Origin of the sequence: Mesorhizobium sp. M8A.F.Ca.ET.218.01.1.1, assembly GCF_004791165.1 — a bacterium.
GTDB lineage: Bacteria > Pseudomonadota > Alphaproteobacteria > Rhizobiales > Rhizobiaceae > Mesorhizobium.
In genome coordinates this window covers 1-113,076 of record NZ_SRUZ01000012.1, presented here as the reverse complement: position 1 = coordinate 113,076, position 113,076 = coordinate 1, and the positions used below count along the sequence as shown (strand labels likewise).

110 protein-coding genes, 1 tRNA gene and 1 riboswitch (1 of these 112 only partly in view) are annotated in these 113,076 nt (G+C 63.8%); of the genes, 57 read left to right on the top strand and 54 right to left on the bottom strand.

Annotated elements, in window-relative coordinates; genetic code table 11:
• The 5 genes from cobS to EN861_RS32030 form a co-directional block, all read left to right on the top strand.
• Positions 1-799: the 3' portion of a cobaltochelatase subunit CobS gene (gene cobS / locus EN861_RS32050; protein WP_127276014.1), read on the top strand. 188 nt of this gene lie to the left of the window's left edge; only the last 799 of its 987 coding nucleotides appear in the window; its start codon lies off the left edge, out of view; its stop codon occupies positions 797-799.
• Between the two features lie 11 nt (positions 800-810).
• Positions 811-2,709, top strand: a complete 1,899-nt coding sequence (cobT, locus tag EN861_RS32045) for a cobaltochelatase subunit CobT (protein WP_127872205.1) — start codon at positions 811-813, stop codon at positions 2,707-2,709.
• On the top strand, positions 2,706-3,734 hold the full coding sequence (locus tag EN861_RS32040; protein ID WP_127872206.1) for an esterase-like activity of phytase family protein: 1,029 nt from the start codon (positions 2,706-2,708) through the stop codon (positions 3,732-3,734). Before cobT ends, EN861_RS32040 begins: the two co-directional genes overlap by 4 nt.
• Before the next feature lie 113 nt (positions 3,735-3,847).
• Complete coding sequence (locus EN861_RS32035) at positions 3,848-4,231, top strand: metalloregulator ArsR/SmtB family transcription factor (RefSeq protein ID WP_127872354.1); 384 nt, start codon at positions 3,848-3,850, stop codon at positions 4,229-4,231.
• Complete coding sequence (locus EN861_RS32030) at positions 4,228-4,713, top strand: SRPBCC family protein (protein WP_127872207.1); 486 nt, start codon at positions 4,228-4,230, stop codon at positions 4,711-4,713. Before EN861_RS32035 ends, EN861_RS32030 begins: the two co-directional genes overlap by 4 nt.
• Positions 4,714-4,738: 25 nt before the next feature.
• Here EN861_RS32030 and EN861_RS32025 read toward each other — a convergent pair whose 3' ends face one another.
• The 3 genes from EN861_RS32025 to rpmB all read right to left on the bottom strand — a co-directional run bounded on the left by EN861_RS32025 (position 4,739) and on the right by rpmB (position 6,583).
• Positions 4,739-5,419, bottom strand: a complete 681-nt coding sequence (locus EN861_RS32025) for a hypothetical protein (RefSeq protein ID WP_135867564.1) — start codon at positions 5,417-5,419, stop codon at positions 4,739-4,741.
• A 3-nt stretch (positions 5,420-5,422) separates the two neighbouring features.
• Positions 5,423-6,106, bottom strand: coding sequence for a queuosine precursor transporter (locus EN861_RS32020; RefSeq protein ID WP_127872209.1), 684 nt, complete (start codon positions 6,104-6,106; stop codon positions 5,423-5,425).
• A 180-nt stretch (positions 6,107-6,286) separates the two neighbouring features.
• Positions 6,287-6,583: a 50S ribosomal protein L28 gene (rpmB, locus tag EN861_RS32015; protein WP_010911765.1), complete on the bottom strand. Its 297-nt coding sequence runs from the start codon at positions 6,581-6,583 to the stop codon at positions 6,287-6,289.
• A gap of 259 nt (positions 6,584-6,842) precedes the next feature.
• On the opposite strand from rpmB, the gene EN861_RS32010 reads away from it, so the two are divergent.
• The 3 genes from EN861_RS32010 to EN861_RS32000 are packed head-to-tail and all read left to right on the top strand — an operon-like array spanning position 6,843 to position 9,303.
• On the top strand, positions 6,843-7,631 hold the full coding sequence (locus EN861_RS32010) for a DUF3108 domain-containing protein (protein WP_127276009.1): 789 nt from the start codon (positions 6,843-6,845) through the stop codon (positions 7,629-7,631).
• A gap of 44 nt (positions 7,632-7,675) precedes the next feature.
• Entirely contained in the window at positions 7,676-8,632 is a 957-nt protein-coding gene (locus EN861_RS32005) for an EamA family transporter (protein WP_127872210.1), read from the top strand.
• Positions 8,629-9,303 carry a lysoplasmalogenase gene (locus tag EN861_RS32000; protein WP_127872211.1) on the top strand — a complete coding sequence of 225 codons (675 nt, stop codon included), beginning with the start codon at positions 8,629-8,631 and terminating at the stop codon, positions 9,301-9,303. Before EN861_RS32005 ends, EN861_RS32000 begins: the two co-directional genes overlap by 4 nt.
• Here EN861_RS32000 and EN861_RS31995 read toward each other — a convergent pair.
• Together EN861_RS31995 and gloB are read right to left on the bottom strand one after the other, a co-directional pair.
• On the bottom strand, positions 9,300-9,719 hold the full coding sequence (locus EN861_RS31995; RefSeq protein WP_127872212.1) for a cupin domain-containing protein: 420 nt from the start codon (positions 9,717-9,719) through the stop codon (positions 9,300-9,302). The two genes, EN861_RS32000 and EN861_RS31995, sit on opposite strands and share 4 nt — an antisense overlap.
• Positions 9,720-9,741: 22 nt before the next feature.
• Positions 9,742-10,509: a hydroxyacylglutathione hydrolase gene (gene gloB / locus EN861_RS31990; RefSeq protein WP_127872213.1), complete on the bottom strand. Its 768-nt coding sequence runs from the start codon at positions 10,507-10,509 to the stop codon at positions 9,742-9,744.
• Between the two features lie 262 nt (positions 10,510-10,771).
• On the opposite strand from gloB, the gene EN861_RS31985 reads away from it, so the two are divergent.
• The 3 genes from EN861_RS31985 to EN861_RS31975 all read left to right on the top strand — a co-directional run bounded on the left by EN861_RS31985 (position 10,772) and on the right by EN861_RS31975 (position 14,417).
• On the top strand, positions 10,772-11,560 hold the full coding sequence (locus EN861_RS31985) for a methyltransferase domain-containing protein (protein WP_127280784.1): 789 nt from the start codon (positions 10,772-10,774) through the stop codon (positions 11,558-11,560).
• A gap of 136 nt (positions 11,561-11,696) precedes the next feature.
• A complete protein-coding gene (locus EN861_RS31980; RefSeq protein ID WP_135867563.1) occupies positions 11,697-13,514 on the top strand; it encodes an ABC transporter ATP-binding protein/permease in 1,818 nt (605 codons plus the stop codon).
• A gap of 99 nt (positions 13,515-13,613) precedes the next feature.
• Positions 13,614-14,417 carry a DUF1194 domain-containing protein gene (locus EN861_RS31975; protein WP_127278629.1) on the top strand — a complete coding sequence of 268 codons (804 nt, stop codon included), beginning with the start codon at positions 13,614-13,616 and terminating at the stop codon, positions 14,415-14,417.
• 64 nt (positions 14,418-14,481) lie between these two features.
• Here EN861_RS31975 and EN861_RS31970 read toward each other — a convergent pair whose 3' ends face one another.
• From EN861_RS31970 to EN861_RS31960, 3 genes are all read right to left on the bottom strand, one after another.
• On the bottom strand, positions 14,482-15,405 hold the full coding sequence (locus tag EN861_RS31970) for a glycosyltransferase family A protein (protein WP_135867562.1): 924 nt from the start codon (positions 15,403-15,405) through the stop codon (positions 14,482-14,484).
• 318 nt (positions 15,406-15,723) lie between these two features.
• On the bottom strand, positions 15,724-16,338 hold the full coding sequence (metW, locus tag EN861_RS31965) for a methionine biosynthesis protein MetW (RefSeq protein WP_027143503.1): 615 nt from the start codon (positions 16,336-16,338) through the stop codon (positions 15,724-15,726).
• A 121-nt stretch (positions 16,339-16,459) separates the two neighbouring features.
• Positions 16,460-17,629, bottom strand: a complete 1,170-nt coding sequence (locus EN861_RS31960; protein WP_127872217.1) for a homoserine O-acetyltransferase — start codon at positions 17,627-17,629, stop codon at positions 16,460-16,462.
• A 121-nt stretch (positions 17,630-17,750) separates the two neighbouring features.
• Positions 17,751-17,828: riboswitch (SAM riboswitch) on the bottom strand.
• 137 nt (positions 17,829-17,965) lie between these two features.
• On the opposite strand from EN861_RS31960, the gene hisC reads away from it, so the two are divergent.
• Positions 17,966-19,075, top strand: coding sequence for a histidinol-phosphate transaminase (gene hisC / locus EN861_RS31955; protein ID WP_127278632.1), 1,110 nt, complete (start codon positions 17,966-17,968; stop codon positions 19,073-19,075).
• A 22-nt stretch (positions 19,076-19,097) separates the two neighbouring features.
• Positions 19,098-20,033 (top strand): prephenate/arogenate dehydrogenase family protein, encoded by a 936-nt coding sequence (locus tag EN861_RS31950; protein WP_189343785.1) that lies wholly within the window; start codon positions 19,098-19,100, stop codon positions 20,031-20,033.
• Here EN861_RS31950 and EN861_RS31945 read toward each other — a convergent pair.
• Both EN861_RS31945 and EN861_RS31940 read right to left on the bottom strand, forming a co-directional pair.
• Positions 20,030-20,959 (bottom strand): sugar kinase, encoded by a 930-nt coding sequence (locus EN861_RS31945; RefSeq protein ID WP_135867561.1) that lies wholly within the window; start codon positions 20,957-20,959, stop codon positions 20,030-20,032. The two genes, EN861_RS31950 and EN861_RS31945, sit on opposite strands and share 4 nt — an antisense overlap.
• Before the next feature lie 5 nt (positions 20,960-20,964).
• Positions 20,965-21,963: a DUF2125 domain-containing protein gene (locus EN861_RS31940; RefSeq protein ID WP_127278635.1), complete on the bottom strand. Its 999-nt coding sequence runs from the start codon at positions 21,961-21,963 to the stop codon at positions 20,965-20,967.
• A 151-nt stretch (positions 21,964-22,114) separates the two neighbouring features.
• On the opposite strand from EN861_RS31940, the gene EN861_RS31935 reads away from it, so the two are divergent.
• The 3 genes from EN861_RS31935 (at position 22,115) to EN861_RS31925 (ending at position 24,426) form a co-directional block, all read left to right on the top strand.
• Positions 22,115-22,636, top strand: coding sequence for a gamma-glutamylcyclotransferase (locus EN861_RS31935; protein WP_127278636.1), 522 nt, complete (start codon positions 22,115-22,117; stop codon positions 22,634-22,636).
• A gap of 123 nt (positions 22,637-22,759) precedes the next feature.
• Complete coding sequence (locus EN861_RS31930) at positions 22,760-23,707, top strand: aldo/keto reductase (protein ID WP_127872218.1); 948 nt, start codon at positions 22,760-22,762, stop codon at positions 23,705-23,707.
• 92 nt (positions 23,708-23,799) lie between these two features.
• Positions 23,800-24,426 (top strand): LysE family translocator, encoded by a 627-nt coding sequence (locus tag EN861_RS31925; protein ID WP_127280818.1) that lies wholly within the window; start codon positions 23,800-23,802, stop codon positions 24,424-24,426.
• Positions 24,427-24,429: 3 nt separating this feature from the next.
• Here the strand turns inward: EN861_RS31925 and EN861_RS31920 are convergent, their stop codons facing one another.
• Complete coding sequence (locus EN861_RS31920) at positions 24,430-25,233, bottom strand: 1-acyl-sn-glycerol-3-phosphate acyltransferase (RefSeq protein ID WP_127280817.1); 804 nt, start codon at positions 25,231-25,233, stop codon at positions 24,430-24,432.
• Positions 25,234-25,310: 77 nt separating this feature from the next.
• A complete protein-coding gene (locus EN861_RS31915) occupies positions 25,311-26,216 on the bottom strand; it encodes a LysR family transcriptional regulator (RefSeq protein ID WP_127872219.1) in 906 nt (301 codons plus the stop codon).
• A gap of 101 nt (positions 26,217-26,317) precedes the next feature.
• Here EN861_RS31915 and EN861_RS31910 point away from each other — a divergent pair, with 101 nt between their 5' ends.
• The 3 genes from EN861_RS31910 to EN861_RS31900 are packed head-to-tail and all read left to right on the top strand — an operon-like array spanning position 26,318 to position 28,052.
• Positions 26,318-26,869: a peroxidase-related enzyme gene (locus EN861_RS31910; RefSeq protein WP_127279428.1), complete on the top strand. Its 552-nt coding sequence runs from the start codon at positions 26,318-26,320 to the stop codon at positions 26,867-26,869.
• A gap of 59 nt (positions 26,870-26,928) precedes the next feature.
• Complete coding sequence (locus tag EN861_RS31905; RefSeq protein WP_127279429.1) at positions 26,929-27,399, top strand: DUF1348 family protein; 471 nt, start codon at positions 26,929-26,931, stop codon at positions 27,397-27,399.
• Positions 27,400-27,419: 20 nt separating this feature from the next.
• The gene (locus tag EN861_RS31900) at positions 27,420-28,052 is read left to right on the top strand and encodes a pyridoxamine 5'-phosphate oxidase family protein (protein WP_127279430.1); all 633 of its coding nucleotides are present in this window, start codon (positions 27,420-27,422) and stop codon (positions 28,050-28,052) included.
• A gap of 7 nt (positions 28,053-28,059) precedes the next feature.
• Here EN861_RS31900 and EN861_RS31895 read toward each other — a convergent pair whose 3' ends face one another.
• The 3 genes from EN861_RS31895 to ftsE form a co-directional block, all read right to left on the bottom strand.
• Positions 28,060-28,785 carry a YdcF family protein gene (locus EN861_RS31895; RefSeq protein ID WP_127872222.1) on the bottom strand — a complete coding sequence of 242 codons (726 nt, stop codon included), beginning with the start codon at positions 28,783-28,785 and terminating at the stop codon, positions 28,060-28,062.
• A gap of 109 nt (positions 28,786-28,894) precedes the next feature.
• A complete protein-coding gene (locus tag EN861_RS31890) occupies positions 28,895-29,881 on the bottom strand; it encodes an ABC transporter permease (RefSeq protein WP_135867560.1) in 987 nt (328 codons plus the stop codon).
• Positions 29,874-30,533, bottom strand: a complete 660-nt coding sequence (ftsE, locus tag EN861_RS31885) for a cell division ATP-binding protein FtsE (RefSeq protein WP_010911739.1) — start codon at positions 30,531-30,533, stop codon at positions 29,874-29,876. Before ftsE ends, EN861_RS31890 begins: the two co-directional genes overlap by 8 nt.
• Positions 30,534-30,723: 190 nt before the next feature.
• On the opposite strand from ftsE, the gene EN861_RS31880 reads away from it, so the two are divergent.
• From EN861_RS31880 to EN861_RS31870, 3 genes are all read left to right on the top strand, one after another.
• On the top strand, positions 30,724-31,368 hold the full coding sequence (locus EN861_RS31880) for a hypothetical protein (protein ID WP_135867559.1): 645 nt from the start codon (positions 30,724-30,726) through the stop codon (positions 31,366-31,368).
• 22 nt (positions 31,369-31,390) lie between these two features.
• Complete coding sequence (gene hpt, locus EN861_RS31875) at positions 31,391-31,933, top strand: hypoxanthine phosphoribosyltransferase (RefSeq protein ID WP_127279434.1); 543 nt, start codon at positions 31,391-31,393, stop codon at positions 31,931-31,933.
• 76 nt (positions 31,934-32,009) lie between these two features.
• Positions 32,010-32,381: a response regulator gene (locus EN861_RS31870; protein ID WP_167531492.1), complete on the top strand. Its 372-nt coding sequence runs from the start codon at positions 32,010-32,012 to the stop codon at positions 32,379-32,381.
• Here EN861_RS31870 and EN861_RS31865 read toward each other — a convergent pair whose 3' ends face one another.
• Positions 32,382-33,329 carry a DMT family transporter gene (locus EN861_RS31865; RefSeq protein WP_135867558.1) on the bottom strand — a complete coding sequence of 316 codons (948 nt, stop codon included), beginning with the start codon at positions 33,327-33,329 and terminating at the stop codon, positions 32,382-32,384.
• A gap of 222 nt (positions 33,330-33,551) precedes the next feature.
• Between EN861_RS31865 and EN861_RS31860 the strand changes: the two genes are divergently transcribed.
• The gene (locus EN861_RS31860; RefSeq protein WP_127280878.1) at positions 33,552-34,427 is read left to right on the top strand and encodes a LysR substrate-binding domain-containing protein; all 876 of its coding nucleotides are present in this window, start codon (positions 33,552-33,554) and stop codon (positions 34,425-34,427) included.
• Positions 34,428-34,452: 25 nt separating this feature from the next.
• On the opposite strand, the gene EN861_RS31855 is transcribed toward EN861_RS31860, so the two are convergent.
• Positions 34,453-37,047: a TIGR02302 family protein gene (locus EN861_RS31855; protein ID WP_135867557.1), complete on the bottom strand. Its 2,595-nt coding sequence runs from the start codon at positions 37,045-37,047 to the stop codon at positions 34,453-34,455.
• 212 nt (positions 37,048-37,259) lie between these two features.
• Positions 37,260-38,201 (bottom strand): threonine/serine dehydratase, encoded by a 942-nt coding sequence (locus EN861_RS31850; RefSeq protein WP_127279852.1) that lies wholly within the window; start codon positions 38,199-38,201, stop codon positions 37,260-37,262.
• A gap of 50 nt (positions 38,202-38,251) precedes the next feature.
• Between EN861_RS31850 and EN861_RS31845 the strand changes: the two genes are divergently transcribed.
• The gene (locus tag EN861_RS31845; RefSeq protein ID WP_127279851.1) at positions 38,252-38,554 is read left to right on the top strand and encodes a metalloregulator ArsR/SmtB family transcription factor; all 303 of its coding nucleotides are present in this window, start codon (positions 38,252-38,254) and stop codon (positions 38,552-38,554) included.
• A gap of 20 nt (positions 38,555-38,574) precedes the next feature.
• Here the strand turns inward: EN861_RS31845 and lysA are convergent, their stop codons facing one another.
• The 3 genes from lysA to argH all read right to left on the bottom strand — a co-directional run bounded on the left by lysA (position 38,575) and on the right by argH (position 41,617).
• The gene (lysA, locus tag EN861_RS31840) at positions 38,575-39,843 is read right to left on the bottom strand and encodes a diaminopimelate decarboxylase (RefSeq protein WP_135867556.1); all 1,269 of its coding nucleotides are present in this window, start codon (positions 39,841-39,843) and stop codon (positions 38,575-38,577) included.
• A 27-nt stretch (positions 39,844-39,870) separates the two neighbouring features.
• Positions 39,871-40,077, bottom strand: a complete 207-nt coding sequence (locus EN861_RS31835) for a lipoprotein (protein ID WP_015315543.1) — start codon at positions 40,075-40,077, stop codon at positions 39,871-39,873.
• 139 nt (positions 40,078-40,216) lie between these two features.
• Positions 40,217-41,617 carry an argininosuccinate lyase gene (gene argH / locus EN861_RS31830; protein ID WP_135867555.1) on the bottom strand — a complete coding sequence of 467 codons (1,401 nt, stop codon included), beginning with the start codon at positions 41,615-41,617 and terminating at the stop codon, positions 40,217-40,219.
• A gap of 37 nt (positions 41,618-41,654) precedes the next feature.
• Here argH and EN861_RS31825 point away from each other — a divergent pair, with 37 nt between their 5' ends.
• Positions 41,655-42,335 carry a TlpA disulfide reductase family protein gene (locus EN861_RS31825; RefSeq protein WP_135867554.1) on the top strand — a complete coding sequence of 227 codons (681 nt, stop codon included), beginning with the start codon at positions 41,655-41,657 and terminating at the stop codon, positions 42,333-42,335.
• An 18-nt stretch (positions 42,336-42,353) separates the two neighbouring features.
• Here EN861_RS31825 and EN861_RS31820 read toward each other — a convergent pair whose 3' ends face one another.
• Together EN861_RS31820 and EN861_RS31815 are read right to left on the bottom strand one after the other, a co-directional pair.
• Entirely contained in the window at positions 42,354-44,804 is a 2,451-nt protein-coding gene (locus tag EN861_RS31820; RefSeq protein ID WP_135867553.1) for an EAL domain-containing protein, read from the bottom strand.
• Between the two features lie 164 nt (positions 44,805-44,968).
• Positions 44,969-45,139: a hypothetical protein gene (locus EN861_RS31815; protein ID WP_245511774.1), complete on the bottom strand. Its 171-nt coding sequence runs from the start codon at positions 45,137-45,139 to the stop codon at positions 44,969-44,971.
• Between the two features lie 313 nt (positions 45,140-45,452).
• On the opposite strand from EN861_RS31815, the gene EN861_RS31810 reads away from it, so the two are divergent.
• The 5 genes from EN861_RS31810 to EN861_RS31790 all read left to right on the top strand — a co-directional run bounded on the left by EN861_RS31810 (position 45,453) and on the right by EN861_RS31790 (position 50,724).
• On the top strand, positions 45,453-46,805 hold the full coding sequence (locus EN861_RS31810) for an extracellular solute-binding protein (RefSeq protein WP_127279191.1): 1,353 nt from the start codon (positions 45,453-45,455) through the stop codon (positions 46,803-46,805).
• Between the two features lie 157 nt (positions 46,806-46,962).
• Positions 46,963-47,847: a sugar ABC transporter permease gene (locus EN861_RS31805; RefSeq protein WP_135867552.1), complete on the top strand. Its 885-nt coding sequence runs from the start codon at positions 46,963-46,965 to the stop codon at positions 47,845-47,847.
• A gap of 7 nt (positions 47,848-47,854) precedes the next feature.
• Positions 47,855-48,769 (top strand): ABC transporter permease subunit, encoded by a 915-nt coding sequence (locus EN861_RS31800; RefSeq protein ID WP_135867551.1) that lies wholly within the window; start codon positions 47,855-47,857, stop codon positions 48,767-48,769.
• A gap of 15 nt (positions 48,770-48,784) precedes the next feature.
• Positions 48,785-49,885 carry a sn-glycerol-3-phosphate import ATP-binding protein UgpC gene (locus EN861_RS31795; RefSeq protein ID WP_135867550.1) on the top strand — a complete coding sequence of 367 codons (1,101 nt, stop codon included), beginning with the start codon at positions 48,785-48,787 and terminating at the stop codon, positions 49,883-49,885.
• 29 nt (positions 49,886-49,914) lie between these two features.
• On the top strand, positions 49,915-50,724 hold the full coding sequence (locus tag EN861_RS31790) for a phosphodiesterase (protein WP_135867549.1): 810 nt from the start codon (positions 49,915-49,917) through the stop codon (positions 50,722-50,724).
• A gap of 42 nt (positions 50,725-50,766) precedes the next feature.
• On the opposite strand, the gene EN861_RS31785 is transcribed toward EN861_RS31790, so the two are convergent.
• From EN861_RS31785 to EN861_RS31765, 5 genes are all read right to left on the bottom strand, one after another.
• The gene (locus EN861_RS31785) at positions 50,767-51,849 is read right to left on the bottom strand and encodes an ABC transporter ATP-binding protein (RefSeq protein ID WP_135867548.1); all 1,083 of its coding nucleotides are present in this window, start codon (positions 51,847-51,849) and stop codon (positions 50,767-50,769) included.
• Positions 51,846-53,426, bottom strand: a complete 1,581-nt coding sequence (locus EN861_RS31780; RefSeq protein ID WP_189343784.1) for an iron ABC transporter permease — start codon at positions 53,424-53,426, stop codon at positions 51,846-51,848. Before EN861_RS31780 ends, EN861_RS31785 begins: the two co-directional genes overlap by 4 nt.
• A 172-nt stretch (positions 53,427-53,598) precedes the next feature.
• On the bottom strand, positions 53,599-54,606 hold the full coding sequence (locus EN861_RS31775; protein ID WP_135867546.1) for an iron ABC transporter substrate-binding protein: 1,008 nt from the start codon (positions 54,604-54,606) through the stop codon (positions 53,599-53,601).
• A 120-nt stretch (positions 54,607-54,726) separates the two neighbouring features.
• Positions 54,727-56,079, bottom strand: a complete 1,353-nt coding sequence (locus EN861_RS31770) for a hypothetical protein (RefSeq protein WP_135867545.1) — start codon at positions 56,077-56,079, stop codon at positions 54,727-54,729.
• A 9-nt stretch (positions 56,080-56,088) separates the two neighbouring features.
• Complete coding sequence (locus EN861_RS31765) at positions 56,089-57,138, bottom strand: hypothetical protein (protein ID WP_135867544.1); 1,050 nt, start codon at positions 57,136-57,138, stop codon at positions 56,089-56,091.
• Positions 57,139-57,580: 442 nt separating this feature from the next.
• On the opposite strand from EN861_RS31765, the gene EN861_RS31760 reads away from it, so the two are divergent.
• From EN861_RS31760 to EN861_RS31750, 3 genes are all read left to right on the top strand, one after another.
• Positions 57,581-58,132: a sigma-70 family RNA polymerase sigma factor gene (locus EN861_RS31760; RefSeq protein ID WP_135867543.1), complete on the top strand. Its 552-nt coding sequence runs from the start codon at positions 57,581-57,583 to the stop codon at positions 58,130-58,132.
• Between the two features lies 1 nt (position 58,133).
• Positions 58,134-58,772, top strand: coding sequence for an NrsF family protein (locus EN861_RS31755; RefSeq protein ID WP_135867542.1), 639 nt, complete (start codon positions 58,134-58,136; stop codon positions 58,770-58,772).
• Positions 58,773-58,936: 164 nt separating this feature from the next.
• Positions 58,937-60,916 carry a PAS domain S-box protein gene (locus EN861_RS31750; RefSeq protein ID WP_135867541.1) on the top strand — a complete coding sequence of 660 codons (1,980 nt, stop codon included), beginning with the start codon at positions 58,937-58,939 and terminating at the stop codon, positions 60,914-60,916.
• A gap of 9 nt (positions 60,917-60,925) precedes the next feature.
• On the opposite strand, the gene EN861_RS31745 is transcribed toward EN861_RS31750, so the two are convergent.
• From EN861_RS31745 to EN861_RS31715, 7 genes are all read right to left on the bottom strand, one after another.
• Entirely contained in the window at positions 60,926-61,804 is an 879-nt protein-coding gene (locus EN861_RS31745; RefSeq protein WP_013892834.1) for a 3-hydroxybutyryl-CoA dehydrogenase, read from the bottom strand.
• A 209-nt stretch (positions 61,805-62,013) separates the two neighbouring features.
• Complete coding sequence (locus EN861_RS31740) at positions 62,014-62,943, bottom strand: electron transfer flavoprotein subunit alpha/FixB family protein (RefSeq protein WP_135867540.1); 930 nt, start codon at positions 62,941-62,943, stop codon at positions 62,014-62,016.
• Between the two features lie 24 nt (positions 62,944-62,967).
• Positions 62,968-63,717: an electron transfer flavoprotein subunit beta/FixA family protein gene (locus EN861_RS31735; RefSeq protein WP_135867539.1), complete on the bottom strand. Its 750-nt coding sequence runs from the start codon at positions 63,715-63,717 to the stop codon at positions 62,968-62,970.
• A gap of 213 nt (positions 63,718-63,930) precedes the next feature.
• Entirely contained in the window at positions 63,931-64,731 is an 801-nt protein-coding gene (locus tag EN861_RS31730; RefSeq protein WP_127872239.1) for a rhomboid family intramembrane serine protease, read from the bottom strand.
• Between the two features lie 33 nt (positions 64,732-64,764).
• Positions 64,765-65,346 carry a cob(I)yrinic acid a,c-diamide adenosyltransferase gene (locus EN861_RS31725; protein WP_127277871.1) on the bottom strand — a complete coding sequence of 194 codons (582 nt, stop codon included), beginning with the start codon at positions 65,344-65,346 and terminating at the stop codon, positions 64,765-64,767.
• Positions 65,347-65,364: 18 nt separating this feature from the next.
• Positions 65,365-65,556: a twin transmembrane helix small protein gene (locus tag EN861_RS31720; RefSeq protein ID WP_135867538.1), complete on the bottom strand. Its 192-nt coding sequence runs from the start codon at positions 65,554-65,556 to the stop codon at positions 65,365-65,367.
• A gap of 27 nt (positions 65,557-65,583) precedes the next feature.
• On the bottom strand, positions 65,584-66,450 hold the full coding sequence (locus EN861_RS31715) for an SDR family oxidoreductase (protein WP_127872240.1): 867 nt from the start codon (positions 66,448-66,450) through the stop codon (positions 65,584-65,586).
• Positions 66,451-66,508: 58 nt separating this feature from the next.
• Here EN861_RS31715 and EN861_RS31710 point away from each other — a divergent pair, with 58 nt between their 5' ends.
• Entirely contained in the window at positions 66,509-67,360 is an 852-nt protein-coding gene (locus EN861_RS31710) for a YihY/virulence factor BrkB family protein (protein ID WP_127277868.1), read from the top strand.
• 123 nt (positions 67,361-67,483) lie between these two features.
• Here EN861_RS31710 and EN861_RS31705 read toward each other — a convergent pair whose 3' ends face one another.
• Together EN861_RS31705 and gluQRS are read right to left on the bottom strand one after the other, a co-directional pair.
• Positions 67,484-68,380, bottom strand: coding sequence for a DMT family transporter (locus EN861_RS31705; RefSeq protein ID WP_135867537.1), 897 nt, complete (start codon positions 68,378-68,380; stop codon positions 67,484-67,486).
• Positions 68,381-68,530: 150 nt separating this feature from the next.
• Positions 68,531-69,406: a tRNA glutamyl-Q(34) synthetase GluQRS gene (gene gluQRS / locus EN861_RS31700; RefSeq protein WP_135867536.1), complete on the bottom strand. Its 876-nt coding sequence runs from the start codon at positions 69,404-69,406 to the stop codon at positions 68,531-68,533.
• A gap of 75 nt (positions 69,407-69,481) precedes the next feature.
• Here gluQRS and EN861_RS31695 point away from each other — a divergent pair, with 75 nt between their 5' ends.
• Positions 69,482-70,123, top strand: coding sequence for a DNA-3-methyladenine glycosylase (locus EN861_RS31695; RefSeq protein WP_135867535.1), 642 nt, complete (start codon positions 69,482-69,484; stop codon positions 70,121-70,123).
• Between the two features lie 188 nt (positions 70,124-70,311).
• Positions 70,312-70,869, top strand: a complete 558-nt coding sequence (locus tag EN861_RS31690) for an HNH endonuclease (RefSeq protein WP_027031236.1) — start codon at positions 70,312-70,314, stop codon at positions 70,867-70,869.
• 167 nt (positions 70,870-71,036) lie between these two features.
• Here EN861_RS31690 and EN861_RS31685 read toward each other — a convergent pair whose 3' ends face one another.
• Together EN861_RS31685 and EN861_RS31680 are read right to left on the bottom strand one after the other, a co-directional pair.
• Positions 71,037-71,555, bottom strand: a complete 519-nt coding sequence (locus EN861_RS31685; RefSeq protein WP_135867534.1) for a disulfide bond formation protein B — start codon at positions 71,553-71,555, stop codon at positions 71,037-71,039.
• An 82-nt stretch (positions 71,556-71,637) separates the two neighbouring features.
• Positions 71,638-72,231, bottom strand: a complete 594-nt coding sequence (locus EN861_RS31680; protein WP_135867533.1) for a YqaA family protein — start codon at positions 72,229-72,231, stop codon at positions 71,638-71,640.
• A gap of 269 nt (positions 72,232-72,500) precedes the next feature.
• Here EN861_RS31680 and EN861_RS31675 point away from each other — a divergent pair.
• Positions 72,501-72,585: transfer RNA gene (locus EN861_RS31675), tRNA-Leu, on the top strand.
• A gap of 232 nt (positions 72,586-72,817) precedes the next feature.
• On the opposite strand, the gene EN861_RS31670 is transcribed toward EN861_RS31675, so the two are convergent.
• The 7 genes from EN861_RS31670 to secA form a co-directional block, all read right to left on the bottom strand.
• The gene (locus EN861_RS31670; protein ID WP_135867532.1) at positions 72,818-73,183 is read right to left on the bottom strand and encodes a GtrA family protein; all 366 of its coding nucleotides are present in this window, start codon (positions 73,181-73,183) and stop codon (positions 72,818-72,820) included.
• Between the two features lie 4 nt (positions 73,184-73,187).
• On the bottom strand, positions 73,188-74,138 hold the full coding sequence (locus EN861_RS31665; protein WP_127872274.1) for a WxcM-like domain-containing protein: 951 nt from the start codon (positions 74,136-74,138) through the stop codon (positions 73,188-73,190).
• Positions 74,135-75,073 (bottom strand): glycosyltransferase family 2 protein, encoded by a 939-nt coding sequence (locus EN861_RS31660; RefSeq protein ID WP_210235203.1) that lies wholly within the window; start codon positions 75,071-75,073, stop codon positions 74,135-74,137. The genes EN861_RS31665 and EN861_RS31660 overlap by 4 nt, the downstream gene beginning before the upstream one ends.
• Positions 75,070-76,176 carry a DegT/DnrJ/EryC1/StrS family aminotransferase gene (locus EN861_RS31655; protein ID WP_189343783.1) on the bottom strand — a complete coding sequence of 369 codons (1,107 nt, stop codon included), beginning with the start codon at positions 76,174-76,176 and terminating at the stop codon, positions 75,070-75,072. Before EN861_RS31655 ends, EN861_RS31660 begins: the two co-directional genes overlap by 4 nt.
• Positions 76,177-76,372: 196 nt before the next feature.
• The gene (locus tag EN861_RS31650) at positions 76,373-77,653 is read right to left on the bottom strand and encodes a GNAT family N-acetyltransferase (RefSeq protein ID WP_135867530.1); all 1,281 of its coding nucleotides are present in this window, start codon (positions 77,651-77,653) and stop codon (positions 76,373-76,375) included.
• Positions 77,653-79,053, bottom strand: coding sequence for a lipopolysaccharide biosynthesis protein (locus EN861_RS31645; protein ID WP_135867529.1), 1,401 nt, complete (start codon positions 79,051-79,053; stop codon positions 77,653-77,655). The genes EN861_RS31650 and EN861_RS31645 overlap by 1 nt, the downstream gene beginning before the upstream one ends.
• A gap of 318 nt (positions 79,054-79,371) precedes the next feature.
• Positions 79,372-82,104, bottom strand: a complete 2,733-nt coding sequence (secA, locus tag EN861_RS31640) for a preprotein translocase subunit SecA (protein WP_127279459.1) — start codon at positions 82,102-82,104, stop codon at positions 79,372-79,374.
• A gap of 261 nt (positions 82,105-82,365) precedes the next feature.
• On the opposite strand from secA, the gene EN861_RS31635 reads away from it, so the two are divergent.
• Positions 82,366-83,292, top strand: a complete 927-nt coding sequence (locus EN861_RS31635) for a peptidylprolyl isomerase (protein WP_127279460.1) — start codon at positions 82,366-82,368, stop codon at positions 83,290-83,292.
• 75 nt (positions 83,293-83,367) lie between these two features.
• On the opposite strand, the gene EN861_RS31630 is transcribed toward EN861_RS31635, so the two are convergent.
• Both EN861_RS31630 and EN861_RS31625 read right to left on the bottom strand, forming a co-directional pair.
• Entirely contained in the window at positions 83,368-83,967 is a 600-nt protein-coding gene (locus EN861_RS31630) for a TetR/AcrR family transcriptional regulator (protein ID WP_135867528.1), read from the bottom strand.
• A gap of 103 nt (positions 83,968-84,070) precedes the next feature.
• Positions 84,071-85,351 (bottom strand): caspase domain-containing protein, encoded by a 1,281-nt coding sequence (locus EN861_RS31625; RefSeq protein WP_245512156.1) that lies wholly within the window; start codon positions 85,349-85,351, stop codon positions 84,071-84,073.
• A 113-nt stretch (positions 85,352-85,464) separates the two neighbouring features.
• Between EN861_RS31625 and argJ the strand changes: the two genes are divergently transcribed.
• The 5 genes from argJ to EN861_RS31600 all read left to right on the top strand — a co-directional run bounded on the left by argJ (position 85,465) and on the right by EN861_RS31600 (position 88,632).
• The gene (gene argJ / locus EN861_RS31620; protein ID WP_135867527.1) at positions 85,465-86,706 is read left to right on the top strand and encodes a bifunctional glutamate N-acetyltransferase/amino-acid acetyltransferase ArgJ; all 1,242 of its coding nucleotides are present in this window, start codon (positions 85,465-85,467) and stop codon (positions 86,704-86,706) included.
• Between the two features lie 29 nt (positions 86,707-86,735).
• Positions 86,736-87,488, top strand: a complete 753-nt coding sequence (locus EN861_RS31615; protein ID WP_135867586.1) for a GNAT family N-acetyltransferase — start codon at positions 86,736-86,738, stop codon at positions 87,486-87,488.
• Positions 87,481-87,903, top strand: a complete 423-nt coding sequence (locus EN861_RS31610; RefSeq protein ID WP_135867526.1) for a (deoxy)nucleoside triphosphate pyrophosphohydrolase — start codon at positions 87,481-87,483, stop codon at positions 87,901-87,903. The genes EN861_RS31615 and EN861_RS31610 overlap by 8 nt, the downstream gene beginning before the upstream one ends.
• 124 nt (positions 87,904-88,027) lie before the next feature.
• Entirely contained in the window at positions 88,028-88,342 is a 315-nt protein-coding gene (locus EN861_RS31605; protein WP_135867585.1) for a hypothetical protein, read from the top strand.
• Positions 88,343-88,452: 110 nt separating this feature from the next.
• Positions 88,453-88,632, top strand: coding sequence for a Flp family type IVb pilin (locus EN861_RS31600; protein ID WP_127280913.1), 180 nt, complete (start codon positions 88,453-88,455; stop codon positions 88,630-88,632).
• Between the two features lie 14 nt (positions 88,633-88,646).
• Here the strand turns inward: EN861_RS31600 and EN861_RS31595 are convergent, their stop codons facing one another.
• Positions 88,647-89,519, bottom strand: coding sequence for a methyltransferase domain-containing protein (locus EN861_RS31595; protein ID WP_127280363.1), 873 nt, complete (start codon positions 89,517-89,519; stop codon positions 88,647-88,649).
• A 65-nt stretch (positions 89,520-89,584) separates the two neighbouring features.
• Between EN861_RS31595 and EN861_RS31590 the strand changes: the two genes are divergently transcribed.
• Genes EN861_RS31590 through EN861_RS31575 form a run of 4 tightly spaced genes read left to right on the top strand, consistent with a single transcriptional unit; the run spans position 89,585 to position 91,990 of the window.
• Positions 89,585-90,397, top strand: coding sequence for a ComF family protein (locus tag EN861_RS31590; protein ID WP_135867525.1), 813 nt, complete (start codon positions 89,585-89,587; stop codon positions 90,395-90,397).
• A 25-nt stretch (positions 90,398-90,422) separates the two neighbouring features.
• Positions 90,423-90,692 carry a glutaredoxin 3 gene (grxC, locus tag EN861_RS31585; RefSeq protein ID WP_127280365.1) on the top strand — a complete coding sequence of 90 codons (270 nt, stop codon included), beginning with the start codon at positions 90,423-90,425 and terminating at the stop codon, positions 90,690-90,692.
• A 9-nt stretch (positions 90,693-90,701) separates the two neighbouring features.
• Complete coding sequence (locus EN861_RS31580) at positions 90,702-91,568, top strand: carbon-nitrogen hydrolase family protein (protein WP_135867524.1); 867 nt, start codon at positions 90,702-90,704, stop codon at positions 91,566-91,568.
• Positions 91,565-91,990 carry a DUF1178 family protein gene (locus tag EN861_RS31575; RefSeq protein WP_135867523.1) on the top strand — a complete coding sequence of 142 codons (426 nt, stop codon included), beginning with the start codon at positions 91,565-91,567 and terminating at the stop codon, positions 91,988-91,990. The genes EN861_RS31580 and EN861_RS31575 overlap by 4 nt, the downstream gene beginning before the upstream one ends.
• Before the next feature lie 4 nt (positions 91,991-91,994).
• Here the strand turns inward: EN861_RS31575 and EN861_RS31570 are convergent, their stop codons facing one another.
• Positions 91,995-92,480 (bottom strand): MarR family transcriptional regulator, encoded by a 486-nt coding sequence (locus tag EN861_RS31570; RefSeq protein ID WP_135867522.1) that lies wholly within the window; start codon positions 92,478-92,480, stop codon positions 91,995-91,997.
• A gap of 96 nt (positions 92,481-92,576) precedes the next feature.
• Here EN861_RS31570 and EN861_RS31565 point away from each other — a divergent pair, with 96 nt between their 5' ends.
• The gene (locus tag EN861_RS31565; protein ID WP_135867521.1) at positions 92,577-93,491 is read left to right on the top strand and encodes a DMT family transporter; all 915 of its coding nucleotides are present in this window, start codon (positions 92,577-92,579) and stop codon (positions 93,489-93,491) included.
• Between the two features lie 69 nt (positions 93,492-93,560).
• On the opposite strand, the gene ubiG is transcribed toward EN861_RS31565, so the two are convergent.
• Positions 93,561-94,310, bottom strand: coding sequence for a bifunctional 2-polyprenyl-6-hydroxyphenol methylase/3-demethylubiquinol 3-O-methyltransferase UbiG (ubiG, locus tag EN861_RS31560; RefSeq protein ID WP_135867520.1), 750 nt, complete (start codon positions 94,308-94,310; stop codon positions 93,561-93,563).
• A 101-nt stretch (positions 94,311-94,411) separates the two neighbouring features.
• Positions 94,412-96,250, bottom strand: coding sequence for a CHASE3 domain-containing protein (locus EN861_RS31555; RefSeq protein WP_135867519.1), 1,839 nt, complete (start codon positions 96,248-96,250; stop codon positions 94,412-94,414).
• Positions 96,251-96,483: 233 nt separating this feature from the next.
• On the opposite strand from EN861_RS31555, the gene EN861_RS31550 reads away from it, so the two are divergent.
• The 8 genes from EN861_RS31550 (at position 96,484) to EN861_RS31515 (ending at position 108,270) form a co-directional block, all read left to right on the top strand.
• Complete coding sequence (locus EN861_RS31550; protein ID WP_127278445.1) at positions 96,484-97,737, top strand: aspartate kinase; 1,254 nt, start codon at positions 96,484-96,486, stop codon at positions 97,735-97,737.
• 81 nt (positions 97,738-97,818) lie between these two features.
• Positions 97,819-100,089: a phosphoenolpyruvate--protein phosphotransferase gene (ptsP, locus tag EN861_RS31545; RefSeq protein ID WP_127278444.1), complete on the top strand. Its 2,271-nt coding sequence runs from the start codon at positions 97,819-97,821 to the stop codon at positions 100,087-100,089.
• Positions 100,090-100,099: 10 nt separating this feature from the next.
• Positions 100,100-101,179 (top strand): peptide chain release factor 1, encoded by a 1,080-nt coding sequence (gene prfA, locus EN861_RS31540; RefSeq protein ID WP_135867518.1) that lies wholly within the window; start codon positions 100,100-100,102, stop codon positions 101,177-101,179.
• On the top strand, positions 101,172-102,050 hold the full coding sequence (gene prmC, locus EN861_RS31535; RefSeq protein ID WP_135867517.1) for a peptide chain release factor N(5)-glutamine methyltransferase: 879 nt from the start codon (positions 101,172-101,174) through the stop codon (positions 102,048-102,050). Before prfA ends, prmC begins: the two co-directional genes overlap by 8 nt.
• Positions 102,051-102,352: 302 nt before the next feature.
• A complete protein-coding gene (locus EN861_RS31530) occupies positions 102,353-103,348 on the top strand; it encodes a DUF4167 domain-containing protein (protein ID WP_135867516.1) in 996 nt (331 codons plus the stop codon).
• 220 nt (positions 103,349-103,568) lie between these two features.
• A complete protein-coding gene (gene clpB / locus EN861_RS31525) occupies positions 103,569-106,175 on the top strand; it encodes an ATP-dependent chaperone ClpB (protein WP_135867515.1) in 2,607 nt (868 codons plus the stop codon).
• 58 nt (positions 106,176-106,233) lie between these two features.
• The gene (locus EN861_RS31520) at positions 106,234-106,599 is read left to right on the top strand and encodes an MmcQ/YjbR family DNA-binding protein (protein WP_135867514.1); all 366 of its coding nucleotides are present in this window, start codon (positions 106,234-106,236) and stop codon (positions 106,597-106,599) included.
• Positions 106,600-106,749: 150 nt separating this feature from the next.
• Entirely contained in the window at positions 106,750-108,270 is a 1,521-nt protein-coding gene (locus EN861_RS31515; protein ID WP_135867513.1) for a L,D-transpeptidase family protein, read from the top strand.
• Here EN861_RS31515 and EN861_RS31510 read toward each other — a convergent pair.
• Positions 108,244-108,876, bottom strand: a complete 633-nt coding sequence (locus EN861_RS31510) for a TMEM175 family protein (RefSeq protein WP_135867512.1) — start codon at positions 108,874-108,876, stop codon at positions 108,244-108,246. The genes EN861_RS31515 and EN861_RS31510 overlap by 27 nt on opposite strands.
• A gap of 152 nt (positions 108,877-109,028) precedes the next feature.
• On the opposite strand from EN861_RS31510, the gene EN861_RS31505 reads away from it, so the two are divergent.
• On the top strand, positions 109,029-110,594 hold the full coding sequence (locus EN861_RS31505) for an MFS transporter (protein ID WP_135867511.1): 1,566 nt from the start codon (positions 109,029-109,031) through the stop codon (positions 110,592-110,594).
• A 3-nt stretch (positions 110,595-110,597) separates the two neighbouring features.
• Here the strand turns inward: EN861_RS31505 and EN861_RS31500 are convergent, their stop codons facing one another.
• Positions 110,598-112,574 (bottom strand): M23 family metallopeptidase, encoded by a 1,977-nt coding sequence (locus tag EN861_RS31500; protein ID WP_167531484.1) that lies wholly within the window; start codon positions 112,572-112,574, stop codon positions 110,598-110,600.
• Between the last annotated feature and the right edge of the window lie 502 nt (positions 112,575-113,076).

Genomic DNA, 113,076 nt, shown 5'->3' with positions numbered 1-113,076 from the left:
CAACCGCCGCGTCATGGTGTCGGGCTATCACGGCACCGGCAAGTCGACCCATATCGAACAGGTTGCCGCCCGCCTCAACTGGCCTTGCGTGCGCGTCAACCTCGACAGCCATGTCAGCCGTATCGACCTCGTCGGCAAGGACGCGATCGTGGTCAAGGACGGCTTGCAGATCACCGAATTCCGCGACGGCATCCTGCCCTGGGCCTATCAGCACAATGTCGCGCTATGCTTCGACGAATACGATGCCGGCCGTCCCGACGTGATGTTCGTCATCCAGCGCGTGCTGGAATCGTCCGGCCGCCTGACGCTGCTCGACCAGAGCCGGGTCATCCGCCCGCATCCCGCGTTCCGGCTGTTCTCGACCGCTAACACCGTCGGTCTGGGCGACACCACCGGCCTCTATCACGGCACCCAGCAGATCAACCAGGCGCAGATGGACCGCTGGTCGATCGTCACCACGCTGAACTATCTGCCGCACGACAATGAAGTGAACATCGTGCTGGCCAAGGCCAAGCACTATCGCGACACCAAGGGCAAGGACATCGTCAACAAGATGGTGCGCGTCGCCGATATGACGCGCTCGGCCTTTATCAATGGCGACCTGTCGACGGTGATGAGCCCGCGTACCGTCATCACCTGGGCCGAGAATGCCGAGATCTTCGGCGATGTCGGCATGGCGTTCCGGCTGACCTTCCTCAACAAGTGCGACGAGCTGGAACGCTCGGTGGTTGCCGAGTTCTACCAGCGCGCCTTCGGCCAGGATCTGCCCGAGAGCGCGGCCAACGTGGTGCTGGGCTAAGCAGAGCGTCGATGGCGGGTCCGGGCGACAATACGCGCAACAAGTCGAAGACGGGGTCTGAAGCCGATAGCTTCAAGCGCGCCGTCACCGTCTGCATGCGCGCCATCGCCGGCGATAAGGAGATGGAAGTCGGCTTCGCCAAGGACAGGCCGGCGCTGGCCGGTAGCCGCGCGCGGCTGCCTGAACTGCCCAAGAAGGCATCGAAGACCGACATCGCGATCACCCGCGGGCTCGGCGATTCCATGGCGCTGAAGCGCGCCTGCCACGACGTGCGCATCCACAGCAAGCTGGCGCCCGAAGGCAAGGCAGCCCGCGCCATCTACGACGCGGTCGAACAGGCCCGCGTCGAGGCGATCGGCAGCCGCGCCATGCAAGGCGTCGCCGACAATATCGGCTCGATGCTGGAGGACAAGTACGCCAAGGCCAACCTCGTCGACGTCAAGGACAAGGCCGACGCGCCCATCGAGGAGGCGCTGGCGCTGATGGTGCGCGAAAAGCTGACCGGCCGGCCGGTGCCGAAGAGCGGCGAGCGGCTGGTCGAACTCTGGCGCCCGTGGGTCGAGGAGAAGGCAAAGGCGGACCTCGACGGCCTGTCGGAGAAACTCGAGGACCAGCAGGCCTTCGCCCGCGTCGTGCGCGAGATGCTCGCCTCCATGGAAATGGCCGAGGAACTCGGCGACGACCAGGAGACCGAAGACTCCGAGGACAATGACGACAACCAGCCGCAAGGCGAGGAACAGAGCGAGGAGGGCGGCGAAGACGATTCCGGCTCCGAGCAGTCGCAATCCGAGGACGCCGAGGCATCGGCGGACGACGAGCAGTCGGCCGAGACCGAAGCCTCCGACGCGACGGCCGACGATCTGTCGGATGACGACGATGCCGACGCCGAAACCCCCGGCGAGGCGCGCCGCAACGACAATCCCTTCACCAATCTGCCGAAGGAAATCGACTACAAGGTCTACACGTCAGCATTCGACGAGACGGTCGGCGCCGAGGAGCTCTGCGAAGAGGAAGAGCTCGACCGGCTGCGCGCCTTCCTCGACAAGCAGCTCGCCAACCTGTCGGGCGTCGTCGGACGGCTCGCCAACCGGCTGCAGCGCCGCCTGATGGCGCAGCAGAACCGGTCCTGGGATTTCGACCTGGAAGAGGGCTATCTCGATCCGGCGCGGCTGGTGCGCGTGGTTATCGATCCGATGCAGCCGCTGTCGTTCAAGCAGGAACGCGATACCAAATTCCGTGACACGGTGGTGACGCTGGTGCTCGACAATTCCGGTTCGATGCGCGGCCGGCCGATCACGGTCGCCGCCACCTGCGCCGACATTCTGGCGCGCACGCTGGAGCGCTGCGGCGTGTCGGTCGAGATCCTCGGCTTCACCACGCGGGCCTGGAAGGGTGGGCAGGCGCGCGAGAAATGGCTGAAGGACGGCAAGCCGCCGAACCCCGGTCGGCTCAACGACCTGCGCCATATCATCTACAAGTCGGCCGACCACCCGTGGCGGCGGGCGCGGCGCAATCTCGGCCTGATGATGCGCGAAGGCCTGCTCAAGGAAAACATCGACGGCGAGGCGCTCTTGTGGGCGCACAACCGGCTGATTGCCCGGCCCGAACAGCGCAAGATCCTGATGATGATCTCGGACGGCGCGCCCGTCGACGATTCGACGCTGTCGGTCAATCCCGGCAATTATCTCGAACGCCATCTGCGCGCCGTCATCGAACTGATCGAGACGCGTTCGCCGGTGGAGTTGCTGGCCATCGGCATCGGCCATGACGTCACGCGCTATTACCGGCGCGCCGTCACCATCGTCGATGCCGAGGAACTGGCCGGCGCCATGACCGAGCAACTGGCTTCGCTGTTTGCCGAGGAAAGCGCGAAGGATACGCGTCGCGGCGGCATGCGGCGCGCCGGATGATCTTTTTCCGAGGCGGGTTTCGGCACACGCTTTTCGCCGCCTTCGCCTTGCTTGCCGGCATGGCTTCGGCGCCAGCCGGTTCGGCCGACCCGGCTCCGGTTGAGCCTGTCGCGGTCTCGGCCCGCCCGATCACCGAATTCCATATTGGCCGTACCGACAAGCAGTTTGGCCAGCTCGAATTCGTCGGCGGGCTGGAAACGACCTCGCCATCACGTGATTTCGGGGCGCTGTCGGCCTTCCGGTTTCTGAAAGCCGGCAGTGATTTCATCGGCGTGGCCGACACCGGTTACTGGTTCTTCGGCTCGGTGGCCCGCGACGCTGACAGGCGGCCCGTTGGCATCCAGAATTTTCGCATGCAGCAGATGGTCGACCAGAACGGCCAGCCGATCGACGAAAAATGGGAAGTCGACGCCGAGGGCCTTGCGGTCAAGGACGGCATCGCCACCGTTGGTTTCGAGCGCAACCATCGCGTCGCCCAGTTCAAGATTGACCAAGACAATATGAAGGGGTCGTTCCGGCAGTTGGATTTCCTGGTGCCGGCGCGGGAGCTGCGGCAGAATCGCGGCTTCGAGACCGTCACCCATGCCAATGCCAACGGCCAGCATCAGGGCGGCCTGGTCGTGGTCTCGGAGAAGAGCCTCGACAAGGCCGGCAATATCTACGCCGCCATCATCGAAGGCCCGCACAAGGGCGTCTTCACCGTCAAGCGCAACGACGATTTCGACATCACCGATGGCGCCTTCCTGCCGGATGGCGATCTTTTGCTGCTGGAGCGCAGTTTCACCATGGCGGGCGGCCTCAAGATGCGGCTGCGGCGCATTTATGGAGAGAGCGTCGAGAAGGGCGCCGTCGCCGATGGGCCGGTGCTGCTGCAGGCCGACATGGGCTACCAGATCGACAATATGGAAGGTCTTGACGTCTGGACCCGCGATGACGGCGCGCTGATGGTGTCGCTGATCTCCGACGATAACCACTCGATCCTGCAGCGCAATCTCTACCTGGAATTCATCCTGCACCAGGATTGACTGGCACTCTGCCTGCTTGAAGTAGGGTCGACTGTCCGTCACTCGATCTACGCTGATCAAAACACTTTAGCACAGACTTGACTATTCGTGCGATCGGCGCAATACTCAAGTCCATGCTTAACCATTCCGAGATCGACAGCATCCTTCGCGCTCTCGTCGAACCCACCCGCCGGCAGATCCTGGAACGGTTGAGCAGCGGACCGGCCACCGTCAGCCAGCTGGCGGAGCCGTTCGGCATGACCTTCGCCGCCGTGCTGCAGCATCTCCAGGCGCTGGAGGCCTGCGGGCTGATCCGCAGTGAAAAGATTGGGCGGGTGCGCACCTGCCGGATCGAACCGGGCGGGCTCGCCCCGCTCGCCGACTGGATTGCCGAACGCCGCATACCGGCGGAACGCCATCTCGACCGTCTTGGCCAGATTCTGGCCGAGCCAGAGCCATCCCCAAAAGGCCAATCCTCCGAGAAAAGTCAGGATCAGGAAAAGGACAAACAGCAATGAACCAGATAGCCCCCGTCAAGGACGAGCATTCCGTCATCCATTCCACCTTCACCATCGAGCGCACCTATCCGCAATCGCCGTCGCGGGTCTTCCATGCCTTCGCCGACAAGGCGACGGTGCGGCGCTGGCGCATCGAAGGCGATGGTTTTGCCGTTGCCGAGTTCAGCTTCGACTTTCGTGTCGGCGGCGGCGAGGTGTCGAGGTTCAGCTATGGCGGCGGTCCGGAGGTCAGGCTCGACGCGCAATTCCAGGACATCGTCGCCGACCAGCGCATCGTGTTTTCCTACAGAATGGCGGTCGGATCGCAGCCCATGTCGGCATCCCTCACCACCGTGGGGCTGACGCCGTTGAGCGACGGCACAAGGCTGACCTATACCGAGCAGGGCGTCTTTTTTGATGGTGTCGATTCCGCCCAGGGGCGGGAAGAGGGGACCCGTGGCCTGCTGGAGGCCCTTGGCGCGGAACTTCAGAAGTCAAAGTAAGCGCGGACGCCGCTGGCGGCCTCGGTCAGGACCGTGAGCCGTTGGTGGCGATCCAGATGACATGGCGCGCGCCGCGCTTGCCGTTGGCGCGCGTGTTGACCTCCTCAAAGGCGAAGCCGGCCTGTTTCAGCCGCCGCGTGAAGCCGGCATCCGGGCCTTGCGACCACACCGCCAGCACGCCGCCCGGCTTGAGGGCGCTACGCGCGTCGCCGAGCCCTGCCAGGCTGTAGAGAGCGTCATTGCCCTTGTGGACGATGCCTTCGGGGCCATTGTCGACGTCGAGCAGGATTGCGTCCCAGGCTGCGGGCTCGGACCGTATCAACTTGCCGACATCGGCCTCGCGGATGGTGACGCGGGAATCGCCGAGCGAGCCGGCGAAAATCTCGGCCATCGGGCCGCGCGCCCAGGCGACGACGGCCGGCACCAGTTCCGCGACAACGATTTCGGCATTTCTGCCCAGTTCGGCGAGAGCAGCGCGCAGCGTAAAACCCATGCCAAGTCCGCCGATCAGCACCCTCGGCTGCCGATGGCCCGCGATCCTCTGGCAGGATAGTTTCGCCAGCGCCTCCTCGGATCCGCTGAGGCGGCTGTTCATCAACTCGTTGGTGCCGAGCATGATCGAGAATTCGGAACCGCGCCGTTTCAGCCGCAGTTCCTGTTGGCCATCAGGCGTTTTCGCGGAGTCCAGCTGGATCCAGGGAATCACGGCTTAGGCCGCGGCAACGGCCGGCTGGCTCCAGCGGGCGGCGAGCAGCCGGTAAGGGATCAGTGCCACGACAGCGATGATCAGTTTCACGCTGAGGTCGCCGAGCGCCCAGGACACCCAACGTATGGCCTCGACATGAAACACGCCCATCAACGGGGCGCTCTCCAGCGCGAAGCTGTCGCTTGGGCCGGCGAAGGCAAAGGCGGCCGAAAAGGCCACGCCGAAGAACACGACGGTGTCGAACACCGATCCGACCAGCGTGCCGACGATCGGCGCCCGCCACCAGCTCTGCCGGCGCAGCCGGTTGAACACGGAGACGTCGAGCAATTGCGCGGTCAGGAAGGCAGCGCCCGAAGCGGCCGCGATACGCACCAGCCGGTCGGCCGACGTCTCGAATTCGATGAAGCCGTGGCGAAACAGGAAGGGTGGGATCAGGATCGAGCACACTACCGCCGTCATGAAGCCGACAAAGACGATGCGGCGCGCCACGGCAGGTCCGTAGCGCCGGTTGGCAAGGTCGGTGACCAGGAAGGAGAAGGGGTAGGTGAACGCGCCCCAGGTCAAAACGTCGGCGAGCGACAGGCCGCCAATCTGGCCCTGCATGGGAAACTGCACGAGGATGTTCGATGCCACGACGACAAGCGCCATGGCGGCCACGAAAGGCAGGTATCGCGAAAAAGAAGACATTTTTTTATCCTGGGTAATGGAACCAGCGGAGCATCATGCCGATCGGGCGGTGCCCGCTTCGCAGTTGGGCATCGGATTGTCGAGCCTTGCGGATCTATCCGATGCTCAGTGGCCAACAAAAGATTGGCCAGAGGCCAACAAGAGGTTGGCCGGGGCGGTCGTCCCCCGCCTTATCTGATGTTACGCAGCGACCTGCTCGGCGAGCTTCTTGGCGATCTGCTTCTTCAGCAGGCGCGCGCGCTGCGACAGTTCCTTGACGTCGGCCTTGGCCAGGAAAGCGTCGAGACCGCCACGATGTTCGACCGAACGCAGCGCGTTGGCTGAGATGCGCAGGCGCACGTTCTGGTTCAGCGCTTCCGAAATCAGCGTCACATTGACGAGGTTCGGCAGGAAGCGACGCTTGGTCTTGTTGTTGGCGTGGCTCACATTGTTGCCGGTCTGGACTGCTTTGGCAGTGAGTTCGCAGGTGCGGGACATGGGTTCTAACCTTCAGTTCTTTCGTGACCTGCCAAACCTTTGTGCCCACGCCGGGTGGCGCGCGGTTCTGGTCAGGCGGCCTTATGGAAAAAGTTGGCGTTCCATAGTTGCATTTCACCGGGGCGTCAAGCTCCGGCTTCGCCACGGAACCGCCCGGCATTTCATATTAAGGCCGGATTTCCCCCTATAAGCGGTCTCATAGGGACATGCCAGACCGGAGTCGCCCGCCTCCGGCCCAAAATCAAGGATCCGATCCGCCATGCCTCGTTTGTCTCACGCGCTCGTCACCGCGCTTGCCATCGCCTTGCCGTCCGCCGCGTCGGCTGCGTCCCCGCAATCCTTCAAGGGCGAATACACGGTGTCGTTCCTGGGGCTCTCGATCGCGAGATCGACTTTCTCCAGCAGCTATCAGAGTGGCGTTTATGCGATCAATGGCACCGTCTCCGCAGCGGGTCTGGCCAAGCTGTTCGACGACACGCGTGGCACAATCTCGTCCAAGGGTACGATCTCCGGGCAGAAAATGGTGCCGCAGGCATTCCGTGCCGATTACACTTCCGGCAAGAAGGCATCCTCGATCGACATTCGCTTTGCCAATGGCAACGTGGCGTCGACGCAGGTCATCCCCGCGCCGGGCAAGCGCGACCCCAAGGCCTGGGTACCGCTCGGTGCCGGCGATCTGGCATCGGTACTCGATCCGATGGCCGCCACCGTCATCCATGCCGACAGCCCCGACCAGGTCTGCGGCCGCAAGGTCAAGTTCTATGATGGTGAGATGCGCGCCGACCTGACGCTGACCTACGCCTCGAAAGGAACGATCTCGGTGCCGGGCTACAAGGGCGACACAGTCACCTGCCAGATGGGTTTCGAGCCGGTGGCAGGCTACCGCAAGGGCCGCAAGGCGCTCAATTATCTCAAGAGCAAGAGCCGCATGATGGTGACGTTTGCACCGCTTGGCCAAACCGGCGTATATGCGCCGATCCACGCTACGGTCGGAACGCAGATCGGCACCTTGACCATCAGCGCCGGACGTTTCGAAGCGGTACAATAAGGCAGGCCACCGGGGACAGAATGGGGCGCGCCACTGGAGACAAAATGGGGCGCGCAACACTGATCGGCTTTTCGGCGGTCGCCATGTGGGCGTTGCTGGCGTTGCTGACGGACGCATCCGGCAAGGTGCCGCCATTCCTGTTGTCGGCGATCACCTTCTCGATCGGCACCGGTGTCGGGCTAGTCGCACGGCTGTTCATGCCGGCTGCCGACAGGGGCCAGAAAATCCCACCCCAGGTGTGGGTGATCGGCATTGCCGGCCTGTTCGGCTACCACTTCTTCTACTTCACCGCGCTGCGCAACGCGCCGGCGGTGGAGGCGAGCCTGATTGCTTATCTCTGGCCACTGCTGATCGTGCTCGGCTCGGCGCTGATGCCGGGCGAAAAACTGGCGTGGCACCATGTCGTCGGCGCGCTGCTCGGCCTTGCCGGCACCGTGCTGATCGTCACCAAGGGTGGCGGCCTGGCCTTCGATGCTCGCTATACCTTCGGCTATGCCATGGCCGCCGTCTGCGCCTTGCTATGGTCGTCCTATTCACTGCTGTCGCGACGTTTCCCGTCGGTGCCGACCAGCATCGTCACCTGGTTCTGCGCGGCAACCGCCGTGCTGTCGCTCGCCTGCCACCTGGCGCTCGAGGAAACAGTGCTGCCGGTCGGCGCCGGCCAGTGGCTGGCCGTGCTCGGCCTTGGCCTGATGCCGGTGGGCGCGGCCTTCTATGCCTGGGACATCGGCGTCAAGCGCGGCAACATCCAGGTGTTGGGTGCGGTAAGCTACGCGGCGCCGCTTTTGTCGACGCTGGTGCTGATCGCGGCTGGCGTCGCCGAGCCTTCGTTGCGCATTCTGGCCGCCTGCGTGCTCATCACCGGCGGCGCGGCGCTGGCGGCAAAGTCGCTGTTTCTGCGCATGTCCATTGCTATCGAGAGCGGAGCCGGGGCATCCGAAGACGGAGCCAGGGTATCCGAAGGTGGAGCCCGGGCATCCGAAGACGGAGCCAGGGCGTGACGATGCCGTTTGCCGGCGGCATCGACGCCAACGCCAATGCAACGCTGATCTTTTCGATGGTGGCGGCGGTGATCTATGCCTTCACATCAGGCATGCCGCCGACGCTGGCCCGCTCGGCGGGAAAGACGCTCTCTGTGGCCATGCTCGCCGCACTCGCCGCAATGCAGGGCGGCCCGCTGCTGCTGGTTGCCGCCCTTGCGCTGAGCGCGATCGGCGACGCCTTCCTGTCGCGCGACGGGGAAAGGGCATTTCTCGGCGGGCTGGCGAGCTTTCTCGTCGCCCACATCGTCTATGTCGCGCTGTTCCTGCGTAGCGGTGGCGGATTGGAGCTGCTTTCCGCCGAATCCTGGCGAGGCGCGATTGCACTGGCCATGGCGGTGTTCGCGATCGTGATGCTGGCAGCGCTCTGGCGCCGTGTCGGCCCCGGCCTGCGTATCCCGATCGCCGTCTATGTCCTTGCGATCCTGGCGATGGGCATGTCGGCGCTGACGACAAACAGTATCTGGGTGATCGGCGGCGCCGTGCTGTTCATGGCATCGGACGGGCTGCTTGCCACGGAGAAATTCCTGGTACCCGCCATCTCGCCGCATCGCGCCTGGATGCGCCTCGCCGTCTGGGTGCTGTACTACGCCGCCCAGCTCGCCATTACCCTGGGTTTCCTGCTGGGTTAGGGCTGCCAGCCCGGCTCGGCCAGTTCGAAGGCGGCGAAATCGAAACCCGGCGCGACGGTACAGCCGACCAGCGTCCACTCGCCCAGGCTGCGCGCCGATTGCCACCAGCCTGCCGGCACGACGATTTGCGGCCGTTCGCCCGCCGCGAGGTCGATGCCGAGAACCTGCTCGATAACGGCGCCGCCTTCTTCCCACATCGACAATGCCAACGGGGCGCCGGCATGGAAATGCCAGACCTCTGCGGCATCCTTGACCCGATGCCAGGCTGAAAGCTGGTGCCGTTCCAGCAGGAAATAGATTGCGGTCGAATGGCCGCGCGCACCGCCGGCTTCGTCGCGAAAGGTTTCCGCATACCAGCCGCCTTCCGGATGCGGCTTCAGTGCGAGCGTTGCTATGATTTGCGCGGAACTGGTCATTGGCAGGAAGCTCGCATGGCGCTCAGAAATTGTCCTTGCGCTTGCGGATCTCGGCGAAGACCTCGGCATCCCCGGCCCTTTCCATGCCCAGATGCTTGCGGATTGCCGGATCGTGCCAGCGCAGGAAGGGATTGGTCGACAGTTCCTCGCCGATCGTCGTCGGCAGTGTCGGCTTGTTGTCGACCCGCAGCGCCTCGATCCGCGCGGCGCGTTCCTTCAATGCCGAATTGGTGGGGTCGACGCTCAGCGCGAAACGGGCATTGGCGAGCGTGTATTCGTGGCCGCAATAGATTGTCGTCTCGGCCGGAAGGGCTGCGAGCTTCTTCAGCGATTCGTACATGACCGGCGGCTTGCATTCGAACAGCCGCCCGCAACCCAGCGCGAACAGCGTATCCGCGGTGAACGCGACTTTCGATGCCGGCAGATGGTAGGAGACATGGCCGGCGGTATGCCCGGGCGTGGCGATCACCTCGATGCGCTCATCGCCGAGATGAAGGACGGAGCCTTCTTCGACCGTTTCGTCGATGCCAGGGATTTTCGCCTTCTCCACCTCCGGGCCGACGATGCGCAGCTTGAAGCGCTCCTTCAGCGCCAGGTTGGCCTCGACGTGATCCATATGATGATGCGTGGTCAGGATGACAGTCGGCGTCCAGCCGGTGCGCTTGATGGCGGCCAGGATCGGCGCTTCCTCGGGCGCGTCGATGATCGCGGTCTGGCCGCTATTGGGATCATGCACTAAGACGCCGAAATTGTCGGTGCGGCACATGAACTGTTCGATTTCGACCGGCATCGCGTCTCTCCATTAGAGCGCCGTGCGTCCAGCTGGACGCACAAGGACGCTCTAACATTTTTTTGCTGCTGCATCGTGCTTTCCGAAATCGAAACCGATTTCGGGCCGATGCAGTACCGCCGCAGACATAGGGCGCCGCTTCGTGAATGTCATCCCGGGTGACAAAGCGAATAGTCATCCCGGGATGTCAAAATGACGTCCGCCGCGCCGACCACTTGGGCCTTTTGTTGAATCCGGCTGATATCACGGCTACATCCCTGACATGCATTCCGACATCGTCGACCTTCGCTCCTTCTATTCGACAACGCTCGGCCGGTTCGCCGAGCGCTCGATCACCATGGCGCTGTCGTCGATATGGGCCGCGGTGCCCAATGAGCGGCTCGTCGGCCTCGGCTATACCTTGCCCTGGCTGGAGCGCTTCGGCTCCGATGCCGAGCGGGTCTTCGCCTTCATGCCGGCGACACAGGGCGCCGTGGTCTGGCCGGCGACCGGGCCGACGGCAACGGCACTGGTCTTCGACGAGGAGCTGCCGCTGGTCGATTCCTGCATCGACCGCATGCTGCTCGTCCATTCGCTCGAACATGTCGAGAACCCGCGCGAAACGCTGAACGAGATCTGGCGGGTCCTGTCGCCGGCGGGGCGCGTCGTCATCGTGGTACCCAACCGGCGCGGTGTCTGGGCGCGCTTCGAGCATACGCCGTTCGGCAACGGGCGGCCGTTCTCACGCGGGCAGCTCACCGAACTGCTGCGCGAGGCGAATTTCACGCCGGCCGCCTGGTCCGATGCCCTGTTCTTCCCGCCATCGCGGCGGCACTTCATGATGCGCTTCCACAATGTGCTGGAGCGTGCCGGCCGGCGGCTGTGGCCGATCTTCTCCGGCGTCATCGTGGTGGAAGCGCAGAAGCGGCTTTATCAAGGCGTGCCGGTGGCCCAGCGCGCATCTCGCCGCGTCTTCATGCCGGTGCTGTCGCCGCATGGCGCGACGCGGCTCGGCCGCCGGGCCGAGGGAAGGGGTGCAGCATCGTCGGCTCGGCAAGTGACACCTTCGTGATCGCAATGGAAACTTGCATCGCGCGGCATGTTTCCGACCTATCTGTCGTGCTGGGCTCGCGGAGTGCTTGAGGGCTGCCGCCGTCGGCTCTCTTCATCCGGTTTCAGCTTCGCTACTGAATGCAAGGATCTCGGCCATGGCTGATCAACTGGACAATCAGGCCACCGTTCAACCGGTCGCCGTGGCCAGCAGCCTGCGCGATCAGGTGGCGACGATCAAACGGGCGCTCATCGGATCGCCGGTTCGCAAATGGTTGCTGTGGACGTCGGCCGGCATCATGGCCGTCATCGTCGCGACGTCGATCGGCCAGGTTCTGCTCAATCGCTGGAACCAACCCTTTTACGACGCGCTCGCGCGCCGCGACATGGCCGCCTTCCTGCATCAGCTTCTCGTCTTTGCCATGATCGCCGGCGGGCTGCTGGTGCTCAACATCGGCCAGACATGGCTCAACCAGATGATCCGGCTGAAGCTGCGCGAGGCGCTGACGCTGGATTTGATCGACCAGTGGATGCGGCCGGCGCGTGCTTTCCGGCTGGCCAATGCCGGCGCCATCGGCGTCAATCCCGATCAGCGCATGCAGCAGGATGCCGCGCATCTGTCGGACCTGTCGACCGATCTTGGTGTCGGCCTGCTGCAGTCGTTCATCCTGCTCGTGTCTTTCGTCGGCGTGCTGTGGGAGCTGTCCTCGGGCTTTGTGTTCCACATTGGTGGTTTGTCGCTGGCGATACCGGGCTACATGGTCTGGGCGGCGTTCCTCTATGCCGGCACCGCCTCCTGGCTGAGCTGGCTGGTCGGCCGGCCGCTCATCCGTCTCAACAGCGACCGCTATACGCGCGAAGCGGAGCTGCGCTCCTCGATGGTGCGCGTCAACGAGAACGTCGATGCCATCGCGCTGTACCGAGGCGAGGATGACGCCAGGCGACGGCTCGAACTCGACCTTGGCACGGTGCTGGGTGCCATGCGGCGCATCTACACCGCCCAGATCAACCTCTCCTGGGTAACCGACACCTATGGCTGGATCACCGTCGTGGCCCCGATCCTGGTTGCCTCGCCGGTCTATTTCTCGGGCGATATCAGCTTTGGCGGGCTGATGATGGCGGTCGGCGCCTTCAACCAGGTGCATTCATCGTTGCGCTGGTTCATCAACAACATCGGCAGCATCGCCGACTGGCGTGCCACGCTGATGCGTGTCGCCGACTTCCGCATCGCGCTCGATGAAACCGATGTGCTGCACGACAAGGAGAAGCGTATCTCCTTCGATGAAAACGCCAATGGCAGCCTGACGTTCGAGAAACTCCAGGTGGCCTCGCCGGCGGGTTGTACGAAGCTCTCCGACCAGCATGTCGAAATCCATGTCGGCGAGCGCGTGATGATCACCGGCGAGCCCGGCGCCGGCAAGACGCTGTTCTTCCGCGCCATTGCCGGCCTGTGGCCATGGGGGGGCGGAAAGATCGGCATGCCGGCGGGAGAAGCCCCCATCTTCGTGCCCCGTGTCCCTTACTTCCCCGCCGGTACGCTGCGCGAGGTGCTTGACCATCCCTATGGTGTCGCTCCGGCAAGCGATGCCGATATTTCGGCGGTGCTTGCCGAAGTCGGCCTCGAGCGGCTGTCATCCTCGCTCGACCGGTCGGCCCGCTGGGAGCGTGAGTTGGGCGATGACGAACAGCGATCGCTCGCCTTCGCCAGGCTTGCCTTGCGGAAGCCGAAATGGGTGATCATCGATGAAGCGATGGATGCGTTCGACGGCCCGTCGCTGAGGCGTGTGCTGTCGCTCATGGATAAGCATCTGAAAGGTGCCGCGATCATCAATATCGGGCGCGGCCTGCACAACAATCAGTTCTTCCCGCGTTCCCTGACGATCGTGAAGGATACCGGCGTGCCCCCGCTGAAACCCGCCCGTGTCAGGGCGGGCGCCATCGAACCGCCGCCAGTCGCCGCTCGGCGCAAGACATAGAACGGCCGGCATTCGGACTGGGCGGCCACGCCTGCCACAAGCTTTATTTCGCCGTGATCGCGAGCGAATGTCGCGATCGAAACATCGCTCGTGCTGGCCATGCTTGAGATAATGAGCCTGCTTGCCTGCTTGGCTTGCGCCGAGGCCGCTCCGGTTCCTTCGGCGCCAAATACGCTGGCCGTCGACGTCGAACTGGTGCTGGCGGTCGATATCTCGCTGTCGATGGACGAAACCGAGTTCGCCCTTCAACGCGCCGGCTATGTCGAGGCGCTGCGGCACGCCGATTTCATCCAGGCGGTCCGTTCCGGCCATACTGGGCGCATTGCGCTCGCCTATTTCGAGTGGGCCGGCACGGTGCGCGATGACGCGGTCATCGGCTGGCAGATCATCGACAGTGCGCAGAGCGCCAACAGCTTTGCCGACAAGCTTGCGGCCCGCCCTTTCCGGAGTTTCCGCGGTACCTCGATTTCGAGCGCGCTTGCTTTCGGCGCCGAGCTTTTCGACGGCACCAATTTCGCGAGCGAACGCAGCGTCATCGACATATCTGGCGACGGCCCCAACAATATCGGGCCGCCGGTCACTGTGACGCGCGATGCGGCCATTGCCAAGGGCATCGTCATCAACGGCCTGCCGATCCTGATCAAGCCATCACCGACCTTCAGCCATCTCGATCAGTATTATGCGCAGTGCGTGACCGGCGGACCTGGTTCCTTCGTGCTGCCGATCCATGCGGCCGCCGAATTCTCAACGGCGATCCGGCGCAAGCTGGTTCTCGAAGTCAGCGGCATTCAGGACAAGCCCAAAATCATGCCCGCCGAGATGGACGCGCCGATCGACTGCCTTCTGGGAGAACGGGACAGGCGGTTCCTGTCGGATCCCTATTTCCCGGAACTGGACCGATAGGCCTGGCCTTGGGCCAGGCAGTCCCCTGCAACGCGCCGTACTCGATCGCTGAGCTGCCGCCAGGTCAGGCCGGTGGAATTCCAAACTTCCCGCGAACCTCGTCGTAGAGGCCGCGCCGCCAGCGGCGGCCGTAGAGATAACCGGCGATCAGTTCCGGCAATGAATAACCAAGCGCGTCGGACGAGCGGTTGGCCATGTATCCAGCAAATGCCTGTGGTATCCGCCCCCGGAGAATATCGGCGATGATCTGCCGCGTGATCATAAAGGGTGGGACATGGGGGTAAGAGCGAGCGATGTGCGGGTGCTTACTCATCAGGATCGCATAGGCTTCGATATAGCCGTCCCGGCGGCCCGAAATCGAGTTCTGCGAATTGTGCTTCGTCCAGTCGATATCTTCCGATAATTGCGCGCCGAAGCGCTGTGCGAAGCGCAGCAGAAGCTCCCGGTCCTGCATCCGGGGAATGTCGCTGTCATAGCCGCCGATGGCCAGCAAGGCTTCCCGCCTCGCCGTTATCGCCGACCCGGCGATGAAGGCCGTCTGCGCAACCACCGCCCGCTCCAGCATCGCCGGATTGAGGAAAGCACGGCGGTTGACGCAGGCGGTGCCACGGCCAGCCTTCACCGAGACATATGAGGAGAGCAGGACTTCGAGCGCCGGATTGTCGTCGAACCATGCCAGCGTCCGTTCGAGCCGGTGTGGCAGGAAGAGATCGTCCGAATCAAGAAAAGTCACCACGGGCGCCCTCGCCAGCTCGATGCCGGCATTCCTGGCGGCATTGGCGCCGCGCCATTTCGCGCCGACATAGATCAGCCGAGGGTCGCGAATGCGCGCAAGCGCCGCTTCCGTCCCGTCGGTCGAGCCATCGTCGACGACGATATGCTCAAACCGCGCCATGCTCTGAGAAAGCACGCTTTCCACCGCGCGGAGCACCGTTTCGCGCCGGTTGTGAGTCGGGGTGATGACCGTGATGAGGGGCAAATGCTCCACGTCAGCTGTTTCCAGCGCGAAAATGCACTTTCCGATAGCTCTTCAGGATGGTTGAATGGATCGGACTTCCCCCTGGCTGGCCCTCATCGGGATTAAGTGCGACGCTACAAAAAACAACCTGTTATGTCACCCATTGTGCCGTCGTTCTGACGACAAGGGAATGGTGAATTCCGGCGCCTAGCGCTTCAACCGCAACACTTTTGCCACCGCTGGAATTGGCGGAAGCTCTTGGCGGTTGCGTCCATGTGGTGTTGGCCGACGGCGTGGAACATCCGCACAAGCCCACGGATATCCTCGCGTAGGAGGCCGACGGCAGCCTTATCGCTTCAACAAAAACACCGCCTGCTGGCCAAAGAAATTCCAGAACCACCAGGGCATCGACAGGCCGATCTTCTGGCCGTTGGCGTCGAGCGCGGTCGCCTTTTCCACCGTCGCGCCAAGCTCCTCGCACAGATTGACGAAGTCGCGGATGGTGCAGAAGTGGATGTTGGGCGTGTCGTACCAGGAGTAGGGCAGATCCTTGGTCACCGGCATGCGGCCCTTGACGAACAGCGACAGGCGCACCCGCCAATGGCCGAAATTGGGGAAGGACACGATCGCCCGATTGCCGATCCGGAGCAGTTCGTCGAGCACCAGCTTCGGGTTGCGGGTGGCCTGCAGGGTCTGCGACAGGACGACGAAGTCAAAACCCTTGTCGGGATAGAATTCGAGATCCTTGTCGGCATCGCCCTGGATGACCGAGAGGCCGCGCGCCACGCATTCGTTGACGCCGCGCTGCGAAAGCTCAAGGCCGCGACCGTCGACCTGCTTGGTTTCCTGCAGCAATTCGAGCAGCGAGCCGTCGCCGGAGCCTACGTCAAGCACGCGCGATTGCGGCGGGATGAGGTTGGCGACGACCTCAAGGTCGACACGCTGGCTGCCATTGACGCTCATGGCTTCGCCTCCTGAGTGGCGCATGACGATGGTCCGAAAAGTCCGCAATTTTTCTGGGTCATGGCTTCGCCTTTCCGTCTGACGCATGACCGTGGTCCGAAAAGTCTGCAACATTTCGGGGTCATGCGCCGAGCCCCCTGGCGCGCGCGGCCGAACCGATAAAGCCGTTGATGGCGGCAAACAGTTCCGGTTCGTCGAGCAGGAAGGCGTCGTGGCCGCGGTCGGTCTCGATCTCGACGAAGGAAACCGAGGCACCGGCGGCGTTGAGCGCGTGCACGATCGAGCGGCTCTCTTCGGTCGGGAACAGCCAATCCGACGTGAAGGACACCAGGCAGAAGCGGGTCTTCGTGCCGGCAAAGGCGTCCGCCAGCCGGCCGCCATGGTCGGCGGCAAGGTCGAAATAATCCATCGACCGTGTCATGTAGAGGTAGGAGTTGGCGTCGAAGCGGTCGACGAAGGTCATGCCCTGGTGGCGCAGATAGCTCTCGATTTGGAAATCGGCATCGAAGCCGAAGGTCAGCGCTTCGCGGTCCTGCAGGTTGCGGCCGAATTTGCGGTGCAGGGCGGCTTCCGACAGATAGGTGATGTGGGCGGCCATGCGCGCCACCGCCAACCCCTTTTCCGGGCGCTTGCCGTGCTCGAAATATTTGCCGCCATGCCAGTCCGGATCGGCCATCACGGCCTGCCGCCCGACCTCGTGGAAGGCGATGTTCTGTGACGAATGGCGTGCGCCGGTGGCGATCGGCAGTGCCGAGAATACCCGCTCGGGATAGCTCGACGCCCATTGCAGCACCTGCATGCCGCCCATCGAACCGCCCAGCACGCAGAAAAGCTTCTCGATGCCGAAATGGTCGACCAGCATCTGCTGCGCACGCACCATGTCGCGGATGGTGATGACAGGGAGGTCGAGCCCATAGGGCTTTCCCGTGGCGGGGTTGGTCGAAGCCGGCCCGGTGGAACCAAGGCAGCCGCCGATAACGTTGGAACAGATGACGAAGAAACGGTTGGTGTCGATGATCTTGCCGGGGCCGATCAGCACTTCCCACCAGCCTGGCTTGCCGGTCACCGGATTGGTGTTGGCGACATGCTGGTCGCCGGTCAGTGCATGGCAGACGAGGATGGCATTGGAACGGGCATCGTTCAGAACGCCATAGGTCTGATAGGCGATCTGGAACGGCGACAGCACCGTGCCGGCATCGAGCTTGAGCGGCTTGTCGGGTCCGAAACGCAACACCAGGCTCGACGGATTGTCGACCTCGTTGTTGGTCCTTGCTGCGCGCAGAGCGGCCATTCCTAATCTCTCTTGCTGCATCGTTTCTTGCGAAAATCTCCGCTGATTTTCGCGGCGCCGATGCGGTCGTCCGGGCCGGTAGCGGACAATAAAAAACCGGCATTGCCTTCGCAAAGCCGGTTACGTCACGCAAACGGCCCTTTAGCGAATTGTTTAACGTGGCTGCAAGCCGACCGGCCAAATCACCACGGAACTGTCACCGCCCTTCTAGAACCCGCCCGCCTCGCCGTCAATGGCGGCGGCTGGCACTAGTGCCGCCTCTCGACATTGCCGGCCATGGCTTGTATTTCCGCAGCGGCTTCCGGATGGAGGCATTTTCGACGGATTTTGCAAGACATGAACCAGACACCGGATCAGGCACGTCCAACCCCCCGCGCGGGCATCATGGACATAGACGCCTATGTGCCCGGCAAGAGCACGGCGCCGGCCGGGGTCGCCAAGGTCTACAAGTTGTCGTCGAACGAGAACCCGCTTGGGCCGTCGCCGAAGGCGATCGAGGCCGCGCGTGAGGTCGCCGGCAAACTCGACATCTATCCCGACGGCACCGCCAGGCGGTTGCGCGAGGCGATCGCCGAGGTGCATGGCCTCAACGCGCAGAACATCATCTGCTCCAACGGTTCCGACGAGATCCTTGGCCTGTTGGCACAGACCTATCTCGCGCCCGGCGACGAGGCCATGTTCACCGAACACGCCTTCATGGTCTACAAGATCTACATCCAGTCGGCCGGCGCCACCCCGGTCGTGGTCAAGGAGACCGACGAGCGCGCCGACATCGATGCGATGCTGGCGGCTGTGACGCCGCGCACGAAAATCGTGTTCCTGGCCAATCCCAACAATCCGACCGGCACCTATGTGCCGTTCCAGGAGGTGCGTCGCCTGCATGCCGGACTGCCGAAAAACGTGCTGCTGGTGCTGGACGCGGCCTATGCCGAATATGTCCGCCGCAACGATTACGAAGCCGGCATCGAGCTGGCCGGCAGCGCCGAGAACGTGGTGATGACCCGCACCTTCTCCAAGATCGGTCTCGGCGGAGCGCGTATCGGCTGGATGTATGGTCCGATGCACATTGTCGATGCGATCAACCGCGTGCGCGGCCCCTTCAACGTCAATGCGACCGCGATCGAGGCCGGCATCGCCGCGATCCGCGACCGCGCCCATGTCGAGCGCAGCGTGGCGCATAACGAGACCTGGCTCGCCTGGCTGAGCGAGGAGATGACTGGACTCGGACTGCGCGTGACGCCCAGCGTCGGCAATTTCCTGCTCATTCATTTTCCCGACGACCAGAGGCATTCGGCGGCTGCGGCGGATGATTATCTGAGCGCGCGCGGCTATATTCTGCGGCGCGTTTCAGGCTACGGCTTTCCCAACGCGCTGCGAATGACCGTCGGTACCGAAGAGGCCAATCGCGGCGTTGTCGCCGCGCTCAAGACATTCCTGAAAAGCTAGAACGCCTGAAAAGTTACACACCATGGCATCACCGATGTTCGAAAAAATCGCGCTGGTCGGCATCGGCCTGATCGGCTCGTCGCTGGCCCGCGTCATTCGCCGCGAAGGCCTGGCTCGCCATGTCGCGATCTCGACGCGCAGTGTGGCAACGCTCAAGCGAGCCGAGGAACTGGGACTAGGCGATTCCTACACCACCGATTCCAGGGAAGCTGTGCGTGATGCCGATCTGGTCATCGTCTCGGTGCCGGTGGGCTCATCCGGTGCGGTGGCGCAGGAGATTGCGCCGGCGCTAAAAAAAGGTGCGATCCTCACCGATGTCGGCTCAACCAAGGCCTCAGTCATCGCGCAGATGCAGCCGCATGTGCCTGAGGGCGTCCATTTCATTCCCGGCCATCCGCTGGCGGGTACCGAAAAATCCGGCCCGGATGCCGGATTTGCCGACCTGTTCGACAATCGCTGGTGCATCTTCACGCCGGTGCCGGGCACCGATCCGGAGGCGCTGGAACGGCTGTCGGAATTCTGGCGCCGCTGCGGCGCCAACATCGACACGATGGATCCGCAGCATCACGACATGACGCTGGCCATCGTCTCGCATCTGCCGCACATCATCGCCTACAACATCGTCGGCACCGCCGACGACCTGGAATCGGTGACCAAGACGGAAGTGATCAAATATTCCGCCTCCGGCTTTCGCGATTTCACGCGTCTGGCCGCCTCCGATCCGACCATGTGGCGGGACGTGTGCCTGCACAACAAGGATGCCATCCTGGAAATGCTGGCGCGCTTCTCGGAAGATCTGGCGTTCCTGCAGCGCGCGATCCGCTGGGGCGATGGCGACAAACTCTTCGACCTGTTCACCCGCACCCGCGCCGTGCGCCGCTCGATCATCGAGGCGGGCCAGGATATCGACGCGCCGGACTTTGGCCGCCAGGCGGTCGAGCATCCGGCAAAGAGCTAAGCTGTTTCAGGCCAGGTCGCTGCCATCATGGCGAGCGTTTCCGCCCGATCCGGCGCGCCCAGCCTGCCGCCGAAGCGCAGGCATTTGAGCGCGGCGGCGGCACTCGCAAAGCGCAGTGCGTGCTCGATCGCCATGGCTTCCGCCAGCCCAACGGCAAAGGCGCCATGAAAGACATCGCCGGCGGCCAGCGTGTCGACCGCCTTGATCCTCGGCGCCTCGACATGGCGGGATGATCCGGCGCTTCGATCGAACCACCAGGTACCCGCCGCGCCGCCGGTGACCGCGACGAAGGCGTCGGTGCTGGAGGCGAGATCCTCGCAAGCGGTCTCCAGATCCAACGCGTGGCCGCAGATGATACGCACTGCCGGTTCGGAGGCGACGATGTGCGAGGCCAGCGGCAACAGTTGCTCCAGCACCGCCAGCGGCGCGGTATCGGCATCGAGGATAGCCGGCCTGCCCGCGGCGCGCGCCGCGGGCAGGGCAAGTGCCGCTGCACCCGGCCAGCGCACGTCGGCCAGCACGGCATCGAACGCCGTGATGTCGGGAAACGGCAAGGCTTCGGGATCAGCCTGCGCGCGCGTGTCGTAGAACGGCACGATGATACGCTCGCCATGCGCATCGACCAGGATCGAGGCCAGCGCCGAGCGTGCGCCGCTGACGCGGCGCACATGGCTGCAATCGACGCCCTCGGCCTCGATTCCAGCGATCAGCTGATCGCCGACAGGATCGTCGCCAGCACTCGCCCATAGCGATATCTCGGCGCCGAGACGACGTGCGGCGCAGGCCGCGCTCGTGGCCATGCCCGAGGCGATCTGGACGCCGTCCGAGGCGATGAATTTTCCCTGATGCGTCGGAAGCGACTCGACGCGCAGGATGGTGTCCAGCGTCAGCGCTCCAACACTCAAGAGCCTCACGGGTCTTGCCATGGGTGCTATTGCACCGGCTTGATCTTGCCCAGCGGGATAAAGCCGAGCGAGGCCTTGCCCTTGACCACCTTCAGCGGCATCGACGGCTCGCTGCCGAGTAGAGCCAGGGCGCCAAAACCTTGCTCGATCGCATTCTTCTGCTCGGGCACGGCGCCGGCAAGGATAGATGCCACGGCCTTCGGATCCTTGATCCTGATCATCAGATCGGCATCGACCAGGCCTTCTGCATCGACCGACAGCGGTCCGGAAACGGTGACACGCGCCGTCCCCGACGACAGATCGAGATTACGGATTTCGATCCTCTGGCCGCGCAGGCTTTTCACCTGCGTGCCGACCAGCGCCACGCCGTTCTTCAGTGTCACGTCGCCGCTGGCATCGAGCGCCGGCAGCACGCGCCCGCCGATCGTGTCGGGATCGATTTCAAGATCGCCAAAGCTGCCGACATAGTCGATATCCGCGCCATTCGGCTGCAACTGGCCTGATGCCTTGCCGGCACTGAACAGCTCGACTGGATCGGTATCGTCGGCCGGATCGGTCTGGCCCGACAGGCCCTCGGCCTGCAGCGCTATACGTCGCGGCAGCGGATACCACAGTTTGACGTTGGCCTGCAGATTGTCCCAGTCGATCCAGAGCGGCATCATGCCCGGGACGGAGGTTCGGAGCGGACCGCGCAGATTGGCAACCGGCGACAAGGGCTGGGCGATCTGGGCGGTGGCATTGAAGGAGCCGGCCGAGGCGGCAATGTTCTTGGCATCGTCCTCGTAGGCGAGATTGTCGCAAGAGACGGCAAAGCTCAGCGGATAGCCACTGACCTCGAGGTTGGCGCAGCCAGCCTGGATGCCGCTCTTATTGAGCGTGGCAACCGCCTTGTCGGCCTCCGACCTGACCCTGTTGGCCAGATAGAACCATCCGGCGCTGTATATGGCGAACAGCACCAGGATGAACGCGGCAAGCCACCATAGGCGGCGACGGTTACCCGGTCGGCGTTCGTCACTTGACGTCATGCTTTGGCTCTCATTAACGCATGGATGGTGTGAACGGATTCTCGATTCCGGGAACACCAGTGGACAGAGACGATAGGTAGACGGACACGAGCGGAAAAAACACCGGTTTCCGGTGCGGTGTTGCCATTCTTTTGCAATCAGGCGCGGTGATATGGGCGATTTTTGGGTGTTCGGCTACGGTTCGCTGATCTGGCGGCCCGGTTTCGCGCATGTCGAGACACGGCGTGCGCGCCTGCATGGCTACCGCCGCTCGCTTTGCGTCTATTCCTTCGTGCACCGCGGCACGCGCCAGCGGCCGGGACTGGTGCTTGGCCTCGACCATGGCGGGTCCTGCGTCGGCCTCGCCTTCCGCGTGCCCGGCGAACTGCGCGACGAGGTCATTGCCTATCTGCGTGAGCGCGAGCTTGTCACCAGCGTCTATCTCGAGCGGACGCTCAAGGTTCGTCTCGACGGCGGCGGCGCGGTCGAGGCCGTGGCCTACATCGTCGACCGCAAGCATGAGCAATATGCCGGGGCGATGGACGCGGCGGATGCAGCGGCCGTGGTGCGTGGCGCGGTCGGCCGATCGGGCAACAACGAGGACTATGTGCTGAGTACGCTGAAGCATCTGGAAGCACTGGGCATCCGCGACCACTGGCTGGAGGAGGTGAAACGGGGGATAGCGTCTTTGTGAAGCGCTGGCTCTGCGGAAAACGGTGGCCAGGGCCTTTGACCTCGATGCGGCAAGACCTAGGTTAGGCTCCGAACCCAGCCAGCGGGCGGCATCGCCCGGCCCCAATCATCACGGAGATCCGTCTTGCAGAAACGCCGTCTCGGTCGCACCGACCTTTCCATCGCGCCGCTGGTTCTGGGCGGCAATGTCTTCGGCTGGACCGCTGACGAGAAGACCTCCTTCGATCTGCTCGACCGCTTCGTCGGCGCGGGCCTCAATGCCATCGATACGGCCGACGCCTATTCGCGTTGGGTTCCCGGCAACAAGGGCGGTGAATCGGAAACCATCATCGGCAAATGGATGAAGGACCGCGGCAATCGCGACAAGGTCGTGGTGGTCACCAAGGTCGGCTCGGATATGGGGCAGGGCCACAAGGATCTGTCCGCCGCCTATATTGAAAAGGCCGTCGATGCATCGCTGAAGCGGCTGCAGACCGAATTCATCGATCTTTATCTGTCGCACTGGCCGGATCCGACGACGCCCTATGAGGAAACGCTCGGCGCCTATGAGAAACTGCTCGCCAAGGGCAAGATCCGCTATGCCGGCTGTTCCAACCTCGATGCCGGCCAGTTGCGTGCTGCACTTGACGTGGCAAGCCTGCGCGGCCTGCCGCGCTACGAGGTGCTGCAGCCGGAATACAATCTCTACGACCGCTCCTCCTTCGATGGCCCGCTGCGCGACCTCTGCGTGGCCGAGGATGTCGGCGTCATCACCTATTTCAGCCTGGCCAAAGGTTTCTTGAGCGGCAAGTACCGCACGGAAGCCGATCTTGGCCAGAGCGAGCGCGGGGAGGATGTCGGCGGCTATCTCAATCCACGCGGCACGCGCATTCTGGCGGCGCTCGACGCCGTATCCGCCAGGCATTCGGCCAAGCAGGCGGAAGTGGCGCTTGCCTGGGCCATGGCGCGGCCGGGCGTCACCGCGCCGATCGCCAGTGCCACCAAGCCAAGCCAGATGGACAGCCTGATCAGGGCGGTGTCGTTGAAGTTGAGCGCCGACGATATGGCCGAGCTCGACAAAGCCAGCGCCTGAGGGCTGCCGGCAAGACGGGACGCACGAACGTCCAAGACGATCCTCATGCCTTGCCATACCGTCCTTCGCACGGGCTCAGGGCGGAGGACCAGATGGACGGATCGCTTCTTTCGCAGCCGGAGCCTTGGCGCCAATTGCTTGCGCTGTTGCTGGCCGCCACCGTCGTCATGGGCAGCCCTGGGCCGGCGACGATAAGCGTTACCGCCGTCGGCGCCGCCTTCGGCCTGCGCGATTCGCTTCGCTACACCGGCGGCATCGTCCTAGGCACGATCGCCGTGCTGCTGGTTGTGGCGACCGGGGTTATGGCGGTGCTTGGGTCGATGCCGAAGCTGGCGCCGTTGCTGGTTGTCGCGTCGGCGGCCTACATTCTCTATCTCGCCTTCAAGATCGCCACCGCGCCGGCGCTGGCCGCACGTGCCGCCGAGGCTTCGCGCCCAACCTGGCTGGCTGGATTTCTCCTGGCGGTCGCCAACCCCAAGGCCTATGTGGCGATCGCTGCCGTGTTCGCCGGCACCTCGTCGAGAAAGGGCGATGTCGAGCTCGGCCTGTGGACGAAACTGACTGTTCTGGCGGTGATGATCGTCGTCATCCACGCCGTGTGGCTTGTTGCCGGCGCGGCGTTCGCACGCTTCCTGCGCAGGCCTGTCGCCTCGCGGATCATCAATCTGGTCTTTGCCGCGACGCTGCTGTTGACCACGGTGCTGGCTGTGTACGGTTGACGATCAGGCCGCGGAGCCGTCAAGCTTCGCGCCGAGTTCCCGCAACCGCTTTGCCGCCGTTGTCGGCAGGGCCGGCGGGTTGGGCGCGCGTGATGCCTCGACAAGAAGCTGGTCACAGGCGGCTTCCGTCTCGCCGATCAGCCGCGCCATGAACTCTTCCTTGCCAAGACCCGGCGGTATGGGCGGCAGGAAGCGTGCCTTGATGGTTCCGGGATAGCGGAGGAACTTGCGGCGCGGCCAGTAGAGGCCGGCGACATGGGCGACCGGCACCACCGGAACGCCAAGCTGCGAATAGATTTCAACGATACCGTATTTGTAGGCCGGCTCGTCGCCCGGAGCCCGGCGGGTGCCCTCGGGATAGATGATCAACTGGCGCGGGTTGCGTGCCATTTCTTCCTTGGTCGCGGCGACCACCGCCTTCAAGGCCTTGGAGCGGCTGCCGCGATGCACCGGGATCATGCGCATCTTCAAGATGTACCAGCCGAAAAACGGGATCCAGGTCAGCTCGCGCTTCAGGATGTAGAGCGGGTCCTGGAGGTAAGGGAAGAAGGCGATAGCGTCCCAGAACGACTGGTGCTTGGGCGCCAGGATGAACGAACCCTCGGGCAGGTTTTCCTGCCCGGTGATGTCATTCTTCGTTCCGGCGATCTTGTCATAGAGCCACATCGAGGTGCGCGACCAGAATTTCGGCACGAACCAGGCACGGTGACGCGGCGACAGGAAATAGTAGGGGGTCCAGAGGATCATCTGGACGATCAGATTGACGTAGAAGACGAAATTGAACGCCAGCGATCTGACATAGAGCATGGGGGAGGTCCGGTGAGGAAGTGTGCGTTGGTTACACCAAGCGCGGGGAAAAAGGAAACGGTGCGATGCTGCCCGTCCTACCAGGTTGCCTGCGCCAGGCGTTCCCTCAGGCGTGGGGCGGCAAAGTCCAGGAAGGCGCGCAGTTTCACCGGCAGCCGGCCCTGGCCCGCATGCACCAGGTTTACCGGCCAAGGCTCGGGTTCGAAATCCCCGAGCACGGGGCGCAGTGTTCCTGATCGTGCGGCGGCAACGATCTGGTAGGAAAGCACCCGCGTCAATCCGACACCGGCGATCGCCGCATCGATCGCCGCCTCGGCGGTGTTGACCCGGAGCCTCGAGCGGACCGGTACGATAAAATCAGCCTTGTCCACGCTGAAGGTCCAGGTGGCAAGCGAGCCAAGGCCCTCGAAGGTGATGCAGCTGTGCGTCTCGAGCTCTCCCGGGGTCCGTGGAATGCCGTGCGCGGCCAGATAGGCCGGGCTTGCGCAGACAACATGACCGATCGAGCCGACCCTGATGGCGACCAAGCGCGAATCCGGCAGCCTGCCGATGCGGATGGCGAGGTCGATATGGTCCTCGGCCAACTGGCTTATCCTGTCGCCGAGCGTGAGGCGGATATCCACCAGGGGATAGGCGGCCAGGAAGTCGGTGACGACGGGCAGAACGTGAAGGCGGCCGAAGACAATCGGCGCGGTGATGATCAATTCCCCTGTCGGGGCGCTGTATTCGCCGCCGGCGGTGCGTTCGGCATCGCCGACCTCGTCCAAAATGCGGCGGCAGGCCGCGAGATAGGCATGGCCCGCATCGGTCAGTGTGAGCCGCCGCGTCGAGCGGTTCAACAGCCGTGTCTTCAGGTGCCGCTCCAGCTCGGAGACCTTGCGGCTGACCGTTGCTAGCGGAACGTCCGAACGGCGCGCGGCGGCGGAAAGGCTGCCGCCTTCCGCCGCCGCGACGAAAAGGGACATGGCTTCAAGACGATCCATCATTTCTTCCAGAAAATGGAAGGGTTGATTGCAAATATGGCATCTACATCCGCAACATGGAAGGCTGCATATAAGCGAGGCATCTCAACAAGGAAATCTTCATGCCCCGCATTGCCACGCCTTCGTCGATCGCAACCGCTCCCGCCGCCGCGCAGCCGATGCTGCAGGCCGTGGAAAAACAGCTCGGTGTCGTGCCGAACCTGTTTCGGATGGTCGCCAACAGTCCGGCCGCGCTGGAAGGTTATCTCGGCATGATGGGAGCTTTGGCCAAGGGCCGGCTTGCGGCGCCGACGCGCGAGCGCATCGCGCTGGCGATCGCCGAGATCAATGGCTGCAACTATTGTCTGTCCGCGCACAGCTATCTCGGCAAGACGCTCGCCAGGCTCGACGATGCCGAGATGATCGCCAACCGCCACGGCGGCTCCTCGGACCCCAAGGCAGCTGCGGCGGTGCGTTTTGCCGCCAGCGTTGCGCAAAGCCGAGGACAGGTCGGCCAGGAGGATCTCGCCGCTGTCAGGCTCGCAGGCTATGACGATGGGGAGATCATCGAGATCGTCCAGCATGTCGCCCTGAACGTCTGGACCAACTATATCAATGAGGTTGCCCAGACCGACATTGATTTTCCGGTTGTTTGCGCCCGAGATGCTGCCTGAATCCGGATAGGAGTGGCGGTGCCCGTCGGTCCCCACCCTTCATGCCGCAGAGGAATCCCATGTCTGAGAGCCGCCCGCCGCTTCCACCCTTCACCGCCGAGACGTCAGCCCAGAAGGCGCACATGGCGGAGGATGCCTGGAACTCGCGCGACCCGGCGCGGGTGGCGCTTGCCTATACGGCGGACAGCCGCTGGCGCAACCGCGCCGAATTCCTGCAAGGGCGCGATGCTATCCAGGCCTTCCTGACCCGCAAATGGAGCCGCGAACTCGACTACCGGCTGATCAAGGAGGTGTGGGCCTTCCACGGCAACCGCATCGCCGTGCGCTTCGCCTATGAATGGCACGACGACAACGGTTCATGGTTCCGCAGTTATGGCAACGAGAACTGGGAATTCGATGAGCACGGGCTGATGCGCCTGCGCATCGCCAGCATCAACGACCTGCCGATTGCCGAGGCCGAGCGCAAATATCACTGGCCGCTCGGCCGGCGGCCGGACGACCACCCGACGCTGTCGGAGCTCGGGCTCTAGAAACATGCAAGGAGGTCTCGATGAACGCACACGCTTTTACGAGCGATGTCGCCTTCACGCCAACAGTCAAGGCGATCCAGGCGCGCAAGGGTTCGCGCCAGTCCTATGCCCGCGTCGAGGAGCGCGGCGGCTGGCAATCGGCGATCACACCGGACCTTGCCGCTTTCATCAGAATGCAGACCAGCGTCTTCCTGTCGACTGCCAATGGCGATGGCCAGCCCTATATCCAACACCGCGGCGGCCCTGCCGGCTTTCTCAAGGCGCTCGAGGAGAAGACGATCGGCTTCGCGGATTTTCTGGGCAATAAGCAGTTCATCACGCAGGGCAATCTGGCCGACAATCCGAGGGCCTTCCTGTTCCTGATCGACTACATGATGCGCCAGCGCATCAAGATCTGGGGTACGGCACGCATTGTCGAAGACGATGCCGAGTTGACAGCGAGGCTGATGCCGCCGGACTACAAGGCGCGTCCCGAGCAGGTCATCCTGTTCACCGTCTCGGCGTGGGACGCCAATTGCCCGCAACATATACCGCAGCGCTTCGAGGCGGCTGATGTGGCGGCGGCGCTTGCCGAGCGCGACCGGCGCATCCAGAACCTTGAACAGGAGATCGCGCGCCTCAAGGGCGTTTCAGGGGCTGGCGCCAAGGAATGACGCGGGCTCAGCCGCCGGCGGCGGTTTCGGCCAGCGCGATGCCTTCGGGCGTCGGCTTCACCGGGATAATACCACGTGCCAGCGCCAGCAGATATTTGGTGTATTCGGTGAACAGCACCCGCAACGCCCGCGGCTTGGTCAGCCAGCCGCCATTGTCGAGATTGGAATTGACCACCGGATAGGGCTCAAGCTTGGCGCCATGCAACAGCCGTCCCATCTCCAGCAGGCTGCGTGGCATGTGATAGTTGTTGGTGACCAGGATGACCGTGCCATAGGCATGGTTTTCCACCCATTTGGCGCTCTCCTCGGCATTGCCGATCGTGTCGAGCGCGGCCCGATCGATGTCGACGCAGCAGGAAAACAGTTTCTTGTCGCCGCCGGTCGCCGCCTGAAGCTGGCGACGGCTGGCCGAGGGATGGACGCCGCTGATCAAGAGCCGCTCGCCCTTACCGGACGCGAGCAGTTCCATCGCGGCGTCGAGCCGCGATTGGCCGCCGGTCAACACGATGATGGCATCGGCCTTGGCTGGGTTGGCGGGCGTGGTCAGGTGACTGACCTTGCTGGCAAACCAGCCGAAGCCGCCAGCGAACACCATTGCGAGCATAAGCAGCGAGAGAGCGGAGAGACGCAGGGCGGTCCTTAAACGGCTAACCTTGCTATGGCCGCGCCAACGGGCAACCACCACTGGCAGCTGTCCAGCCGTCCCGGTCGAATCCCGCACGTCCATAGCCATATGGTTAATCCCGAAATGCGGCGTTTGGTAGGTAAAAGACGCACTTTGCGTTACGCAAATTCTCCATCCGTGATCGCGCTCGTTCCATCCACGCCAAGACGAACTCCTTTCATGCGTCGGGTTGGCGAACGTCGATGTCGCTGAGATAGGCGACGACGGTGGCGTGTGAGGTCGCCGCCGTCAGCGCGCCAATCACCAGCACCATCAGGACGACACCCAGGTAACCCGCCGAGCCGATGGCGAAGTTGCCGAACAAAGCGGTTGCCTGATCGGCCTGTGGTGTTGCCATGTTGCGCGACGACCACCAGGAGAAAACGATGAAGACGAGCACCGCCGCCGCTCCGCCGGCAGCCGCGCCCTTCATGCCTGTGACCAGGAAATGCCGGCGGAATTCGCGCGCGATGAACTGCGCTTCAGCGCCGACGAAATGCAGCACCTCGATGATGTGGCCGTTGCCGGCCATGGCGCCGCGGGTGGCAAAGACCACCGTCAGCACGGTTGCCGACAGCATCAGGGCCAGAACGGCGATGCCGATGGTCACCGTGGTGCGGGCCATGGCTACCAGCCGGTCGACCCAGGTGCGGTGGTCGTCGAGCGATGCGCTCGGCAGTTTCGGCGCGATCGCGGCGCGCATGGCGGCGAAGTCTGGCGGGCTGTTCTCGTCGATGGTGACGATGATCAGGCGCGGCACCGGCAGGTCGTCGATATTGAGGCCCGAACCTAGCCAGGGCTCCAGCAGCCTGGCGGTCGCTTCGCGGTCGATGATCCGGGTCGACTTCACGCCGGGGAATTCGCTGGCGATCTGCGAAGCCTGGGTAAGTGCTGCCTCCATGTCGAGGCCGTCGGCCGGTTTGATCTGGATGGTCGCCTCGCGCGAAATCTGGTTTTCCCATACCGAGGCCGTATCGCGCACCAGCGTCACCGCGCCGAAGGTCAGGCAGGACAGGAAGGTCATGATGGCGATGACCAGCACCAAGGCGCGGCCGGCAATGTTCTGCGCCGGCACGATCGGCGCCATCTTGCGCTGGGCGCGCGGTCTTGCGACGGCTGCCTCGGCGTCCTGCTCTTCGAAATGCTCGGCGGACAGATCAGTCATAGATATCCAGCCTTCCGCCGGCCAGGATCATGCGGCGCGCGTCGACCTGTTCCATCAAGCCGAGATCGTGGGTAGCGATCACCACCGCGGTGCCGAGGCGATTGAGCTCGATGAACAGCCGCAGCAGGCGCCGCGCCAGCGGCGGATCGACATTGCCGGTCGGCTCGTCGGCGAGCAGGATTTCCGGCTGTTCGATCAGGGCGCGCGCGATCGCGGCGCGCTGCTTCTCGCCGCCTGACAGGACCGGCGGCAGCACATGCATGCGCTCGCCGAGCCCCACCCATTTCAAGAGCTCGGTGACGTCGGTGCGGTAGCTCGCCTCCTCGCGCCCGCGCACGCGCAATGGCAAAGCGACGTTTTCGTAAGTGGTCATGTGGTCGAGCAGGCGAAAATCCTGGAACACCACGCCGATGCGCCGGCGCAGGTGCGGCAGCTCGGTGCGTGAGATGCGGGAGCGGTCCTTGCCGAAGATGGTGATCAGCCCACGCGTCGGCTTCAGCGACATGAACAAAAGGCGCAGCAACGTCGTCTTGCCGGCGCCCGAAGGCCCGCTCAGGAATTGGAAGGAGCGCTCCGGTATATGCAGGGAGATGTCGCGGAGGATTTCCGGACCCATGCCATAGCGGAGGCCGACATTTTCGAAGCGAATCAATTTCGATGACCTGAGGTTCCTGGCCGCGGCGAGCCAGCCTGTTCTGTGAAAAGACCATCGGCCGGCATGGTTAACCGGCGGTTAATTCCTGGCTTGTTTCGGCTCTTCAAGAGGGCTCCGGTGGGGAAGCGTTAACCATTTGTGTTTACGCAAAAGAAACGAAAAGCGAACGTGCCGCAATGCTGGGGCCATGATGGCTGAGGAACGAACCGCGCGCCCGGTTTCCGGCGAAATCATGACCGAACCGCCGGCAATTGCCATGGCGGACCGGATCGTGCGCGGTCCGGTGGCAGATATCGTCGATGCGGACTATGTTGTGGTGTCGCGGCCCGTTTCACCGGTCGAAAACGTTTCGCCGCTGCCGCGCCTGATTGTCACCCCGCCCATCGAGGGCATGGACATGCTGCGCAAGCCGGAAGCGCCGGCGGAGCAGCGGCCGGCCTCGCGCGGCGGTCCGATTTTCTGGATCGCCGGCATCGGTGCAGCCCTTGCCGCGTTCTGGGTTTCCGGTGGCCACGCGCTGGTGCGCCAGGCGCCGTTCCTGGCCGGCGCGCAAGCGTCGGCGCTGACCATTTCAGGCGTCACCTCACGCGTCGACGTCTCGGGCGCCAATCCGGTGCTGTTCGTCGATGGGGAGGCCGCCAATGACGGAACAAGCCCCGCGACCCTGCCGCCGGTCGAAATCCGGGTGACGGGCAATGACGGGCGCACGACCCGCTATACGTTGGGGACATCCGGCCATTCGCTGGCGTCGGGCGAAAGATTCGGCTTTGCCAGCCGGCTCGACGTGCCTAAGAACGGCGTAAGAACCGTTTTGGTTACTTTCGCCAAGTAGGCGACACCGGGGAAGACCATCAATGCCCATCGTACGCGGCAAGGACATCGAAGTCCTGTTTTCGGCATCGGCGATCGCGCGGCGCAATCTCGAACTCGCCAAGGAGATCGCCGGGCACGACTATCATGATCTCTTGGTGATTTCGGTGCTGAAAGGCTCGTTCATCTTCGCCGCCGACCTGATCCGGGCCATGCACGATGTCGGCCTGTCGCCGGAAGTCGAGTTCATCTTCATCTCCAGCTATGGCGCCGGCACCAGCAGCGGCGAGGTGAGGGTGCTGCGCGACATCGACAACGAGGTTGCCGGCCGCGACGTGCTGTTGATCGACGACATTCTGGAATCGGGCAAGACGCTGAGCTTCACCCGCGACCTGATGCTGTCGCGTGGCGCGAAAAGCTGTTCCATCGCCGTGCTGCTCGACAAGCGCATGCGCCGCCAGACCGCGCTCAATGCCGACTATGTCGGCTTCGACTGCCCCGACTATTTCGTCGTCGGCTATGGCATGGACGTTGCGCACGCCTTTCGTGAATTGCCGTTCGTGGGTGTCGTCAAAGGCGACGTTTGAGCCACTCCCCAAAAAGACTTGCTGACCCGTCCCGCCTTCAGGAAAAGTCAACTTTTCACCGCCAAATATGCCGGCCATGGCAAAGCTTCTGATCGTCGAGGACGATGAGTCCGTCCGCACCCTGGCAGCCCGCGCGCTCGAACGCGCCGGCCACGCAATCGATATCGCCGCCGATGGCGCGCAGGGGCTTTCGCTGATCCGCGCCGCAAACGGCGGCTATGATCTCGTCGTCTCCGACATCCGCATGCCGGAGATGGACGGCATCGAGATGGCGGTTGCGGCCGCGGCACTTTTCCCGGCGATGAAGATCATGCTGATGACCGGCTATGCCGACCAGCGCGAGCGCGCCGAGGAATTGAACGGCATCATCCTCGATGTCGTGCAAAAGCCCTTTACGCTGGCCGAGATCCGTTCGCGCGTCGAACGGGCGCTGATCTGCTTCGCCTGATCAGGCTGGATCCCTGGCGACAAGCGCCGGCGCCGGAGCGGTCCGCCGCTCGGTGTTGAGCGCCAGCAGGCCGGCGCCGATGATGAGCGCCGCGCCGATCACGGTTGTCGAGCGTGGTACCTCGGCGAAGAACAGGAAACCCCACAGCGGCGACCACAGGATGCCGGTGTATTCGAAGGTGGCGACGCGGTTGGCCGGCGCCAGCCGGTAGCCTTGCGAGAGCAGGATCATGCCGGCCGAGGCGACGAACCCGCACGCCGCCATTTTCAGGAAATCCGGCAGTGACGGCCAGATCCACGGCCGCACCAGGAATTCGAGGCTCGGATGGACGGCGTGGGTTATGCCGGCGAGGTGGAACGTGCCGGCGACCACGGCGGCGCCGACGAGATAGGCGCCGTTCTGGTAGAAGGCCATGACGGTGGACGATTCGGTGTCGCCGATCTTGCGGGCCATCAATTGCGAGAAGCCGTAGAGCGCCGCCGAGCCCAGCGACAGCAAGGCCGCCCAATCGAACAGCCCAGCGCCTGGACGCACCATCACGACCACGCCGAGCAATCCGATCAGCACGGTCGCCAGCGTCCGCCAAGAAACGCGTTCGCCAAGATACGGCCCGGCCAGTGCCATGATGAACAGCGGCGCCATGAAATAGAGCGCCACGGCGTCGGCCAGCGGCAGGGCGGCGATGGCCAGGTAATAGACCGTGTAGGAGGTGAACTGGATGAAGGCACGTATCGTCAGCAGGCCGAAGCGCCGCGACAGGATGGCCCGCAAGCCGACATCGGCGTGGACGAGAACGATCAGGATCGGCAAGGCGACGATCGAGCGGATCGCCATCACCTCGGTCACCGGATAGCCGCTCGACACGGCTTTGACGAGCGGGTCCTGCAGCGAGAAGACCAGCACGCCCAGGCACAGGCTCAGGATGCCGCGCACCATCCTATTGTGCATCCGTGTTCAGGCTCCCGCGCATACGATCCGGCACCCCTGTCCAGATCAAAAAGAACCCGCCACCGTTTTCGGGCAGCGGGCACGAGTGAGGACTCTTCGATTGGTCCGCAGCCGATTTCGCGGCTGCATATCCAATGGGTGAGGCGACTATCGGTCGACGTTTGACATGTTGCAAACGAATTGGAATGATGCCAGCAATCAAATTTACTTATGATGGATGCCATGCGGCCAACCCTCGACAGCGATCTCCTGCGTACCTTCGTGGCCATCGCCGAGGCCGGAAATTTCACGAGGGCCGCCGAACAGGCCGGCCGCACCCAGTCGGCCGTGTCGATGCAGATGAAGAAGCTCGAGGAGTTGGTCGGCGACACCTTGTTCGAGCGCGGTTCACGTGGCGTCGCACTGACGCGGCGTGGCGGCGAACTCATCGTCAATGCCCGCCGCATCGTCTCGCTGCTCGACGAGACGGCTGCGTCGATGGCGGCGGCGCCGCTGGGCGGGCCGGTGCGCATCGGCATTCCGGAGGAATATGGCCACGCCATCCTGTCGCGCGCGCTCGGCGCATTCTCGAAGCGCCATCCCAAGGTCGAAGTCACGGTGCGCTACGCCCATTCGTGGGCGCAGGTCGCGGCGCTCGCCGCGGGCGAGCTCGATCTCGCCGTGGTCTTCGAGTGGCAGGACCTTTCCGGCGGCGAGGTGCTGATGCACGACCCGACCGTGTGGGTGACGTCGAACCTGCATCACATGCATGAGGAACAGCCGCTGCCGATCGCGCTCTACAACCGCGCCGGCTGGTGCAAGGACTTCGCCATCAAATCGCTGGAGCAGCGCGGCCTTGCCTATCGCGTCGCCTATACCAGTGACACCAATGGCGGCCTGAAGCTTGCCGTCACCTCAGGGTTGGCGATCGCGCCGATTTCGCGCAGCAACATTCCGGCGGACTGCCGCGAACTGACGTCCGCGGATGGGTTCGGCGACATCGATTCCTCCAATGTGGTGATGCACCGCAACCCGAACGCTTCCGGTGAAGCGATCGACGGCATGCAGGAGGCGATCCGCGAGGCGTTCGTCAACAGGCAGGTCCAACCGGCGTCATAGCCGTCTTCGGTTGCTCCGCCGTTTACTATTTCAGTTCCAGCAACCGTTCCAGATAGCTGCGCTCGATATCGGGGCTGAGCGCGTTTCCGAGCCGCTTGCGGATCGCTTCCAGGATCTGGCGCGCGCGCTGCACGTCGATCTCATCGGGCACTTTCACCGAATCGCCGAAATCGGGACCCTGGCTGGCGCGCGGCCGGCCGAGCGGGTCACGGTCGGCGTCCTGCTGACGGCCACCTTCCTGGCTGCCGCCCTGGTCGCCCTGCATGGCCTGCATCTGCTTCATCATGTCCTTGGCGCCCTTGCGCAGCGCCTCGAGCGCCCGGCCCTGGTGGCCGACGGCCTCGTCGCCCTGACCCTCGCCAAGCGCCTGCTCGGCGCTGCCCATGGACTTGCCGGCTTCGCCAAATCCTTCATTGGGCTCCATGCCCATGCCTTCGAGGCCCTTCTTCAGCTGTTCGAGATCGCTTTTCAGCTGCCCCTGGCCTTCTTGCAACTGCTTCAGCGCATCGGCGAATTCCTGCGGCGTCATCGGCTTTTGCCTGGCGAGCGGATCGCGGTCCTCGCCAACCCCTGGCTTGTCCTGGTTCTCGCCGCTGCCTTCGCCGAGCTGCTCGTCGCGATTCTTGCCACGCTGTCGCTCGCCGCGCTGCATCTGGTCCATGCGGAACGTGTCGTTCATCATCTCCTGCTGGCGCCGCAAAATCTCGCCGAGCTTGTCCATCTGCTGGCGCATCTGGCTGTCCTGCTCACCGCCCTGCTGCTGGCGGCCGGCCTGGAGGTTGTTCATCATGTCCTGCAGTTGCGACAGCAATTGCTGCGCCTTGTCGCGGTCGCCCGACTTCGCCAGGTTCTCGATCTGGTCCATCATGCGGTCGATGTCGCTCTGGCGCAGTTCCTGGCCGTTCTGCTGCATCTGCGGCGCATTCGGGTTCTGCTTGGCGCGTTCGGCGAATTCCTGCAGGAACTGGTTCATCGCCTCGCGCAGTTCCTTCATCGCCTTCTCGATCTCGGCGTCGCTGGCGCCGTTCTTGATGGCGTCCTGGAGCGCCTGCTGCGCCTGGCGCAGCCGCTTTTCGGCGGCCGATAGATTGCCCTCCTCGATGCCGAGCGCGATTTCCCAGAGATAGGCGACCTCGCCGCGCAGCTGATCATCGTTCCCGGCCAGTTTCAGCCGGCTCATCGCGCTCATGATGGCGAGGTAGTGGGACATGTTGTCGAACGTGTCTTCAGGCCGCAGCGTGATGGCGTCCATCAGGTCGAGCACGCGCGGCCTGGCATTGGCGTCGAGCGCGAGCAGGCGGCGCTGTTCGATCACGGCGCGCGCCAGCGGGTTGGCGAATGGCCGCTCGGGCATCGAGAGCGTCTTGGTTTCGCTGGACGCGGTGTGTCCGGCGTCGTCGGTGGCGACCAGCGTCAGCTTGATGCTGCCGCCGGCCCAGACATGCTCGGTCAGATCCTTCGTGGTCCGGGCGGCATTCGACTTGCCGCCGCGGCGCGGCAGCGTCAGCGGCATGTCGGGCGGACCATAGAGCGGATGCGCACCTGGCGCCTGCGGATCGGCCAGCGCGAAGACCGCCTTGGCGGTGGCGGCGCCATAGTCATCGTCGATCTGGTAGTTGAGCTCGAAGGCGCCGTTGGCGGCGCGCTTGGGCTCGCCGACGAAGCGGATCTGCGGCGGCTTGTCAGGGATCACGGCGAAGGCCCAGCGGCCAAGCTGGTCGTCGCCCGATTTCAGCGTCAGCATGCCATCGCCAGTCAGCTTGCCGGTGAATTGGCGCACCTTGGACGGTGCCGGGCTTGCGGCCGGTTTGGCCGTGGCGGCGGCTTGCGGGCTGGCCGGGTCGATGGCGCGGGCGTTGCCGTCCTGGTCAGCATAGGCAAGCGTTTCCTCGCCCGAGCCTCCGGTGACGCGCAAGGAGACGTCGCTACCCTCGGGGACGTGGAAAGTTGGCGTCGCCTGGTTGGCGTCGGCGGTCAGGAAGATCGGCGGCTTGCCGGTATAGGCCGGCGGCGTCACCCAGGCGTCGATGCGCGGCGGCACGGCGTCGAGCGTGCCATGTGCGCTGAAACCGTCTGCTATCCTGCCGCCGGTCGGCCCGAAGGAGAAGGCAAAGGCGGTGACGAGCAGCAGCGCCGCCACGGCGCGAAGTCCCCAGGGGTCGCGCTCCGGCACGCGCGTGCGTGGCAGGTCGGCGCCGAGACTGTCGAGCTTTCCAGCCATGCGCTTCTGGTGCTCGCGCCAGAGCGCCTGCGAAAAGCTGCTTTCCTGGCCGCTGGGCCGGTCGCTCTGCACCTGTACGGGGCTGTGCAGCAGTTTGTTGGCGGCCTCGATGCGGCGATCGACCTCGGCGGTGCCAGGCATGCGGAAAAAGCGCAGCGGGTAGAGCGCGGCCAATCCTGCCAGGCCGAACAGGGCGACAAGGCCGATGCGCACCACATCGGGCAGCCTGGGGAAAATGCCGAACCAGGAGGCGCTGAGGAAGAGAGCGGCGACAACGACGAGCGGGAGCAGCAGCGGCCAGCCACGCTCGACCGTCATCGCGATCCGCGTCGCCAGCCGGCTCAAGGCAAGGCGTCCGGCCAGGCCGCGGTCGTTGCTGAAGATGGGTCGTTGCGTCATCGGCCCTTCCCAGAGCCGGTTCCATCCCGAAGGCCCGGGAAGGGGCTCTATTTCCTTGAGCATGATCTGTTCCGAAAACCGGATTCGAGTTTTCGGGACCATGCCATCGGGCGGGGCAGGATAGCCCAAGCCTCACGACTCGAAGAATACCAGCAAACACGGCAAAGGCGAGGCGGTTTGAGAAAACGTGAAGCCGGCCGAATTGGTTGCGATCAGAAATTGGCGGGGTTTGCGTTGGCGCCACAGACCAGCACGGCCACCCGTTCGCCCGGCGTCGGCGCGTAGCGGCCGGACAGGATCGCGGCGAAGGCGGCGGCCCCACCTGGTTCCGAGATGATGCGCACGCGGTTCCAGAGCGCTTTCTGGGCGGCGATGATGTCGTCATCGCTGACCAGGATGGAGCGTTCCACGAAGGCTTCGGCGATCGGGAACATCATTTCGCCGACGCGCTTTGGCGCCAGCGAATCGGCGGCGATGCCTTCGGCCGGCGCGTCGACCGGACGGCCGGCCTCGAAGGCGCGATGAAGCGTCGGCGCGCCCTCGGGCTCGACGGCGACGATGCGGATGCGGCCGGCATACCAGGCGGCGATACCGCCGATCAGGCCGCCGCCGCCGACGGCGACCAGCAGCGTGTCGATCTCAGGCAGATCGCTTTCGATCTCGAGCCCGAGCGTGCCCTGGCCGATCAACGTTTCCTCCTGGTTGAAGGCGTGGATCTGCAGGGCGCCGGTTTCCTCGGCGAAACGTTCGCTGGCGGCCAGCGCTTCGGCATAGCGGGCACCGCCGACGACGAGGTCGGCGCCATAGCCGCGAATGCGGTCCAGCTTGGCCTGCGGGCTCACTTCGGGAACGAAGATGGTCGCCTTGTGCCCAAGCCGCATGGCGGCGTAGGCGACAGCGGCGCCGTGGTTGCCGCCCGACGCGGCAACGACGCCGGCGTCGGGAACCGGCCGCTCCAGAAGGTTGGTGAAGGCGCCGCGCGCCTTGAACGAGCCGGAATGCTGCAGGCATTCGAGCTTGAGGTCGACCGCCAGTGGCGGCCGGTCGAAGTCGGCCATGTCGATGCGCAGCACCGGCGTGTGCCTGACATAAGGGCGGATACGCGGTTCCATCGCGGCAATGCGTTCGCGTGTGACGGTGTTGCCCTGCGACATCAAAATCTCCTCGGGATTGACAGCAATTAGTAACTTGGCAAAATGGCTAAATGCAAGAGGTTGATGTCTTCAAGGCGATCGCCAACGAACGCAGGCTACAGATTCTTGATTGGCTCAAGGATCCGCGTGCGCATTTCCGGGCACAGGCGGATGGCGATCTGGTCGAGGACGGCGTCTGCGCGCTGCTGATCGCCGAGAAGCTCGGCATCACGCAGGCGACGCTTTCCGAGCATATGCGTGTGCTTACCCAGGCCGGCTTGCTCAGAACCAAGCGCATCAAGCAATGGACCTTCTACCGCCGTGACGAGGACAGGATCGCCGACACAAGGGCGCTCATCCAGAACCGGCTATAGCATCGCGGCCAAGGCGGCTTCTATGCAAGCCAGTCCGGCACCGAATCCAGCCCGATCAGTTCGTCATAGGTCAGGCGCGGACGAACGACATGGAAACGGTCGCCGTCGACCAGCACCTCCGGCACCAGCAGGCGTGTGTTGTAGGTGCCGGCCTGGACCGCGCCATAGGCGCCGGCAGTGGAAACGGCGACGAGATCGCCCGCCTTCAGCCTCGGCAGGTCGCGGTCGAGGCCGAGATAGTCACCGGTCTCGCAGACCTGGCCGACCACATCGACCATCATGCGCGGCGTGTCGGCCGGCGGCTGCACGACCGGCCTGATCTCGTGAAAAGCATCGTAGAGCGTCGGCCTGATCAGGTCATTCATGGCGGCGTCGACGACGAGGAAGTTCTTGGCGTCGCCTTCCTTCACGAAAATCACTTCCGAGACCAGGATGCCGGCATTGCCAACGATCAGCCGGCCCGGCTCGAACATCACCTTCATGCCCAACTTGGTGACATGCTTGCGGACGACCTGGGCATAGGCGTCGGGCAAGGGGGGAGGGTTGTTGTCGACGCGATAGGGAATGCCGAGGCCGCCGCCGAGATCGACATGCTCTATCGCATGTCCGTCGGCGCGCAGCGCGCCGACCAGGTCGACCAGCAAAGCGAAGGCGTCGTCGAAAGGCTGCAGTTCGGTGATCTGGCTGCCGATATGGGTATCGATGCCGGTGATCTTGATGCCGGGAAGCGTTGCCGCGCGGGCATAGACCTGGCGCGCCCGCTGCCACGGAATGCCGAACTTGTTCTCGGCCTTGCCGGTTGAGATCTTCTTGTGGGTCCTGGCGTCGACATCGGGATTGATGCGCAGCGACACGGGCGCCACCTTGCCGAGAGCCGAGGCGCGGGCCGACAGGAGTTCGAGCTCCGGCTCGGATTCGACGTTGAAGCAAAGGATGCCAGCTTCGAGCGCAAAGTCCATTTCACGCGCCGTCTTGCCGACACCGGAAAACAGGATCTTGCTGGCCGGGACGCCGGCGGCCAGTGCCCGGCGCAATTCGCCTTCCGAGACCACGTCGGCGCCGGCGCCGAGCTTGGCCAGGGTCCGCAGCACGGCCTGGTTGGAATTGGCCTTCATGGCGTAGCAGACCAGCGCGTCGAGCCCGGCAAAGGCCTTGACGAAGACACGGTAGTGCCTGGTCAGGGTCGCCGTCGAGTAACAGTAGAACGGCGTGCCGACCTGTGCGGCGATATCAGGGATTGCCACGTCCTCGGCATGCAGCACGCCGTCGCGGTAGTCGAAATGGTTCACGAGAGTGGTTCCGGAAGTTGGCGGGCGCTAGATCAGCGGGTCGAGGATGAACTTCTTGTCCACGACCGGTTTTTCCGGTTCCGGCGGCACGGGCTGGTGGGCCTTCTCGGCATCCTTGCGCGCCTGGACAGCCGCCTCATACGGCGTATCGAGGCCGGCCTTGCGGCCGCAGGCGGTCACGGAGGCAAGCGCCGCAAGCAGCGTCAGCGTTACCAAAATCCTGCTTCCGGTCATCGATCCATCCGTCCGAAACGTTTGCCAGCCGCCGCTTTTAGCCGAGTTCTCAACGTATTGCACCCCGGATATTGCCGATCGCAACATCGGGATATTTCTGGTCGCAACATCGGGATATTGCTGATCGCAATATCCGGGATCACGCCTTGGCGATACGCTTTTTCCAGGCGCGGATCTGCTTCCTCACTTCCGACGGCGCGGTGCCGCCGAAGCTGGTGCGGCTCTTGACCGAGTTCTGCACCGCCAGCACCGAGAATATATCGGAAGTGATGCCCGGGTTGATCGATTGCAGATCCTCCAGCGCAAGCTTCTCCAGGCTCACCTTCTTGTCTTCGGCCAGTGCCACTGCGCGTCCGGTGACATGATGGGCTTCGCGGAACGGCAGGCCCAAGGTGCGGACCAGCCAGTCGGCGAGGTCGGTGGCGGTGGCGTGGCCGGAGCCGGCTGCCTTCTTCATCGCGGCCGCATTGACCGTCATGTCCGAGACCATACCGGTCATCGCGGCCAGCATCAGGTCGAGCGTCTCGGCGGCGTCGAAGACCGATTCCTTGTCTTCCTGCATGTCCTTGCCATAGGTCAAAGGCATGCCCTTCATGACCGTCAGCAGGCCGACCAGATGGCCATTGATGCGGCCGGTCTTGCCGCGCACCAGTTCGGCGGCGTCGGGGTTCTTCTTCTGCGGCATGATCGAAGAGCCGGTGGAAAAGCTATCCGACAGCCTGATGAAGCCGAATTGCGGCGTCGACCAGATGATGATCTCTTCCGCCAGCCGTGACAGATGGGTGGCGCAGATCGCGGCCATGGCGAGGAACTCCAGCGCGAAATCGCGGTCGGAGACGCTGTCCAGCGAATTGCGCATCGGCTCGCGGAAACCGAGCGCCCTGGCGGTCTGGTGACGGTCGATCGGGAAGCTGGTGCCGGCAAGGGCGGCGGCGCCGAGTGGGCTCTCGTCCATCCGTTCGATGGCGTCGCGCACGCGCGACAGGTCGCGCGAAAACATCTCGACATAGGCCATGCAATGGTGGCCGAAGGTCACCGGCTGTGCTGCCTGCATATGGGTAAAGCCCGGCATCACGGTCGCCGCATGCTCCCCGGCGCGTTCCAGCAGCGCCCCGATCAACCCCTTCAACGCCTCGGCGACGCGAAAACACTCGTCCTTGACCCAGAGCCTCAGATCGACCGCCACCTGGTCGTTGCGCGAGCGGGCGGTATGCAACCGGCCGGCCGCCGAGCCGATCAGGTCGGCGAGCCGGGCCTCGACATTCATGTGGATGTCTTCCAGCCTGGTCGAGAACTCGAACGTGCCAGCTTCGATCTCTTTCAGGATCGTGTTCAGGCCGTGAGCGATTTTTTCTTGATCGGCAGCCGAAATAATGCCCGTCTGCGCCAGCATCTCGCTATGGGCGATCGAACCGCGAATATCCTGCGCGTAGAGTTTGCGGTCGAACGAGATCGACGCGTTGATGGCTTCCATGATCGCGGCCGGACCCGAGGCAAATCGTCCGCCCCACATCTGGTTGCTGGTCTTCTTGTCGCTCATCGCTATAAAACCCGTGCTTCGGAGCAGTTTTGAGAAAATGGCAGACGGAAACAGATTTTTCCCGGCCCCGCGCCTGATCCTCGCCGCCCTGGTGGCGGGAGCGCTGGCCGGCGCGGTCGCGGTATATGTCAGCGAGAGCCGGTCTGGCAACAACGCACCGGCGCAGGTGGCCGCCGGCGACAGCAAGGACGACGTCGCCTGCGCCGCCAAGAGCGATCGCGCCAAGAAGGTGGCGGCCGCGGCCACCGGTGAGGTCGCGGCACTTTTGCCGGCCGATCCGCCGCAGTCGATGAGGAGCCTCGCCTTCAACGGGCCGGACGGCAAGCCGATGACCATCGCCGACCATCCTGGCAAGACGGTGCTGCTCAATCTCTGGGCGACATGGTGCGCGCCGTGCCGTGCCGAAATGCCGGCGCTCGATGCGCTGCAAAAGGAGAAAGGCAGCGACGCCTTTCAGGTCGTCGCCGTCAACGTCGATGCCGGCGACGATGTGAAGCCGAAGAAGTTTCTCGCCGATACCGGTGTGCACACGCTCGGCTACTACCGGGATTCGACGATGACGCTGTTCAACGACCTCAAGACGCGCGGTCTGGCGCTCGGCCTGCCCGTCACCATGCTGATCGACGGCGAAGGCTGCCTGATCGCCCATATGAACGGTCCGGCCGAATGGTCCGGGCCGGACGCCAAGCGGTTGGTCGAGACGGCGCTCGGGTCGTGAGCCAACGCATGTCGCGCTTTAAGCCGAGCGCACGCTCGGCTTGAGCAGCACGAGGCTGCCATCCCGGCGGCCTGCACGCACCGGAGCGGGCTTGCCGTGGCCGGTCAGGTCGTCGAACGCCTCGATCGGCGCCGGCTTGCCGAGATAGTAGCCCTGGCCGATCTCACAGGCCTCGGCGTCAAGGAACTTCAACTCGCCAAGCGTCTCGACGCCTTCGGCCAGAACCGGCAGGCCAAGGCCGCGCCCCAGCCCCAGCACCGCGCGCACGATCGCCGCGACCTGGCCGTTCGTGTCGACCGCCTTGATGAAGGAGGAATCGATCTTGATCTTGTCGAAGGGGAAGGCGCGCAGGTTGGAAAGAGAGGAATAGCCGGTACCGAAATCATCCATGGCCACGCGCACGCCGAGCGCCTTGACCTGCCGCAGGGTTGCCAGCGCACGCGGCATGTCCTTCACCAGCGCGGTTTCGGTGATCTCGAGTTCGAGCCTGGTCGGGGCAAGGCCAGTCTTCAGCAAGGTTTCGTGGACCTTGCGGCTGAAATTGGGGTTGTGGAGTTGCACCGCGGAGACGTTGACGGCGACCGTCAGCGGGTTTTCCCAGCGTGCGGCTTCCTCGCAGGCCGCCTCGAGCACCCAATCCCCGATCTGGCCAATCGCGCCGCTGTCCTCGGCCACCGGAATGAAAGTTGCCGGGGAAACCTCGCCACGCTCAGGATGGCGCCAGCGGATCAGGGCCTCGAAGCCAACCATCTTGCCGCTGCTGATCTCCTTCTGGGGCTGGTAGACGAGGTAGAATTCACCGCGCACGACGGCCTGGCGCAATTCGTGCTCCATCACGCGCTTGTCGCGAGCCTCGGCGCCCATCGAGGCTTCGAAATAGCGAAACGTGTCCCTGCCTTCGGTCTTGGCGCGATAGAGTGCCGTATCGGCATGGCTGATCAGGCTGGTCTGGTCCTCGGCATCGAGCGGATAGACCGCGATGCCGATGCTGGCCGAGACCAGCCCGCCACCGACCGCTGCCCGGTTTTCCTCACGCATGGCGGCGAGTACCGCATTGGCGATGCGGCCCGCCGCCTGCGGGTCGGGCAAATTGGGGGCTATGATGGCGAATTCGTCGCCGCCCAGGCGCGCAAGCATCTGGCCGTGGCGCAGAACGCCGGACGCGCAGCTTGCCACTTTCTGCAACATGGCATCGCCGGCGCCGTGCCCGTAGAGGTCGTTCACCTCCTTGAAGCGGTCGAGGTCGAGCAGCAAGAGCGCAAGATGCCGGCCCTTGATGTTTGCGTCGGCAGTCGCGACGCGGTTCATCGATGCGATTTCCGCGTCGAGACGGCTGGAGAAACTGCGGCGATTGGCAAGCCCCGTCAGCGGATCGAAATGGGCAAGGCGAAGGATCTCCTGCTCCGCCTTCCTGCGTTCGCGTATGTCGCGTACGGCGATGACATTGTGGGGCTTGCCGCAATAATCGATGCTCCTGGCGATCAGTTCGACGGGTATTCTCGTCCCATCGCGGCTCCTTAGCTCCGCTTCCTGCGGCTGGCCCTCCAGGCTGGTCGCATCGGATGCTGCGCGTTCGTCGAAAAGTTCGCCCAGTTGCATGCCGTTCAGCGTCGTAGCCGGCGTCCCGGTCAGCTTGCCCATGCTGTCATTGGCGCTGACGATGCGACTGCCATCGCAGACGATCAGGCCTTCCACGGCTGCATTGGCCAGGCCATGCATGCGGTCGACTTCGAGTTTCTGGCGACGGAAGCGCAGGTCGATCCACAACGCCGATGCCGACAGAACCAGGATCACCAGGGTGGCGGCCGCGGCCGCGAAAGCCTGCGAGGTCGGCGCGATCGTGTACTGCGATATGACGATCGAGGAATCGGGAAAGATCGAGACGGCGCCCATGCCGATGAAATGCAAGGTGCAGATAGCCAGCGTCAGCAGCACCGCGCCGGCGGATGTCGCTGACAAGGAAGGGCGGCGCAGCACGACATGCAGCGCCAGTGCCGCAAGCGTCATACCGGCCAGCAGGGAAACGGCGACAAGCATCAGGTTCCATTCGATCCGCCCCTGGACCTCGAACGCCGCCATGCCGACGTAGTGCATGGCTGCGATGCCGCCGCCCAGGATGGCGCCGCCGACGAGATGGTAATCGATCTCGTCCCGCAAGGTGGCGATCCACATGCCGGCCGCCGTCAATGCGACCGAGGCGGCGAGCGAGATCACGGAGAGCCCCGGATCGTAAGCGCTGGGGATGCCCGGCGTGAAGGCGAGCATGGCAATGAAATGCGTTGCCCAGATGCCGAACCCCGTCGAAGTCGCCGATATCATCAGCCAGACCAGCCGGTTACGGTCCGTCGAGCGGCTGATGTGGTGAAGCAGGTTTACAGCAGAGAAACAGGAAATTCCGCAGATCAGCGCTGCCAGTGCGACCAGTCGCAGATCGTGCTGGTGCACGATGCAGTTATAGACCGTCAGCATCTTATTTCCCCCTAGCCCACAGGAAATAAAAAAAGAAATATGACTGATTAATGCTTGGCTGTTGAAGGATCGATAAAGTCGCCTGCAACCATAGCGTGCCTTCGTGGCGCAGGCTGGCCGCAAAGGCACCGACCGGTTCAGCCGCGTCGACTTGAAGATGGCGGCTATTTCAGGCGAACGGTCACGGTCAGGGCTTCATGATCCGAGCTCGGGCTGCCGTCCGGCAACACCGCCGGAAGGACCGCCGGCGCGCTGGCCGCGAGGCCGCGTGTGAAGAACCAGTCGATGCGGCCGACCGGCATGCCGGCAGGTCGGCGCTGGGTGGGCAGGTCCATGTCGTTGGCCGCCTGCCAATCATAGCCGCGCTCGGCAAGGGCCGCGAACAGCGGCTCATGGCGCTTGCTTCAACAGCATTTCATCATCCCTTTAGCCGGATAATCATGGCGGCCTTTACGTCGTCGGCGGCCGCCCTAGCTACCTAAGGCGCCGGTGTGACGTTTTCATGCCGGCGCAACCGCCGAGGGGGAGGAAAGACCGGCTGTCCACAGGCCCGGGAGGCCACAACAGAACTGTCACATACCTTCTCTAAGAGAGCGGGCAAGGACTTGCGCAGACCCTTGTCAACAGTCATTCAAGAGGGAAGAAATCATGACGATCATCAAGCGGGGCCTCGCTGCCCTTGCCGCAGGCGTGCTCAGCACGGCGGTGGCGGTTCCTGCCTTCGCGGAACCGGTAAAATTCGATTTCTGGTTCGGCCTTTCTGGCGATCTTGCCCGCGTCGTCGATACGCTGTGCAAGAACTTCAACGAGTCGCAGAAGGATTATGAAGTCACCTGCACCAGCCAGGGCAATTACGACGCGACGCTGCAGAACACCATCGCCGCCTTCCGCGCCGGAAAGCAGCCCGCCGTCGTCCAGGTCTACGACGTCGGCACCGCCACCATGATGCTGTCGGGCGCCTACAAGCCCGCCGACAAGCTGATGGAAGAAAACGGCTACAAGATCGACTACGCCGACTATTTCCCCGGCATCGCGCGCTACTACGCGACGTCGAAGGGCGAGATGCTGTCCTTTCCGTTCAATTCCTCGACCCCGCTGATGTACTGGAACAAGGATGCTTTCGCCAAGATCGGCAAGACCGAAGCGCCCAAGACATGGGAAGATGTCGCCACTGATCTCCAGGCCTTGAAGGACGCCGGCTATGAATGCCCGATGGCGATCAACATCTCGGCCAATGAAAGCTGGCAGCTGATGGAGCAGTTCTCGGCGCTGCACAACCAGCCGATCGCCACCAAGAACAATGGCTATGACGGTCTCGATGCCCGTCTGGAGGTCAACAAGACCAAGTTCGTCCAGTACGTCACCGATCTGAAGAAGTGGTATGACGCCGGCCTGATCAAGATCAAGTCGAAGGATCTCGGCCAGGACATGGTGCAGGCCTTCGCCACCGGCACCTGCCAGGTCATTCTGACTTCGGTCGGCGACCACGGCACGGTCGGCCGCACGCAGAAGGAAGGCATGAAGTGGGATGTCGCCGAACTGCCGGTCTATGCCGGCACCGAGCGCAAGAACTCGCTCGTCGGCGGCGCTTCGCTGTGGGTACTTTCCGGCAAGTCGGACGCGGAATACAAGGGCGCGGCCGCCTTCCTCAACTTCATCCATGACCCCAAGACCGCCTTGTTCTGGTCGACCAACACCGGCTACATCCCGGTGACCAAGTCGGGCTTCGAATACCTGAAGTCCCAAGGGTTCTACGACAAGGCGCCCTACAAGGGTCGTGAAGTCGCGATCGCCAGCCTGACCGCGTCGGAGCCGACAGAGATCACCCGTGGCGTGCGCCTGGGCAACTTCACCCAGATCCGCGCCGAGTTCGGCACGCAGATGCAGGCGATCTTCGCCAACAAGGTCAGCGTCCAGGAGGGTCTCGACACGCTGGTCAAGAACGGCGACGCCATCCTCGACCGCTTCCAGCAGACCTATCCGGGCAAGACGCTGCCCTGATCCGCTGAAATGCACTGGCCCGTCCGGCGACTCCCGTTGAGCATGATCGCGAAACCGGTTTCCACTTTCCGGGATCATGCTTGGGTCGACGGGCGGCCATTTCGTTATTAGTCTCACCTTGCACCAAGCGAGCCGCTTGAGCGGCGTCGGCGGACCAATGGAAAAACGCGTCACTTTCAGCAGATGGACGATCGGTATCCTGTTCGCGGTGCCGCAGCTGTTCCTGATCTTCACCTTCTTCTACTGGCCGGCCGGCCAGGCGGTATACTGGTCGCTGACGCTGCAGCAGCCCTGGGGCGGCGGCAACATCTGGGTCGGCCTCGACAATTTCCGCTCGATCCTGTCCAACGCCGATTACTGGAACTCGATCACAGCCAGCCTGATTTTCGCGGCAATCAGCACCGGCCTGGCGATGTTCATCGCGCTGGTGTTGGCCGCCTTGACCGACCGGCAGCTTGCCGGCTCGTGGCTGTATCGCGTGGTGCTCATCTGGCCCTACGGCATCGCCGCGCCAGCGCTGGCGCTGGCATTTCGGTTCATCCTGGCGCCGGAAGCCGGCTTCATGGCCGTCGTCAACCAGGTCTGGCCCGGCTTCTGGGATCCCGGCCTCGACGGCACTGATGCCATGGCCTCGATCATCGTCGCCTTTTCGTGGAAATATGTCGGCTACAACTTCATCTTCTTCCTCGCGGCGTTCCAGGCCATTCCGCGATCCCTGATCGAGGCGGCGGCGATGGACGGCTCCGGTGTCCTCAGGCGTTTCTGGGACATCCAGTTCCCGCTGATCACGCCGACCATCTTCTTCCTGCTCGTCATCAATATCACCGAGAGCTTCCAGGACTCCTTCGGCATCGTCGACATCATGACATCAGGCGGACCGGCGAACGCCACCAACCTGATGGTCTACAAGATCTACTCGGACGGCTTCAAAGGCCTCGACTATTCGGGCGCGGCCGCGCAGAGCATTATCCTGATGGTGCTGATCGTCGCCCTCACCATTGTCCAGTTCCGCTTCATTGAGCGGCGCGTGCACTACAGGTGAGATGACCATGGTCGAACGCACCCCGTTCCTCAATTTCTTCACGCATCTGATCCTGTTCGTCGGCTTCGTTTTCTGTGTCGCGCCGTTCGCCATCGTGGCGGTCGCCGCGTCGCACAATCTCAAGGACGTCAACGATGTGCCGATGTCGCTGTTGCCGGGCAGTGACTTCTGGGTCAACATCAAGACGGCTTGGGTGACGGCCGATCTCGGCCCCAAGCTGCTCAACAGCTTCATCATGGCGTTCGGCGTCGCGGCGGGCAAAGTGATCATCTCGGCGCTCACCGCCTTCTCGATCGTGTACTTCCGCTATCCTGGCCGCATGCTGATCTTCTGGCTGATCTTCATCACGCTGATGCTGCCGCTCGAAGTGCGCATCGTGCCGACCTACGCCGTGGTCGCCAACGTGCTCGAGCCCTATCAGACGATCCTGGACCTGACCGGGCTGTCCTGGCTGATCGAGAAAGTATCGGGCGTGCGGGTTGCACTGAGCCTGGGGCTGCTCAATTCCTATAGCGGCCTGATCCTGCCGCTGGTCGCCACCGCGACCGGAACGTTCCTCTACCGGCAGTTCTTCCTGACCGTGCCGGACGAGTTGACCGAGGCCGCGCGCATGGACGGTGCCGGGCCGCTGCGGTTCTTCATCGACGTGCTGCTGCCGCTGTCGCGCAACAATATGGCCGCGCTCGGCACCATCATGTTCCTGTGGGCCTGGAACCAGTATCTGTGGCCGCTGCTCATCACCACCGACCAGTCGCATGCGATGGCGGTGACCGAGCTCAAGCAGCTGATCCCCAATGTCGGTGGCGCCCCGGAATGGCACATCGCCATGGCCGGAACGCTCATCATCATGCTGCCGCCGATGATTGTCGTGGTGTTGATGCAGCGCTGGTTCGTGCGCGGCCTGATCGCCACCGAGAAATAACAGGGAGACAGAAGAATGGCCTCCATCGCAATACGCGGCGTCAAGAAGAACTATGCCAAGACGCAGGTCGTGCATGGCGTCGACCTCGACTTCGCATCGGGCGAGTTCGTCGTCATCCTGGGGCCATCCGGCTGCGGCAAGTCCACCTTGCTGCGCATGATCGCCGGGCTGGAAGAGATTTCCGACGGCACGATCGCCATCGACGGGACCGTCGTCAACAAGCTCGAGCCGCGCGAGCGCGGCTGCGCCATGGTGTTCCAGAACTACGCGCTTTATCCGCATATGAGCGTGGCGCAGAACATCGGCTATTCGCTGAAGGTATCAGGTGTTCCCTCGGTCGAGCGCAACCAGCGCATCCAGGCGGTGGCCCGCACGCTTGAGCTCGAGCAGCTGCTCGACCGCAAGCCGATGGCGCTTTCGGGCGGTCAGAGGCAGCGCGTCGCCATGGGCCGGGCCATGATCCGCGAACCGAAAGTCTTCCTGTTCGACGAACCGCTGTCCAATCTCGACGCCAAGCTGCGCGTGCAGATGCGCTCGGAAATCCGCAAACTGCATCGCCGGCTGAACGCCACCTCCGTCTTCGTCACCCACGATCAGGTCGAGGCGATGACGCTGGCCGACCGGCTGGTGGTGATGAATGGCGGACGGGTCGAACAGGTCGGCACGCCAGGTGAGATCTACACCCGCCCGGCCAGCCGCTTCGTCGCTACCTTCGTCGGCGCGCCGGCCATGAACATTCTTGAAGGCACCGTCGAACTCGACGGGCTGTGGCTGCTCGGCGGCAGCCGGCGCCTGGGCATGGCTCGCGCCGGCCTGCCGGTCGGTACGAAGGTGGCGATGGGCATCCGGCCGGAAGCCGTCCGGCTGGTGGCGCCGGGAACGCCGAGCGCGCTCGATGCGACTGTCGACCTGGTCGAGGAACTGGGTGCGGGGCGGGTGATCTATGTCGACCTCGACGGCGCGCCGTTTTCGGTGATGACCTCGGAGGCCGTTCATCCCGAACCCGGCAGCACCGTCGGCCTAAAGATCTCGCCGGACGACATGCACTTCTTCTCGTCGGAGACAGGGACCCGTCTCGATGTCTTCAAGGCTTCCGTGCCCGAGCCGGCGCTTTGATTTCCCAAACGCTCAGCCAAGAGACGCGCATGAAAATCATCCAGGTCACCGACGTGCATCTTGGCCGGCGAGGTGAGCGCCGCTATGGGGCGGACCTGCATCAGCGGCTGGATCGGTGCATCGCGCACATCAATGCGCATCACCCCGACGCCGCGCTTTGCGTCTTCACCGGCGACTTGACGGAGACCGGTGCGCCGCAGAGCTATGCCGATCTGCGCGTTGCGCTTGGCACGCTGTCGATGCCGTACAGGCTGCTGCCGGGCAACCATGACCGGCGGGCCAATCTCGTGGCCGCGTTTCCCGAAATTCCGGTCGACGAAAACGGCTTCGTGCAGTCGGTCCACGATACCGGCAACGAGGTGCTGTTGTTTCTCGACTGCCTGGCGGAAGGACGCATAGAAGGCGAACTGTGCGACAGCCGGCTCGCCTGGCTCGAAGCCCGGCTGGGACAATCCGGCGGCAGGCCAGCCTACGTTTTCCTGCACCATCCGCCGGTCGCGCTCGGCCTGCCGCAGCTCGATCCGCTGGCGCTCGAACAGCCCGAGCGGTTGCTCGGCCTGCTGCGGGGCCATGGCAACGTTCGCCACATCTTCTTCGGCCATGTCCATCGCGACATTGCCGGCACCGTTGCCGGCATTCCGTTCTCGGCGCAGCGCGGCCTACATGCCCGGTTCGAGCTTGCCCTCGACCGATCGAGCGAGATCGTCGAACAGGCGCCGCCTTCCTACGCCGTCATCCTCGTCGACAGCGCCAACCAGTGCGTGGTGGTGCACGGTTGCGATTTTCTCGAGCAATGGCCGATTTATTCAGCGGAAACCGGCGAACGCATCACGGCGTGAGCTGGCCACTTCGCTGGGGTTCAGCGCCTTCAGCCGTCGCTCTCAAGCGAAGACATGCGCCTTGCCCGATACGGTCAGTCGTACGATCTCGCCGACCGCCGGAGCGTCCATGCCGGATTTGCGCAGGATCAGCGGCGTGCCGCCGATGGCGGCGGCGTCCGGCGGATCGGAATTGTTCAGGAGCCGCACCGCGACCGTGCATGTCGAGCCGGCGAACTCCGATTCCGTCACCTCGCCGAACAGCATGTCCGATGTGCCCGACATGCCCTCGCGCGAGGTGCGTTTCAGCCCGATCTGTTCCGGCCGCAGCATGATGCGGACGATATCGCGGCTGTCCGGCGTATCGACCGCGATGCGGCCGAGCGGGGAGCTGGCGAAGCCGCCCGAGACGCTGGCCGGCAGGATGATGGCATCGCCGAGGAACTCGGCGATCATCCTGTCCTTCGGCTTGAGATAAAGTTCGCGCGGCGTGCCGACCTGGGAAAATTTTCCATCGCGCATCACCGCCACCTGGCTGGCGAAGGACAGCGCCTCGGCCTGGTCGTGCGTCACCAGGATGGTGGTGATGCCGGCCGCCTCCAGAAGTTCGGCCACGGCCTTGCGCATCGAGGCGCGCAGGCCGGTGTCGAGGGCCGAGAACGGCTCGTCGAGCAGCATCAGCCGCGGCTTCATCGCCATGGCGCGGGCCAGCGCCACGCGCTGCTGCTGACCGCCGGAGAGCTCGTGCGGGCGGCGTTTCAGGATCGCCTTGTCCAGTCCAACGATATAGGCAAGTTCGACGATGCGCTCGGCGCGCTTGTCATCGTCCCGTCCCATACCGAAGCCGATATTGTCCGAGATGGTCAGATGCGGGAACAGGGCGCCGTCCTGCGCCACCACGCCGATGCCGCGGCGATGCGCCGGAACGGCGGCGCCGCCATTGGCCAGCACCTGCCCGTCGAGCACGATGCGGCCCTGATCGGGCGCCTCGAAGCCGGCGATCAGCCGCAGCAAGGTCGTCTTGCCGCAGCCGGAAGGTCCTACGATCGCCGTGCGGCTGCCGCTGGCGACGTTCAGGTCGACGCCGGCCAGTGCAGCGACCGGGCCGTAATGCTTGTGCAGATTGCGGAGTTCAAGAAAGCTCATCGTCCGGCCATCCGCTTCGACTGGACATAGAGCAGCCAGGTCAGGGGCAGCGACATCGCCACCATGATGAAGGCGTAAGGAGCGGCCGAGGCGTAATCGATCTCGCTACTGTAGGACCAGAACGCCATCGCCAGCGTGCGGGTGCCGTTCGGCGCCAGCATCTGGGTCGCGGTCAATTCGTTCATGATGCCGAGCGCCACCAGCGCCATGCCGGCCGCCGCACCCGGCGCCGACAGGCGGATTGTCGTCGACCACAGCGCGTTGAGGGGCCGCCGGCCGAGGCTCGACGCGGCGCGCTCGAGCTCGACCGGCGCCTGGGCGATCGACGCGCGCAGGCTGACCAGGGCACGCGGCAGGAACATCAAGGCATATGCGACCAGGATGGTGAACAGGGTCTGGTAGAGCGGCAGGGCGATGCGCACGGTGATGGTGACCAGCGCCAGCGCAATGACGACACCCGGCAGCGAGCCGACAATGTAATTGCATCCCTCCAGAAGACGCTGCAGCGGTCCCGGCGCGCGGATCGAGATCCAGGCCATCGGCATCGCCGCGACAGTGGCAAGCAGCGCCCCGGCAAGGGACAGGAACAGCGTCTGGCCGAGCGCCAGTCCGATCTCGTCGAGACGCCAGACATCGGCGCCGCCGGCGAGGAGCCAGCGCCCGATGGTGACGAACGGCACGCCAAGCGCCAGCAGCGTGGTGACGAGGAGCAAGGCAAGGCTCGGGATGGTGGCGCGGCCTAGGCCGATGCGTTGCTGATACCGCGCGGCACCCGAGCCGACACGGGCATAACGTTCCTCGCCGCGCACCAGCACTTCGAGACCGAGCAGCACGAAACAGCAGGTCACCAGCACGCCGGCCAGCATGTTGGCGGCCGGGCCGTTGAAGGTCGACTGGAACTGGTCGACGATCGCGGTGGTGAAGGTGTCGAAGCGGATGAAGACGTAGAGGCCATATTCGGCCAGCAGATGCAGTCCGACCAGCAGCGAGCCGCCGCAAATCGCCAGCCTGAGCTGCGGCAACACGACACGCCAGAACACGCGCCAGGGTCCGAGACCAAGTGCCGCCGCGGCATCCTCCAGGGCGGGATCGAGGCGGCGCAGCGCCGCCGATACCGGCAGGTAAAGGAAGGGAAAATAGGCGATGACGGACACCAGCACGCCTGCCCACAGGCCGTGCAGCCCCGGCACCATGGAGATCCAGGCATAGGAGTGGACGAAAGCGGGGATGGCGAGCGGCGCCACGCAGAGCCAGGCCCAGAGCCGGGCGCCGGGCAGGTCGCTGCGTTCGGTCAGCCAGGCCAGCGTCACCGACAAGGTGATGGCGATCGGTACGGTCAGCAGCACCAGCAGGCCGGTGTTGACCAGCAGTTCGCCGACACGTGGCCTGAAGATCAGCGCCGAGACGGTCTCCCAGCCGGTCTGCACCGCGATCCCTATGATGAAAGCGAGCGGCAGCAGCGCCAGCAGGGAGACAGATATGGCGGCGGCGACAAGCCAGGGCGCCGCCCGCCGTTGCGCCCGCCGGCGCATCTTGGGCGGCAGGCCCGGGCGCGCGAGATGGACCGCGGACTGCATCAGCTCACACGCCTCGCCGTTGCCGCCCGGCGGCGGCAATTGAAGGACCACGGTCGCGGTCGGATAGGCAACGTGTCGTCATCGACGAATGCAATCTCGAAAAACAAAACGCTCCCGCGGAAAGAGAGTCCGCGGGAGCACGGTCCGGCGTTCTTATTAGGACGAACGCCAACTAAAGCAAGCCGGCTGCCGTCATCAGGTCGGTGACCTTCTTGGAGTTGAGCGTCGTGGCATCGACCTTCGGTGCCTGCAGGTCGGCCAGAGGCACCAGCTTCGGATTGGACTGGGCGCCCTTGCCGACCGCATATTCGAAGGAGGTTCCTTTCTTCAGCACGTCCTGGCCACCCTGGCCGGTCACCCATTTCAGGAAGGCCTGGGCTTCCTTCTGGTGCTTGCTCGAAGCCAGCACGCCGCCGCCGGAAACCGACACGAAAGCGCCCGGATCCTGGTTCTTGAAATAGTGCAGCGCGACGTTCTTGGAGTTTTCGCCGGTCTTGGCCTGATCGCCAAAGTAGTAATAGTGGTAGATCACGCCGCCTTCGATCTCGCCGGCATTGACCGCCTTCATCACCGTGCTGTTGCCCTTGTAGGCGGTGAAATTCTCCTTCATCGCCTTCAGCCAGTCGGCCGTGGCGGCCTCGCCCTTGAGTTGCAGCAGCGCGCTGACGATGGCCTGGAAATCGGCGCCGGAAGGCGAAGCCGCCCAGCGGCCTTTCCAGCTCGGATCGGCGAGATCGAGCATCGACTTGGGCAACTGGTCGGGCTTGAGCTTGGTCGTGTTGTAGGCAAAAACGGTGCTGCGCGCGGCCACGCCCACCCATTTGCCGCTGGCCGCCTGATAGTCCTGCGGGACCTGAGCCAGCGTGCCGGCGTCGACCGGCGCGAACAGGCCGGCATTCTCCACCAGCGCCATGGCCGGCGAATTCTCCGTCAAAAACACGTCGGCGGGCGAGGCGGCGCCTTCGGAGACGATCTGGTTGGAGAAGTCGCTGTCGCCGCCGTTTCGCAAGGTGACCTTGATACCGGTTTCCTTGGTGAACCCTTCGGCCCATTCCTTGGTCAGGCTTTCATGCTGGGCATTATAGACGATGATGCCGGCATCTTCGGCCGTTGCCGGACCGGCGGCCAGGCTGATTGCAAGCACCGCTACGCTGGCCAGGGCAAGAAGGGGGGATTTCATAAGGTACTCCTCGGGTTGCCCGCACTGCGGGTGCGTCCGAGTATCAATTCATGAATGGGTTAGTCAAGATTGAAAGCCAATCGGCATCATCACGGTTTCGCGTGTCGGACGCATTTGACATCACCCGATATGCGGTGCCGGTGGCTGCTCCTGCGGAATGCAGCCATCGACCATGGGATGAATGGTCCAGCGCTGATCCAGGCCCTGCTGTGTTCGTTTGGTCTCCGGATCGAACGCGTCGTTCAGCATGGCGCACCAGGTTCTGCGCAAATTCTCGCAGCGTGTCCTGAACGCGGCGCTGCCGAGGCCGTCACGCATATCCTGCGCGGTGAGGTCCGTGGCCTCGCCCGGCGGTTTGGGCGGGACTGTGCCCATGTCGGGAAAGTCCGGGTTCCACTGAAGATAGTGTTTTGCGTCGACACCGGCGGCCGCATCGAACTTGACCACCGCCATCAGCGGATGAAACTCGTGCCAGCCCTGGTGATAGCCGTCATAGACATGTTCGCCGAGGACGGCGACATGATCGCCCATCCTGATCGGGCCGAGCGCCTTGTCGCCGACATTGGCGTCCTCGACATTGCCGGGGTTCCAGTTGAACAGCCCCTGCAGGACCGGCTTGACCCCGCCGAAGTAGGACGCCGCGCCGCCGATCGCGCCGCCAATTGCCGCTCCGAGCAATCCTCCCAGGAACGAGCCGATGGCGCAGCCCAGCGCACCCAGGAAGAACGACCCTATGGCGCAGCCGACGGCCGCCCCGACACCGGCGCCGGCGGCCGCCGCGGCCGCCGTGACGACCAGAGCCGCCGTCAGCAGGATGACGATGGCCGGTGCCCATTGGCGCATCTTGATCCAGAAGTCGCCCTCTGCTTCGCAGTGCAGGCCCCAGCGGGCATGGTCGTCGGCGGGTGCGTAGCCGAGGTCGGTCTTAAGATCATCGCGCGGCAACAGCAGCTCATGACCCTGAAAGCCGTCATTGAGAATGTCGTTGGCCGGATGGGCCGCGATGCTGGCGGCGAATTCCGCGACGACGCTGCCGTCGGCATTGTAGCGATTGGCGGCCGCCAAAGCCGCCTCGTTGGTCTCGGCGTTGAGGATCTCGGCCGTCGGATGCGGCATCAGGATGACGTCGAAATACTGGTCGTTGTCGAAGGCGCCGAGATCGCTGCGGAACGGATTGTAGGAGACGATGCCGACCGCGCATTTCGGATTGTCCTTGTCGAGGCAGACCAGGCGATGGTTGAGCCATTCCCCGGCGGCCTTGTCGATCGTGGCGGTGGCGGACGCCAGAAATGCGATTGCCGCGGCAAGTGCCGCACCGACCGGCCCCAGCAGCAACCCGAAGGCGGCTGCCAGCCCGGTGATGACGATGATCTGCAGCGCCTGGCCGGCGAGGAAAGCCAGCCGGTCGTCCTCGTTGTAGGGCTTGCCACCGGCGGGATAGAGGAAGCAGCTCGTATAGTGCCTGTAGGCCATCGGAACGCCTCAGCCTTTCGTGGCGGTGAGCGTCACACCGCCGGTCATGGTGCGCGATCCGCTTTCGCCGATCGTGAACACATGGACATTGAAGGCCTTCGAGCCACGGAAGGCGGCGTCCTTCGCTTCGATCTCGACGGCGATCTCGGTGATCTGGCGCGGCTGCAGTGAAAGCGTTCTTGGAACGATCCTGACCGACCAGTCGTCCGGGATGGGAAACCGGCCATAGGCCTGGTCCTCGAGGGCCCTGGCCCAGCGTGCCTTGCTCTCGGCGAGCCGCGGCTGCGGGGTGTCGGTGCTCTCGCCCCGACCTTGGCCGCGTGGCGGGGCACATGGCTGCAGCTTCGGCAGGCCGTAGCAGTCCGCCTCGATCTGGAAACGCCGGACGACCGAGGCCTCGTTGCGTACGCTGAAGACGAACCTTGCCGGTGAGCGCATCTCGGCAATGTTGACGTTCTTCTGGCCTAGGTTGTTGCCGGGGTTGGCGTCATCGCCCCAGGAGAGCTGTGCCTGCAGGCAATAGTGGCCGCTGGTGGCGGGCGTGGTCCAACTGAACTCGGCATAGGCAGGGCAATCGATCGTGCCCTTGGCCCCGAGATTGACGGCGGTGCTGGCGATCGGACGGGAAACGGTCTGTGCGCCGAAGGACAGGTAGGACAGCGCCACTCCGACGCCGATGGCCGGGGCGTCGTAAGACCCGTTCCAGACACGCACGCGAACGCGATATGTGTGTGCTGGCTGGAGCGCGCCGGTGACTGGCGCGGCGCCGTCGAAAATGTCGATGTCGGGATTGTCCCAGGTGACCGCGAGGCCCTGCGCCATCAGATAGTACTGGGCATAAAGAAGAGGATCGGCGCGCTTGTAGATGTCGGGCGGCAGCTGGATACAGCAATCGTTCTGCGCCGGGCTTGGCAGCCGCTGGCCCTTGGCCAGCCGGCATAGCAGCATGCGAATCGTCGCAAACAGCACTTTCAGCCCGGTGGCAAGACGCTTCCAGAATTCGGCGGCGAACAACAGCAGGGCCGCGGTTCTGATGTGGTTGACCAGAGATCCTGCCATGTCGTGTTTCCCACGCTGAGAGGACGCAACGGTAATGTTTTTCCTGGCGGACGTGTCCCCGCCGATTTTCCAGCGGCTATTTCTTCAGTGATCTCTGTCTCCGGTAGAAGTAGATGGCAGCGACAAGGACTATGGCTGCAATGACAAGGCTGCCCTCGAAAGTTCCCGAGCCATTGTCGGGAGAAAATCCAAAAATGCGTTCAATGAAATCCATTTCGGCCGCCCTCCGATCCTTTGACGCTACAGAAGGGTTTACCCTACGTCAACAAAGCTTGGTCCGCGCTGTTCCTCGCGCCTGGGCTGGGAACCAGAGAACCCATCAGGGAATTTCGCGGACCGTCCCGCAAACTTTCGTGATTTGCCCGTAGTTTGGCTTGGACATTATTTCGCCGGCCACGTAACAAACCAGTGCCGAGGCGCGAAGATCGGGGAGTGAACTCTTGTGAGCGGCAAAGACGAGGCCGAGCTTTCCCGGCTGATGCGGGCCGCGATCGCGGGAGATGAAAAGGCCTATGCCGACTTTCTCCACCGGATTGCCGCGCTCATCCGCGGCTTTGTCAGGCGCAAGATCGTGCAGGGCGGGGTCGATCCCGAGGACGTCGTGCAGGAAACCTTGCTGGCAATTCATCTGAAGCGACACACCTGGCGCCAGGACGCGCCGGTCCTGCCCTGGGTCTATGCGATTGCCCGTTTCAAGCTGATCGACGCGTTCCGGCGGCGCGGACGGCGCATCGAGATCGATGTCGACGACATCGCCGAGACTTTTGCCGAGCCGGAGACCGATACGGTCAGCGAACGCGACATCAACCGGGCGCTCGACGGCCTGCCGCCGGCACAGCGTTCCGTGGTTTCGGCCGTGTCCGTGGAGGGTCGCTCGATCGGCGAGACGGCGGCGAAGTTCGGCATCAGCGAGACGGCGGTGCGTGTATCGCTGCATCGGGGACTTGCCGCCATAGCCAAGCGATTCGGACAGGGGCGGTTCGGACGGGAATGACATGAAGACCGACGATCTCATCAAGGCGCTCGACGCCGATGCCCGCAGCAAGGCGATGCCGTTGCGCCTGGCCTGGTGGCTGGCGGCCGGCGCGGCCGTCGTCGTCGCGGCCGCTGTTTTCATGATGACGATCGGGCCGCGCCCCGACTTCATGGTTGCCGCGCACACGATGCGCTTCCTGTCCAAGTTTGTTTTCACCATCGTGCTCGCCATCAGCGCCTTCGCCCTGATCCGAGCCCTGTCGACTCCGGGTGCGGCGACAGGCCGGGCAATGGCGGCGATGATCGCCGCGCCGCTGCTGGTCGCGGTGGCCGTGGTGCTGGAGCTCTTCATGGTACCGCAGGCGCTGTGGGGCACGCGCATGATCGGTTCGAACATGATGATCTGCATGACCTTCATCCCGCTGATCGGCATCGGTCCGCTGGCCATCTTCCTGTGGATGCTGCGCTATGGCGCGCCGACACGGCCGGTGCTTGCCGGCGCGGCCGCGGGGCTGCTTGCCGGCGGGCTGGCGGCGACTTTCTATGCGGCGCACTGCTTCGACGATTCGCCGCTTTTCGTTGCCACCTGGTACACGCTCGCCATCGCGGCCCTTGCCTTGCTTGGCGCGCTCGGCGGTCGGTTTTTCGTGCGTTGGTAGCAGGATACCGCGCCCAGACCCCGTGAATACCGATCCTTAATCATGCCGGCAATTGTTTGCCGGTTGTCCATATCGCCGATGCCCCGGACGCAACCTTTCCTTAAAATCGATCCTTCAGGGTTTCGATGGAAAAAAAGCGATTGCCCACGGGGGTGGCATAAATCGTGACATTGCGAAGTATCATCGGGCCGGGACGGTACAAGCATGCGGCGCTGGCGCTGCTTGTGGCCGGTCTTGCCGTGGTGGCCGCCTCGCTTGTGCCGTCAAGGCTGGACCTCGGCGCGGAAGCACTCAGACTTTGCCTTCAAATATCGGTCGCCGTGACGGTCTGCGCGCTTTTCCTGGCCTATCTGTTCATCGGTCGAATCTCGGAGGATCGACGGCAGATCACGGAGAGCGAGCAGCGGTTCCGCCGGGCCATGGAGGACTCGGCCATCGGCATCGCCATCGTCAGCCTCGACGGGCGTATTCTCCAGACCAACCCCGCCTTCGCCACCATGCTTGGCTACAGCCGCGAGGAAATCGAGGCGTTGACCTTCTTCCAGATCACGCATCCCGACGATCTGCAGATCGGACGCGAAACGATGGCCGGCCTGAGGGCGGGCACCGTCGATACTTTCCACTTCGAGAAGCGTTATCTCAAGAAGGACGGTACACCCGTCTGGGCTAATCTTGCCGGCTCCGTCATTCGCGATGGGAGGAGTGGGCGCCCGCTTTATCTCGTCTCGCAGATCGAGGATATCGACGCGCGCAAGCAGGCCGAAGCGCGCATCACCGAGGCCGAAACGCGCTGGAACTTCGCGCTCGCCGGCGCCGGTCAAGGTGTCTGGGATTTCGACATGCGCAAGGGGGGCACGACCTATTCCGCCACCTGGGTCAAGATGCTGGGCTATGGGGATGGCGAGCTCGATGGCGACCCCGACCGCTGGCTGACGATGATCCATCCAGACGACCGCGCCACGGTCGCGGAGGCCGATCGCGCCCATCTCGACGGCCAGACGGAATTCTTCGAGGCCGAGTTCAGGATGCGCCACAAGGACGGCCGCTGGATCTGGATCCTCGACCGTGGCAAGGCAATCGAGCGCGATGCCGACGGACAGCTGGTCAGAGCGATCGGCAGCTTGACCGACATCACCTTGCGCAAGCAGGCCGAAGAACGGCTCATCGTCGCGGCGGCGATGCTGGCCGACGAGAAGGAGCGGCTTAAGGTGACGCTGCAATCGATCGGCGATGCGGTCATCTGCACCGATGCCGCGAACCGCGTCACCTTCATGAATCCGGTGGCCGAAAAGCTGACCGGCGTTTCCAGCGACGACGCGCTGGGCAAGACGCTGAGCCATGTCTACTGGGCTGTCGACGAGGAGACGGGCCACAGGATCGGCATGACGCGGCCGGCGACAGGCGAAGAGGCGCGCTCCGACCAGAACAGCCGCGCGGTCCTCATCCGTCGCGACGACACACGCTGCAGCATCCGCCAGGTCGTGTCGCCGATCATCAACGAACGCAACGAATTCGGCGGTCTGGTGATCGTCTTCCAGGATTTCACCGATGCGCGCGCCCTGCAGCGCCAGCTTGCCCATGCCGCCGCCCATGATGCGCTGACCGGGCTTGCCAACCGCTCGAGCTTCATCCGCGCCATGGAGGGACTGGTCGATCAGGCACGCAAGGACGGCACGACGGCTGGGGGCCACCATCAGTTCATGTTCATCGACCTTGACCATTTCAAGCTGGTCAACGACACGGGCGGTCACGCTGCGGGAGACGCCCTGCTGAAGCGGGTCGCCGAGGCGGTGCGCGGCGTGCTTGGTCCTGAAGACATCGTCGCGCGCCTGGGCGGCGACGAATTCGCTGTCATCCTGAAGTCGGGTTCCGCACCCGGCGCGAGGATCGCGGCGCGCTCCATCATCGATGCGATAGCCGGCCTGAACTTCACCTGGGATGGCCGGCCGCACGCGATCGGCGCCAGCATCGGGCTGACGGCGATCTGCGCCAATTGCGGCGAAGTCGACGAGATCATCGCAAGGGCCGACGCCGCCTGCTATGCGGCCAAGGCAGCCGGCCGCGGATGCGTTTCCGTGGCGCCGGACGGCAAGATCGGCGACGACAGGTCAGAACCGCCCAAGCCGCTCGCCGCGGCCTCGTGAGCGGACGCGTCAGCGTGTCGGAACGGGGTGCTCGCCGCGATAGTCGTAGAAGCCGCGTCCGGTCTTGCGGCCGAGCCAACCGGCCTCGACATATTTGACCAGCAGCGGGCAGGGGCGATACTTCGAATCCGACAGGCCGTCATGCAGCACCTGCATGATCGACAGGCAGGTGTCGAGGCCGATGAAATCGGCAAGCTGCAGTGGTCCCATCGGATGGTTGGCGCCGAGCCGCATGGCGGTGTCGATGGCATCGACCGATCCGACGCCCTCATAGAGGGTGTAGATCGCCTCGTTGATCATCGGCAGAAGGATGCGGTTGACGATGAAGGCCGGGAAATCCTCCGAGACCGTGATCGTCTTGTCGAGCTGCTTCACATAGGTCTTCGCCGCCTCGAAGGTCTGGTCCTCGGTGGCGATGCCGCGCACCAGTTCGACCAGCTTCATCAGCGGAACCGGGTTCATGAAATGAATGCCGATGAAGCGCTCCGGCCGGTCGGTCTGCGCGGCCAGCCTTGTGATCGAAATCGACGAGGTGTTGGTCGCCAGGATCGCTTCGGGGTTGAGCTGCGGGCAGAGCTGCGCATAGATCTTGCGCTTGACGGTTTCGTCCTCGGTCGCTGCCTCGATCACCAGATCGGCGCCGGCAAGATCGGCCATCGCCGGTGCCGACGCGATGCGTGCCATGGCCTGGTTGCGGAGTTTCTCGTCGAGCTTGCCGGACCCCACCTGACGGGCCATGTTGCCGCTGATGGTGGCGATGCCCTTCTCGATACGGTCGGGCGATATATCGTAGATCAGCACCTTGTAGCCCGAAAGCGCGGAGACGTGGGCGATGCCGCCACCCATCTGGCCCGCACCAATGATGCCGATCGTCTCGATCTTGCTCATTACCCGATCCCGTCCGGAGCGTTTTTCGCCACAATCGCGAACCGCCCCATCTCTTTGTTTTCCCGCAATTCCCGGCGCAAAAACCCCTGCGCACTGCCGCTGGAATTGCTCTCAGCCTTGTGGCCTGCTTATTGTGCGGTGCAAACTAAAAGGGTGGGGCGACTTCGTCTACCCCACCCCTCGTAATTTAATACGGTTGCGCGGAAGCGTCAAAGCGCCTTCTGCAACTCCGGCAGGATGACGAAGAGATCGCCGACGAGGCCGTAGTCGGCAACCTGGAAGATCGGCGCTTCCTCGTCCTTGTTGATGGCGACGATGACCTTGCTATCCTTCATGCCGGCGAGGTGCTGAATGGCGCCGGAGATGCCGACCGCAATGTAGAGATCGGGGGCGACGACCTTGCCGGTCTGGCCGACCTGCCAGTCGTTCGGCGCATAGCCCGCATCGACGGCGGCGCGGGAAGCACCGACGGCGGCACCGAGCTTGTCGGCGACCGGCAGGATGACTTCCTGGAATTTTTCCGAGGAACCGAGCGCGCGGCCGCCAGAGATGATGATCTTGGCCGAGGTCAGCTCCGGACGGTCGGTCTCCGACAGCTTGTTCTCGACGAAGGTCGAGAGGCCGGGATTGACCGCCGCATGAACCGTCTCGACCGAAGCCGAACCACCCTCGGGTGCCGCCTGGAAGGAAGCGGTGCGCACGGTGATCACCTTCTTTGCATCGGTCGACTGTACCGTCTGGATGGCGTTACCGGCGTAGATCGGCCGCTTGAAGGTGTCAGGCGACACCACTTCGATGATCTCGGAAACCTGCGCAACATCGAGCAGGGCCGCAACGCGCGGCGCGATGTTCTTGCCAGCGGACGTCGCCGGCGCGATGATCGTGTCGTAAGCGCCAGCCAGCGAGACGACCAGTGCCGCCGTCGGCTCGGCCAGGCGCTCGGCGAGTTCGTCGGCCTCGGCGAGCAGCACCTTGCCGACGCCCTTCAGTTTCGCGGCTGCATCGGCAGCGGCCTTGGCGCCTTTGCCGGCCACCAGCACATGAACGTCCGAGCCGATTTGCAGGGCGGCCGAAAGCGCCTTGGCGGTCTGGTCGGAAAGCGTGGCGTTGTCGTGTTCGGCGATGAGGAGAATTGCCATTTTATCTGTTCCTTTCCCGATCGCTTACAAAACGCCGGCTTCGTTCTTGAGCTTGTCGACCAGCTCGGCGACGCTCTTGACCTTGACGCCGGCCTTGCGGCCACCCGGCTCCTCGGTCTTGATGACCTTTAGGCGCGGCTTGACGTCGGCGCCGTAGTCGGCCGGGCTCTTCTCGTCCAGCGGCTTCTTCTTGGCCTTCATGATGTTGGGCAGCGAGGCATAGCGCGGCTGGTTGAGGCGAAGGTCGGCGGTGACGATCATCGGCAGCTTCAGCTCCACCGTCTGCAAGCCGCCGTCGACCTCCCGCGTCACCTTGGCCTTGTCGCCTTCGAGCACGACCTTGGAGGCGAAGGTGCCCTGGGCCCAGCCAAGCAGGGCGGCCAGCATCTGGCCGGTCTGGTTGGAATCGTCGTCGATCGCCTGCTTGCCGAGAATGACAAGGCCTGGCTTCTCCGCATCGACCACGCCCTTCAGCACCTTGGCGACACCGAGCGGCTCGGTCTGCTCGTCGGTCTTGACCAGGATGGCGCGGTCGGCGCCCATGGCGAGCGCGGTGCGCAGTGTTTCCTGCGCCTGCTGCGGGCCGATCGACACGACGATGATCTCCTCGGCCTTGCCGGCTTCCTTGATCCGGATCGCTTCCTCGACCGCGATCTCGTCGAACGGGTTCATCGCCATCTTGACGTTGGCGAGTTCCACAGCCGAACCATCGGCCTTCACGCGAACCTTCACATTCGCGTCCACAACCCGCTTCACGGGCACAAGGATCTTCATTTGCCTGTCACCTCTTCACGCTAGTTGGGCGCGCTATAGCAGCCTGCGCCCTTTCTGAGTTGTCGAAAGCCGACATTCCTGACTGAATTCCGGCCAGACGGAATTCTGGCCGGATGGAAATTCTGGTCTTTGCCCGCCTTGGGCTGCGACGGAGACGTTTCCGTAATTGTGGCAACCCTTGCCGTCAATACGCTGGAAGCTGCTCAAATCGGTTCAGTTTGGGCCAGAAGGGTTTCCCCGGCCCCAGCGCGCCGTGGTGGCGGACGTTTGGGGCGTCGCTGGTTCGCCAACGGCCGGCGGCTGTTCGGGGGTCGGAACCACGGCATCCTCGTCGGCGGGGGCAAACAGCGGCACGCCGCGACTGCGCAGGACCAGCACCAGGACCGCGCCGGCAATGATGCCGCCGATGTGGCAGGCCCAGGAGATCCGATCCTCGCCGCCGGCCGCGAACATGACGACCTGGAACGCCACCCACAGTATGAGCGGGATGAAGGCTGGAATGCGCAAAGGGATGCGGGCAAAGGCAAGCACCCACACCTTCACCCTGGGATAGAGGATCAGGTAGGCGACGACCACGCCCGCAATGGCGCCCGAGGCGCCGATTAGGGGCACTTGTGAATCCCAGGCGATGAGCCCCTGGAAAGCGGCTCCGGCGATGGCGCACAGGAAATAGAAGATCAGGTATCTGATATGGCCGAGCGCGTCCTCGACATTGTCGCCGAACACCCAAAGGAACAGCATGTTGCCGCCGAGATGGAAAATGTCGGCGTGCAGGAAAGAGTAGGTGAGGTAGCTCAGGCTCTCGGGGATGATGACAAAGCGGGGATCGAGTTCGGCCGTGTCGTGAACGACGGAGGGGATGAAGCCGAGGCCAAGCACGGCGGCATTGGTGAAGTCCTTGCCGCCGAGCGCCGTGGCGCAATAGATCACGGCGTTGGCGACGATCAGCCCGATCGTTACATATTGCAGCCTGATATGGCGCAGCCTGTTGGTGTCGTAAAGCGGGATGAACATCGGTCGTCGGCCCCTCCCGCCCTCCGGTCCGTTTCAGCGGTTCTTGCCGGGAACCCATAGCACGTCGGCATTTCCATTGTCATTGACCACCCGAGCGGCGACAAACAGGAAATCCGAGACGCGGTTGATGTACTTCAGCCCGTCGCGATTGACGTGTTCGGCCGGGTCCTGCGCCAGGGCCACCATCAGCCGCTCGGCTCGCCTGGCCACGGTGCGGGCGAGATGGAGGGCGGCCGCCGCCGGCGTGCCGCCGTTCAGCACGAAGGATTTCAGCGGCTGGAGGTCTTTGTTGAGGAGGTCGATGTCGTGCTCGACACGGTCGGTCTGGGCGGCAACGATGCGCAGCGGCTCGTAGCCGAGCGGCTTGCCGTCATCAGGCACGGCGAGGTCGGCGCCGAGGTCGAAAAGGTCGTTCTGGATGCGACCAAGCATGGCGTCGATCGCCTGATGGCTCTGTGCGGTATGCACGCGGGCCATGCCGATACAGGCATTGGCTTCGTCTACCGTGCCATAGGCGTCCACCCGGAGATCGGATTTCAGCCGCCGCTCGCCCGTGCCGAGGCCGGTTGTGCCGTCGTCTCCGGTGCGGGTGTAGATCTTGTTGAGCTTGACCACATCGCCTCCGAAAGGCCCTTACTTGCGGGTGAAATACACGGCCAGCAGGATCAGCGCCAGCGCCACGGCCTGCAGCAGAACGCGGGCCTGCATCAGGTTGTTGGACGTCACGCCGGAGCCGCCGCGCATCATGTTGATGAGGCCCCTGATCAGCACGACCACCACGGCGGCCATGACCAGAATGGCAAGGATGTTGAAGACGGTGGCCATTTTTTGCGTTTCCAGTTCTCTGCTTGTTCAGGCGCGCCTGGCAAGCAGGCGGTGGAGCATTGGGGCCGGCAGGATGCGTTTGAGCACGGCCCCGATCCTGGCCGACATTGTTACCACATAGTGTGGGCGCGGGTGCCGCGACAGAAGTGCATGGCGAAGCGCCTTGTGGACCACTTCCGGCCCGGGCTTCAGGGCCGATTGGCTGCCGCCGGCGCGCATGCGCTCCAGCTGCGCGGCATAGTCGGCGCGATGCACGGAATTCTCGTGATCGATATTCCTGAGGAACCAGGGCAAGCCATTGCTGGCGATCTTCGATTTCACCGGCCCCGGCTCGATCAGCGAGACATGGATGCCGCTGCCGGTTAGTTCCTGGCGCTGGCAGAGCATCAAGGCTTCCAAGGCGTGCTTGGATGCCGAATAGGCGCCACGGAAGCGCACCGGCACGAGACCCAGGATCGACGAGCAATGGACGAGGCGGCCGTGGCCCTGGCGGCGCATCACCGGAACCAGACGGCGGGTCAGGTCGTGCCAGCCGAAGAAATTGGCCTCGAACTGCTCTTTGAGCGCCGCAACGGACAGATCCTCGACGGCGCCGGCCTGGGCGTAAGCGCCGTTGTTGAACAGGGCATCGAGCTTGCCGCCGGTGCGCTCGAGTACGGCCGATGCCAGGGCGGCGATGGATCCCGGTTCCGTGTAGTCGAGATAGAAAGCCTCAATTCCGTCCGCTTCGAGCGCGGCGATGTCTTGCGGCTTGCGCGCCGTCGCGAACACCCGCCAGCCCTCGGCCTTCAATGCGCGGGCGCAATAGGCGCCTATGCCGGAAGACGCACCGGTGACGATGATGGTGCGCAACTCTGCCGCTGGAGAATTCGGAGTTTGACGAAGGGTTGCCATTTGCCGCATTCCCTTCCCATATTCGCGGCGTCGAGACAATCGAAGGGAGCGCGCGTTCTTGCTGCGGAATATTGTCGCCCTGCGTCGCGTGCTCTACGACGCGCTCGGCCATTTCAACACCGATGACGGCTGGGCGATGGCCAGCCATCTGGCGATCACCTCGCTGATGGCGCTGTTTCCGTTCCTGATCTTCGCCACGACGCTGGGCAGCTTCCTCGGCGCCCAGGCCTTTGCCGACACGGCGGTGCATCTGGTCTTCGACACGTGGCCCGAGCAGATCGCCAAACCGATCGCGCATGAAGTGCTCAACGTGCTGACCGTCAGGCGCAGCGACCTGTTGACCTATGGCGTGCTGCTTGCCGCCTATTTCGCCTCGAACGGCATCGAGGCGCTGCGCACGTCGCTCAATCGCGCTTATCGGGTCACCGAGACGCGCGGCATCATCTACCGCCGGGTGCAGAGCATCTTCTTCGTGCTGATCGCGACCGCCGGGTTCCTGGCGATCAGCGTGCTTCTGGTGTTCGCGCCCCTGTTGGCGCGGCTGGCTGAAGCCCATTTCGAGTGGATCAAACCCTATACGGGCACGATCACGCTGTGGCGTTACGTCATTGCCTCGACCGTCATCATCGGCGGGCTCTTCGCCGTTCACTACTGGCTGCCGGCCGGCAAGCGCCGTTTCGTCTCGCTGGTGCCGGGCATCATCTTCACGCTGGCGGCATGGCTTATCGGCTCGACGATGTTTGCCACCTATCTCGACCATTTCTCGTCCTATGTGACGACCTATGCCGGTCTCGCCTCGATCATGATCGCGGTGGTTTTCCTCTACATCGTCTCGGCGATCTTCATCCTCGGCGGCGAGCTCAACGCCGCGATCAGCCGCTATCTGGAGGCGCGTGCCCGGGTGGGTTGACCGGCGGAATTGAAGAACGGAGGAATTGAAGGAATGAGGAATTGAGGAGTTGAAGAACTGAGGAATTGGAGAAAAAGGCGCCATATCCGGCGCCGTGCACTTCTTCTTCAATTCTTCAATTCCTCAGTTCTGCAATTCCTCAATTCCTCCCCTGGCCGGTCGCGCCGTTGCCAGGCCCACGCCAAAGGTGGTGATCGCCATGCCGGCGATCTGAAGTGCGTTGAGTTGTTCGTTGAACAGAGCCCAGGCGATGATGGCCGTCACCGCCGGCACAAGGTAGAACAACGACGCCACTTTCGACATCTCACCGTCGCGGATCATCACCATCAACAGGAAGATTGCGCCGAGCGACAGCACCAGCACCAACCAGGCCATGGCGAAGATCAGTTCGCCGTTGATGACGACGGCGTGCGTTTCGAAGGCGAGCGCGGCCACGATCATCAGCGAGGCGCCGCCGATATATTGCCACATGGTGGCCGCGACGAGGTCGCCGCCGGAGGCAAAGCGCTTCTGCCAGATGGTTCCGGCGCTCATGCCGAGCACCGAGACCAGCGAGGCGGTCAGCGTCGCCACCGTTACGCCGCCGCCGAGCGCGCCGAGTTTTGGCCACAGCACAATGACGATGCCGACCAGGCCGATGCCAAGGCCAAGCCAGTGGCGCGGCAGGATGGCCTCGCCCAGGAACTTGCCGGCAAGCACCGCAGTGATCAGCGGCTGCAAGCCGACGATAAGGGCCGAAAATCCGGCGGGCATACCCCTGTGGATGGCCCAGAAGACGGCGCCGAGATAGACGCCATGCATCAGCACGCCGGCACCGGTGGCATGCAGCGCCTCCTCGCGGGTGGCTCGCTTCGAGCCCAGCACAAGCATCAGCACTGCCAGCAGGATGGCGGCTATGACGAAACGCGCCGCGAGGAAGGTGAATGGCTCCGCCCACGGCATGGCGTAGCGGGCGCCGATGAAGCCGGTTGCCCACAAGACAACGAAGGTGGCGGGGATGAACCGCTTGATGCTGTGCATTTTTCCGGAGACCGCCGTACTGGTGAGAATTGACCGTGGCGATGCTCTAACCCTGTTCAACCTGGCGCGCAAAACCAAACCGTTGATCCATACATCACCGGAATTCAACGGGTGAAGGGCTCAAAAGGTGTCTCCCAAGGATTGCTGGGCTCAGAGCCCGATCGTCCGCCTGACATCGTCCGGCGAAGCGCCGGCATCACGCAAGGCGGCAAGGCCGGCATCCCTGAGGCTCTTCGACAGTTTTCGCCCGTCCGGCCCTAGGACCAGCCGATGGTGGAAATAGGCGGGTGGCTGCAATCCCAGAATCTCCTGAAGCAGTCGCTGCACGCCGGTCGCGGAAAACAGGTCCTGTCCGCGCACGACATGGCTGACGCCTTGCAGCGCGTCGTCGACGATGACGGCGAGGTGGTAGCTGGTCGGGATGTCGCGGCGCGCCACGATCACGTCGCCCCAGTCCTGCGGACGGGCCTCGACCAGGTGCGTCGCGGATAGCGTCTCATCGGTGAATTCGGCCCATGCGAGGTCCTTGCCGGCACGCGCCATGGCGGCGCCGACGTCCAGCCGCCAGGCGAAGGGTGTATTCTCGGCAATCCGCCGCCTGCGTTCCTTCATCGGCAATGCCTTGTCGGCTGGCGGATAGAGCGGCACACCGTCGGGATCGCGCGGCCAGTCGCGCCCGCGCATTTCGCTGTCGGCGATGAAAGCCCTGATCTCGCCACGGCTCATGAAGGCGGGATAGACCAGTTCCTCGCGGATCAGGCGCTCGAGCACCGTCCGGTATTCCGCGAAATGCTCGGACTGGCGGCGCACGGGCTCTTGCCAGCCAAGCCCCAGCCATTTCAGGTCGGCAAGCATGCCCGCCTCGAACTCCGGCGTGCAGCGTGTGGTGTCGATATCCTCGATGCGCAGCAGCAGACGGCCGCCTGACGCCTTTGCGAGCTTCTGGTTGAGCAACGCCGAATAGGCGTGGCCCAGATGCAGTTCGCCATTGGGGCTGGGCGCGAAGCGGAATGTCAGGAGCGTCATGTCTCGGGCGGCAATCGGGTTGTGCTGCGGTTTTGGCGGTTGCTACTTTGCGGCACATTCGCGGACAAGGATACCATGCAGCGCATCGCGACACTGGACGACGTTGAGCGGGGGCTGGATGCGCTTTGCATCATCGATCCGCGCCTGGAAAAAGTGCGCGGCATGGCCGGCGAGGTGCCGCTCAGGCTTTCGGAGCCCGGGTTCAGGAGCCTCGCCTCGATCATCGTGTCGCAGCAAGTTTCCCGGGCGAGTGCCGATGCCATCTTCGGCCGGCTGACGAAACTGGTCGATCCGCTAACGCCGCGGGCTATCCTTGCCGCCGGCGAGGACATGTTTCGCGAGGCCGGTCTGTCGCGGCCCAAGCAGCGTGGTCTTGTCGCGGTCGCCCAAGCGGTGGCCGACGGCCTCGACCTGCATCATCTCTGTTCGCTCGACGCCGGGGAAGCGATCGCGGCAATGACAGCGGTGCCTGGTATCGGCCCCTGGACGGCGGAAGTGTATCTGTTGTTTGCCGCCGGACACCCCGATATTTTCCCGGCGCGTGACGTCGCCCTGCAGAGCGCCGTCGGCCACGCGCTCGGCATCGACCCGCGCCCGCCTGAGAAAACACTGATCGCCTTGGCCGAATCATGGAGCCCGTGGCGAGGTGTCGCATCGCGGCTTTTCTGGTCCTATTATCGCGAAACCAGGGGCCGAGACGCCGCACCGCCGGCCTGAATCCGCAAAAAAGCATAAAAATCATGTGTTTTTGGCACGCCGCGCCCGCGACAATCCGCTTCACATCCCTGTCATGTCAGGCTTACAGTATCCGCGCCGAACGGTCGGGCTTTTGAAGCAGCACGTGACCCTTTCCGAAAGTCGAATTCGATTTTCGGGATCATGTGCGAACCAAGGAGGTCAACAAGGTGACGGTTGCCGTATCTCCGGATGGGCTTCCAGCGCTGGTGCTGAATGCGGATTACCGTCCGCTCAGCTATTACCCCTTGTCGCTCTGGTCCTGGCAGGACGCCATCAAGGCGGTATTCCTCGACCGGGTGAACATCGTCGCCGAATACGAGCATGCGGTGTCCTCGCCGACCTTCTCGATGAAGCTGCCGAGCGTGGTCAGCCTGAAGGCCTATGTGAAGCCGTCGAGGCACCCGGCGTTCACCCGCTTCAACGTCTTCCTGCGCGACCGCTTCCAGTGCCAGTATTGCGGCACGCCCGAGGACCTGACCTTCGACCACGTCATCCCCCGTCATCGCGGCGGCGCGACGACATGGGAGAACGTCGTCGCCGCCTGTTCGCCTTGCAATCTGAGGAAGGGCGGCATGATGCCGGCGCATGCCAAGATGTTTCCTCTGCAGAAGCCCTACCAGCCGACGGTGCATGATCTGCACAACAACGGCCGGCTGTTCCCGCCCAACCATCTGCATGAAAGCTGGATGGATTATCTCTACTGGGACGTCGAACTGGAGCCTTGAGTTTTCGAGAATCCGGAAGGCTGGCCGCCTGACGCAGCTTTCTGCGCTTCCGGCGCTCACGTACTTAAGCACGCTCCGCTCCGGTTCTCGAGAGCCGCGCGATCCGACTCAGCCCGCCGAATTTCTGGGCCTGCCGAATTTCTGGACGAACTCTGCGTCGCGCTGGTTCAGTCGCGGGAAAATGCGCCGCGGAAGGCGATGGCGGCGAGGATCAAGCTGGCGATGGCGTTCCAGCCGGCCAGTGACAGGCCAAGGATGCGCAGCGCCGCCTTGTCGCAAGAGGGCGGCACGAATTTGTCGAGCGCGTCGAGCACGCCTTTGCCGCCGGTGTCGACCGGGCCGGCGCCCGCCGTGCAATCGGCCGGACCCTGCCACCAGGCCCATTCGACGCCGGAGTGATAGACGCCAAGATAAAGGCCGTAGAGCATCAAGAGGCCGCCGATGGCCAGCAGACCGCGCGCCACCCATGCCGGTGCGCGCAGCATCGATGCGATCACCGCCAGCACCATCAAGGGCACGCCGATGTAGTATGGCGTGCGCTGTTCCAGACAGAGATGGCAGGGGATGTAGCCGCCAATGTGCTGGAAGCCGAGCGCCGAGCCAACGGTCGCGGCCATCGCGACCGCGAGAAACAGGGCAGCGCGTGTCCGCTGGCGTCCGGTATCGGCATTCATGGTCGCTGTCATGGTTCTATCGTCCGTTGTGTTCGCCGCCCGCAGGTCCGCCTGCCGCTTTCGCGAAACCGTTACGCGATTCGAGAGAGATGCTTCAGAGGGCGTATTTGATCAGGATATAGAGCAAAATCAGGGCAACCGCGGCGGCGCCGGCGATCAGGCCCAGGCGCTTTTCGATGAATTCGCGGATTGGCTCGCCATAGCGGCGCAAAAGCCACGCCAGGAGCAGGAAGCGGCCGCCACGCGCGATGATCGCCAGCACGATGAACAGCGCCAGGTTGACGCCCAGGGCGCCGGACAGGATCGTCACCACCTTGATCGGCGGCAGATGCGCCGCACCCGAGGTGACCAGCATCAGGGCGATGAACTCGATGCTTACGCCCGCGGAGGAGCGCAACTGTTCGAACTCGTCATACTTGCCGTAGAATTCGAGGATAGGCCGCGCCACCGCGTCATAGGCGTAGTGGCCGATGAACCAGCCCGCAATGCCGCCCAGCACCGAAGCGACGGTGGCGATGAAGGCATAGCGATAGGCCCGGTCCGGCCGCGACAATGCCATCGGCAGATAGAGCACATCGGCCGGCACCAGGAATACCGAGCTTTCGACGAAAGCGATGAAGGCCAGCCACCATTCGGCGGATTTGCGGGCCGCCAGTGACAAGGTCCAGTCGTACAGTCCGCGAAGCATCGGCTCTCCTAGTGGATATCGTGCGTGCTGCGGTTCTCGGATACCGGCATGCATGAGACAAGGGCCTAAAGCGCCGCAGCCATCGCTTTCGCGGACATTTGAACGCGAGCCTGTCTAGAAAGATTTTCCGTGCCGCACAATGGCAGCGCTGTTTACGGAATCGTAAGGCGCGGGTTCAAGCCCGCCGACATCGGCAAATCTGCAACAGGCCAGTTGACGAACAGGCCTCCGACCGTATAGTCCGCGCCCATCCAGGCCGCCCGGCCTGAGCCCCTATGGCGGAATTGGTAGACGCGCTCGACTCAAAATCGAGTTCCGCAAGGAGTGCTGGTTCGATCCCGGCTAGGGGCACCATTCCATGTTCAGCTGCTGATTCACCTTTGCTTGCCCGCGGATGGTCCAGGCAAGCTCGGTGAAGCATGGCTGTCCGATGACAATGAGGGTTGTTGGGATTTCACGCTCGCGGCTCATCCGGGACAATTCAGAGCAGCAGGCTGGCGCCGTTGCGGCAACCTGCTCCCGCTATGTGATGTTCCATTCGGTCGTCATGATGTGGGGGGTCGAAATGCTGCCGAGACAACTTCGATCAGAGCGCTCTGCGAAGTATCCATCGAGAGGCCAGGAAATTGAGACTCGTCGTGATGGCGAGGGTGGCGAGGTATGCGGCCAGCGCGTTTTCGAGGATGTCTCGTAGAAAATGAAGGCTTGCCAATCCGATCAGGAACACGACGACCACCAGGCCGCCCATCGCCAGCCGGTCCGCAAGGGCGGTGCGGCCGCCTGGGAAAACGCGTTTCGGATAGAGCACCATGACGAACAACAGACCTGTCAGCCAGGCAATGGCATAGGAAAGACCTGAAGGCAGGACAGCGAGGGCGGCAAAATAGATGAGGCTGGTGAAGGCTGTGTTGAGACCACCGGCGACGAGGAAGCGGACAGCGTCTGCGCGCATTCGGTCAACGGCCGTCCTGTCCGACTACGCTGAGGAAATCCGTATAGTCCCTGATGTAGTCACCCGCATCATAGTGATGCGAAGCCATGACCAGCAGGACCGTGTCCGGCTGGAATTTGTACTGGATTCCCCAGATGCCCGGCGGCATGTAGAGCCCGATCGACGGTTCGGCCAGAGAAACCTCTTTTCTGTCATGGCCGTTGTCGAGGACAACGGAAAGCCGCCCATGGGCCGCGATCAGGAATTGATGGCATTCGCGATGTGCGTGCTCGCCCCTGACCTTGTCGGAAGGCACACCGTAGACCAGAAAGGAGCGCGCCGGTTTGAAGGGCAGGTTCGAACCGAACTCCAGCGGTGCGATCTCGCCGCGCAGGTCGCCAAAATGCGGCAGCCTCCAGAGTTCGCTGCCGCCGATGCCAAGCGGCATTCTTTCGCCGGGCATATCGGGGAATGTCTGCGTCACCGTCGGCTGGATTTGCGGACCGGTCTGGTAGCCGATGATGATGGCTGGATTTCCGACCACCACGGCATTGGCGGGAACATTCTTGGTCACCACCGCGCCTGCGCCGATCATCGCCTGACGCCCGATGACTATGCCTGGCAGGATTGTCGCATTGGCGCCTATTGATGCGCCGTCCTCGACCGTCGTCAGAAGAAATGCCTCGGGATACTCTTTCGAGCGCGGGAAACGATCATTGGTGAATGTCGCGTTTGGGCCGACGAACACGCGGTTCCCAAGGCGGAGGCCGTCCCACAATTGAACGCCGCTCTTTATGGTCACGTCATTGCCGATCACCACGTCGTTCTCGATGAAAACATGATCACAAATGTTGCAGTCCGCCCCGATCACGGCGCCCGGCAGAACATGGGCAAACGCCCAGATACGTGTTCCCTGGCCGATATGCGGACTTTCGCAGATGCCCTGCTCATGAACAAAAAATGCCCTGTCGGTCATTTCGATGTCCCCTCGACGACGCGGCTGATCACTCTCAGGGGCCGTGACTTGGTGTTTTCAACCGCCCGCCAGAGATAGCAGCCCAGAATGCCCTGGACCATCAGACTGGCCGATCCGAAGCCCACGATCAGCAGCACCAGTGTTGTGTAGCCGGCTGCGTCAATGTTGCCGAGCAACCGCGCCACGACGGTAACGGCTGCAAACAGCAGGCTGAGCAGGCAGCCCGCGAAACCCACCCAAAGGGTCAGAATTATTGGGAAATCGGAGAACGAAAAGATGCTGTCCATCATGTATCTGAACCGACGGGCCATGCTCCAGGCACTCGTCCCGTGCTCTCGTTCGCGGCGGCGATAGGGCACGAATTCCCGCCTGAAGCCGACCCAGAACAATTGCACGACAAGCGAGCTGTTGGGCTCCTCGATGGACAGGATCGCTTCCAGCACCTGGCGGTTGCAAGCAAAAATATCGACCCCACCGCTCGGCATGCTGGGCAGGACGAGCCTGCGGTAGGCCGCCCAGAACGCCTTCGACAAAACCCGCGTTATCGGCGGATCATTGCGACCCGTCCTGCGCCCGAATACGACGTCGGCGCCATCCTTCTCCAGGATCGAGAAGAACTCCACGATCAGTTCCGGCGGCTCCTGCAGGTCGGCGGCCATGGCGGCGACATGCTCGCCAGAAGCATGTTCGAGACCGGTTCGAATGGCGGTGAAAGAGCCGAAATTCCGGCTGTGAAAGATGATCTTGTAGTCGAAGCCAGAGGTCTTCAGCGCATTGAGAAGCAAGGGCCCCGATTCATCCGGCGAACCATCGATGACAAAGACGAACTCGATATCGCCCTCATACCTGGCATGAAAATTGGCGACCGCCTGCATCAGGGAGGGGATATTCGCCTGATTGCGGTAGATCGGAAAAACGATCGAGCGTGTCGTCACATTGCCTCCCATTGGGCGAGTGCCAGACAGACTTGGCCGACCTCGTCATACGTCATGTCGGGATAGCACGGCACGGTGCAGAGACGGTTGACGCTGGCCCGTGAGACCACCAGATCTTCGGTTCCTTTCATCGGCAGTCCTGCCCAGCCGACCTGATCGCAGTCAAGGACGGGGTAATGGATCTCGGTATCGACGCCATGCTCCTTCATGAAAATCCTGAACGCATCGCGCTCGTCGCACAAGGCGACGGCAAGATGCGCGACCGCGCCGTCACCGCCTTCCACGAATTGCAACCGCCGCCTGGCGGCCGACTTGTAGCGGCCCAGAATAGCACGGCGTCGTTCGTTTCTATCGCCCAGATCACGCAGAAGGACATCGAGAACGGCCGCCTGGACCTCATCCATGCGGGAGTTGCGGCCATGGGGTACGCCGACATGATATTTTGACACCCAGCCATATTGCTGCAGCCGCCGCACATGTTCGGCAATCGCCGGGTCGGACGTCAAAATAGCGCCGCCATCACCCGCCGCGCCGAGATTCTTGGTTGGGTAGAAGCTGAAAGTGGACACGTCCGCGAGCGAACCCGCCACGCGCCCGCCGATGCGTGCGCCATGTGCCTGCGCACAATCCTCCACGATCGGAATATGTGAGAGGCCGGCCTCGGCAAGTGCGCTTTTGAGGGCGCCGACATCGACGCCGCCGCCATAAAGATGCGTGACGACGATGGCGGCGGTGTCCGTGCTGGCCGCGGCCAGCACCGATGAAACGCTGATCAACTGGCTGGCTGCATCGATGTCGACATAGTGGGGGACAAGGTCGTTGTGCCAGCAGGCGCAACTTGCGTAGCCGCCGGCATTGGCAGCCGTGATGACTTCGCGTCCCCGAGCGCCATTGCGCCCGACAGCCGCGGCCAAGGCCAGTTCGAGAGCGTCCGTTCCGTTGGCCACAAGGACGCAATCCGAGACGCCGATGAAGCCTGCGAAGTTGGCGGCGAATTTCTTGCCCATCGCGCCATTGAGCCACCATCCGGAGCGCAGTGTGCTTGTTACTTCACGTTCAATTTCGACCTGGTATCGTTGATACAGCCGCTTGAGGTCGTTCATCGGGACGGAATCTTGTTTCGTCATCGGCGACTCAATGGCTGAATCTGTTTTTCACTTCGAGAGTGATCGCTGGACACAACTCTTGGCAAGCTGAATTAATGCTGCTGCCGAGAACCGCGACCTTCATTGCGGAACGCGATACGCCGGCTGTGGGACAAGCTGATTGAACGCAGCCGAGCTCGTCTCGACGGACCCCTTAGCGCCGCCGCAGCAAGCTCTTCATCCGGTTGCGCAGCAGGCGCGCCATGTTGCGGGTCTCGCGGTAGAGATGCAGTTGCGAGGCGGCCTGGCGGGCGAGACGGTCGGCATCCCTGGTCAACCCGATCACCAATGTGCCGACCGGCTTGCGCTCGCTCCATAGCCTGCTCATCACCGGGTGATCGGGCACGGCGCAGGAATCGGTGATCATGATGTTGGGGTCGTCGAGATGCTGCCTGGTGACCTCGATCATCAGCAGCGTGCCGGGCGAATAAACGGCCAGCGTCTCGTCATAGGCGGTCTTCCAGGTGTAGGCGACGCCGGCCTCGACGAAGACGATCAGGCAAGCGATGGTGCGGCCGTCGAGCGTTAGCGAATGGATGCGGCACATGTCCTGTTCGGCGAGCCGGTGCACCGCCTCGCGGGCAAAGGCGGCGCGGAAGCGGTCGATCGCCATGGCGGTGCGCTCGCGGCCTTTCCAGCCGGACGCTTCCAGCGTCAGGAAGTGCTCGATGGCGTGACGGATCTCCTCGGGGCCGCGTGCCACGACATGTTCGAGCTTGCCGAGATCGCCGAGGCGCCGCTTCAGGCGGCGGAACTCGCGGTAATGGTGCGCGCTCAGCGAAGCCTTCAGATAATCGTCGCCGTCGAGTTCGCTCTCCAGCACGGGGCGTGAGATCTGGCCCGTGGTGACCAGCATCAGGCCGCGCGTCTCGGCCACGGTGCCGATCAGGCTCGCCACCGGACCGTCGAGCCTGATGTCAGGCAGGACCAGGACTTTCGGCAGCTTGAGATGCGGGCGCGACAGCATCGAGAAGAAATCCTCGACCACGCCGACCGGATCGTCGCGGTCGATCAGCGGCGTGCCGAGCGGGCCGAACGGGCTCGACCATGTGCGCATGACCGGCACGCCGAGCGGCACCACCGGCCGTTCCACCGAGATCGGCACCAGCAGGCGCAGCCGGTTGCGGTATTCATCACCGTCGCGGATCACGGCAAGACGCACCTCGCGGTCTTCCAGGCGGGGCATGGCCGGCGCCAGGAAGCGCGGGTTGAAGAAGACGTTCGGCTCGATCGTGCGGGCGCAGAGATAGTCCAGTTCCTCGACCAGGTCGAAGCCGGCCGATGCCGGGTAGATGGCGAGTTTGCGCTCGGGCCGGTTGTTGGCGAGGATCTCGATATGGGCCGGATCGGCGTCGCGCGCCAGCCCGGCAAGGCCGGACACCATGGCGCCGGCCGGACCGCCGCTGGTTTCCTCGAGCAAGGGGATGGCTGCCATCAGGCGGCTCCTTTGGCTGGCACGAAGATCGCCATGACGATGCCGAGCTTGCGCCAGACCGTGAAGGACAGCGCGCTGGCCTCGAAGATCATGGCAAAGGCGGTGGCCATGGCCGCGCCCCACAGGCCGAAAAGCGGGATCAGCACCACGTTGAGCCCGATGTTGAAGGCCAGGGTCATGGCATAGACGGCGGCGCAGACATTCTGGTTGCCGCTCATGGTGAGCAGGCTTTCGCAGGGACCGACGGCGGCCCGCGCCACGACGCCAAAGACGAGCAGGAACAAGAGCGGATAGCCAGAGGTGAATTCGGGGCCGAACAGCACCAGCATCGGTTCGCCCAGCGCCAGCACCAGGAACGCCATCAGCAGCGAGGGCCAGAACGTCCACGACACCGTCTCGCGGGCGAACGCGGCAAGCCTTTCCGGCTCGCCATGGGTGAACTGCGCGTAGCGCTGGGCGACGCCCGCCTTGACCGCGAAATAGACGAAATGCACCAGCGCCAGCGTCTTGACCGTGGCGAAATAGACGGCGACGTCGTTGGGATCCATATAGGCGCCGACCATCAGCACATCGGCATTGGTGAGCAGGAAGAAGAAGCTCTCGACCAGGAAGATCGGCAGCGAGACGATGAACCATTGCGCGAAATGCACTTTCATCGGGCCGGCCGGAATCTGCCTTTCCATGCGCTGGGTGACGCCGATCAACTGAGACAGCGTGGTGACGTAGGTGGCGGCGATCGAGGCGAAGATCGCCGTCCGCGCGTCGGGGGCGTAGCCTGCCCAAAGCATCAGCGCCATGAACAGCAGGATCAGCACCGGCCGTATCAGGTAGGTCGGCGACAGCGCGAACAATGCCCATGAATTGGCACGCGCCAGCCCCTGCAGCAAATCCGACAGCGCAATCATCGGCAGGCAGATGACGCCGAGGATGAACGGTATGACGTAGTAATTTTCGATCCAGGGTGCGGCCAGCCAGACACCGAGGGCGCCAAGGCCCGCGATCAGTGTCGAGGCGATCAGCACGAACAGACGGCTGGCCACGACGATGCCGCGCAATTCGTCCATCAGGCCGCGCTCGCGGTATTCGGGAATGAAGCGGATGACCGATGTGTGAAAGCCGAGGCAGGCGAGGTTGCCGACGATGACCATCGTCACCCAGACCAGGACGAAAATGCCGTACTCGAACGAGCCCATCCAGCGCGCCATCAGCACCTGGCTGATGAAGGCGATGACGGCGCTGACGATGCGGATGGAGAAGGCGATGACCGACATGCGGCCGGCTTCGCCGCGCTCATCGGCGGTGAACAGCACGGCGTCGATGCGGTCAAGCAGCGGCCCCACGCGCAGCGCCAAACGCTGCGGCAAGAACCGCCCAGCAGTCGTGGCCGCGGAAAAGCGCACCCCGATTTCTCTCCGTTTTCCGCCTCTTTTCACGCTTTGGTGTAGCGAAGACACCTTAAGAAAGCGTGGGTGGGGGCGCTTCCTTCTCCCCGTTCACGGGGAGAAGGTGCCGGCAGGCGGATGAGGGGCGGCGCCGGCTTTGGAGTTTGCACTGTGGATGCGGGAAGAAGAAAAGCCATCCGCAAAACGAATCGGCTCGCCGGGAGCGGGCGAGGCATTGTTTTTGGTCGCAGACAAACGCCAATCGGCGCTGCCCCTCATCCGCCCTTCGGGCACCTTCTCCCCGTATAGTGACGGGGAGAAGGCAAGAGCGCGCTCTTACGCGAACGCGCCGTGGCAGTGCTTGTATTTCTTGCCGGAGCCGCAGGGGCAGGCTTCGTTGCGGCCGACCTTGCCCCAGGTGGCCTGGTTGTTGGGGTCGCGATCCTCGGGAGCGACGATGGCGTTGCTTTCCTGGCGCACCAGAAGAGCCGTTTCGCCGCCGTCAAAATCATTCTCGCCGGTGGTGCCGTCAATATGCGTGCCGAACATGTCGGGGGCTTCCGGCGGCGGGGCTTCGGCGGCCTGGCGGACCAGTTCGACGCGCATCAGCTGCGCGGTGACGGCCTGGCGCAGATTGCCCAGCATCGCCTGGAACAGCTCGAACGCCTCGCCCTTGTATTCCTGCAGCGGATCGCGCTGGGCGTAGCCGCGGAAGCCGACGACCGAGCGCAGGTGATCGAGATTGACGATGTGCTCGCGCCACAAATGGTCGAGCGTCTGCAGCACCACGGAGCGCTCGACATAGGTCATCACCTCGGGGCCGAAACGGTCGGCGCGTTCTTGTGCCGCGGCTTCGGCGGCTTGAGAGATGCGCTCGCGGATGTCGTCCTCGGCGATGCCTTCTTCCTTCACCCAGTCCTCGATCGGCAGGTCGAGATTGAGGAATTCGGCGACCTCGGCCTTCAGGCCCGCGACGTCCCACTGTTCGGCATAGGCGTTTTCGGGAATGGCCTTGGCGACGATCTCGTCGATGACGCCTTCGCGCATCTCGGCAATGGTTTCCGAAAGGCCTTCGCCGTCCATCAGCTCGATGCGCTGCTCGAACACCACCTTGCGCTGGTCGTTGGAGACGTCGTCATATTTCAACAGGTTCTTGCGGATGTCGAAGTTGCGGGCCTCGACCTTCTTCTGCGCCTTTTCCAGCGCCTTGTTGATCCAAGGATGGATGATGGCCTCGTCTTCCTTGAGGCCGAGCTTCTGCAGCATGCCGTCCATGCGCTCGGAGCCGAAGATGCGCATCAGATCGTCCTGCAGCGACAGGAAGAATTTCGAGCGGCCCGGGTCGCCCTGGCGGCCGGAACGGCCTCTGAGCTGATTGTCGATGCGGCGTGACTCATGGCGCTCGGTGGCGAGCACGTAGAGGCCGCCGGCGGCCAGCGCCTTTTCCTTCAGGCGCTCGATGTCGGCATAAATCTCCTTTTCGCGCGCCTCGCGCTCGGGACCCTCCGGCATGTCGCCCAGTTCGTCGGCGATGCGCATCTCGGCATTGCCGCCGAGCTTGATGTCGGTGCCGCGGCCGGCCATGTTGGTGGCGATGGTGATGGCGCCGGGCTTGCCGGCCTGGGCGACGATCGCCGCCTCGCGCTCGTGGTGGCGGGCGTTCAGCACTTCGAAATCCTTGAAGCCTTCCTTGCGCAGGCGCTCGGCCAACTGCTCGGACTTTTCGATCGAGGTGGTGCCGACCAACGTCGGCTGGCCCTTGGCGCTGGCTTCGCGGATCTCCCTGACGATCGCCTTGTACTTCTCCTCGACCGTCCGGTAGACCTCGTCGTCCTCGTCCTTGCGGATAACGGGCAGGTTGGTCGGGATCTCGGTGACCTCGAGGCCGTAGATGTTGCCGAATTCCTCGGCTTCGGTCAGCGCCGTGCCGGTCATGCCGGAAAGCTTCTTGTAGAGGCGGAAGTAGTTCTGGAAGGTGACGGAGGCCAGCGTCTGGTTCTCCGGCTGGATCGCCACATGTTCCTTGGCTTCGAGCGCCTGGTGCAGGCCTTCCGAATAGCGGCGGCCGGGCATCATGCGGCCGGTGAACTCGTCGATGATGACGATCTCGCCGTTGCGCACGATGTAGTCCTTGTCGCGCTGGAACAGCCGGTGCGCCTTCAGCGCGTTGTTGACGTGATGGACGATGGCGACGTTCTCGACGTCGTACAGCGACTCGCCCTTGAGCAGGTCGGCATCGCGCAGCATACTCTCGAGCTTCTCGGTGCCTTCCTCGGTGAAGATCGAGGTCTTCTGCTTCTCATCGATCTCGTAATCCTGCGGCTGCAGCTTGATGATGAAGGTGTCGATGGTGTTGTACATTTCCGAACGGTCCTCTAGCGGACCGGAAATGATCAGCGGCGTGCGCGCCTCGTCGACCAGGATGGAATCGACCTCGTCGACGATCGCGTAATTGTGACCGCGCTGCACCATCTGGGCGCGCTCGTACTTCATGTTGTCGCGCAGATAGTCGAAGCCGAGCTCGTTGTTGGTGGCGTAGGTGACGTCGGAGGCGTAGGCGACGCGACGCTCCTCGTCCGACAGGCCGTGGACGATGACGCCGACCGACAGGCCGAGGAATTTGTAGACGCGGCCCATCCATTCGGAGTCGCGGGTGGCGAGGTAGTCGTTGACGGTGACGACATGGACGCCGTTGCCGGCGAGTGCATTGAGATAGACCGGCAGCGTCGCGACCAGGGTCTTGCCCTCGCCGGTGCGCATCTCGGCAATGCCGCCATTGTGCAGCACCATGCCGCCGATCAGCTGGACGTCGAAGGGACGCATGCCAAGCACACGGCGCGCCGCCTCGCGGGCGGTCGCGAAGGCTGGGATCAGCAGATCGTCAAGGCTGGCGCCGTTGGCGATGTCCTGGCGGAATTTTTCCGTGCGGCCGGCAAGCTCGGCGTCGGAGAGCGCCCGCATCTCGTTTTCCATGGCGTTGATCGCCTCGACACGGGGGCGGGTCGATTTGACCCGACGGTCGTTGGAGGAACCGAAAACCTTACGGGCGAGACCGCCGAGACTGACCATCCAATGGTCCTTTCGATAGAATTCTCAATCTTGAGACAGGCGCCGGCCGGCCCCATCACATCCACGTGAACGCACCGCTTGAATGCGGGCAAACACAAAAAGCGCCCGGAAAACGGTTCTGGACGCCAAGTCGATGGACAGATAAGAGGGGGCTCAACTGATGTCAACGCCGCGCTGGCCCTGCCGGTCGCGCCAAATTCCGCCATAATCTGGCTGATCTGGAAGCCGCCCTCCTTACAATCCCTCACCGGAGTCATTCTTATGTCCTTGTTGTTCAGCCGTGCGTCGCTTGCCAGCCTTGGCCTGGCCCTCGGCCTGTCGGCTCTTTGCCTGTCGCCATCGATGGCGCAGGAGACCGCTCCCGCACCGGCCGCCCCGGCGGATGCGGCCGCACCGGCCGCGGCGCCGGTCGATCCGAACACCGTGATCGCCACCGTCAACGGCCAGCCCTTGACCGAAGCCGATCTGATGCTTGCCGAGGGCGAGCTGTCGCAGCAGTTCGCGCAGTTGCCGCCTGAACAGCGCCGCGCCGCCGCCCTTTCGGCGGCGATCGAAATCCGTGTCATGGCCGCCAAGGCCGTTACCGACGGTCTTGACAAGGATCCCGATTTCCAGCGCCGCATGGCCTTCCTGCAGCAGCGCGCGCTGCATGGCGAGATGGTCGAAAAGGGCGTCGTCGACAAGGTCACCGATGCCGAGGTTCGCGCCCGCTACGACCAGGAAATCGCCAACACCCCGCCGGTCAACGAGGTGCATGCCCGTCACATCCTCGTGAAGACCAAGGAAGAGGCCGAGGCGATCATCAAGCAGCTCGACGGCGGCGCCGACTTCCAGAAGCTCGCCAACGAACACACCTCGGATCCGAGCGGCAAGTCCAATGGCGGCGACCTCGGCTGGTTCGGGCCTGGCCAGATGGTGCCGGAGTTCGACAAGGCGGCCTTCGCGCTCGATGTCGGCAAGTACACCGAGCAGCCGGTGCAGTCGCAGTTTGGCTGGCACGTCATCAAGCTCGAGGACAAGCGCGCCAAGCAGCCGCCGGCCTTCGACGAGGTCAAGGACCAGGCCAAGCAGGCCGTCATCCGCGACAAGTATTTCGCGCTGGTCAAATCGCTGCGCGCCGGTGCCAAGGTCGAGATCCCCGACGCCAACCTCAAGAAGGCCGTCGATACGCTGGAAAGCGCCAAGTAAGCCCGAACAGCTTCGAAAAGGGCGCGGCAGCCGGAAGGTGCCGCGCCCTTTTTGTTGGCACGTGCCAGCGGGCGCCTATCTGCCGGGCGCTGCTATGCCTTGCAGGAGATAGCGGACCACCTTGCGAATCGTCGCCTCGGGCTCGTCGAGCCGGTTGGTCAGGAGATGCCGCCACGCGTAGGAAGCCAGGAGGTCGGCGACCACGGCCGGATCGATATCGCCGGCGATTTCGCCCCTTGCCTTGGCACGTTCGATGATCCGGGTGGTGTGGGCGCGGCGTCCGCTGGCGTAACCGGCAAGAGCCTCGGCCGCGGTCTCATCCGACTGCGCCTCGGCGATCAGCGACCTGAACACGCTTCCCGACGATGTCTCGCGCCAGTGGAAGAACAGGTTCTCCAGGAAGCCGACGAGATCTTCTTCCAGTTTTCCCGTATCGGGAACGTCGACGCGTTTCTGGCGCTGGTAGACTTCCAGCAGCAGCGCCGCCTTGCTCGGCCACCAGCGATAGATGGTCGGCTTGCCGGCCCGGGCGCGCCGCGCCACCGCCTCGATCGAAAAGCCGGCATAGCCGGCCTCGACGAGCACGGCCTCGGCTGCCTCCAGAATGGCGTCCGCACTGTCGGGATTGCGCCGCGCCCCGATCGATCTGCGCGCCGTATCCGCCGCCTCGGCCATTCCTGTCGTCCTCGTTTCAATTCGCCGGCATGATAAGTGATCCGGTGATGAAACGAAACGATCCGTTTTTGGATGCAGAGGCGCCGTCATCAGGCGGTGGTCGTCACATCGGCTGCGACGTCTCGGACACGATGCGCCATCCCTTATCGGTCTTGATCAATTCCAGCGTCACCCGCGCCTTGCCGGCCACGCGCGCCGCCGACTTGTCCTTTGGCGTGTAGTCGTAGCTCATGGCAAAGACGGCCTGGGCGCTGCCCTCGCCGTGCGGTGTAACCTCCAGGCTGCCGGGGTCGAGGCCAAGCGACCAGGAGGCCCATTGCGCGAACCAGTCGCTCTTCACCTTCGCAAGCGTCTCGGCATCGTAAGGCGTGCCGAAGACGGTGACGGATGCGCCATAAAGCCGTCTGACGGCCGCGCGCATGTCCTTGACGTCCGGCGACAGGTAGTCGTCGCGCAGGAACTTCTCGATCGTGCTTTTGTCGTCGCCGACCGAACGCTCGAGCGCAGCCACTTGCGTCGAGGGCGCGGCTGCGGCCGCCGGTTCCGGGGCCTTCACCGGTCCTTTGCCCGGCACGAATTCGAAGCGTTCGAGCAGCGATCCCTGTTCCCACGGTCGCTGGGCCTCGCGGGTTTGCGAAACCACGTCGCGGCGCACCGCGATCATCATGTCGTTGATGCTCTGGCCGGGTTCGGCGATGTGGCGCAGCAGGGCCTTGGCGAAGGGCGAGTTGCGCCCGCTGCCGTCCATGGCGACAGCACCGGGCGCGGTCGAAAAAGCGATGAAGGAACCGCGCGTCGAATCGAACTGCGCCAGACCCGCCAGCGCCGTCGCCGAGCGGGTGGTGGCGGTGCGGCTCAGGCTGCGGGCAAACGGGTTGTTGCGGCAGGCATCGAGGAAGACCAGGCTGACCTTGGTCTGCTGTTCCATGATGTCGAGGACTTCGTCGATCGGCACGGCTTCGAGCTGCAGCTTCACCGGCATGTCGAGCCTGGCGTCGACCGGCACGATGTAATTGCGGCCGTCGACCTGAAGGCCGTGGCCGGCATAGTAGAAAAGCCCGACGCCGGCACCTTCGAGCGCATCGGAGAACTCGCCGATGCTGTGTTCAAGCTCGCGCTTGCCGAGGTCGTTGCCTTCGATGACCTCGAAGCCGATGGAACGCAGCTTGTCGGCGATGTCGAGCGCGTCGTTGACCGGATTGGCCAGCGTGCCGGCCTCGGCATAGGTACCGTTGCCGATGACGAGCGCGACGCGCCGCCCCGGCTCGGCGTCGGCGCGCAGCAGCAGAAGTCCGAGAAATGCCCAAGCGAGGATCGCAAGCCTGCCCATGGGGAAGATCATAGCGCCACGGACCCCGGCGATGCCAACGGATTTGAAATGCAAGCTTAATCCTGACCGGGTTTGTCCCTGGCCGGAGTGACGAAAACGCGCTTGCGCCCGCGCGCCGTATCGGGCAAACCGGCCTTCCCCTTGCGATTTTCCCGCCCGAGGTCTCCATGTCCACGACGATTTCGCCGCTCGCGCCGAAGAAATACCCCAAAATGCCGGAAATCGAAGGGGTGCGCATCGCCACCGCCGAAGCGGGGATAAAGTACAAGAACCGCACCGACCTGCTGGCCATGGTGTTCGACGCCGGTACTGCGGTCGCCGGCGTGTTCACCAAGTCGAAATGCCCCTCGGCGCCGGTCGATTTCTGCCGCCAGAACCTTGGCGCCGGCCAGGCGCGGGTGCTGGTCGTCAATTCCGGCAACGCCAACGCCTTCACCGGCAAGAAAGGCCGCGAGTCCACCGCGATGACGGGCGAAGCGGCGGCGAAGGCCGCGGGCTGCACGCCAGGCGAGGTTTTCCTGGCTTCGACCGGCGTCATCGGCGAGCCGCTCGACACATCCAAGTTCAGCCATCTGCTCGCCGGGCTGGTCAGCGATGGCAAGCCGAACCTGTGGACCGAGGCTGCAAGGGCCATCATGACCACGGACACCTATCCGAAAGTGGCGACGCAGACGGTGAAGCTCGGCGACGCAGATGTCACCATCAACGGCATTTCCAAGGGTGCCGGCATGATCGCGCCAGACATGGCGACGATGCTCTCCTTCATCGCCACCGACGCGCCGATCGCGGCACCGGTCCTGCAGGACCTTTTGTCGCGCGGCACTGCCAAGACATTCAACGCGGTGACCGTCGACAGCGACACCTCGACCAGCGACACGCTGTTGTTGTTCGCCACCGGCAAGGCGGCAAAGCGCGGCGCGCCTGAAATCACCGATCCCAGGGATGCCCGTCTTGGTCAGTTCCGCCGGGCGCTCGGCAGGGTGCTGAAGTCGCTGGCGCTGCAAGTGGTGCGTGACGGCGAGGGCGCGCGCAAGCAGGTCGAGGTCACCGTCACCGGGGCCAAGTCGGCCCGCTCGGCCAAGCGCATCGCGCTGTCGATCGCCAATTCGCCGCTGGTCAAGACGGCGGTCGCCGGCGAGGACGCCAATTGGGGCCGCGTCGTCATGGCCGTCGGCAAGGCCGGCGAGCCCGCCGACCGCGACCGGCTGTCGATCTGGTTCGGCGACAACCGGCTGGCGCATGAGGGCGAGCGCGACCCGGCCTACTCGGAGGAAGCGACCTCGGCCTACATGAAGCGCGATGACATCCGCATCCGCGCCGATATCGGCATCGGCCGCGGCAAGGCGACGGTGTGGACCTGCGATCTCACCAAGGAATATGTCGCCATCAACGGCGACTACCGGAGCTGATCGCGTTGGTTTCGCGTCATCCGGCAAGCATGCTCGCGACCGTGCGCCGCTACGAGGCGGCCGGCTTTCGCGCCTGGCCCGCGGCCGCCGTCCATTATGACGGCACGTGGGTGGTGCGCCTGACCGCGGGACATCCGGCCAAGCGGCTGAACTCGGTCAATCCGCTCGATCCCGGCGACATCCAGCACATCGCCGACCGCATTGGCCGCGCCAGCCGCCGCTTCGACGCCTATGGCCGGCCATTGACGTTCCGCATGTCGCCACTGTCGGGCCCCGATCTTGCCGGCCATCTCGACAAGGAAGGCTGGAGCCGGTTCGACGAATCGCTCGTCATGCGGCTGCAGTTGGCGGACGCGCGGCTCGACGACGCCATGGACCAGATTCCGCTCAAGGACATCAGCCGCTTCATCGGAGCATTGCTCAAGGTCAGCGGCTCGGACATATCGCTGCGGCCGGGCCTGTCGGAGATCATCGGCGCTATCCAGCCCGAAGCCGGGCTGTTCGCGCTCGAGGATGGGGCGGAGCCGCTGGCGACGCTGATCTGCGTGCATGACGGCGATCTTGCCGGCCTGTTCGAGATCGCCACCGACAAGGCGGCGCGCAACAAGGGTCACGGCCGCAACCTGATCCTGTCGGCGCTGAAATGGGCGCGGCTGCGTGGCGCGCGGGAGGCCTGGCTGCAGGTCGAGGCCGGCAACGCGCCGGCATTGGCGCTCTACCGCGCGCTCGGCTTCGAGGAAGTCTACCGCTACCACTACCGCCGGCCGCCCGGCCATGAATGATGTGACAGCCAACGGCAAGCGCCTGCTCCTAGTCGCCGCTTGCGCGCTGGTCGACGCCGATGGCCGCGTGCTGCTGGCGCAGCGGCCTGAAGGCAAGCAGCTTGCCGGCCTGTGGGAGTTTCCCGGCGGCAAGGTCGAAGTCGGCGAGACGCCGGAACAATGCCTCATCCGTGAACTGCATGAGGAGATCGGCATCGAAACCGAAATCCCATGCCTGGCGCCGCTGACCTTTGCCAGCCATTCCTATGACGATTTCCATCTCTTGATGCCGCTGTTTGTCTGCCGCCGCTTCCGCGGCATCGCCCAGCCGAGGGAAGGGCAGGCGCTGAAATGGGTGCGGCCGAAACAGATGCGCGACTATCCGATGCCGCCGGCCGATGCGCCGTTGATCCCGTTCCTGATCGATCTCCTCTGACGATCGAGAGCTGATGGACCGCGGTCCATATCAGCCAGCGTTAATGGAAGATTTATCTCATCATGAAAAATTGATGCATGGCCGTTTTTCGCGTGGCCGCCACAATTTCGCTGGGGAGCGAGGAATGAGCCTGGACAGGGAGTGGGATTCGATCCGGCCCGAGCGCGGTTTTCGTGCCGCCGATGCCTGCATGGGCGTCCTGCGGATCGCGCTGCTGTTCGGGTCGGCTGCGGTGGCGCTGGCGCTGATCGCGACCCCTTTCCTCGACAGCCAGACGCGTTCGCAAACGGCCCGCGATGGTTTCCCCGGCCTCGACATGACGGCTACCGGTTCGATCAGCCACCGCAGCACGTATACAGTGCGCCGCAGCGTGCTGCAGGCCGAACCCGGTGGGGTCTGCATTATCCGCTCCGATGGCAAAAGCAGCGGCGACTGCTGACAAGGTTAAGGCATTGCTGAAAGGCGGCGATTTCATCCCCTGTTAAGCCTTTGCCGTTAACCTTTCTTAACAGATCGGCCGTAAGATCGTGGCAAGGGGGAAATGAGGTGATGAAAACAGTGCTGCTGCGCTTTCTGAAGGACGAAAACGGCGCCACGGCCGTCGAATACGGCCTGATTGTCTGCGTACTGTCGCTGACGATCATCGGCGGTATCGGCCAGGTCTTCAACTCGATCACCTGGCTGTTCAGCGACAACGGCAGCAGGCTTGCGAACGCTTTCGCGCACTAGAGCCTGCGAACAGGTCAATGCCCTTCAGGCCCCTCCAGTATAGTCTTTAGCGAAACCTTGGCCGAACCGGGCTTCAGCGGCTTTTGCTGCGACGCGTCGGGCGCCCAGCCGGACATCCAGACAATCGAAAAGCTTGCCCTGACGCGACCGTCGGGGTCGGAGAAGCGTTCGGCGTAGATTTCCGCGGCGCGGGCAAACAGTCTGCGCGAGCCCGGCCGCCGGCTGCGGTCGGCAAGCGCGCTGGTTTCGCCCATGGAACGCAGGTCGGCCATAAGCGCAAACAGATTGGCATAGCGCACCGTCACCGTCTCGACGTCGGCGACCGGCAACGCGAAACCGGCGCGCTGCAGCAGTGCGCCAGCATCGCGCACATCGGTGAACGGGATGACGCGCGGGCTGGCGCCACCGTAGATATCGGTCTCCGCGGCAAGCAGGCTTTCGCGCAGTTCCGACAGGGTGCCGGCGCCCGCGAAGGCGCCGAGGAAAAGTCCGTCCGGCCGCAGGGCGCGGCGGATCTGGATCAGCATGCCCGGGATGTCGTTCATGGTTTGCAGCGACAAAAGCGACACCACCAGATCGAGACCCTGCGGCTCGAACGGCACGGTCTCGAGCGGTGCAATCAGGCCGGCGGCACCATTCAGGAAAGCCGCGTCCGTCTCGACACGGGCGATATCGGCTACCTTGCCGCTCTGCGCAAGGACATCGGCCGCGGCCGAGGTCTGGCAAAACAGCACCGCCGCCTTGGCGAACCTGCGCTCGACGGCACCCAGCCGGTCGGCAAGATCCTCGGCGGCGCGATGCATGAGGAAGTCGGCACCGTCAACCGGATGGATGAGCGCGCGCCGCTTGTGCGCCAGCCACAGAGAGGTATCCATTATAGGCTGCAAGGGATGGTCCTTGTATGTCCGCGCCCTGATATGGTTCGTATGGTGGGCGACGAGAAACCAACCACGTGGCCGATCCGATGCCCAAGATCAAGTCCGACGAGATCAGGAAGCTGGCCGGGTCGGCAGCCCGGTCGGCTCTGGGCTGGCCGGCGCGCATCCTGTTTCCGCCGGTCTGCGCCGGTTGCCGCCGGCAAGTCTCGCAGCCCGGCGTGCTGTGCGGCGCCTGCTGGCCGAAGCTGCGGCTGCTGGAGCGGCCCTGGTGCCCGGTGATGGGCACGCCGTTCACCCATCACATGGGGGATGGTTTTCTGTCGGCGGAGGCGATCGCCGATCCGCCGCCCTTCGAACGGGCGCGGTCAGCGGTCGCCTATTCCGGCGTGGCCCGCCAGATGGTGCAAGGGCTGAAATACCAGGACCGCACCGATCTCGCTCCCTGGATGGCGCGCTGGATGGTTCGCGTGGGCGCCGACCTTATCGCCGACGCGGATGTGGTGGTGCCTGTGCCGCTGCATTGGCGCCGTTTTTTCAGGCGGCGGTTCAACCAGTCGGCGGAACTGGCGCGCTCGGTTTGCGAGCTCAGCGGGCTGTCTTTCGCGCCTTCCGCCATGCGTCGTGTCAAACTCACCCGCCAGCAGGTCGGGCTGGAGCGGCAGGAGCGCGAGGAGAACGTGCGCGCCGCCTTTCGCGTGCCCGCCGAGGCGGAGATTGAGATTGCAGGCCGCAGGGTGCTTCTGATCGATGATGTCTACACCACCGGCGCCACCGTGCGTGCCGCCACCAAGGCGCTGAAAAAGGGAGGCGCTGCCGCCGTCGACGTGCTGACCTTTGCCCGCGTGTTGCCTGGGGACTTCCGGGCGGACGAGTCCACGACTATATAAGTCGGCAACGGAAACGGAATTCGTCATGGTCGATGTCACGATCTATACGCGCATGATGTGCGGCTACTGCACGGCGGCCAAGCGGCTGCTGGAGCGCAAGGGTGTCGCCTATACCGAGCACGACGCCTCGTTTTCGCCGGAGCTGCGCCAGGAAATGATGTCGCGCGCCCACGGGCGCACCACCTTTCCGCAGATTTTCATCGGCGACACGCATGTCGGCGGCTGCGACGACCTCCATGATCTGGAGGCGGAGGGTCGACTGGACAAACTGCTCGCCAACGGCTCGTCGATTTGAGGTGTGACAATGGGTGTTTTCAAGGCAGCGGCAATCCAGATGCGTTCAGGCGAGAGCCCCGAGCGCAATGCGGTCGATCTCGAACGATTGGTGCGTGAGGCCGCGGCCCAAGGCGCAACCTACATCCAGACGCCGGAAATGACCGGAGCGCTGATCCGCGACAGGCAAGCGCGCGCCGCTTCCTTCACCTCCGAAGACAAGGACATCATCGTCGCGACCGCGCGCAGGCTGGCGCGCGAACTCGGCGTGTTCCTGCATATCGGCTCGACCGCTATCCTGCGCGCCGACGGCAAGCTCGCCAACCGCGCGCTCCTGTTCGGCCCCGATGGCGTGACGCTCGCCAGCTACGACAAGATCCACATGTTCGACGTCGATCTCGACAATGGCGAGAGCTGGCGTGAATCGGCCGCCTACGAGCCTGGCGCGGAGGCCGTCGTCACCGGGGTCGGCGGCGCGAAGCTCGGCTTCGCCGTCTGCTACGACCTGCGCTTTCCGCAACTGTTCCGCGCCGAGGCGATGGCCGGCGCCGATCTGCTTTCCGTGCCCGCCGCTTTCACCCGCCAGACCGGCGAGGCGCATTGGCACGTGTTGCTCAGGGCACGCGCCATCGAGAACGGCGCCTTCGTCGTTGCCGCCGCGCAAGGTGGCCTGCACGAGGATGGCCGCGAGACCTATGGGCATTCTCTGATCGTCGATCCGTGGGGCCGCATCATCGCGGAAGCCGCGCATGACGAGCCTGGGGTGATCGTCGCCGAGATCGACCCGGCGCAATCGCTTGTGGCGCGCAAGAAGATCCCCAATTTGAAGAATGCGCGGGATTTCGCCATCAATGCCGGCGAGGTTGACGCGCCACGTCTCAGGGGTGCCGCCTCTTGATCCGCTTTTCCCTGATCTGCGAAAACGAGCACGAGTTCGAGGGCTGGTTTCGCAGCAATGACGATTTCGACACCCAGAAGAAGCGCGGCTTCGTCGATTGCCCCAGCTGCGGTTCGCAAAAGGTCGAGAAGGCGCTAATGGCGCCCGCCGTGTCCACGGCCCGCAAGCAGGAAACCATAGCGCTTGCCATGGGCGAGGCGCAGAAGCAGGCGCTGGCGCAACTGAAGGCGATGGCCGAGAAAGTGCGCGAGAACGCCGACTATGTCGGCGACAAGTTCGCCGAGGAAGCGCGAAAGATCCACTTCGGCGAAACCGATGCGCGCGGCATCTATGGCGAGGCGACGCTGGAAGAGGCCAAGGGCCTTGCCGAGGACGGCGTCGATTTCATGCCGATTCCAGTGTTTCCGGACGACCGGAACTGAGCACTTAGCTCACGCTGCTGATCAGTTTTTCCAGCAGACGCGAAAGTGTTTCTCTTTCGGTCAGCGTCAGGCCGGACAGGATCTGATGCTCGTTCGCCACATGGGCGGTGACAGCCTCGTCGATCAGCGCAAGGCCCTTGTCGCTCAGCCGCACGATGATGCCGCGCCGGTCGTTGGGGTGTGGCCCGCGCTGGATCAAGCCGGATGTTTCGAGCCGATCCAGTCTGTTGGTCATGGCCCCGGAGGTCACCATCGTCGCCTCGTAAAGCGCCGTCGGCGTCAGCGCGTAAGGCGAGCCTGAGCGGCGCAGCGTCGCCAGCACATCGAACTCTCCCGCCTGCAATCCGAAACGGGCAAAGAGCGGCGCAAGGCGGTCGCGGGCGATCAGCGAGGAGACCTCATTCAAGCGCCCGATCACGGCCATCGGTGATACGTCTAGGTCCGGCCGCTCCCGCTTCCACTGCTCGATGGCTTTCCCTGCACGGTCCATCTATCTCACCGTAATGTATCTTGACGTTAAGAATCTTTCCATTATCTTATCCCAAGATGCAATGCCGGCCAAGGGCCGTGCGGACAGGGATCGATCATGAAACTTCTCTGGGATTCGGCGCTCGGCCTGCTGATCGTCACCGGGGGGCTGCTTGGCCTGACGCTGCCTTTCGGCAAGCTCGCCACGGCGGCCGGCGTGCCGGCCATGGTCTGGGCCTTCGTCATCTCGCTCGGCGCCGGCGGCGTGCTTCTCGTCGTATTGCTGCTGCGCGGCCAGCGCATCCGGCTCACGGCGCACAAGCTTCGCTATTTCTTCGTCACCGCCGCAGTGTCTTATGCCGTGCCAAACCTTTTGATGTTCTCGGCCATACCGCATCTGGGCGCCGGCTACACCGGCATCATGTTCACGCTGTCGCCCGTCGTCACGCTGGTGTTGTCGATCCTGCTCGGCGTGCGGCGGCCCAACATGCTGGCCATATCAGGCATCGCCGTCGGTTTCGTCGGCGCGGTCATGGTGGCGGTGACGCGTGGCGAGGCCGGCCAGCCGGCCGATGTCTTCTGGGTCATCATGGGCCTGCTCATTCCCGTCAGCCTTGCCGCCGGCAACATCTATCGCACCATCGACTGGCCGGAAGGAACCGGTCCTATCGAACTCGCGGTCGGCAGCCATCTGGCGTCCGCGGCGATGCTGCTCGTCGGCATCCTGACCTTGCTTGGAGGCAAGGCCTTCGCCCAGCTCGGCACCGTGCCGCTCATCCTCGTGGCACAGATGGCCTCGGCATCGGCGATGTTTGCTTTCTTCTTCCGGCTGCAGGCGGTGGGCGGTCCGGTCTATCTCAGCCAGATCGGCTATGTCGCTGCGGCCGTCGGGCTGTTTGCCGGTACGATCTTCCTTGGCGAGCACTATCAACTGCTGACCTGGGTCGGCGCGGTCATCATCACCGCCGGCGTGTTCATCACCACCAAGGCGCAGAGCCAGACCGCTACGAGGGCGCAGAGCCAGGCCGCCTAAGTTTCTTTAGCCCCGCCGCCGGCTCCGGCAGTGGGTATCGGCGGCGGCTGAGGCTGAGGATTTGGCTGATCAGACCGATCCCTTTTCCGCCAGCACCATGTAGTTGACGTCCATGTCCTTCGACCGCGCCCAGCGGTCGGCAAGCGGATTGTAGGTGACGCCGGTGCGGTCGATGATGGTCAGGCCGGCGCCGTCCAGCGCCTTTTCCAGCTCCTCCGGGCGCACCAGCTTGCCGAACTGATGAGTGCCGCGCGGCAGCCAGCGCAACACATATTCGGCGCCGATGATGGCGAGGCCGAGCGCCTTCAGCGTGCGGTTGATGGTGGCCACGAACATGATGCCGCCGGGCTTGACCATCTCGCCGCATTTGGCGACGAACAGGTCGATGTCGGCGACATGTTCGACCACTTCCATGTTGAGGACGACATCGAATTTTTCGCCGGCCTCGGCGAGATCTTCCGCCGTCGTGGCGCGATAGTCGATGCTCACATTGCCCTCGGCGGCATGCAGTCTCGCCACTTCGATGTTCGTTTCGGAGGCGTCCGCTCCGATCACCTCGGCGCCGAGCCGCGCCATCGGCTCGCACAAAAGGCCACCGCCGCAGCCAATGTCGAGGATACGCAGGCCTTCGAACGGCCGCGCCGCGCGCGGGTCGCGACCGAAGCGCGCCGCGATCTGGTCGCGGATATAGGAAAGCCGGACCGGATTGAATTTGTGCAGCGGACGAAACTTGCCGTTCGGGTTCCACCATTCGGCGGCAAGGGCGGAAAAGCGTTCCACTTCTCCGGCATCGATCGTCGATCGTCGGGGCTCAGGCATAGGTTGGTCTCCTCGGACGCTACGAAGTCGGGCGTGAGGCATCGAATGTCAAGGCAACAATTTTCAATGCTGACAAAGTGACTGGCCGACCAAAGGCCAGCCTATTTCGAGTCCAGCACGTCGCGCAGCTTGGCCGCCAGCTGCTCGATGGTGAACGGCTTGGCCAGGAAGTGCACGTCATGGTCGAGCACGCCGTTGTGGACCACGGCGTTCCTGGTGAAGCCGGTGGTGAAGACGACTTTCAATCCGGGCTGGCGCGCGAGCGCTTCTTCGGCGAGCTTGCGGCCATTCATCACCGGCATGACGATGTCGGTGAAAAGCAGGGCGATGCCGGGTGTCGCGGCGAGCTTCTCAAGGGCCTCCGGTCCACCTGCCGCATGGATGACGGTGTAGCCGAGTTCGCGCATGACGTCGGTCGTGGCAGCCCGCACGCGGGCGTCGTCCTCGACGACGAGGATCGTCTCGGTGACTTTGGCGGCGCTCTTGCCGCGCCCTGTGGGCGATGCCGGCTCCTCTGGTCCGAAAAACCGGGGCAGATAGATCTTGATCGTCGTGCCTTCGCCGGGCTCGGAGTAGATCTTGACGTGGCCGCCCGACTGTTTGACGAAGCCGAACACCTGGCTCAGCCCAAGTCCCGTGCCCTTGTTGGCCGGCTTCGTCGTGAAGAAGGGCTCGAAGGCCTTGGCGATGACCTCGGGCGACATGCCCGCACCGGTGTCGGTTACCGCGATCATCACATATTGGCCAGGTGCGAGCTCGCCATGCGTCGATGCATAAGCCTCGTCGAGGTGGCTGTTGACGGTCTCGATGGTCAGCTTGCCGTCATTATCCATGGCATCGCGGGCATTGACGGCCAGATTGAGGATCGCGTTCTCGAGCTGGTTGGGATCGGCGTGGATTTTCCACAGGCCACCCGCCAGCACGGTTTCGATGCGGATGCCTTCACCCAGGGCCCGGCGCAGAAGATCGGACATGCCGGTCAACAGCCGGTTGGTGGCGACAACCTGCGGCGCCAAAGGCTGCAGGCGGGAGAAGGCAAGCAAGCGGGAGGTCAGATTGGCGGCACGGCTGGCCGCGTCCGTCGCGGCCTCGACAAGCTTTTCAATGTCATGTTCGCCCCGCTTCAGCTTGCGCTGGGCAAGGTTCATCGCGCTGAGGATGACCGCCAGCATGTTGTTGAAGTCGTGAGCGATCCCACCGGTCAACTGCCCGACGGCTTCCATCTTCTGCATCTGGCGCATCTGGGATTCGGCATTTTCCCGCGTCTGGATCTCGTTGCCGAGCTCGATGTTCTTGCGCATCAGCTCTTCCTGGACGACGAGCACATCGCGGAAGCGGCGGCGGGATTGACGGATGGTGCAGACGCCAAGCAGGAAAATCGCCAGCAACGCAGCCAGCGAGCCGATGCGCAACCAGGCCTCGACCCGGTCGGTTTGCTCGTCTCGCGCGGCCACGGCGGCGGCGCCAATACGCCGGATCGTGTCCATGCTGGCCCGGATTTCGTCCATGGCCGCCTTGCCCTGGCCGCTGCGGACCAGTTGCAGGGCCTTTGCCGCATCGCCTCGATCATAGAGGGCGATCGTCTGGGACAACTCAGCCTGCTCTTGCGAAAGCGCTTCCTTGATGTGGCTGATCTGCTGGACGATCTGGTCGTCGGGAGTGGCCGCGCTCTCGATCCGCGCCAATTGTCCCGGAATTGCCTCGACGGCCTTCCGATAAGGCTCCAGATAGGATTTTTCACCGGTCAACAGGTAGCCGCGCTGACTACTCTCGGCGTCTTGCGCCAGTGAAAGCAGCCCGGAAAGCTGCTCCTGGTATTCGATTGTTTCGCGCGCGGCGGCACGATTGGCCCTTTGGCTCTCGACGAGCACGGCTCGGGCGCCGACGATCAGCGCCAGCGCGGCGAAGCCGGCGACAATCGGGAGCGGTTGCAATCGCATGACGCGCCGAAGACGAGCAATCATCAGTTATGCCGAACCAAAGGAATTCCCCGCAAGCAGCATTTGGTAAGCGGCGCCGGCCTGGAAGGCAATATTCCGTGTTGCTGCGGTCAGCCTTGCGAAACCTTCCTCATTTGGCTAAGGAGGCCGCGCATCCAGCAGCCGGCGCCAGCCGGGCGCTTTTCTTCCGTTTTCGGCTCCGGGCCGGCTCCAGTCAAAGGCATTTCGCTTCCATGGCGCGTATCGTGATGAAATTCGGCGGAACCTCCGTCGCCGACATCGCCCGCATCCGCAACGTGGCGCGTCACGTCAAACGCGAAGTCGATGCCGGCCACGAGGTGGCGGTGGTGGTTTCGGCGATGGCCGGCAAGACCAATGAACTGGTCGGCTGGACGCGCGAGGCCTCGCCAATGCACGACGCACGCGAATATGACGCGGTCGTCGCTTCCGGCGAACAGGTCACGGCCGGCCTGCTTGCCATCACCTTGCAGAACATGGGCGTGCACGCGCGTTCCTGGCAGGGCTGGCAGATCCCGATCAAGACCGACAACGCGCATGGCGCGGCGCGCATCCTCGACATCGACGGCGCCTTCCTGGTCAAGCGCTTCGGCGAGGGGCAGGTGGCGGTCGTCGCCGGCTTCCAGGGCATCGGACCGGACAACCGCATCGCAACGCTTGGCCGCGGCGGCTCCGACACCAGCGCCGTGGCGATCGCCGCCGCGGTCAAGGCTGACCGCTGCGACATCTACACCGACGTCGACGGGGTCTACACCACCGACCCGCGCATCGAGCCGAAGGCGCGCCGGCTGGCCAAGATCTCCTTCGAGGAAATGCTTGAAATGGCCTCGCTCGGCGCCAAGGTTCTACAGGTGCGTTCGGTCGAGCTTGCCATGGTGCACAGGGTGCGTACCTTCGTGCGGTCGTCCTTCGACGATCCCGATGCGCCCGGAATGGGGGATTTGCTCAATCCTCCGGGAACGCTCATTTGCGACGAGGAAGAGATCGTGGAACAGCAGGTCGTCACCGGAATTGCCTACGCCAAGGACGAGGCGCAGATTTCGCTGCGCCGTGTCGGCGACCGGCCAGGCGTCGCCGCCGGCATCTTCGGCCCGCTGGCCGAGGCCAACATCAATGTCGACATGATCGTCCAGAACATCTCCGAGGACGGCAAGCTGACCGACATGACCTTCACCGTGCCGTCGGGCGATGTCGACAAGGCGCTGGCCGTGCTCGACCGGCTGAAGGCCGAGATCGGCTACGATGTCGTGCAGTCGGAAGCCGGCATGTCGAAGGTTTCGGTCATCGGGATCGGCATGAGGAGCCATGCGGGTGTTGCCGCCACCGCCTTCAAGGCGCTGGCCGACAAGGCGATCAACATCCGCGCCATCACCACCTCCGAGATCAAGATTTCGATACTGATCGACGGTCCTTATACCGAACTGGCGGTTCGCACTTTGCATTCCGTCTACGGTCTGGATAAGCAGTAGCAAGACTGAATCAGTTGTTGCGCGCATGCCGGCCGCGGCGGAAACTGCGGCGGCAAGTGTTTCATTGGAGAAGAAGCCGCGATGCGTGACCAGGCCAGCGGCCCGCGCGTTTTGCTGAAACGGCTCCGCGAGCTCATGCAGGAGCCGCTGGAGCCGCAGGAGCGGCTTGACCGCATCGTGCGCGACATCGCCTCCAACATGGTCGCCGAAGTGTGCTCGCTCTATGTGCTGCGCGCCGATTCGGTGCTCGAACTCTACGCCACCGAAGGCCTGAACCCGAACGCTGTCCACCTGGCGCAACTGCGGCTGGGACAAGGCCTGGTTGGTACAATCGCGGCGAGTGCCAGGCCACTCAACCTGTCCAACGCACAGGAACATCCGGCCTTCGCCTACCTGCCGGAGACCGGGGAGGAGATCTACAATTCCTTCCTCGGCGTCCCGGTGCTCAGGGCAGGGCGTACGCTCGGCGTCCTGGTTGTCCAGAACAAGACCATGCGCCACTACCGCGACGACGAGGTCGAGGCGCTGGAAACCACCGCCATGGTCATCGCCGAGATGATCGCCACCGGCGATCTGGCGCGGCTGACCCGGCCGGGCCTCGAACTCGACCTGCGCCGGCCCGTCAGCTTCACCGGCCTGTCCTTCAACGACGGCGTCGGGCTTGGCCATGTCGTGCTGCACGAGCCGCGCATCGTCGTCACCAATCTGTTCAACGAGGACAGCGAGGAAGAGGTCCGCCGGCTCGAAGCCTCGCTCGGTTCGCTCAGGCTCTCGATCGACGACATGCTGGAACGCCGCGATGTCGCCTTCGAGGGCGAGCATCGCCAGGTGCTGGAAGCCTACCGCATGTTCGCCAACGACCGCGGCTGGGTGCGCCGGCTGGAAGAGGCGATCCGCAACGGCCTGACAGCGGAAGCGGCGGTGGAAAAGGTGCAGAGCGACATGCGTGCCCGCATGCTGCACATGACCGATCCCTACCTGCGTGAGCGGATGAGCGATTTCGACGATCTCGCCAACCGGCTGCTCCGCCAGTTGATGGGCCGCGGGCCCGAGGATGTCGCGGCCTCGCTGCCGAAGGACGCCATCATCGTCGCCCGCTCGATGGGCGCTGCCGAACTGCTCGACTATCCGCGTGACAAGCTGCGTGGCCTGGTGCTCGAGGATGGCGCGGCGACCAGCCACGTCGTCATCGTCGCGCGCGCCATGGGTATTCCGGTCGCCGGCCAGATGAAGGGCGCCGTTTCCATGGCGGAAAACGGCGACCCCATCATCGTCGACGGCGAGGAAGGCGCGATCCATCTGCGGCCGCAGTCCGATCTCGAAGCCGCCTATGCCGAAAAGGTGCGGTTCCGGGCGCGCCGGCAGGAGGTCTACCGCGAGCTGCGCAAGAAGCCGTCGACGACCAGGGACGGTGTCCAGGTCGATCTGCTGATGAATGCCGGGCTTGCCGTCGACCTGCCGCAGCTTGCCGAGGCGGGAGCTGCCGGCATTGGCCTGTTCCGCACGGAACTGCAATTCATGGTCGCTTCGACCTTTCCACGCGCCGAGGCCCAGGAAAAACTCTATCGCGACGTGCTCGAGGCCGCGCGCGGCAAGCCGGTCACCTTCCGCACCATCGACATCGGTGGCGACAAGGTGCTGCCCTACTTCAAGGGCGCGATCCAGGAAGAAAATCCCGCGCTCGGCTGGCGGGCCATCCGGCTGACGCTTGACCGGCCCGGCTTGCTGCGCACCCAGATCCGCGCCTTGCTCAAGGCCAGCGGCGGGCGTGAACTCAAGTTGATGCTGCCGATGGTGACCGAGCTTGGCGAAATCGCCCAGGCGCGCGAAATCATCGACCGCGAGGTGCGGCATCTCTCACGCTTCGCCCACCACCTGCCGACCAGTCTCAAGCTGGGCGCCATGCTGGAAGTGCCGTCGCTTCTGTTCCAGCTCGACGAACTAATGAAGGCGGTCGACTTCGTCTCGGTCGGGTCGAACGACCTGTTCCAGTTCGTCATGGCGGTCGATCGCGGCAATACGCAACTGGCCAACCGCTTCGATACGCTGTCGGCGCCGTTCCTGCGCGTGCTCAAGCAGATCGCCGACGCCGGCGCACGCAATCATACGCCCGTCACCCTGTGCGGTGAACTCGCCGGCAAGCCGATCTCGGCGATGGCGCTGATCGGCCTCGGTTTCCGCTCGATCTCGATGTCGCCAGCCTCGATCGGCCCGGTCAAGGCGATGCTGACGGAGCTGCCGCTGGAGGAGCTGAAGGCTTTCTTCGACGACAATCTGATGGCGCCAGCGCAAGGGCTGCCGATGCGGGCGTTGCTGCAGGCCTTCGCCGACGACCGCTCGATCCCGTTGTAGCACCCGCATCATGGTCAATTTGCCCCGCGATCGTATGGATCAAGTCGTTAAGCGTTTCGAGATGCTCGAAGCGCAGATGTCGGCCGGACCGGCGCCGGATGCCTATGTGAAGATGGCATCGGAATATGCCGAGTTGCAGGACATGGTGGCCAAGGTCAGGGAATTGCGCTCGGCCGAGCATGAGCAGGCCGACCTCGAAGCGATGCTCGCCGACAAGGGCACAGACGCCGAGATGCGGGCGCTCGCCGAAGCCGATCTGCCTGGAGTGGAAGATCGCATCGAGGCGCTGCAGAAGGACATCCAGATCCTGCTTCTGCCCAGGGATGCCGCCGACGACAAGAACGCCATCCTCGAAATCCGCGCCGGCACCGGTGGCGATGAGGCGGCGCTCTTCGCCGGCGACCTGTTTCGCATGTATGAGCGCTACGCCGCCGAACGCGGCTGGCGGTTCGAAACGGTATCGGCGAGCGACGGCGATGCCGGCGGCTTCAAGGAAATCATCGCCACGATCTCGGGCAAGGGTGTGTTCGCCCATCTGAAATTCGAGTCCGGGGTGCATCGCGTCCAGCGTGTGCCTGCAACCGAGGCCAGCGGGCGCATCCACACGTCCGCCGCCACCGTCGCCGTGCTGCCGGAAGCGGAAGAGGTCGACATCGACATCAGGGCCGAGGACATCCGCATCGACACGATGCGTGCCTCGGGCTCCGGCGGCCAGCACGTCAACACCACCGATTCGGCGGTCCGCATCATCCATCTGCCGACCGGTATCATGGTGGTGCAGGCGGAGAAGTCGCAGCACCAGAACCGGGCCAAGGCCATGCAGATCCTGCGGGCCCGGCTCTATGACATGGAGCGCAGCAAGGCGGATGAGGAGCGTTCCGAATCGCGCAAGTCGCAGGTCGGCTCCGGCGACCGCTCGGAGCGCATCCGCACCTACAATTTTCCGCAAGGCCGCGTCACCGACCACCGCATCAACCTGACGCTCTACAAGCTCGACCGGGTGATGATGGGTGAACTCGACGAAGTCGTCGACGCGCTGATCGCCGATCACCAATCGAAGCTGCTGGCCGATATCGGCCTCGATGGCTGAGCATTCGCCCGAGGCGCTGCGGCCGCTGCTGCGGAAAGCGCGGGCCAGGCTTGCCGCGGCCGGTGTCGACGATCCCGCGCTCGATGCGCGGCTGATCGTCGAGCACTATTCCGGCACGACGCGTACGCAGGCCATCGCCGACCCCGAACGCATGATCGAAGCAAACGCCATCGCCGCGATCGATGACGCTCTGAGACGGCGAGCCGGTGGCGAGCCGGTGCATCGCATCCTGGGCTATCGCGAATTCTACAGTTTGCGCCTGATGCTGTCACCGGAGACGCTGGAACCGCGGCCGGACACCGAAACACTGGTCGAGGCGGTGCTGCCCTTCGTCAAGGCGGTGGCCGCACGCGAGGGGGTATGCCACATCCTCGACCTCGGCACGGGCACGGGTGCCATCGCCCTGGCGCTGCTGAGCGTCGTGCCGGCCGCGACCGCCACCGGTGTCGACATTTCCGCCGGCGCGCTGGCAATGGCGGCCCGCAATGCGGGGCAATTCGGGCTCGGCGGCCGGTTCACGACGGTTCAGTCGGACTGGTTCGAAAAAGTTTCCGGCCGATACCATGTAATTGCCGCAAACCCTCCCTATATAGCCTCACAAGACATTGGAAATCTGCAGGACGAGGTCCGAGATTTCGACCCGTGCCTGGCCCTGGATGGCGGCGTGGATGGGCTGGACCCCTACAGGATCATCGCCGCCGAGGCGGCAAGGTTTCTAGAAGCCGAAGGCAGGATTGCGGTCGAGATCGGCCACACGCAAAGCAACGACGTCAACGATATATTTGGCGCGGCCGGTTACGCGGGCGGCGAGGTATTTTGCGATCTCGGCGGAAACGACAGGGTTCTTGTTTTTCAACGGGCAACACCTTGACGCAGTGCGAAAAAACCGCTTGGCAATGCCGGGGAATGCAGCTAGGGTCGCCTTACCGGATGAGACGAAGCAGGCAGTGCTCTTAGCGATTCGGTTTCCTTGGAAATAGCTGCCTTCTTGCGCAAACGACGCCCAAGCTTCGTGCGGGAATCGTCCGGCAAGTGATGTAACCGGAACAGGATGGCACGTGGCGCCAACGCAATCGATGCGGGCGAACGCCGGTGAAGAAACGAAACGGCTGGCTGCATGAGCGCCTCCGTTCGTGAAGAGTTTTTCGAAAATTTCACTATGAAGAGAGTCTAATGAGGCCACAACAGCAGAACAGGCGCATGCGCGGTCGCAACAACAATGGCGGCGGCGGTGGCAATAACAATAACAATAACAACAACCGCAAGGGACCAAATCCCCTGACGCGCAACTACGAGAGCAACGGCCCGGACGTGAAGATCCGTGGATCGGCTCAGCAGATCGCCGAAAAATACGCCACCTTGGCCCGCGATGCGCAAAGCTCCGGCGACCGGGTCATGGCGGAGAACTATCTCCAGCACGCCGAGCACTACAACCGCATCATCGCCGCCGCGCAGGCGCAGATGCCGATCCAGAACGTCCAGCAGAACCGCGACGAGTTCGACGAGGACGGCGATGAGGATCGCGACGAGTTCGACAATGCTGGCAACAGTGGGGCCGGCAACAGTGGGGCGTCCAATAGCAGCGGCAATGCTGGTTCCGATCCACAGGTTCCCGTGGTCAACCACGGCGCTGGCCCGCAGCCGGTGATCGAGGGCATGCCGGCCGAGGTTGCGCTAAACCGGGACGGTCGCGACAATCGTGACAATAGCGGGCGCGACAATGGCGGGCGTGACAATGGCGGGCGCAACAACAGCGGCCGCGACAACAACAATGGCGGGCGCCATCGCGATCGTCGCCCTAACGGCGGCTATGGCCAGAACGGCCAGCGCGACTATGCTTCGGCCGAACAAGGCGGCCAGCAGCAGCGCAACGAGGCCTCGGGACAGACTGAAGTGCAGGCAGAGCCCGCGTCGCCGTCCGAGACCGTGGCGGCAGCCGAGCCGGCTCCACGGTTCGAGAATTTCTCACCGGCAGGTCTGGCCGCTCAAGCCGAACTCAACGAGGCGGCCGAGAGCGGTGCTGCTCGCCGCCCACGGCGTCCGCGCCGTCCGCGCACCAATCCCGACCAGGTCGAGGGTGGCGGCGACAATGCGGATGCGGGCGAGACGGCCGCGGCTCCGGTCGACGGCGGCAGCGCCGAACCCGTGATCACCGACATCGACAACTGATCGAACGGCACCGCAAGACATTGAACGGCGGGGAGAAATCCCCGCCGTTTTCGTTTGGGCTGACGTGGAATATTATCGATTGACAGACATCAATGCGTCTTGAGACAGCATGCCGCATGCACCATATCTCGGCTGAACGGGATCCGGCTCGAATGGGCGGGTCCGTCACCGCAATCTGATCCGGTGCCGCAAAGCGGGCTGGTGATGGAAGGAGACAGATATGAACCTTGAGAAATACTCAGAGCGCGTGCGCGGCTTTATCCAGTCCGCGCAGACGATGGCGCTCTCCCGCAACCATCAGCAATTCACCCCCGAACACATTCTGAAAGTCCTCGTCGACGATGACGAGGGCTTGGCCGCGTCGCTGATCGAGCGTGCCGGCGGCAATGTCCGCGACGTCAAGCTCGGCGTCGAGACGGCGCTCGAGGCGATGCCCAAGGTGGAGGGTGGCAATGGCCAGCTCTATCTGGCTCAGCCGCTGGCCAAGGTGTTCTCGACCGCCGAGGACCTGGCCAAGAAGGCCGGTGACAGTTTTGTCACCGTCGAGCGGCTGCTGCAGGCGCTTACCATGGAGAAATCGGCAAAGACGGCCGAAATCCTGGCCAAGGCCGGCGTCACCGCGCAGGCGCTGAACCAGGTCATCAACGACGTCCGCAAGGGCCGCACCGCCGATTCGGCGAGTGCCGAACAGGGCTATGACGCGCTGAAGAAGTACGCGCGCGATCTGACCGCCGACGCACGCGCGGGCAAGCTCGATCCGGTCATCGGCCGCGACGACGAGATCCGCCGCACCATCCAGGTGCTGTCGCGCCGCACCAAGAACAACCCGGTGCTGATTGGCGAGCCGGGCGTCGGTAAGACGGCGATCGCGGAAGGCTTGGCGCTGCGCATCGTCAATGGCGACGTGCCTGAATCGCTGAAGGACAAGCAGTTGATGGCGCTCGACATGGGCGCGCTGATTGCCGGCGCCAAATATCGCGGCGAGTTCGAGGAGCGGCTGAAGGCCGTGCTTTCCGAAGTCACCTCGGCCAGTGGCAATATCATCCTGTTCATCGACGAGATGCACACGCTGGTCGGCGCCGGCAAGGCCGATGGCGCCATGGATGCGTCGAACCTGCTGAAGCCGGCGCTGGCGCGCGGCGAACTGCACTGCGTCGGCGCGACCACGCTCGATGAATACCGCAAGCATGTCGAAAAGGATCCAGCCCTTGCCCGCCGTTTCCAGCCCGTCTTCGTCGACGAGCCGACGGTGGAGGACACGGTTTCGATCCTGCGCGGCCTGAAGGAGAAATATGAGCAGCACCACAAGGTGCGTATCTCCGATTCGGCGCTGGTGGCGGCGGCGACGCTGTCCAACCGCTACATCGCCGACCGCTTCCTGCCGGACAAGGCGATCGACCTGGTCGACGAAGCCGCCTCGCGGCTCAGGATGCAGGTCGATTCCAAGCCTGAGGCGCTGGATGAGATCGACCGCCGCATCATGCAGCTCAAGATCGAACGCGAGGCGCTGAAGGTCGAGACGGACGAAGCCTCGAAGGACCGGCTCGCCCGCCTGGAAAAGGAACTTGTCGGCCTTGAGGAGGAATCGAGCGAGATTACTTCGAAGTGGCAGGCCGAGAAGCAGAAGCTTGGGCTTGCCGCCGATCTGAAGAAGCAGCTCGACGAGGCGCGCAACGACCTTGCCATTGCCCAGCGCAAGGGTGAGTTCCAGCGCGCCGGGGAGCTTGCCTATGGCAAGATCCCCGAGTTGGAAAAGATGCTGAAGGAGGCCGAAGCCCAGGACGGCAAGGCCGGCATGGTCGAGGAAGTGGTCACGCCCGACCACGTCGCCCATATCGTGTCGCGCTGGACCGGAATTCCGGTCGACAAGATGCTCCAGGGCGAGCGCGACAAGCTGTTGCGCATGGAAGACGAGATCGGCAAGCGTGTTGTCGGCCAGGGCGAGGCGGTGCAAGCCGTTTCCAAGGCGGTGCGGCGCGCGCGTGCAGGCCTGCAGGATCCGAACCGGCCTATCGGCTCGTTCATGTTCCTTGGCCCGACCGGCGTCGGCAAGACCGAGCTCACCAAGGCTTTGGCCAACTTCCTGTTCGACGATGAAACGGCGCTGGTGCGCCTCGACATGTCCGAGTACATGGAGAAGCACTCCGTCGCCCGGCTGATCGGCGCGCCTCCCGGCTATGTCGGTTATGAGGAAGGCGGCGCGCTGACCGAAGCGGTGCGGCGCCGGCCCTATCAGGTCGTGCTGTTCGACGAGATCGAGAAGGCGCATCCCGATGTCTTCAACGTGCTTTTGCAGGTGCTCGATGACGGCCGGCTCACCGACGGGCAGGGGCGTACCGTCGATTTCCGCAACACGCTGATCATCATGACGTCGAATCTCGGCGCGGAATATCTGGTCAATCTCGGCGAGGACCAGGATGTCGATGCCGTACGGGACGAGGTGATGGGCGTGGTGAGGGCATCGTTCCGGCCCGAGTTCCTCAATCGTGTCGACGAGGTGATCCTGTTCCACCGGCTGCGCCGCAAGGATATGGATCGTATCGTCGAGATCCAGCTCAAGCGGCTGGAGAGCCTGCTGACCGATCGCAAGATCACGCTGTCGCTGGATCCCGAGGCGGTCGAGTGGCTGGCGGCCAAGGGTTACGACCCCGCTTATGGTGCCAGGCCGCTGAAGCGCGTGATGCAGAAGGAGTTGCAGGATCCGCTGGCGGAAAAGATCCTGCTTGGTGAGATTCTCGACGGCTCGACGGTCAAGGTTACGGCCGGTTCCGACCGGCTGAATTTCCGCTCCAGGCCGACGATCGTCGCCGCCGAGGCGGCGGCCTGATCCAACGCCGCGTGTCCAGTATGGGCGCGCGGCGTCTTCATATATCATGGGGGGCCGGATGACGCTGGACGACTACAACGGCTTCTGCGGCTCGCTGCCTGCAACGATCCACGTGGTGCAATGGGGCGGCGCCCATGTCTGGAAGGTCGGGACCAAGGTGTTTGCGATCGGTGGCTGGGATCAGGGTGAGCAGCTTTTCGTCACCTTCAAATGCTCCGATGTTGCCTATGACGTGCTCAAGGAGCAGCCCGGCCTGCGCCCCGCGCCCTATCTTGCCTCCCGCGGCATGAAGTGGATCCAGCGTCAGACAAGCCAGAGCATGGATGATGGTGCGCTGAAGGACTATTTGCGCGAGAGTCATCGCCTGGTTGCTCTGAAGCTGACGAAGCAGGCGCGCAAGGAATTGGGGCTTGGCGTGGGCTAGCTAATATTCCTCGAGGCGCCGGAAGACCGCCATCTTCATGCCCGGTTCATGATGGAACCATATGGTGGGTAACTGGTTTGCTGGCGAAGGGGTTCGCCGAACTGCACAATGCCGGGCGGCGGCACATACGGACCGGAGAGTTTCGCTACTATGCTGCGCACTATCTTCACCCTTTCGGCGCTTGCTGCGGGACTGGTGTTTTCCAACGCGTTCGCGGCGCCGACGCATGACGGCGCGGCCCAGCCTGTTCGCGCGGCCGAGAGTGGCGGCATTCTGCTCGCCCAGGACGGCAATCTCGACATTTATTACGATGCCAGGGGCAACCGCGTCATCGTCGATGCCGATACCGGCAAGGTGATCGCCATCCAGCCGCCGCAGACCAGGCTCGACCGGCGGGCGCTGCGCCGCGAGACGCGGATGCGAGAACTCGGCCGTGCCCCCGCCGACGATGATCGCTACTATCTCGACGATCCCCAGGACATGGCACGCTTCCGCCGCAAGCAACTGGAAGAAGAGGGCCGGGTCATCCCGCCACCAGCCGACGAATACGACCCTGACGGGCGCAATTCAGTCGATGCCTATCCGCCGGCACCGCAGGACGAAGGCAATTACGATAACAATTATCCCGATGCGCCGCAGCCGGCAGAGCCGGGCACCATCAAGCGCCAACCGCTGAACGAGGCGTCGATAGACCCCCTCCAGCCGGCAGATCCGACGGAACAGGCGCCCTCCGACCAGGCGGCATTGCCGCCAAACGCTGGCGGCAAGACGTCGGTCGACCCGTCGCTTTCGCTGGGCGCACGCCAGGATGTGGCAGCGCTGCAGGTGCTGCTCGACCGTGGCGGTGCTTCGCCTGGCGTCATCGACGGGCGCTTCGGCTCGAATGTCGACAAGGCGCTCGCCGCCTACAACGAGATCAACGGCAGCAGCCTCAAATCGACCGATGCGGTCGGCATCCAGTCAGCACTCTCGCAATCCGGCGGCGATGCCTTCGCCAACTACACCATCACGGCGGAGGACGCAGCCGGGCCGTATGTCGCCTCCATCCCGGAAGACTACAGTCAGAAGGCGCAGCTCAACTGCATGTGCTACACCTCTGTCACCGAGGCGCTGGCGGAGCGCTTCCACATGGACGAGAACTATCTGAAGTCGATCAACAAGGGCCTCGACTTCAACCGGCCCGGCACGATCATCAAGGTCGCCAATTTCGGCAAGCTGGTGTCTACGCCGGTCGTGCGCATCGTCGCCGACAAGACCAAGAAAGAGGTGTACGCCTACGATGGCGGCGGCAAGCTGGTAGCAGCCTATCCGGCCACCATCGGCTCGGCGGACACGCCGTCGCCCACCGGCATCCACGCCGTGTCGCGCATCGCGCTCGACCCGAACTACACCTACAATCCGAACATCAATTTCAAGCAAGGCGAGAACGACAAGATTCTTACCGTTCCGCCAGGCCCCAACGGACCTGTCGGGTCGGTCTGGATCGCCTTGGACAAACCGACCTACGGCATCCACGGAACGCCCGAGCCGTCGAAGATAGGCAAGACCGAAAGCCATGGCTGCGTCCGCCTGACGAACTGGGACGCGCGCGAGCTCGCCAAGCTGGTGTCGCCAGGCGTTACCGTGGAATTCCTTGGCGGACCTTCAGCCGATGACGTTGCGCAGCAATGAGCCGCGTGGCGCCGCGGCATAGATCAACTGCACGACCAGAATGAAGCCGACGCTGAGCAGCGGGCTGATCAGGCAGAGTGCGCCGCCGACCGCCCACAGGATCTGGGCCTTGACGATGCGCAGATAGACCGTGCGCCTCGTCTGCGCGTCAACATCTTCCGCGACAAAGCCGTTCTTATCCGCGTAGCGCCAGCTGGCGAACAGCGTGACGCCGAGCATCAGCAGGTTGACCCAGTAGACCAGCACCGCGGTCCTGAATTCGAGGAAATCAGCCAGCAAGTCGGTCGAGAACGGCAAGAGCGCGATGAAGGCGAGAAAGCACAGGTTCAGCGTGGCCAGCCGCCTGTCGGATTTGGCGATCAAACCATGCTGCGCCTGCTGGCCGAACCAGAAGATGGTCAGGGTCAGGAAGCTCAAGGCATAGGTCAGAAAGCGGGGCGCCAGTGCGGCGATGGCGACAAGCAGATCGTGTTCGGAATGAATCGCCTGATGCACCGGCACCCTGATCTCGAGCACGATCAGGGTAAGCGCGATGGCGAATACGCCATCGGTGATACCGACGATACGGCCGCGCCCCTCAACGGAGGCTTCGAGTGGACGCTTCATCGAATTCTCCTGCCCCCGGCTCTGGAGAAAACCTAGCATGACTGCCGCGGTTTGCATCGGGGCAGATGCGATCCCTAGCAATAGGGCTGGTTTCAAGGGCAACCAGTCTCTGGCTGGTTGTTGCCGGTGCGCCGCCGGTCTAATCAGGTGGCATGCATTCACCCAATGAAGCCGCCGCCGTTCCGCTGACCGCTCCGGTCGCGAATGGCACGTTCTGCCCGCAATCGCAGCGGCGTTATGTGCTGGTCGCGGCGATCCTGGCCTCGGCGCTCGGCTTCATCGACGGGTCGATCCTGGCGATCGCCATGCCGGCGATCCGCGTCAACCTCGGCGCCAGCCTTGCCGAGGCGCAGTGGATCTCCAATGCCTATGCGCTGACGCTCTCGGCGCTGATCCTCGCCGGCGGTGCTGCAGGCGACCGGTTCGGGCTCCGCCGTGCTTTCGTGGCCGGCATTGCGCTGTTCGTCGCGGCCTCGCTTGCCTGTGCGCTGGCGCCGAACGCTGTCGTGCTGATCGCTTTTCGCGCTCTCCAGGGGACTGGCGCCGCGATCATGGTGCCGGGCAGTCTCGCCATCATCGCCAAGGCTTATCCGAAGAAGGAACGCGGTCGCGCGATCGGCATCTGGGCGGCGGCCTCGGCGCTGACCACCGCTCTCGGCCCGGTGCTCGGCGGCCTGGTGCTGTCGGCTTTCGGCGATGGCATCTGGCGTGCGATCTTTGCCGTCAACCTGCCACTCGGCCTGATCTCGATCTATCTGCTGCTCGCCAAGATTCCGGCCGATGCGCCGACGCAGAAACGCAGCCTTGACCTTGCCGGTGGTGCGCTTGCGACGCTGGCCTTCGGCGCGCTCGCTTATGGGCTGACTTTGATGAGCGCCAGCGGCGAGAGCCGCATGGCCGGTCCAACGATTGCCGCCGGCGCCGTGCTGCTTGTGGTCTTCATCCTGTTCGAGCGGCGGCAGCGCGAGCCGATGATCGACCTCAGCCTGTTTCGCATCGGTGCTTTCGCCGGGGCCAATGTCGCGACATTCTTCCTCTATTTCGCGCTGTCGGCCAATCTTTTTTACCTGCCGATGCTGCTGATAGCCGGTTGGGGGCTGAGCACGGCCGAGGTCGGCTTCATCTTCCTGCCGCTGTCCGCAGCGATCGCGCTTTTGTCAGGACCCGTCGGCAAGCTGTCGGACCGGATCGGGCCACGTCTTCCAATTGCCTGCGGCAGTCTGATCGTGGCGATTGCCTTCGCCGGGCTGGCCTTGCTCACCCATGCCGGCTTTCACCATTTCTGGACTGGCATCTTCCCGTTGATGGCGCTGATGGGACTCGGCATGGCGTTGGTCGTGTCGCCATTGTCGACCGCGATCATGACGGCGGTGGAAGACAAGGACACCGGCGCGGCTTCCGGCATCAACAACGCCGTCTCGCGCATCGGCGGTCTGATCGCGGTGGCGGCGATGGGGTCGCTCGCTGCCTGGATCTACGCCAATGCCCTGGAGGGAAACGCCGGGCCCGGCCTGCCTGGCTTCGGCGAACCGCCGCCAACGGGACTTTCGCCGGCACTCGATGCGGCAAGAATCGCCGCCAGCGACGCCGCTTTTTCCGCCGTCTCCTCGGTAACCGCGCTGCTATGCCTGCTTTCCGCTGTCATTGCGTGGATGACGATTTCCGGCGAGGCGCTGCCGTGGCCGCGGCGCGCCGAACCTCGGCAGCACAAAGGCTAAGACTCAGCCTTCGATCTTGGCGCTGGCGACCTTCAGCGAGTTGCCGTCTTCCTGCTTCAGGAGATCGTCGATGCGTTCACGCTCGCGCTTGAAGGCGACGAGGTCGTCGCCCTTCAGCACCTTGCCGACCGGCAAGCGCACACGCATTGAATCGACTTTGGTGCCGTTGACGATCAACTCGTAGTGAAGATGCGGTCCGGTGGACAGGCCAGTCTGACCGAGATAGCCGATAACCTGGCCCTGGCGGACGCGCACGCCCTCGGCGATGCCTTTGGCGAAGGCGCTCTGGTGATTGTAGGAGGTTTCGTAGCCATTGGCGTGGCGAATGATGATTTGCTTGCCATAGCCGCCGGCCCAGCCGGCCTTCTCGATGACGCCATTGCCCGCGGCGATGATCGGCGTCCCGATGGGCGCTGCCCAGTCGGTGCCGGTGTGCATGCGGACATAGCCAAGGATCGGGTGCTTGCGAGCGCCAAATCCGGAGGTAAATCTGCCGTTCGGCAGTGGGTTACGCAGCAGGAACTGCTGGGCGCTGCTGCCATTCTCGTCGAAATAATCCGTGCTGCCGTCCTGCATTTGAAAACGGTAGAAATTGCGCGTCGTTCCGCCGAACGTCGCCGAGACGTAGAGGAGCTCGGAATTGTCGGAGGTCTGGTCATCGCCATCGGGCTGCGAGAACAGCACTTCGAGGCGATCGGCGGGATTGAGCCGCGACTGGAAGTCGACATCGGACGCAAGCAGCTTGATCAGCCGCTGAGTCATCGCCTTGGACATGCCGTAGGAATAGGCGGTCCGATAGATGCCGTCATAAATGTTCGGCAGGTTGCCGCGCACCACCACCGGAGCCGACGAGTCATCGAACGCCGTCAGCAATTCGGGATTGGGTTCCGGCTCCTGCGCCGGCACGTACTGACCGCGATCGTCGAGCGCGATGGTGACGATGTGCGTGGCCTTGTCGTAGACGCTGGTGCGAACCACCTTGGCGGCGTCACCATGGACCTCGAGACCGACGCGCAACACGGTTCCGGCCTTGAGCGCCGGGGCGTTGAGCAGCTTGGCAATCGCTTCGGCCATGCCGGTAGCATCGTCGCCCGTGTACCCCGAATCGGCAAAGGCCTCGGTGAGGTCCGTGTCCTTGGTGAAAGGGATGATTTCTTCGGCGAAAGCCGGCGCCTGGTCGTCAGCGTTGGCGCGCGGCGCCACGGAGACGTTTTCGGGGACGATCTTGACGTCATAGGAGCCGGCCATGCTTTCGGCAAAAGCATCGCCGAAGCGCTGCGGGTCGACATAATGGAGCGAAGCGACCTGTACGGCGCCGTCGCTGAGGTCGGTGCCGGCTTCGCGCACGACTTTTTCAACTTCGTCGGCGGAAAGGTCGCCCTTTTCGTCGAAGGAGGCCGTCTCGATCGGGAAATCGACGGTCTTCAGGCTCATCTCGCTTTCGACCTTGGCGCCGTAGATCTGGCCGGAAGCGGCGGACGCCGCCGCCGCCGGCTGTGCGGCGGCGCCGTCGTCGCTATCGTTGCCGAACACCTGCATCGGGTCGAAGGGCGGGTAGGGCCGGCTAGTGGTGTGCCCGGCGGCGAGCGCCATCTTGATCTGCACGAAAGGCATGGTGTGGATGACATCGCGGTCGCCGACCTTGGTAACCATCGACACTTCCATGCGACGACGGTCCTTGGCCTTGGCAATCTGGCGCGGCGCCACCAGCCTGGTGGTCTTGGCCACTTCGCCGGAATCGCCATTGCTGGCGAGGCCAATCAGTTCGGCGATCTCTGGTGGGGTCGCCAGTTGCTGGCGCCCGTCTAGGGCGGCAAACAGCGCCACGCCCATCAGCACGCTCGAGGTCACGCCGGTGAGGAATGTTCCCGACAGCCAGCGCGCGGAAACCTCACGCCGATCGGGCGGGCCGCTGCGGCCATCCGCGATAAGCGGCGGCTCATTGCCGAGTTCGGCTATGACATCTTCCGTATCTGGCATCCAGAAAGGCTGCTTCTTCCCCGGGCGGGACGGCTGGTCGCTTTTGTTGTGGCCATGACATTTGCCTGTCACGGCAGGTTAAGTCAACGAAGCCTCGGGCCCCGGTCGAATTCCCCTCGTGCACTTCTCTTATAGAGCGCTCTGAAAAGCGGGCGGCGTGCCTTCATTCATAAGACTCCCGCGCGCGCCCCTTCGAGGCTCAATAAAGACGCCATTGCACGGCTGTGCTTGCGCCTCTCTTGTTGGCCTTGGTGTCGAACGGCAATGCGGCGGCAATAGGGCTCCTTCGTGGCCGTGGCCTCCTGTTATCCCCTGTTCCCCTGGGGCAGTCGGCTATCCACAAAGCGTGCCCAAAATTTCTGTCGCAAAAAGTTCAAAAACTTTGCGAAGGTGTGTTGACAGTTTTGGTAGGTGGCGACTATATACGCCTCACGAACGAGGGCGGTGCGCCGCTGGCGACGAAGAAGTTTGCTTCTAAGACTGCCCTCAGCGAAATTCAAGA

Coding starts and splice junctions, on each gene's coding strand:
- cobT (WP_127872205.1), top strand. CDS start 811: ATGGCGGGTCCGGGCGACAATACGCGCAACAAGTCGAAGACGGGGTCT.
- EN861_RS32040 (WP_127872206.1), top strand. CDS start 2,706: ATGATCTTTTTCCGAGGCGGGTTTCGGCACACGCTTTTCGCCGCCTTC.
- EN861_RS32035 (WP_127872354.1), top strand. CDS start 3,848: ATGCTTAACCATTCCGAGATCGACAGCATCCTTCGCGCTCTCGTCGAA.
- EN861_RS32030 (WP_127872207.1), top strand. CDS start 4,228: ATGAACCAGATAGCCCCCGTCAAGGACGAGCATTCCGTCATCCATTCC.
- EN861_RS32020 (WP_127872209.1), bottom strand. CDS start 6,106: ATGTCTTCTTTTTCGCGATACCTGCCTTTCGTGGCCGCCATGGCGCTT.
- rpmB (WP_010911765.1), bottom strand. CDS start 6,583: ATGTCCCGCACCTGCGAACTCACTGCCAAAGCAGTCCAGACCGGCAAC.
- EN861_RS32010 (WP_127276009.1), top strand. CDS start 6,843: ATGCCTCGTTTGTCTCACGCGCTCGTCACCGCGCTTGCCATCGCCTTG.
- EN861_RS32005 (WP_127872210.1), top strand. CDS start 7,676: ATGGGGCGCGCAACACTGATCGGCTTTTCGGCGGTCGCCATGTGGGCG.
- EN861_RS31995 (WP_127872212.1), bottom strand. CDS start 9,719: ATGACCAGTTCCGCGCAAATCATAGCAACGCTCGCACTGAAGCCGCAT.
- gloB (WP_127872213.1), bottom strand. CDS start 10,509: ATGCCGGTCGAAATCGAACAGTTCATGTGCCGCACCGACAATTTCGGC.
- EN861_RS31985 (WP_127280784.1), top strand. CDS start 10,772: ATGCATTCCGACATCGTCGACCTTCGCTCCTTCTATTCGACAACGCTC.
- EN861_RS31980 (WP_135867563.1), top strand. CDS start 11,697: ATGGCTGATCAACTGGACAATCAGGCCACCGTTCAACCGGTCGCCGTG.
- EN861_RS31975 (WP_127278629.1), top strand. CDS start 13,614: ATGCTTGAGATAATGAGCCTGCTTGCCTGCTTGGCTTGCGCCGAGGCC.
- metW (WP_027143503.1), bottom strand. CDS start 16,338: ATGAGCGTCAATGGCAGCCAGCGTGTCGACCTTGAGGTCGTCGCCAAC.
- EN861_RS31960 (WP_127872217.1), bottom strand. CDS start 17,629: ATGGCCGCTCTGCGCGCAGCAAGGACCAACAACGAGGTCGACAATCCG.
- hisC (WP_127278632.1), top strand. CDS start 17,966: ATGAACCAGACACCGGATCAGGCACGTCCAACCCCCCGCGCGGGCATC.
- EN861_RS31950 (WP_189343785.1), top strand. CDS start 19,098: ATGGCATCACCGATGTTCGAAAAAATCGCGCTGGTCGGCATCGGCCTG.
- EN861_RS31945 (WP_135867561.1), bottom strand. CDS start 20,959: ATGGCAAGACCCGTGAGGCTCTTGAGTGTTGGAGCGCTGACGCTGGAC.
- EN861_RS31940 (WP_127278635.1), bottom strand. CDS start 21,963: ATGACGTCAAGTGACGAACGCCGACCGGGTAACCGTCGCCGCCTATGG.
- EN861_RS31935 (WP_127278636.1), top strand. CDS start 22,115: ATGGGCGATTTTTGGGTGTTCGGCTACGGTTCGCTGATCTGGCGGCCC.
- EN861_RS31925 (WP_127280818.1), top strand. CDS start 23,800: ATGGACGGATCGCTTCTTTCGCAGCCGGAGCCTTGGCGCCAATTGCTT.
- EN861_RS31920 (WP_127280817.1), bottom strand. CDS start 25,233: ATGCTCTATGTCAGATCGCTGGCGTTCAATTTCGTCTTCTACGTCAAT.
- EN861_RS31915 (WP_127872219.1), bottom strand. CDS start 26,216: ATGGATCGTCTTGAAGCCATGTCCCTTTTCGTCGCGGCGGCGGAAGGC.
- EN861_RS31910 (WP_127279428.1), top strand. CDS start 26,318: ATGCCCCGCATTGCCACGCCTTCGTCGATCGCAACCGCTCCCGCCGCC.
- EN861_RS31905 (WP_127279429.1), top strand. CDS start 26,929: ATGTCTGAGAGCCGCCCGCCGCTTCCACCCTTCACCGCCGAGACGTCA.
- EN861_RS31900 (WP_127279430.1), top strand. CDS start 27,420: ATGAACGCACACGCTTTTACGAGCGATGTCGCCTTCACGCCAACAGTC.
- EN861_RS31895 (WP_127872222.1), bottom strand. CDS start 28,785: ATGGCTATGGACGTGCGGGATTCGACCGGGACGGCTGGACAGCTGCCA.
- EN861_RS31890 (WP_135867560.1), bottom strand. CDS start 29,881: ATGACTGATCTGTCCGCCGAGCATTTCGAAGAGCAGGACGCCGAGGCA.
- EN861_RS31880 (WP_135867559.1), top strand. CDS start 30,724: ATGATGGCTGAGGAACGAACCGCGCGCCCGGTTTCCGGCGAAATCATG.
- hpt (WP_127279434.1), top strand. CDS start 31,391: ATGCCCATCGTACGCGGCAAGGACATCGAAGTCCTGTTTTCGGCATCG.
- EN861_RS31870 (WP_167531492.1), top strand. CDS start 32,010: ATGGCAAAGCTTCTGATCGTCGAGGACGATGAGTCCGTCCGCACCCTG.
- EN861_RS31865 (WP_135867558.1), bottom strand. CDS start 33,329: ATGCACAATAGGATGGTGCGCGGCATCCTGAGCCTGTGCCTGGGCGTG.
- EN861_RS31860 (WP_127280878.1), top strand. CDS start 33,552: ATGCGGCCAACCCTCGACAGCGATCTCCTGCGTACCTTCGTGGCCATC.
- EN861_RS31855 (WP_135867557.1), bottom strand. CDS start 37,047: ATGACGCAACGACCCATCTTCAGCAACGACCGCGGCCTGGCCGGACGC.
- EN861_RS31850 (WP_127279852.1), bottom strand. CDS start 38,201: ATGTCGCAGGGCAACACCGTCACACGCGAACGCATTGCCGCGATGGAA.
- EN861_RS31845 (WP_127279851.1), top strand. CDS start 38,252: ATGCAAGAGGTTGATGTCTTCAAGGCGATCGCCAACGAACGCAGGCTA.
- EN861_RS31835 (WP_015315543.1), bottom strand. CDS start 40,077: ATGACCGGAAGCAGGATTTTGGTAACGCTGACGCTGCTTGCGGCGCTT.
- argH (WP_135867555.1), bottom strand. CDS start 41,617: ATGAGCGACAAGAAGACCAGCAACCAGATGTGGGGCGGACGATTTGCC.
- EN861_RS31825 (WP_135867554.1), top strand. CDS start 41,655: ATGGCAGACGGAAACAGATTTTTCCCGGCCCCGCGCCTGATCCTCGCC.
- EN861_RS31820 (WP_135867553.1), bottom strand. CDS start 44,804: ATGCTGACGGTCTATAACTGCATCGTGCACCAGCACGATCTGCGACTG.
- EN861_RS31815 (WP_245511774.1), bottom strand. CDS start 45,139: ATGGACCTGCCCACCCAGCGCCGACCTGCCGGCATGCCGGTCGGCCGC.
- EN861_RS31810 (WP_127279191.1), top strand. CDS start 45,453: ATGACGATCATCAAGCGGGGCCTCGCTGCCCTTGCCGCAGGCGTGCTC.
- EN861_RS31805 (WP_135867552.1), top strand. CDS start 46,963: ATGGAAAAACGCGTCACTTTCAGCAGATGGACGATCGGTATCCTGTTC.
- EN861_RS31800 (WP_135867551.1), top strand. CDS start 47,855: ATGGTCGAACGCACCCCGTTCCTCAATTTCTTCACGCATCTGATCCTG.
- EN861_RS31795 (WP_135867550.1), top strand. CDS start 48,785: ATGGCCTCCATCGCAATACGCGGCGTCAAGAAGAACTATGCCAAGACG.
- EN861_RS31790 (WP_135867549.1), top strand. CDS start 49,915: ATGAAAATCATCCAGGTCACCGACGTGCATCTTGGCCGGCGAGGTGAG.
- EN861_RS31785 (WP_135867548.1), bottom strand. CDS start 51,849: ATGAGCTTTCTTGAACTCCGCAATCTGCACAAGCATTACGGCCCGGTC.
- EN861_RS31780 (WP_189343784.1), bottom strand. CDS start 53,426: ATGCAGTCCGCGGTCCATCTCGCGCGCCCGGGCCTGCCGCCCAAGATG.
- EN861_RS31775 (WP_135867546.1), bottom strand. CDS start 54,606: ATGAAATCCCCCCTTCTTGCCCTGGCCAGCGTAGCGGTGCTTGCAATC.
- EN861_RS31770 (WP_135867545.1), bottom strand. CDS start 56,079: ATGGCCTACAGGCACTATACGAGCTGCTTCCTCTATCCCGCCGGTGGC.
- EN861_RS31765 (WP_135867544.1), bottom strand. CDS start 57,138: ATGGCAGGATCTCTGGTCAACCACATCAGAACCGCGGCCCTGCTGTTG.
- EN861_RS31755 (WP_135867542.1), top strand. CDS start 58,134: ATGAAGACCGACGATCTCATCAAGGCGCTCGACGCCGATGCCCGCAGC.
- EN861_RS31745 (WP_013892834.1), bottom strand. CDS start 61,804: ATGAGCAAGATCGAGACGATCGGCATCATTGGTGCGGGCCAGATGGGT.
- EN861_RS31740 (WP_135867540.1), bottom strand. CDS start 62,943: ATGGCAATTCTCCTCATCGCCGAACACGACAACGCCACGCTTTCCGAC.
- EN861_RS31735 (WP_135867539.1), bottom strand. CDS start 63,717: ATGAAGATCCTTGTGCCCGTGAAGCGGGTTGTGGACGCGAATGTGAAG.
- EN861_RS31730 (WP_127872239.1), bottom strand. CDS start 64,731: ATGTTCATCCCGCTTTACGACACCAACAGGCTGCGCCATATCAGGCTG.
- EN861_RS31720 (WP_135867538.1), bottom strand. CDS start 65,556: ATGGCCACCGTCTTCAACATCCTTGCCATTCTGGTCATGGCCGCCGTG.
- EN861_RS31715 (WP_127872240.1), bottom strand. CDS start 66,450: ATGGCAACCCTTCGTCAAACTCCGAATTCTCCAGCGGCAGAGTTGCGC.
- EN861_RS31705 (WP_135867537.1), bottom strand. CDS start 68,380: ATGCACAGCATCAAGCGGTTCATCCCCGCCACCTTCGTTGTCTTGTGG.
- gluQRS (WP_135867536.1), bottom strand. CDS start 69,406: ATGACGCTCCTGACATTCCGCTTCGCGCCCAGCCCCAATGGCGAACTG.
- EN861_RS31695 (WP_135867535.1), top strand. CDS start 69,482: ATGCAGCGCATCGCGACACTGGACGACGTTGAGCGGGGGCTGGATGCG.
- EN861_RS31685 (WP_135867534.1), bottom strand. CDS start 71,555: ATGACAGCGACCATGAATGCCGATACCGGACGCCAGCGGACACGCGCT.
- EN861_RS31680 (WP_135867533.1), bottom strand. CDS start 72,231: ATGCTTCGCGGACTGTACGACTGGACCTTGTCACTGGCGGCCCGCAAA.
- EN861_RS31670 (WP_135867532.1), bottom strand. CDS start 73,183: ATGCGCGCAGACGCTGTCCGCTTCCTCGTCGCCGGTGGTCTCAACACA.
- EN861_RS31665 (WP_127872274.1), bottom strand. CDS start 74,138: ATGACCGACAGGGCATTTTTTGTTCATGAGCAGGGCATCTGCGAAAGT.
- EN861_RS31655 (WP_189343783.1), bottom strand. CDS start 76,176: ATGAACGACCTCAAGCGGCTGTATCAACGATACCAGGTCGAAATTGAA.
- EN861_RS31650 (WP_135867530.1), bottom strand. CDS start 77,653: ATGGCAGCCATCCCCTTGCTCGAGGAAACCAGCGGCGGTCCGGCCGGC.
- secA (WP_127279459.1), bottom strand. CDS start 82,104: ATGGTCAGTCTCGGCGGTCTCGCCCGTAAGGTTTTCGGTTCCTCCAAC.
- EN861_RS31635 (WP_127279460.1), top strand. CDS start 82,366: ATGTCCTTGTTGTTCAGCCGTGCGTCGCTTGCCAGCCTTGGCCTGGCC.
- EN861_RS31630 (WP_135867528.1), bottom strand. CDS start 83,967: ATGGCCGAGGCGGCGGATACGGCGCGCAGATCGATCGGGGCGCGGCGC.
- argJ (WP_135867527.1), top strand. CDS start 85,465: ATGTCCACGACGATTTCGCCGCTCGCGCCGAAGAAATACCCCAAAATG.
- EN861_RS31615 (WP_135867586.1), top strand. CDS start 86,736: ATGCTCGCGACCGTGCGCCGCTACGAGGCGGCCGGCTTTCGCGCCTGG.
- EN861_RS31610 (WP_135867526.1), top strand. CDS start 87,481: ATGAATGATGTGACAGCCAACGGCAAGCGCCTGCTCCTAGTCGCCGCT.
- EN861_RS31605 (WP_135867585.1), top strand. CDS start 88,028: ATGAGCCTGGACAGGGAGTGGGATTCGATCCGGCCCGAGCGCGGTTTT.
- EN861_RS31600 (WP_127280913.1), top strand. CDS start 88,453: ATGAAAACAGTGCTGCTGCGCTTTCTGAAGGACGAAAACGGCGCCACG.
- grxC (WP_127280365.1), top strand. CDS start 90,423: ATGGTCGATGTCACGATCTATACGCGCATGATGTGCGGCTACTGCACG.
- EN861_RS31580 (WP_135867524.1), top strand. CDS start 90,702: ATGGGTGTTTTCAAGGCAGCGGCAATCCAGATGCGTTCAGGCGAGAGC.
- EN861_RS31570 (WP_135867522.1), bottom strand. CDS start 92,480: ATGGACCGTGCAGGGAAAGCCATCGAGCAGTGGAAGCGGGAGCGGCCG.
- EN861_RS31565 (WP_135867521.1), top strand. CDS start 92,577: ATGAAACTTCTCTGGGATTCGGCGCTCGGCCTGCTGATCGTCACCGGG.
- ubiG (WP_135867520.1), bottom strand. CDS start 94,310: ATGCCTGAGCCCCGACGATCGACGATCGATGCCGGAGAAGTGGAACGC.
- EN861_RS31555 (WP_135867519.1), bottom strand. CDS start 96,250: ATGCGATTGCAACCGCTCCCGATTGTCGCCGGCTTCGCCGCGCTGGCG.
- EN861_RS31550 (WP_127278445.1), top strand. CDS start 96,484: ATGGCGCGTATCGTGATGAAATTCGGCGGAACCTCCGTCGCCGACATC.
- ptsP (WP_127278444.1), top strand. CDS start 97,819: ATGCGTGACCAGGCCAGCGGCCCGCGCGTTTTGCTGAAACGGCTCCGC.
- prfA (WP_135867518.1), top strand. CDS start 100,100: ATGGTCAATTTGCCCCGCGATCGTATGGATCAAGTCGTTAAGCGTTTC.
- prmC (WP_135867517.1), top strand. CDS start 101,172: ATGGCTGAGCATTCGCCCGAGGCGCTGCGGCCGCTGCTGCGGAAAGCG.
- EN861_RS31530 (WP_135867516.1), top strand. CDS start 102,353: ATGAGGCCACAACAGCAGAACAGGCGCATGCGCGGTCGCAACAACAAT.
- clpB (WP_135867515.1), top strand. CDS start 103,569: ATGAACCTTGAGAAATACTCAGAGCGCGTGCGCGGCTTTATCCAGTCC.
- EN861_RS31520 (WP_135867514.1), top strand. CDS start 106,234: ATGACGCTGGACGACTACAACGGCTTCTGCGGCTCGCTGCCTGCAACG.
- EN861_RS31515 (WP_135867513.1), top strand. CDS start 106,750: ATGCTGCGCACTATCTTCACCCTTTCGGCGCTTGCTGCGGGACTGGTG.
- EN861_RS31510 (WP_135867512.1), bottom strand. CDS start 108,876: ATGAAGCGTCCACTCGAAGCCTCCGTTGAGGGGCGCGGCCGTATCGTC.
- EN861_RS31505 (WP_135867511.1), top strand. CDS start 109,029: ATGCATTCACCCAATGAAGCCGCCGCCGTTCCGCTGACCGCTCCGGTC.
- EN861_RS31500 (WP_167531484.1), bottom strand. CDS start 112,574: ATGCCAGATACGGAAGATGTCATAGCCGAACTCGGCAATGAGCCGCCG.